This is a genomic window from Methylomonas aurea, from assembly GCF_024505045.1.
Lineage (GTDB): Bacteria > Pseudomonadota > Gammaproteobacteria > Methylococcales > Methylomonadaceae > Methylomonas > Methylomonas aurea.
Map to the genome: position 1 here is coordinate 115343 of NZ_JANIBM010000004.1, position 115343 is coordinate 230685.

The window sequence follows — 115343 nt, forward strand, 5'->3', positions numbered from 1 at the left end:
AGAATTCCGGCTTGAAAAACCATGAATTGGATTTATGCCATTACCTTTTGCGGATTCCGTGTAATCCTGAATACAGTTCGTTGAACCTGGCGGCGGCGGTGCAAGTGGTGTGCTATGAGCTGTTTCTGGCCTCGGGACAACAATCCGCCAGTACGATTGGCGACCGCGGCGAAGCGCCCCTGGCAACCGCGGCGCAAATGGAAGCGTTCTACGCACATCTGCAGCAGACCATGGCCGATATCGGTTTCTTGCATCCTGAGCGTTCCCGTTCGATCATGCGGCGGCTGCGCCGTATTTTCAACCGGACCCAGCTCGATACCAAGGAGTTGGATATTCTGCGGGGTATTCTGAGGTTCTCGCAAAACCATAACACCAAGTAGGCGTATGTTCTCTCGATTAAAAGAAGATATCCAATGCGTGTTCGCGCGCGATCCCGCCGCTCAATCGGTGTTCGAAGTCGTCACTACCTATCCCGGTTTTCATGCGGTATTGATTCACCGCGTAAGTCATGCTTTGTGGTTGCGGGGCTTTCGCTGGGCGGCGCGTTATATTTCCTTCCTCGGCCGTTGGTTGACCGGCATCGAAATTCATCCCGGCGCGCAAATCGGCCGGCGCTTTTTTATCGACCACGGCATGGGCGTCGTCATCGGCGAAACGGCGGTCATCGGCGACGATTGCACGCTGTACCACAGCGTCACACTGGGCGGCACCAGTTGGGACAAAGGCAAGCGCCACCCGACCTTGGGCAACGGCGTCGTGATCGGGGCTGGCGCCAAAGTATTGGGGCCGATCGAAATTGGCGACGGTGCCAGGGTCGGATCTAACTCGGTGGTGGTGAAACCGGTGCCGTCCGGCGTGACGGTGGTCGGTATTCCGGCGCATATCGTCGATGCCAAAGCCAAGCAGGACAAGGCGCGGCGAGATGCGATGGCGCAAAAGATCGGCTTCGATGCTTACGGCGCGACCGCCGACATGCCGGACCCGATTGCCAATGCCATTAATTTGATGCTGGACCATATTCACCATCTGGACCAGCAGTTGGACGACATGCAGAAAGTCTTGAGCGAAGCCGGCATCGATTGCCGCCGCCACCAGGTAGCAAAGCTGGACGACTGCGAAATCAAGGATCAACCCTAACTGATTGGGGCCGCCAAGCGAGCCGGCCGTGGCGAAAGCGAATTCGAGAAGCGGCCCGCAGACAAATACTTGACCAATTTAGTGGGTTTATTTATAGTCGCCTTAATTTTCATTAGTTTATAAGGGGTTTGGCATGCGGCTCACGACTAAAGGGCGTTACGCGGTTACAGCGATGTTGGATTTGGCTTACCACAGCCAATCCAATCCAGTCACGTTGACCGACATTGCGACTCGGCAAACCATTTCGCTGTCCTACCTGGAGCAATTGTTCGCCCGCTTGCGCAAAGCCGGCATGGTCAAAGGGGTCAGAGGGCCAGGCGGCGGTTACACGCTGAGCCGCGGCGCCCGCGACATCAATATTGCCGACATTATCGAAGCGGTAGACGAGCCGGTCGATTCGACCAAGTGTGGAGGTAAAGCCAATTGCCATAACGATCAGCCGTGTTTGACCCACGATCTGTGGATGGGGCTGAGCGAACAGATTCGGGCCTATTTGAAAGAAATCAGTCTTGGGCAATTGTTGGAACGAGAATTCGTCAGTGACGTCGCCAAACGCCAGGGCCGGCAAATCGAGCACGTCATCGAACTGCAGACACGCCAGGAAAAACGTAGCGCTTGATGATCTATTTCGATCACAACGCCACAACGCGTTGCGACGAACGCGTGGTGGAGGCCATGGCGCCCTATATGGGGGCTCTGTACGGCAATCCTTCCAGTCTTTATAAACTCGGGCGTTTTGCCCGCACTGCAATCGATACCGCCAGAGAGCAATTGGCTGCATTGCTCGACGCGCCCGCCGAACGCATTGTGTTTACCAGCGGCGGCACGGAAGCCAATGCCCTGGCCTTGGCCAACGCCCGAGGTAAGTGCTTAACTATTTCGGCGATAGAGCATCCGTCGGTATTCGAGAATGCCGCAGCCTATAGGGCGTCGTATCGGGATTTGCGCACCGGGGCTGTCGATTCTAACGGGCAAATTTCAGTCGATAGTTTGTTGGACTTAGACTGGCAGCCGGGTGATTTTCTGTCGCTGATGCTAGCCAATAACGAAACCGGAGCCGTGCAGCCGGTTGCCGAAGCGGTGAATCGGCTGAGCGGTTTCGGCGTCAACGTCCATACCGATGCAGTGCAGGCTTTGGGCAAAATGCCGTTATCGTTCAGGCAGCTTGGCGTCACGCTGTTAACGGTGTCCAGCCACAAAATTTATGGACCTAAAGGATGCGGGGCTCTGGTCGTCGCCGAAGGTTTCAATCTCAGTGCGTTGCAGCGAGGCGGCGACCAGGAACACGGTTGGCGGGCTGGTACCGAAAATGTCGCAGCCATTGTCGGTTTTGGCAAGGCGGCTGAGTTGGCGAAAGCGGAGATGGAGGTACGTTCGGCCAAACTGGCGAAGTTGCGGCAGCGGCTGGAACAGCGTTTAAAGACGATACCGGGTTTGGTGATTTTCGCCGAAACGGCGGAGCGATTGCCGAACACCGTGCAATTCGGGGTGGCCGGACTAAATGGCGAAATGCTGTTGATGCAATTGGACCAGCACAATATTGCCGTATCCAGCGGCTCGGCGTGTTCGGCGGCGTCCGGCGAAATCAGCCCGGTTTTGGCGGCCATGGGCATAGCACCCGATTTGGCCAAATCGGCGATACGGGTCAGTTTGGGCAAGGACAATACCGAAACTGAGATCGATCGCTTTGTCGAGGTATTGATTGCCTCGCTAGGAATACATCAGGAGATTTAATTCAATGAGCATCACCGTTACAGAGAGCGCCGCAAGGCAGATTCAAAAACAATTGCAAAAGCGCGGTTCGGGTGTGGGCTTACGCTTGGGAGTCAAGGCATCCGGTTGTTCCGGTTACGCTTATGTGTTGGATTACGCCGACCAGGCCGAAGCCGATGATGTGGTATTCGACCAACACGACGTGAAAGTGCTGGTGAAGCAGGCGGACTTGGATAAATTGGCCGGTATTCGGTTGGATTATGCCAAGGAAGGTTTCAATGAAGCCTTCAAATTCAGTAATCCCAACGTCAAAGCGACCTGCGGTTGCGGAGAAAGCTTTTCAGTTTGAACGATTAAGGCGCCGGCGAGAACGCACCGGCGCCGCCGGCGCTTATTTCATGTTGGCGCCGCAATTGCCTTCCATTTTTTTGCCTTCCGCCGCTTTGTCGGCGGCAGGTGCAGGTTTGTTACCGGCGCATTTGCCTTCGGTCGCGGCTTTAGTGTCAGTGCTTTTTTTCATCATCGCCGCGCCGCATTTACCCTCGCCGCAGGCACCGTCTTTCATTTTGTCGGCGCCGGCATCGGGTTTAGCTTCGGCAGTCACCATATAACCCGAACTCAATTCTGACAACGCAAACGGGTTGCTGTCGGCTTGCGCAATGCCGCCGGCCAAAGTGGGCAGTAAACTGGCGCCCATCGCTACGGCTAACGGGGTTTTGCTTAATTTTTTCATAGTATCTCCAGTGGTAAAGCTTATCTTTATTTGATGGCTATTCGCCGGAAACTCGACCTTTCGGCTCGGGCTCTTCGGTAATATCACAAAAAAGCCCTGCAAAGTAAAGACGAGTGGATTGCCGTTAACAGCAGTATACTTGGGCCCGTAAAATTGCTGATCCATCGGATGCCGAGACAAAATTCGTCACAGTTATGACTGAAAATAGCCAGATACAACAGTTGGGAGCCGAAGTATTGCGTCAACCGGCCGCGCCAGTTGATGACTTTAACAACCCCGAGTTCCGCGAACTCATCGAAAATATGCGCAATGTGATGCAGGCAGCCAGCGGTGTGGGCATTGCCGCACCACAGCTGGGTGTGTCTAAACGCGTTGTAATAGTTGCCTCGCGCCCGACTCCGCGCTATCCGCAAGCGCCGGAAATGGCGCCGGTCGTGATGGTCAACCCGCGTTTCGACGTGGTGGATGCCGCGATGGTCAAAGATTGGGAGGGCTGTTTGAGTGTGCCCGGTGTCAGAGCCTTGGTGCCGCGTTACCGCGCGGTTGCCGTGGAATTCTTCGACGAATCGGGATTGCCTTGCAGTTTGGCGTTGGCCGATTTTCCAGCGCGGGTGTTCCAACACGAATTCGACCATTTGGAGGGTATGGTTTACTTGGATCGAGTGGAAACCAACCGCGATATCATTTCCGAAGCCGAGTTTTTCAAACGGGTGGTCGGGCAGGAGCAAGCGGCATGAGATGGTTTGGGCTTATTTGCGGGATGGCGTTGAGTTTTGCGGCTCTGGCCGCGCCGTTGTTGAAAGTGGAGCAAGTGGCCCCCGGTATTTATCTGCATCTATCGGAACATCACTGGCCGGACCGCGAAAACCATGGCGAAATCGCCAACATCGGTTTCATCGTCGGCGACCGTTGCGTCGCGGTGATCGACAGCGGCGGCAGTCCACAACAGGGCATTGCCTTGCGCAATGCGATCAAGCAAGCCACGGCAAAACCGGTGTGTTATGTGATCAATACCCATGTGCATCCCGACCATATCTACGGTAATCGCGCTTTTAAAGAACCGGGAGTGCAATTCGTCGGCCACCATAAACTGGCCCGAGCCATGGCAGCCCGCGGTGACCATTACTTGAGTAGAGCCGCCGAATTATTGGATATCCACGTCAACCGGGACAATATCGTTCCGCCGGATTTGCAGGTCAAACAGACCATGACGTTGAATTTGGGGAATCGCGAGCTGCTGTTGACGGCTCATCCCAGTGCTCACACCGATAACGATTTGAGCGTTTACGACAAAACTACAGATACGCTTTGGCTGGCGGATTTATTGTTTCTGGAACACATTCCGGTCATCGACGGCAGCATCAAGGGTTGGCTCGCCGAATTGGAGAAACTCGAAAAAAATAGCTACAAGCTGGTGATTCCGGGACATGGGCGTCTGGTTAAGGATTGGCCGGCCGCAATGTTGCCGGAGAAAGCCTATTTGTCGGAGTTGGCTACCGAGATCCGCGTGATGGTCAGGCAGGGTAAGACTTTGGAGCAGGCGGTGGAGCAGGTCGGTCTGGGCGCTAAAAACCGTTGGCAGTTATTCGAGCAATTCCATCGTAAGAACGTGACGACAGCGTTTGCCGAGCTGGAATGGGAAGATTAAATCTATCGGGAGATTGATGCATGCATAAATTTATACAGTTGGTGTGTTTGAGCGTGGCGATGGTCTTGGTCGTGCCGGGTGCTCGTGCTGAGGGCGACGATGAAACTTGGAATACGGTGTTGAAAAGCCAGTTTTTCTCCGGCAAAGCGATTGAGGAGAACAACGCCGTTATCGAATTGGATGCGCCTTACCGGGCGGAGGATCCGGCGATTGTGCCGGTCAAGGTGATCAGCAAATTTCCGCAGAATAAAGACAAATACATCCGTAAAATCTGGTTATTCGTCGATAAGAATCCATTCCCGTTCGTCGGCGAGTTCGAGTTTTTTCCGGAAAGCGGTAAGGCCGACTTGGCGATGCGGATACGGGTGAACACTTATAGTAATATCCGGGCCATCGCCGAAACCAACGACGGCAAATTGACCATGGCCAAAAAATTTGTCAAAGCCAGCGGCGGTTGTTCCGCGCCGATCGGGGCAGACCTCGATGAGGCGATGAAGCGGTTAGGCAAGGTCAAATTCAGAATTGACGACGGCTTGCAGGCCGGCCAGCCGGCGCAGACCCAATTGATGATCAGCCATCCCAATTTGACCGGTATGCAGATGGACCAGATGACGCGTTTTATTCGAAAATCGCATTTCATCGACCAGTTGAAGGTCACTTTCAATAATAAACCGGTGCTAAACGCCAAGATCGATATCGCCATCAGCGCGGACCCCAATTTCCGGTTTTATTTTGTCCCGGACAAGGCGGGAGAATTGAAGGCCGAATTTACCGATATTTCCTGCGAATCTCCGACCAGCCGCAATGTCTGCAGCAAAGGTAGCGGTTATTCGCAAAGTTATGCCGTCAATCCTTAACAGTAGGGCGTCGCGTGCATATCAAGCCGATTGTTTTCGCCGTGCTGGCCCTGCTGGTTGCCGGCGATGTCTGGGCGATGCGCTGCGGACACCGCTTGGTTCAAGTCGGCGACTACAAAGCGGAAGTGCTGGAAAAGTGCGGTGAGCCCGATGCGGTGGAACAGCGTCGGGCGATACGCGGTAGCCGCTTGCGCCATCCCTACGGCGCGCTCGAGATCGACCAATTCGAAGAAGTGTTGATCGAAGAATGGACTTATAATTTCGGGCGGCGAAAATTCCAAAAGCTGTTGGAGTTTGAAGACGGCGAGTTAAAGAAGATTCGCGATTTGGGCTACGGATATTAGCCGCTCGAACTGGCACAGTTGGCGATTCCTAGCGTATTTGATTCAAATCGGTGATCGCATCCACCACTATGCCGCTGCCGATTGCAATCATCAGAATATCGGAAGCCACACGAACCAATCTATAACCCGCCAGCGACGAGCCGATCAGGTGTGGCGGTACTTCGTAGTAGATTACGTCTCTGGGTAAAGGGCGGCCGATCGCCCATTTTTTCGCCTGTCCGGGAGGCAGGCAGCCATTGCGCTTTTTCTTTAGCCCAGGAGGGCAGTCGGCGTTGCGGTATAACGGCTCGTAGTATTCTCTGATGGTGCGGCGATCAGCGTCGCTGAAACGGTAGTTTTGATACTGTTTGGCTTCGCGTCTGCTATCGTCGAAGTGGTCCTCGCCAGATTGGTGTTGCATGGTTTTTGGTGCTTGGTCGCGACCATGTTTTGCATTTTTAGCAATTACGCAGGGGGCGGATAGCAAAAGGCACGCCGTCAAGAAGGGCGGAAATTGCTTCATAATAGCGTTTCGGGTTATACGCATGCTGTTCACTCCGTTTGGCAAAGGTATCGGACAAAGTCCGCAGTTTCGATTAAGATAGTAGAACGGTTCAATCTGAGCCTCTTAGGTCCATTCATGCGATGATGGTTTTGGTTAACTGGCGGTAATTTTCCCGTCTGAGCGAAAGGATAATATAAAAGCGCTAATATATTTTGCTTCCATTTTCTGGGAAAAGGAATATAATTGTCGATTCGAGTGTGTGGCAGTAACAAGCGCATTAACAATGTAGGGAGATAGTATGCTTATCTTGACTCGTAGAGTGGGAGAGACCTTGATGATTGGTGACGATGTGACTGTTACGGTTCTCGGGGTAAAAGGTAACCAAGTAAGAATTGGGGTTAATGCGCCCAAAGACATCTCGGTTCACAGGGAAGAGATCTACGAAAGAATTAAAAAAGAACAATCCGAGGCCGGTAACGCCGAGGGTTAAGTCAGTTTTAGGAGAGATGGCCGAGAGGCCGAAGGCGCTCCCCTGCTAAGGGAGTATGTGCCAAAAGCGCATCGAGGGTTCGAATCCCTCTCTCTCCGCCATTATTGATTAAGTTGTTAGTAAGAAAATAAAGTTTGACACGGAGTTAAAAAATAATAATAATAGGCGGCTCAACAAAGCGCCCGTAGCTCAGCTGGATAGAGTACTCGGCTACGAACCGAGCGGTCGGGAGTTCGAATCTCTCCGGGCGCGCCATTATTGAGAAGTTGAAAGATATTAATCCCCTGTAGCTCAGTCGGTAGAGCGGGTGACTGTTAATCACTAGGTCGGCGGTTCGAGCCCGTCCGGGGGAGCCAAATAAATCAAGGGCTTGCAGAAATGCAGGCCCTTTTTTTTGCCTTTGCGGGACACTGATGGGACACCAATCTGTAACAATTGGCAATAATCATCAAGAATTTTTATCTGATTGCCGAAGCTGATAACATATAGACTGTAGGCACTATTTTTATCAAAACATAAAAGAAGAGGCGTATAACGCCCGTTTTAACCGGAGCACACAGCATGGCAACCCCAATCAAAGAAACTCCTGTGCTAACTGGCAAGGATGCGCGAAACTTTGATGCGTGGATGAAGCAGAACCAAGACAAAAAAGTTAGTCCAGACTCATATCAACGCATAAAGGCAGCAGCCAAAAAATTTAAAGTCGTTTAATAGATGGCCGAATACTCAATTCGGCGCTTATTGCATGACGACCATCGACCTGAGTTTGATTGCGACGACGCAGATTTAAACGAATTCCTAGCTATAGACTCTGTACTCGCTAGTCAAGAGCTATTAACTGTCACTTATCTGGTTGAGAGAGACGGATTGGCAGTTGCGTTTTTTAGTCTATCTAATGACGCCGTCAAAAAAGAGCTGATACAGCAACATGACAAGTCTTCATATAACAGGCTTGTTCGCAAAATTCCTAACCGTAAACGATATTCAACCCTGCCTGCAGTAAAAATAGGCCGGCTAGCAACCGCGAAGGAGTTGCAAGGCGAAGGAATAGGTAGCGATATATTAGATTTCTTGAAGGATTGGTTTACCGAAGGAAATAAAACCGGCTGTCGGTTTATCATCGTTGACGCTTACTGCAATCCCAAAACAATCCGCTTTTACGAAAAAAATGGCTTTTCATTCTTATTGAAATCGGATGAAGACCAAGCAACAAGGCTTATGATTTTTGACTTAATGACTGTACGCCCTTGATACTGGCCTGTCTTTCTGGTCCCTTTGTTACCGCCTCTCCTCCAACACTCTTCAAAAAATACTGTCCCAAAATTTTCTTTTCGGGTGTTTTTTAGGCCAAATTGCCCCATAAAAGTCCCATTCGTAAAGGGTTGCCTTGTATTGTATTTGTTATTCAATATCTTAATTTTTTGGGTCGGGTGATTACTTATCATCCGTTGTCAATTCTCAGGCTTTGTTGTAGTATTTTGATGCAGCAAAAAAACGGGCCTGGAAGTGCTACCAACACAGCCAAGCCCTGACCATCCACTTAACAAGACGGGTTAAGCAGTGGCTATGTTCAATTATACCGGCCATTGCCCCAAGGGGTTTACATGGCGACCATCGAAACACGCACCAGCGACAACGGCGAAAAGTCCTATCGGGTTAAGGTTCGGCTGAAAGGCTACCCGGCACAATCCGCCACCTTTGACCGACTGACCGATGCCAAGAAATGGGCATCCGCTACAGAATCGGCAATTCGTGAAGGCCGCCATTTCAAAACAGCCGAAGCCAAAAAGCACACCATGGCCGAAATGGTGGACAGATACATTAAAGATGTATTGCCCACCAAGCCCAAACAAGCCAAAAAGCAACAGCAACAGCTTGAGTGGTGGAAAGTCAAAATAGGCGCATACGCCTTGGCCGATGTAACCCCTGCCATGATTGTGCAATATCGGGATGAACTCGCAAGCGGCGAAACATATCGAGGTGGACAACGTAGCCCGGCCACAGTTGTTCGTTATATGGCCGCCTTATCCCACGCCTTCACTATTGCCGTGAACGAATGGCAATGGCTTGAAGATTCGCCTATGCGGAAAGTTAAAAAACCGAAAGAGTCACGCGGCCGGGTTCGCTTCTTGGACGATGGCGAGCGCGAGCGTTTTTTGTCTGCCTGCCAACAGTCAAGCAACCAGTGGCTTTATTTATGCGTCATTCTGGCGCTATCTACCGGCATGCGGCAAGGTGAATTGATGGGCCTGAAATGGCAAGACGTAAACCTTAAAGACGGCTTCATCATCTTGCACGAAACCAAAAACGGCGAGCGGCGGCGGGTTCCTTTAGCCGGTCATGGGTTGGAACTGTTACGGGAACATGCCAAGGTAAGGCGCCTCGATACCGATTTGCTTTTTCCGGGCAACATCCACAAAGACAAGCCGATTGACCTTAGAAAACCTTTCGAAAATGCCCTAAAAGCGGCGGAAATTTGCGACTTCCACTGGCACGACTTGAGGCATTGCACTGCTTCTTATCTCGCCATGAACGGCGCCAGCTTGGCCGAAATCGCTGAAGTCTTGGGGCACAAAACCTTGGCGATGGTCAAACGCTACGCGCATCTATCAGACGGCCATGTTAGCAATGTGGTTGCCAGTATGAACGCCAAGATTTTCGGGGGTGTGTAATGGATGCGAGATTTTTAGAGCGTACGGGCTTTACTCATTCTTGGAGTGAAGAAATGCATTACCTAGTAGTAGAAAATGCTTGGAATGGTGAGTCTATTGATTGGGGATTTTGGGGGAGCCTTCCGAATATCACTCCGATACAGGCGGCAAAGCTTTATTGGTGCATTGACCCACTTAGATGGCCTGATAGTAATTATGCTCTAGGTGTTTTGCCGGATGAATGGCGAATCAAAATTGAGCAGCTAACCCAATTCTTAAAAGGTCGCTCCAATGCTTGGTCTTTAAGTGATTTGCTTTCAGTTTTAGGCTTTGAGAACGCACCTTTTGGGATGATACAGGTAGTAAAACAGCATCGGCTTGATGAAGCTAAAAAGCGCTCTTCTATTGCTCAGCCGTTAGATTTACTCTCTGATGAAGCGACGCAGAACTACTACAAGCAAGCAGCTTGGTCTTGGATTGATGCGATTTATATTTTGCAAGGTTATAGGCCTGTCTTTCAATTAGATACGGAACAGGTTAGGGCTCACTTTCCGAGCCTAGTAACGTTTTTTACGCAATCAATACAGCTAGGAAAGATTGGTAAGGAAATAATTCAGGCAGGAGAAAAGACTTTTATTGATTCCCCAGCGAATTGGCGCGTGTTTTGGGATTCCGTTAACCAAGCTAAGCCAATAGAGCAACCGGAAGTCTTTGAAGATATTGAAATCGACTATAGAGATGAACCGCTTAACGAAAATGCTCTGAATGAAATTAATGTTGAATACTGGACCGAGCAGGCGGCGGCAATAGTGCCAAGGGTGAAATGGCTGGAGAAGCTTAAACTTGATGAAGAAAAAGTAAAAGAAATTGAGAAAGCGTGCAAATTCGCTGATTCGCGCGGATTGCATGCGGAGCAAGTGAACGCCTACGCTAACTTAGCGGCGCTAACATCCAGGGCGGAGAAGTACTTTGAGGGTGTAGACACGATACTTAGAACCGAATTGAAAAAACCAACCTGTATGGACGAAAGGACCAAACTTTTTGTTTGGCGGCACGTTTTGAAGGCTAACGAGTTTGACTCTACCGCGGAAGAGTTTCAGATTATTCGAAATCAGCAATTACTTAGTAAAATCGCTGAAATAGATGGTTTATTGGAAATCGAATCTGTAAGTCTGGAGACGGAAACTAATGCCACAAAGTCAGAGGCGGACACCGAAACGATTAGCAGTGTTAGCCAGACAAAACGGGGGAATGATATTGCAATATCAAACCTTTTAAATGCGCCAACTCGCCAGGATGATTGGTTTGAAGTAATCAATGATATGACTAAAGACTTTTATCTTAAATTTGGTCAAGTTCCAAACGCCATTCAAGCATGGGGGTGGTTATGTACAACTCCACCGGCGGGATATTCCATAACAACCGGAAAAGACAAAGGTGGTGAAGATTGCTTGATGATGCCGGGTGTTAAGTCATTGGGTAAACGAAGTTTTGATGAAAGATGGAAAAAATACACAGCCCCGACTTCGGAATAAAACAGAATAAATCAATTTAGTACATTTTAAGCCAAACCACCGTTTAATCGACCCTATAAGCAGAAAAATTGCCTCAGCCGCAAGCGACAACAGTTAGCGGCGATTCACTAAATCTGAATCTAAGAGGTAATTTATGACCAATGCAGCAACACAAACCGCCCAAACCGCAAACCGTTTAATTCCCGTTCCAGACTGGAATAAACACCATTCCTGGCCGCCACAAGGCGGATTGCGGCATTTAATCTTCAACGAAAAAACTAACGGCTTTGCCAGTGCGTTTAAACGGGTTGGCCGCCGGGTGTTAATCGATGAAGCGGAGTTTTTCGCTTGCGTCGAACGTCAAAACCAAGGGGGTAAATAATGAAAGCCCCCAATCTACCCAGAACCGATACCCTGACAGGCCGCGCCCTGATGCGTTTAATGGCTGGTCGCAAATTCACCCACCGCGATTTTCAAAACGAAACGGCAAGCTATCGGCTTTCAGGCTATATCGAACAGTTACGCAACCGCCACGGGTGGCCGATTGAATCCGCCGAGGAAACCGCACCGACCAAAGACCCAACCGGCAGAAAGGCCACCTATGCCCGTTACAGCTTAGACCCAGCGTTTTTACAAAGCGCCAGGGCTGAAATGGGGGAGAGGTTCGATAACTTTATCGAGGCAGTTAAACGGTTTGAAGCCAAGGCGGAGAAATGACCCGACAAAGACAAGCCGCCACCGGACGCAACCGGGAAGCGGCCTTCTTCAGAATATTGCAGCGCAATTTTACCGGAACCATCAAACGCATAAAGCTGGAATTTATCCGCTTGCCGGTGTGGTGGCGGATAGCGTGGGGTGTTTTACTATGAACGGTAGCAACCTTGCGTCATTCACTGGCGCGGGGTTGGCTTTAGTGCCAATCCCACCAATAAACGGCAGGCCCACCAAAGCGCCACGCGTCAAAGGCTGGAATATGCCGAAAAGCGCGGAAAATCCCAACGGCTACAGCGCAAACCTTGACGACTTCGGCAACACCAGCGGCTTTAACTTCGGTCTGTACCATGGTGCATCGAATACGCTGGCGCTCGACCTGGATGATGTGGAACGGGCGCGAAAGGTGTTCGAAGAGCTGACCGACTTCCAGCTTTTTGACTGGCTAGAAAGCGAACAGCGGGCCGAAGTCAAAAGCCCGAAGCCGAACCGGGCGAAGTTGCTGTTCAAACTGCCGGCAGGGTTCCAAGCCCCTGGCGTTAAGCAGTGCAAGAAACCCAAAGCCGGCAAGCCGAAAGAATACGATGTGATTTTCGAGCTTCGATGCGGCGACGGGGCGCAAGATGTCATTGTCGGCGAGCATCCAGATTACCCCGGCCAGCGGTATCAATTTATCGGCAACCCAGCAGCGATACCGGAAGCGCCGCCGGTCTTGCTGGATATGCTGCAACACTGGGACGCCTGGAAGCCTTGTTTTGATTCTGCCTTGGGTATCGAGCCAAAACCGCCGGACATCGCACCACGACAGCCACAGCCAGCCGAACAGTTAGCCGGCAGACGTGACCCTATCCAAGCGTTTAACCAGTCTTTTACGCTGGCCGATGTTTTGACCCGGAACGGCTACCAGCAGAAAGGCCGGGATAGATTCATCCGACCGGGCAGCGCATCCAAAGCGCCGGGCGTTGCCATCATGCGGCATTGTGCCGACGGTATCGAGCGGATTTATTCGCATGGCGGCGACCTGTTGAACGACGGCTTCGCGCACGACGCCTTCGATTGCTTCCGCTTGCTGGAATGTGGCGGCGACTTTGCCGCGGCGCTTAACTGGAACCCTGAAATCACGCAACACAATCAGCGGCTACACAGGCAGGAACAGGCCGGAATCGCGCCAGAATTGCCACAGAGCGGCGGCGAGCGACCTGGACAAGCCGAGCCAAGGCAATCGGCAGCCTGGCAGCCATTCCCACTCATTCCGGCGCATCGTTTGACTGCGGAGCCGGTCGCGATTGATTGGCTACTGGAAAACATCATCGAGCGCGGCAGCCTGAATCTGTTGTTTGGCGAACCGGGCGCGGGCAAGTCGTTATTCGCCTTGGATTGGGCGTTTTGCATGGCGGCGGGTATAGCCTGGCATGGCTGCCGCACCAAACCGGTTGATGTCGTTGTCGTGGCCGGCGAAGGGCATGCAGGCATGGCGCGGCGGCTTAAGGCGTTAGAGTCAAAATATCAACGGCAAGCGCCGGAACGGTTATTTATCAGCCAACGACCGGCCAACCTGATTGACGAGACAAACGCGCAATGGATAGCCGACACCATCAAGGCCAGTTGTGCCAATCCTGGCTTGGTGATTGTCGACACCTTGCACCGCAACATGGACGGCGACGAGAACAGCAGCCAAGACATAGGCCGGTTTATCGCCAACCTGGACGGCTTTTTTAAGCCTTTGGGCGCGGCGGTCTTGGTCGTTCACCATAGCGGGCATGGTGATAAGCAGCGGAGCCGAGGCAGTTCCAGCATACGCGCGGCCATGGACGGCGAATTTTCCGCCACCAAGGACGGCGGCGCGATTGTCCTGGCTTGCCACAAGGCCAAAGACTTCGAAGCCTTCAAGCCGCTGCAATTCAGCCTAAAACCGATTGATTTGGAATGGTGCGACGATGACGGCGAACCGCTGACCAGCGTTTATCTAGTGCATGACGGCGAAGCCAAGCCCACCGCCAAAAAGCGGAAATTATCGGCGCGGGACGATGCCATTTTAACCAGTCTAAGCGAAGCCATCGCGGCGCATGGGGTAGAGCCGACCGCCGAGATAAAAGCCAAGTTTGGCGGTTTTGATTCCTTGCGCGGCAATCAGCAAAAAATCGTCAATATCGAGCATTGGCGGGAACTAGCCTACAAGGCCATCGTGGTTGATACCAATACCGAGGATGCCAAGCGTAAAGCGTTCAAGCGATGCCGCGACAAGCTGCTAAATCAGGGCTTTACCGTTGAATACGATGCTTATGCTTGGCGGATTTTCGAATGGTAGCGGACGGACAACGGACAGGACCGGACAAAATTAAAAGTTGTCCGGGGTTAATAGCCGGACGGACACGGACACACTTCTATAGAAGTGTCCGGTTGTCCGGTAACCTGTCCAACCCCGCAGACTGGTTAAAACATCACTGAAACATGCAGAGATAGAACACTATGCCCACGCCAAAATTCAAACCCGGCCAAAGTGGAAACCCGGCAGGCCGGCCGAAAGACAAAACCCCGGCGACATTGCTCAGGAAAGCGATTGCCGACGATATGCCGGACGTTGTTAGAAAGCTGGTCGAATTAGCGAAGGAAGGCGATGTGCAGGCCGCTAAAGTGCTATTAGACCGAATATGCCCACCGCTTAGGCCGCAAGCCTTGCCGGTCAATATCGAAACCGGCGCCACCCTGCCGGAAACCGGCGGCAATGTCGTTAATGCCACACTAAACGGCAGTATTGCGCCTGACGTTGGTTCGATGCTGATTCGAGCCTTGGCCGAGCAAGGCAAGCTAATCGAATTGCAGGAAATGGCCGACCGTTTGCAACGGCTTGAAAAGTTATTGGAGGCCAGACCATGAAGCCCGCCCAAGTGAACAAACTTTATGCCAAGCTGACCCCGCATGAACAAGCGGCGCTAGTCATGGAAGCCGTTGCAAGGCTTGATGAAAGCGAGGCTGATGCGATTATGGAGCAAGTCGAGCGAAAGCATTACATCGCCACCCATGCGGATTACACGCAGCGCATTCACGCCCTAACGGCGCTTATCGGGCAATATGGAATCGAGTATTGGAAAAATCGGGCGCTGATGCTGATAGCTTGCGACTATGCAGAGCAAGGCAATCCGCAAGCCGAAGCCCCGGCCTTACGGTTCCTGGCGAAATGCGTGGCGCTGGAAGCGGCGATAGTCCAAGTCTGCGAGCTGGCGAAGGTCGATATTAAGGCCATCAAGAGCATGGCCGGCTGTCCTGACGAGGAAGTTAAGCCGGAAGAGCTGGAAAAAGCGGATGCCGAGCTGGTCAAACAATATGCCGGAATGTTTGCGTCGTTGGTTTGTTAAGCCCTCGCTTGTGAAGTCGTAATAAACTTAAAATTGTGGTGCCAAAGAGCCAAATTGATGGCGTTGGCAACGTCCCCGTCATTAACTGCCCACACGGCTAGTTTAGGGTTCTTAAGGTAAAGCCCTTGTCGTTATAAGCGAATGTAAGTCATGAACTAGGCAAAAAAAACGGCCGAACCCTTGCGAGTTCAGCCGGTGCTAAACCAGCATGAAAAAATTAATTGCGCGTCAAAATATAGACAAGTCCGGCAATAATGCAAGCTAGATTCTATTGGGCTGGGCCGAATGCCTTTAACTCGTTTGGAGCGGTTTTTTTGCTCAGAGTTATACCCTTTGGGTTAACTGTCCGACTCAGCCAACTAGGCTTGCTGATTAAATCTATTTCGTAGAGATAGTTTGAACTTAATCTGTAAGGCCCGCGGGTTGTCTTGAATGCGGTTGGTTTAATGTTTTCGCTAAACATATTGATACCCCGTCTATTCCGTATAAATGGCGCCAACCGGCAATTTTTTAACCGGGTAGGGCAATAACTCCAACGCATAGAGTGTGCCAATCCCGCTAACCATTGATTGCGTGTACAGATAGCGCGCTCGAATCATGCCTTAATCGAATCTGACACCAAAAAGCTGTCATTTGCGTCAGTCAAGTGACACTTATTGGCGGCGGCGATGTAACCAAGTGCTTTTGGCGTGTCCCATGGGGCACTGGTGGGACAATTGCGGATAAATCAAGGCGAAATGTGACAACAAACGGCAAGAAACAAAACAGGCTAACAAATTGATTTAATTGTTTTTGTTTGTTGTGGTTTTTTGTAAGATATTGATTTCAACGGACTGTTAATCACTAGGTCGGCGGTTCGAGCCCGTCCGGGGGAGCCAAATAAATCAAGGGCTTACGAGAAATCGGTAAGCCCTTTTTTTTGCTACATGGCCTAGTGTAGGCAATTTGTAGGCATTTTGAGTCAATAATTCATAGTGTCGGCCAACGCTTTCGAACCCGGCATTATCGGTTTGCATCAACTCAGGACCGATTTTCTTGTTTAATCTCCCCGCTCGATCCGGATGCCTCGCTGATGATCACCGAGCGACTTTCGGGCAACGCCAAAAGCGTTCTGTACAAATCAAATCTCTAGCAGTTTTGATACGGCTTGATTTTGTTCGGTAGTTGATTGACCATTGCGGCAATTGAACGTCATATTTCCCGTAATCGACTCGCAAAATCAGGATGATCAAGAAAGGACTCAGCGAAGCTGACATCTGCGCTAAGTACATCACTCCGTATCTGATCCAAGCCGGTTGGGACGAACTAACTCAGATTCGCCGAGAGGTTTCGTTTACCAAAGGCCGTATTATCGTCCGCGGCAAACTGGTCACCCGCGGCAAGGCCAAGCGTGCTGACTACGTACTCTATTTTCAGCACTTTCCCATCGCCGTTATCGAAGCCAAGGACAATAGCCATGGCGTCGGGGATGGCATGCAGCAGGCTCTGGATTACGCCAAAATTTTGAATGTGCCTTTCGTGTTCTCCAGCAATGGCGACGGTTTTCTGTTCCACGATAAAACCGGTCAATCCAACCCCATAGAACGAGAGTTAGCCCCGGAGCAATTTCCGAGTCCTGCTCAACTTTGGCAACGTTATCGTCAATGGAAACAGCTCGATAACGACCAGGAAGGCATTGTCCTGGAACCCTATTACAACGACGGTAGCGGCAAGGAACCACGGTACTACCAACGCAACGCCATCAATGCCACCATCGAAGCCATCGCCAAAGGGCAGGAGCGCATTTTACTGGTCATGGCGACCGGCACCGGCAAAACCTATACCGCGTTCCAGATTATTTGGCGATTGTGGAAATCAAACTGGCGGCAACATCGGCAGAAGCGGGTATTGTTTCTTGCCGACCGCAACGTACTAGTCAATCAAACCATGGTTAACGACTTTCGTCCGTTCGGTCCTGCCATGGCCAAACTTAGCACCAACGCCAAAACCATCGAACGCGACGATGGCACTTTCGTTGATTTAACTACTGCCATCGACAGTAAACGCCGCATCGATACCGCTTACGAAATCTATCTCGGACTTTACCAAGCCCTGACCGGCCCTGAAGAGCGGCAAAAAATATACCGCGAGCTATCGGCCGATTTTTTCGACCTGATCATCGTCGACGAATGCCACCGCGGCAGTGCCGCCGAGGATTCGGCCTGGCGCGAAATCCTCGAGCATTTCAAACCGGCTACTCAAATCGGTTTGACCGCTACACCCAAGGAAACCGCCTACGTCTCCAACATCCATTACTTCGGCGAGCCGGTTTATACCTACTCGCTGAAACAGGGCATTAGCGACGGCTTTCTAGCCCCCTACAAAGTCATTAAAGTCCATCTGGACATCGATGTCGAAGGCTTCCGTCCGAAAAAAGGCGAAACCGACCAGCAAGGGCTCCTGATCGATGACCGTATCTACAATATTAAGGATTTCGATCGCACCATCATCATCGACAGCCGAACCCAGCGCGTCGCCAAATGGATTTCCGACTATCTTAAGCAAAGCGGCGACCGCTTCCAAAAAACCATTGTCTTCTGTGTCGATACCGAGCATGCCGCCCTGATGCGCCAAGCCCTGATCCTGGAAAATCAGGACGAGGTACTGAAAAACGACCGGTACATCATGCGTATCACCGGCGACGATGCAACCGGCATCAAACAACTCGATAACTTTATCGATCCAGAATCCACGTACCCGGTCATCGTCACCACCTCGCGCCTGTTATCCACCGGCGTCGATGCCCAAACCTGCAAACTCATCGTGATCGACCGACCGGTAGGTTCGATGACCGAGTTCAAGCAAATCCTCGGTCGCGGCACTCGAGTGTATGAAGATCTGAAAAAATTTTATTTCACCTTGGTCGATTTCCGCCAGGCCAGCGCCCACTTTGCCGACAAGGCTTTCGACGGCGAGCCGGTGCAAATCTACGAACCCGAGGAAGACGACCCGGTCTTGCCGCCCGATGACCTGCCACCCACCAGCGATCCCGACGAGCCGATTCCGGAACAGCCCGGCGACGACGAGGAGGTGCTGGTCGATCCGCCCGGACCGGAAACGGACCTGCCCGGCATCACCGAGCCGCCGCCCAAATACCGCGTCAAAGGCAAGCCGGTCAGCGTACTGAAAGAGCGCATCGAATACCTCGACGAAAACGGCAAGTTGATTACCGAATCCCTGCGCGACTTTTCTCGCAAAGCGATTCGAGCCCACTTTGCCAGTCTGGATCAGTTCTTGAAGCGTTGGAAATCTGCCGAACGCAAAGAAGCCATCATCGAAGAACTGGCGGAAGAAGGCTTGTTGCTTGAGCCGTTGTTGGAAGAAGTCGGCAAAGACCTCGACCCGTTCGATCTGATTTGCCATATCGCCTTTGATCAACCGGCCTTGACCCGCCGCGAGCGCGCCAACAACGTCAAAAAGCGCGACATCTTTACCAAATACGGCGATCAAGCCCGCGCCGTGCTGGAAGCCTTGTTGGATAAATACCAGGATGAAGGCGTCGTTGCCGGCCTGGATAATGTCAAAATACTGGAAATCGCGCCGTTCAATACCATGGGGATGCCGATTCAACTCATCAAACAATTTGGCGGCAAAGCCAACTTTGAAAACGCCGTTCACGAACTCCAAGCCGCCCTCTACGACGAAACCGCTTAATTCATGTCAGCTCGCAATACCGTTAAATCCATCCAAGACATCATGCGCCAGGATGTCGGCGTCGATGGCGACGCCCAGCGCCTCTCGCAACTGTGCTGGATGTTCTTTTTAAAAATCATCGACGATCAGGATCAACAACTGGAATTGATGCAGGACGATTACCAGTCGCCGATTCCGGAAAAATACCAGTGGCGTAATTGGGCCGCCGATCCGGAAGGCATTACCGGCGATGCCTTGATGGCCTTTATCAATACCGAACTGTTCCCGGCTCTGAAAGATTTGCTGGTGTTCGGCAAACAAGCCAATCGCATCCGCGTCGTCAAAAGCGTGTTCGAGGATGCCTACAACTATATGAAATCCGGCCAGTTGATGCGCCAGGTCATCAACAAAATCAGCAGCGTCGATTTCAACGACTTGGCCGAGCGCAAACACTTCGGCGACATCTACGAACAACTGCTCAATGACCTGCAAAGCGCCGGTAATGCCGGTGAATACTACACGCCGCGCGCCGTCACCGCCTTCATGGTCGACCGTATTGATCCCAAACCCGGCGAAATCCTGTTTGATCCATCTTGCGGTACCGGCGGCTTTCTGACCTGCGCCATTCGCCACATGCGCGACCGTTACGTTAAAAAGGTAGAAGATGAACAAGCCCTGCAAGCCAGTCTGCGCGCCGTCGAGAAAAAGCAGTTGCCGCACATGCTCTGCGTCACCAACATGCTGCTGCATGGCATCGAAGACCCCAGCTTTGTGCGCCACGACAATACCCTGGCCAAGCCTTACATCAGTTGGGGCCAAGCCGACCGTGTCGATATTATTCTGACCAATCCGCCCTTCGGTGGTCGTGAGGAAGATGGTATCGAATCCAATTTCCCGGCCCAGTTCCGCACCAAAGAGACTGCCGACCTGTTCTTGGCCTTGTTCATTCGTTTGCTAAAGCCCGGTGGCCGTGCTGCCATCGTCTTGCCGGACGGCTCGCTATTCGGCGAAGGTGTCAAAACCCGCCTCAAGGAACATCTGCTGCAAGAGTGCAACCTGCACACCATCGTCCGTCTGCCCAACAGCGTATTCAAGCCTTACGCCAGCATCGGCACCAACTTGCTGTTCTTTGAGAAAGGCCAGCCGACTCAGGACGTCTGGTTTTACGAGCATCAAGTACCGGCCACGCAAAAAGCCTATTCCATGACCAAACCCATCCGCGTCGAACATCTGCAAGGCTGCGTCGATTGGTGGGGCGGTGCAGAACGCCAAGGCCGTCAGGAAACCGAGCAAGCCTGGAAAGTCGGCATCGAGGACATCAAAGCCCGCAACTACAACCTGGATTACAAAAACCCGCACAGCGTTGCCGCTGATCATGGCGATCCGGCGGAACTGTTAGCCAAGCTGGAACAAGACGAACAAACTGTTGCCCGATTGCGGGATCAATTGAAAAGCATTCTGGCCGAGGCATTGCTGCGATGAACCAGCTTGCTACCAGCGATTTTACGGAAATTACCCAACTGATCGTCAGCGCCCGCCAACGTGCCGTGCAGGCGGTCAACACCGCGTTGATTGATTTGTATTGGCAAGTTGGCCAAGTCATCAGCCACAAGATTGCCGCTGCCGAATGGGGTGATGGCGTGGTGTCTCAGCTAGCCGCCCATCTGGCCCAGACCCAGCCTGGCTTGCGCGGGTTCACCCGTTCCAATCTATTCCGTATGCGGCAGTTTTACGAAACGTACCGGGATGACGAAAAAGTCGCACCACTGGCGCGACAATTGCCGTGGACCCATAACCTGATCATTCTCAACCAAAGCAAGCGCCCGGAAGAACGCGAGTTTTACCTGCGGCTGGCGATTGAGGAACAATGGAGCAAGCGCGAACTGGAGCGCCAACTCAAAACGGCCTTGTTCGAGCGCACCGTCCTTAATCCGCCAAAAGTGTCACCACTGGTGACACAAATTCACCCGGAAGCCCTGAGCATCTTCAAAGACAGCTATCTGGTCGAATTCCTCGACCTGCCGCACGGTCACGCCGAAGCCGATTTGCATCAAGGCTTGCTGCAACAGCTCAAGCAATTTCTGATAGAACTGGGCCGGGATTTTTGTTTTGTCGGCAGCCAATACCCGCTACAGGTCGGGGGCCGCGATTTTGCCCTGGATTTGCTGTTTTTCCATCGTGGCCTAAATTGTCTGGTGGCTATCGAACTCAAAGTCGGCCGCTTCGAGCCGGAATACCTCGGCAAGCTGGATTTTTATCTGGAAGCCCTGGACCGCGACGCCAAAAAGCCCCACGAACACCCCAGCATCGGCGTGCTGCTCTGTGCCAGCAAAGACAGCGAAGTGGTGGAATACGCCCTCAGCCGCAGCCTGTCGCCGGCGCTGATCGCCGAATACCAAACCCAATTGCCGGACAAAGCCCTGCTGCAAGCCAAGCTGCATGAATTCTACCGATTGAATTCGCCGGACGATGACGCGGCAGACGACAGCGGAGCCAGCGCATGAACCCGGAACAGCTACTACAACACTTCGACCGCATCAGCGAGGCGCCGGATGCCATTCCAAGGTTACGGCGCTTTATTCTGGATTTGGCGGTGCGGGGGAAATTGGTTGAGCAAGACCCGAATGATGAGCCTGTAGTTTGTTTGCTGGCAATCAATGATAGAGAACGACAAGATAAATCAAAATTGGATCATCGTGCTGATTTGGAGCAACAGGAGTTATTAGCGGAAGAACACCGTTGGGCGGTTCCATCATCCTGGGCTTGGCGCGGCTTGGCAGACATTGTTTTATTCATCGACTATCGCGGCAAAACTCCCACGAAAACTGCAGCAGGTGTAAGGCTTATAACCGCTAAAAATGTTAAACAAGGCTATATAAATTTGTCGCCAGATGAATTCCTTGCTGAACCCGATTACCAAAAATGGATGACACGAGGGGTTCCGAAAATAGGTGACGTTTTATTTACTACTGAAGCGCCGATGGGTAACGCGGCTGTAGTCCGGTTATCCGATAAATTTGCGTTAGCGCAACGTGTTATTTGTTTTCACCCTTACACTCAACTGAATTCTGATTTTTTAGTTTTGCAATTGCTTGCCCAACCATTTCAGTTCATCTTAGATAAGACAGCAACTGGATTAACTGCAAAAGGCATCAAGGCGGCCAAACTCAAACGTTTACCAATCGCCATTCCGCCTCTTGCCGAACAAAACCGCATCGTCGCCAAAGTCGATGAGTTGATGGCGCTGTGCGACCAGTTGCAGGCGGCGCAAACCGAGCGCGAACAAAGCCGCGACCGACTGGTAGCCGCCAGCCTGCAAAGCCTCAACCCACCGGCCGACGACGAAGCCGCCAACGCTCCGGAAACCCAGCGCGAACAAGCCCGCTTCCTCTTCAACCACCTGCCGCGCCTCACCACCCGCCCGGCCCACATCAAACAACTGCGCCAAACCATCCTCAACCTCGCCGTGCGCGGCAAGCTGGTTGCTCAAGACCCGAATGATGAGCCAGTCAGCATTACGCTTGAAAAATCGCGCGCTCAAAATTTTAAACGATGGAATGAAGATCTACTGAATAGGGGTATAGATGGAAGTAAGAAATGCCCTTCCCGATACAAAGAACTGACCGAGCCAAATACCAAGGTTTTATTCGCATTACCAATGCTCTGGAATTGGGTTTGTTGGGAAAGTATTTTAGCCTTTGGAGAGGGAACGTTTAAACGAGGCCCTTTTGGTAGCGCGTTGACGAAATCAATATTTGTTTCATCTGGCTATAAAGTCTATGAACAGTATTGTCCTATAAATGACGATTGTTCTTTCGCTCGCTATTACATTACGCCTGAAAAATTCAAAGAGCTGGAGGGGTTTGCAGTTAAAGCGGGCGATTTTTTAATTAGTTGTTCTGGCGTTACGTTGGGTCGTATAACGCAAGTACCAAACGACTACGAAGAAGGTGTAATTAACCAAGCTTTGCTGCGCGTTAGGACAGATAAAACACTTGTCGATGATGCATTTTTTAAAATGTTATTTCGGTCCCCATATTTTCAAACACAGATATTTAGTAATTCAATGGGAATGGCAATTCCTAATGTGAAAGGGGTTGCGGAGTTAAAAGCTATACCGTTACCTCTCCCCCCACTAGCCGAACAACACCGCATCGTCGCCAAAGTCGATGAACTGATGGCGCTGTGCGACCAACTGGAAACCCAGCTCGCCGACACCGCCAATGACAGCCGCCGCCTGCTGGAAGCGGTGTTGCACGACGCCTTATTACCCGCCGACGTTGCCGCATGACTGGCACGCCCGCTTTTCAACGCTACATGGGTATCGATTATTCCGGCGCGGAAACCGCCGATTCCAGTTTGAAGGGCTTGCGGGTTTATCTGGCCGGTACGGACGGCGATGCCGAGGAAATGCAGCCGTCGCCCGGTCCGAAAAAGTATTGGACGCGGCGCGGTATTGCCGAATGGTTGCTGGAGCAGTTGCGGCAGGATACTCCTAGCTTGGTCGGTATCGACCACGGTTTCTCCTTTCCGTTGCGCTATTTTGAAGCGCATCATCTGCCGCCGGATTGGCCGAATTTTTTGGACGATTTCCAGCGCCACTGGCCGACCGACGCGCCGCACACCTATGTCGATTGCGTTCGCCACGGCTCGGTCGGCGACGGTGCGGCAGCGCACGCTGGTGGCGGATTTGCGAGGAGCGCTGCAAGGCCAAGTCGGTGTTTCATTTCGACGTGCAAGGTTCGGTAGCCAAATCCACGCATGCCGGCATTCCCTGGCTGCGCTATTTACGTCGCGAGTTGGGTGAGTCCGTACATTTTTGGCCGTTCGACGGCTGGTTTATTCAAACCGGCCAGTCCGCCATCGTTGAAGCCTATCCCTCGCTGTATAAGCAGCAATTCCCGCTCGAAAACCGCACTGGCGATCAGCACGACGCCTACAGCATTGCCGCCTGGATGCGCCAAAAAGACCGAAGCGGGCAATTATCCAGTTACCTGTCGCCCGAATTGCCGGGCAACATCAAAGGCATTGCCGGCGTGGAAGGCTGGATATTGGGTGTGACCTAAGCTTTATTGGGACAGAGTAGACGATGGATGACCGTGCTTTGTTTTGCTCGCTGGATACCGATGGTGTCGCGCACCTTATTTCGCAAGCCCAGTCAGCGGTTTGTTATGCGGCGCCGGGCATCCGTTTACCGGTCGCACAGTGCGGGCCGGCTGGGGCCGAAACTGATCACGGTCTGTCTGGACTTTGACGAGCGGGTGATCCGCATGGGTTATGGCGATTTTACCGCCGTGGAATTGTTGCGCGACACCGGAGTCGCCAGTGAAAAACAGCAGTTTTGGGGCTATCTTGGTGTTAAGAGCGGAAGTTTTTACACTACATTTGGCCTATTAACCCCCTTTCTATGTTTTTTCACGACCTACTTGTTGGGTTGGGCGATACCAACCCGATTTATTTAATTAGTCCAACCATTGAACACACCCGACAAACCAACCGTAATTCCGGACGCCTCCGCCATGCTGGAATGCCTGTGCCAAACCGCCGAGCAGACTTTGGAACGCCAAACGCCGTTTGGGCCATTACGCGGTGATTTGGCAGGATGGCCGGACGGTGTTGGTTGGGGACGACGTTCCTGAGGCCGAAGCCAATGGCGGTTCGAGCCCGTAGTATTGCCGGCGGATTTCGCTAACGATCCGTTCAATTCACCGCGTCATCTGCAATGCCAAAATGATCGGATAAGCGTCCGGCCATATCCGCTTTGCGGGCGATCATTTTTGCCGCCAGATTAGGCGTGCCGCCGTGGTCGAGGACGGTTCGGCGAATCGATTCGTCTGAAATCCCCGTGACGACCCGAATCGCTGCGGCGATGTCGGCTGGCGTCATGCCGCCGAATAGGGTGACGGCGTGCGGGTTGCCGGCGTTCAGCCGTAATTGATCGAGTTCGTCGACCCGGTCGGCGAAGGCTTTGCCTTTCGGGTCGCCTTGGGCGCGGAAGGCTAGGGCACCGCCCAGGTCCAACGTCAGTACCTGGCCGCCGGCCACGCCCTGGTTGTCGCCGTGGTAGCCGGCGGCGTCCCAGTTGGCGGTCCAGGCGTGGACGCCGAACCAGCGTTGCGCCTGCCGGCGTTCGCCGGCGTCGAGATGGGCGACGCAGGTCTTGTCGAGTGCGATCCACTCGGTGGCAATCTGGTCCGGCGCCCGTGTGGCGACGTAAGTCAAGGTCGGAGCGCCGGCCAGTTGATAGAGCTGGGCGGCGAGCCATTCGTTGCGGGCATGGGCCGGGGATTCCAGCGTCTTGACGTAATAACGCTTGCCGGATGGGTCTTGAAAGATGCCGGCCGGGTTGCTGCCCAGTTGTCCGCCCACCCGTTGCAGCGCGGCGGTGTCGATGGCCGGCAAATCCCTGCTAATCGCCATGCGCCGGCTCAGGGCATGGGCTGGGTACGGCGGACCACGGCCAGTTGCGCCGGGGTTTCGATCGCGCCTTTACGCGCGCCGCGCACGGTTTGAATCGCATCGTCCGGCGGCATGCCCAGTTCCGCCAGCAGGCGGGCAGCGATCATGCCGGCCCGGCCCAAGCCGCCCTTGCAATGCACCAGCACGTCGCCGCCGCTGCGCAACAGGTCGCGGATGTCTCGGCCGTGGCTTGCCCATTGCTGTTCGAAATCGTGGCCAGGTATCGAAAAGTCGGCAATCGGCAGATGCCGCCAGTCGATGCCGCGCCGTTTAATTTCGTGGCCCAGTTGCGGCACCTTGAGTGCGACCAGTTCCGCCGGTTCGACCAGCGTCAACACCAGTTTGGCACCCCAGGCGGCGATGGCATCAAGATCGATGCCCAGGTCGCGCTCCCAGGCTCCGGTATGGGCGAAACGGTCGTGTTTGCCGGGACAAAAGGTAATGCCGATCCTGCCGTGGGCCGGGCTGGCCCGCACTTCGGCGATTTGCAAAGGGTGGTTATGGCTGGTGCGTACGGTGGCCATGTTCGATCCTGACGAGTTAACAACGCTCGGGCTGCGAGTGTAGCATGGCGCTAGCAACCGACGGCCGAGAATACCGAGCGCCAGGATTGCGCGTTTAACGCCGGGTCGGGTAGCACAGACGCAGCGTGCAGCGGGCTTGGGCCAGCTTGCCGTCCTGGACGTTGATGGTGCCGTTGCCGTCCAGGTCGCGGACGTCGTTGGCGGTCGCCTGCGGGCTTTTACTGGCCGCGGCCAGAATCAGCGCGATGTCGATCCGATCGATATCGCCGTCCAGATCGATGTCGCCCAAGGCCGGCACGCTGAAGGTGACTTCGTCATAGCCGGGATTGGCGCCGTCGCTTACCGTCAGTTTGAAGGTGTAATTGCCGGTTTTAAGCGGCAGGAAGCTCGGCGTCGCGGTCGCGGCACCGACCAGGGTCACGGCCGGGCCTTGAGTTTGCTGCCAGGCGTAGCTGAGCGGACTCGGGCCGGGTTGCGGATCGCTGCTGGCGCTGCCGTTCAGGCCGACGCTGCTGTTCAGGCGGATCACCCGATCGGCGCCGGCATTGGCTTTTGGCAGTAATTGCGGCGGCGGAGGCGGTGGCAGAGTGTCTACCAGATCGAGCAGGGCGGCGGAATAATCGGCGGCGCTCAGGCCGGCGTTGAACAGCACGTAAAACGGGTTGGAGGCCTGGCTGCGCTGGTTGGAGGTGACTTGTAGCTCCACCAAATAGGCACCGACCGGGCCGCCGGCCACGCCGATCGCGCTTTCCAGAAAGAAGTTTAAATGGGTGTGCAGGCTGCCCTGGTTATTGGCGGCGTCGACGATCATTTCGGCTTTGCCGCCGATGCCGCTACCGGTAAAGAAGGTGAAGCTTTCCTGGCCGCTGCCGGGCGCGAAACAGAACAGTTGGCCGCCGCATTGGTTGTAATCGGTGATTACCGTGGCCGGATCGATGCCGCCGGCCAATTTGATGCGGACGTTGCCGGGCGCGTCGGCCCAGGCGCCGGCGGCACTGCTCCAGTAGCGCAATTTGCCGATGGCCCGGTAGCGCACCAGTTCGGCGGGATTCAGCATGTTTTGCACGGCTTGGAAGCCGGGATTGGGGGTTTTGTTCGGGCCGCCGGAAAAGTCGCGGAAATCGCTCAAAAACACCATTTTGCCGGTGGCGCCTTCGATCGGCAGCGTATTCGGCGGCAAGTTCAGGCCGGCGACCAGTTGCCCCAGATCGCAGCCGACTGCGCCCGGCGTGCGGCAGAAGCCGGCCTGCATCGCATTGCCGCCGCCCCAGATTTCCACGTCCAGATGCACCGCTTGCGCCGGAGCGGACAAACCGAGCAGCAAGGCCAGGGTGTACAGCGATTGATCGGCTGCCATTCCGCCTGGGGCGGACTTGGGCGCCGGGGCGGTAACGGTTGAAGAGGCTGAGCAGATTGTTTTGTTCCTATTAACCCGACTGTTAAATACCGTTCGCCCTGAGTGCGTCGAAGGGCGCGCCACCTTGGGCTTCGACAAGCTCAGCCCGAACGGAATACCGGTAACGAATCCCTCGTTGGATTTCCGCTGTTGCGGAGTTGAAGGCACCAGGAAATCTGAGAGTCGGGTTAAGAATGATCGCGGAATCGAAGAACACATCGGTTTAACTCCTGGATGGCGGTAGGGTTGAAGGAAAGGCGGCGAAACGGTTAGAACGTGGCGCGGAAACCGAGCACGACGCTGCGGCCCGGCTCCGGCGCGAAATTGCGTAGAAACGAAACCGAGCTGCGGATTTCCTCGTTGAGCAGATTGTTGGCCTTGGCGAACAGCCAAAGATCCAGCGGCTCCAGGCCGCGCCAGTGGTAGTCGGCGGAGGCGCTGAGCAAGTGGTAGCCTGGGGTGGCGGTTTCGTCGTTGCCCGGTCGGTTTTGCATTTGGCCCCTGGTGTAACGTAGCGCGGCGTTCCAGCGCTGGCCGCCGAAGCCGATTTCCGCGCCCAGCCGCAGCGGCGGCAGGCGCGGCACGTCATCATCGATAAATCGGCCACGGACGAAATCGGAGAACACGGTCAGCTTCAATTGGCCGAAACGGGTATCGGCCAGAGTGGTCTGGGCCTCGGCTTCGTAACCCAGGAATAAGGCGTCGCGCTGGCTGTAGGCGTAGACCGGCAGACACTCGATCAGGTTGACGCAGGCCGGGTAGAACTGGGCTTCGTGGTAATTGTAAAAAGCCTCGGGCTGGCGCTTTTGGTAAATATAATTTTCGGTCCAGTTGGCGTAGGCGTTGATTTTCGCCGCCAGCCTTTCGCTGTGCCAATCCAAGCCGAGGTCGGCCAGATTGGCGGTCTCGTTGCCGAGACGAACATTGCCGATCTCGAAACTGCGGGTCGACAGGTGCGGACCCAGCGCCAGCAATTCCTGAATGTCCGGCGAACGCTTGGCCCGGCTCAGCGACAGGCTCAGCGTGGCGGCCTTTGAAGCCTGCCAGTTGGCCGCCAACGAGATCGAGTCGGCGCGGAAATTCAACGAGTCCGGCAAGGCTACGTCCGGGTAGATCGAAGCCTGTCCGGGTGGCGCCGGAAAGGCCAGTTGCGCGGCGGTCGGGTCGATACGGCTGCGTTCGGTACGCAAACCCAGTTCGAATTGCCACTGGCCGAATTTCAGTTTTTGCAGGCTGAACAGGCCCAGCGTATCGCCGTTGGTGGGCGGCACGAAACTCTCCACGCCCAGCGCCGAAAAGTAGCGGTCCTGCCATTGGGCGCCGAGGGTGCCGGACCAGGGTTCCAGAACATGGTGTTCGATCTCGAAGCGGCCCTCGCCGACCTGATTGTTGAAGGTGGTAAACGGCAGCCGGCCTTCCAGCTCGGTGTGGGTGTAATCGACCAGGCCGTAGCGGAACGCGGCTTTGTCGATGCCGCGTAGCGGTGCGTACCATTCGCTTTTGAAGTCGTAGCGGGTCTGGCGCATGTCGATCCGAATGTCGGGATTCAGCGCTTCCAGGCTCAGAATGTCGGCGAACTGCTCCAGCAAGGCCGGGTCGATGTCCGGCAGGATCAGTTCCAGGCCGTCCAGGCTGCTCGGGTCGACGCCGTGGCTGCTTTTCGGAATGCCGTAGCGGTTGGTGAAATGGCCGACCGACATGCCGGCCATGCCGTGATCGCCCAGCCAGGAGGCACCGAGAAAACCGCCGACGCTCTCGCTGTCGGTATTGGGGATGGTGCCGCGGGCGTTTAATACATTGCTCAGGCCGAATTGTTCGCGGACCGCGTCGGCGGCGATGGCTTCGCCGGGAATTTCGGTGTCGTTGCGGTTGCGGTGAAAACCGCCGATTTTGAACGCGAGCTGGTCCCGACCCAAATCCAGTTTGAAGCCGGCGTTGGTGCCGTCGGCGTTGGTATCGAAGCGCTGTTCCAGCGCGCCTTGCAGCAAGCGTTCCGGTACCCGTTCGGGGATGCGGTTGTCCTTGACGTTGACCATGCCGCCGATGGCGTTGCCGCCGTAGCGGATGGTGTCGGCGCCGCGCGCCACCTCGATTTGCTCGGCAAACAGCGGCTCGATGGCGCTGGCGTGGTCGGGGCTCAAAAATGACGCGTCGTGGCTGCCGATACCGTCCTGCATGATTCTGACCCGCGAACCGGTTAGGCCGCGAATCACCGGCAGGCCGACGCCGGGGCCGAAGGAGGCGTTGGCCACGCCCATTTGGTTTTGCAGGGTTTGGCCCAGATTGTCGGCTTGCTGCAACTTGAGCGCGTCGCCTTTGATCGAGTTGAAACTGGGCGTGATGCGCTGGGCCGGCGCGTCGGCAGTGACTTCCACGGCATCCAATTCGGTTTCGGGCTCCGGCGCAGCGGTCGAGACCGGATCCGGCGTGTCCGCTGCTGCGGCCGGTAATGCAGCGGATGCCGCCAGCATTATCCAAAATGCGTATGGGTTCATCGAAATTTATGCAAATTTTCGTGCCGCAATAGCGTTGCCGGGCTGGTTCAGCCCGGCAACGCTCGAGCGTTTGGTGCCTTTCTCACGCGGCCGGTTTGCGGCGGCCGAAACCCAACAGGCCGGCCATGGCCGGCGCGAACAGCCAAACCGCGCCGGGCAGAGGTACCGGTGCGGCGCTGGCCGCTTCGACAGCCAGTTCGAAGTCGGCGTGAGCCAGACCGCGGTTGAACAGGATGTGGAACGGCGTGGATGCGGTTGAGACCGGTGTGGTGCTGTCCGGCAGCGTTTCGAACAAGTGCAGGGTGATCCAGTAGGCCCCCACCGTACCGCCCAATGCATTTGACTCGTTGCGGATGGCCATGTCCAGGTGTTCATGGATGTCGCCGGCATCGTCGAACTGGCCGATCACACCGGACGCGTTTTGTACGCCGGAAGTGTTGAACGTCGTCACGTTGCCCAAAGCATCCGTCAGCTCGATGTGTTCGCCGTTAGGCACGGTGTTCGACCAGACACTGCCGTTCCAGAATTGCAAGCTATTCAAACCTGAGAACCACAGCCAATTGCCGGCACCGAAGGCGCCAGAAGCGGTGTTGGCGTCGTAGCCGGGATCATCGGTTCGGTACAAGCCGCCCGATAAGTCGCCGAAATCGGCTTCGAACCACTCGCCGTTGACGAGGACTTGGCCGTTAGCTTTCCAGGGCTGAATGTCGCCGGCGTGCTGGTCGGCTGCCGAGGCTGCCGATACGGTTAAGCTCAAACCCACTGCCAGAATGGGTGCTATCCATTGATTGCGCATGAAAAAATCTCCTTAATTATTTAAAAGTACGACGACTGAATTCGTCGGTCAGTTTGTGAACGAAGTCACGATGCAACAATATAACATCGTGCGCGATCGTTGCAATCGTTTTGCGCACGGCTGCAGCGGAAAGGCATGGATTTAAGCCGTTTCCGGGGCTAGTCGGCAGGATTCCAGAGCGTCCAGCATGTCTTGCTTGGGCAGGTTGCGACCGATGAATACCAGATTCGATTCTCTAGTCGCGCCGTCCTGCCAAGGGCTGCCGAAGTCCTGGGTCATCAACATGTGTACGCCTTGATAGATCACTCGCTTGTCGCAGCCGGCTATATTCAGAATGCCTTTGTAGCGCAACAAATCGTTGCCGTAGTCGCGCACCATGATGTCCAGAAAAGCCAAGATGCGAGCCGCATCGAGTGCCCGCTCGGTACGAAAGACGAACGAGCCGATGTCGTCCTCGTGTTCGTGGCTGACGTCTTGCAGAAAATCCGGCTCGATTTTCAGGATGTCGTCCAGGTTGAAACCGTCGATGTCCAGTATGTCGTGCAACTCGGTGGCGCCGAAATGCACGCGCTTGATCGGCGCCCTGGGGTTCATCGCCCGCAAGCGGGTTTCCAGGTCGGCAACCACTTCGGCTTCCTGCAAATCGGTTTTCGATAGCAAAATCCGGTCGGCAAAACCGACTTGTTCTTGCGCTTCGTGATGCTCTTGCAATTGCATGTGGGCATGCACCGCGTCGACCACGGTGACGATGGCGTCGAGTTTGTAATTTTCGGCGATGTCGGGTTCGATGAAAAAGGTTTGCGCCACCGGCGCCGGATCGGCCAGGCCGGTGGTTTCGATGATCACCCGCTCAAAATGCACCTCGCCGGTTTCGCGGCGCTGCGATAATTCGCCGAGGATGCGCACCAAGTCGCTGCGTACCGTGCAGCAGATGCAGCCGTTGTTCATCGTGACGATTTGCTCGTCGGCTTGCACCAGCAGTTCGTTGTCGATGCCGGTCTCGCCGAATTCGTTTTCGATCACGGCGATGCGGCGGCCGTGCTGTTCGGTCAAGATACGGTTGAGCAAGGTGGTTTTGCCGGCGCCGAGAAAGCCGGTCAAAATAGTGACCGGCACCGGGTAGTTCAATTTCAGGTCGGTTTGCATGGGAAGTCCTGGGCTAGGATTGCGGTTTGCGGCGTTCGATCAAGGCGTAAGCCGAATGGTTATGGATGGACTCGAAGTTTTCCGATTCCACCGTGTAGGCGCCGATGCGTGGGTCGGCGTCCAGCCGGGCGGCGACGTCGCGCACCATGTCCTCGACGAATTTGGGATTATCGTAGGCGTATTCGGTGACGTATTTTTCGTCCGGACGCTTCAACAGGCCGTAAATCGGCGACGAGGCCTCGGCCTCGACCAGCGCGATCAGGTCCTCCAGCCAGATGAATTGCCGGGTCGCAACGGTGACGCTGACATGGGAGCGCTGGTTGTGGGCGCCGCGTTCCGAGATTTCCTTGGAACACGGGCACAAGCTGGTCACCGGCACCACGATTTTGACTTTGGCGCGGCAACCCTGGGCGTCGATTTCGCCGATGAAGCTGACCTGATAGTCCAGCAGACTGCATACGCCGCTGACCGGCGCGGCCTTCTCGACGAAGTACGGAAAGCGCATGTCGATGTAGCCGGATTCGGCTTCCAGCCGCGTCAGCATTTCCCGCAACATCAGCGGGAACGAAGCAATGCTGATCTCCCGGTCGTGGCCGTTCAAGATTTCCACGAAGCGCGACATGTGGGTGCCCTTGAAGTCGTGCGGCAGATTCACGTACATATCAAAACGAGCCACGGTATGTTGTTCGCCGCCGTTTTTATCCTGCACCCGCACCGGATGCAGAATGTCCTTGATGCCGACTTTGTCGATGGCGATACGGCGGCTGTCGGCGCGGGCCTGGATGTCTTCGATGGGGTTCATGGTGTGCCTTAAGTTTGCGGTTTGTCGGACGTTGTCATTCATGTACCTTAAACCTGGGCCGTTCGCCGAAGTCGGCGTCGTTGACCGCGTATTGGCCGAGTTTCAGTCTGTAGAAACGGTCAAAGTGTTGTTTGACGGTGCGGGCGATGCCGGCGTCGTAAACCGGGGTGACGGTTTGCGCCAAACCGAGCGGCCGTTCGATCACGACGCCGTCTTGCACCACCAGCCGGCCGTTTTTGAACACTAGCGCCGCGTTCGCGAACATGGCTTGGTAATCGGGACGAGGGCCAGCGGCTGGGCCGGATCGCTGGTCGGGATCGTAAACGGCGATGTCGGCCAGCGCGCCGGGGGCGAGATGGCCGCGGTCATTTAGGCCCAACAATTTGGCGGCGGCGGAGCGGGTCATCGTGGCTATCTCGCTCAGGGTCAATTCGCGTTTCAGGCCCGGCAACAAGGTCAGGGCCAGCGCTTCCTGATTCAAGTGCGCCATGCATTCTTGCCGGTAGTCGGCGTCCATCAGCAAGCGCAGCAGTTCCGGGTAAGCGGTGAACGGCGCGCCGTTGGGATGGTCGGTGGTGAAGAATAGGCGCTCCGGCGCCTCGGCCAGTAAAAACAGTTCCAAACCAATCGCCCATTGCAGGGTGTTGACGAAGCTAGCTTGGCGGTAGCGGTAAGGCACCACGCCGCCCGAGCCTTCGCATTCGGCGTCCCACATCACGTATTTACCGGGGCTGGCGTCGCTGTGGCGACTGTATTGGGCAATCACATCGCCGGAGATCGTCACCGTCTGCCCGAACAGCACCTGGCCGACGTCCATGGTGATGTTGGGGTGGCGGTTGAAGGCTTCCAGCAGCTTGGCCGCCGCCGAGGAAAAGCCTTTGGCGCCTTCCGTGCCGTAAGCGTAGAACTGGACGTGGGCCAGGTGCATCGGCAAGCCTTGCGCAGCCTCCATGGTGGCGACGATAGTCTCGACGTTGCCGGGAACGCCGAGATTGTTGCAATGCACGTGCGGAGGATGCGGCACGCCGAGCTGATGGACCGCCGTTTGCAGGGTTTGCAAAATCTGCCGCGAGCTGACGCCGTATTCCGGCACCACGTCGTCCAGGCCGAATTGGCGGACGTTGCTTTTAAAGGCGTTGGCGCCGCCGGCGTTGATGATTTTCAGGCCCAGAGCGCGGGTGGCGTTCAAGGTCCAGGCCACGTAATCGTTGATTTGGTTTTGGCCGGCCTTGGCCCGCATCAATCGCAGCAGTAAATCGTCATTACCGAGTATCGCCAGCGCGGCGGTGTCCAGAATCGGAATATCGGCCATTTGCAGGTGTACGTCCAAGGCGCCGACCGGCAGCATCGCCGGCTCGACCACGGTGGTGTAGCCCATGCCGGCGTAGCGGTAGCCGGTGTCGGTGCTGGACCATTTGGCGGTGGAAAACGGATGATTAAGCCGCCGTGCCATATGGTTGCGGTGCTGCTCAGGCAGCAACAGCCGGGCGGTGTTGACGTTGCCGCCGGCGATGTGGCTGTGGATGTCGATCGCGCCGGCCATCACGATCTTGCCGGTCAAGTCGTATATCGCGTCGAAGCGTGCGTCCGGTCCGGGGTCGGCGACGATCGCGCCGTCGCGGATAAACAGGTCGCCGGTTTGGCCGAGCAGGTTTTGGCTGGGATCGTAAATCGCGCCGTTGTGGAGTTTAATCAGCATGTTGAATTTTGTTGGGGATAGGGGTACGCACCCGTGCCACTCAGTTAAGGCTTAGCCGTTCGTCCTGCGCTTGTCGAACGGCTTAACTTAACGATATTGGGGGACGTAGCGAGTACCAGATTGAAAGCTTCCGATGAATCGCTCGCCAAAAGGTGGGCGCTGCGTAGCCGGCGCCTCACAACATGTCCAAAGTCAACAACAGCCGGCGCGGCTGTACCGCAGTAGGAGCGGGAGAGCGATGCACCAGGCCGCGGCCTTCGTTGCCTTCCCAGTGTTCGCCCTTCATCAGGCCTACCGCGTAAGCCGGCATTTGCCGGACTGCGGTCGGATCCAGGATCAATCCGGAGTGCTCGTCGGGCTGGCCGCAAGCCCCCATGCCCAACTTGCTGCGGTCCAGCGCGTATTCCGGTAGCCACTCGGTACCGATGCCGCCGTAGCTGCATACCAACCGGGCCGTTACCCGATCGACGTGAAAGCGCGGGCACATGGCTTTGTCCAGAGTTCTGATGCGTAACCCGGTTTCGCGCAATCCGAACAACTCGCAATAGGCGGCGGTCAGCCAGGCTACATCGGCGGTCCAGGCATCGTAACCCGGTAGGTTGGCCGCTTGCGGCCATAATTCGGCGAAGTCGTAGCTTTGCGGATCGGCGGCTTGGCTGATCTCCAGACGGGTTTTCGCTTGCAGCGCGCTTTGCACGAACAGTTCGATGGTATTGGGGCGAGGCCTCTCGATCAGGCACAGATTGACCGGGTCTTCGTAAATTCTGGCCAAATCGCCGAAGTTTTCCGAAACAACGGTCAAAGTCTCTTGGCGGCCTTGCAGCGGCTGGAACTCAGCGATCGAGTCGAGCGGCAGCAATTGGGTTTGGGCGATAGGTACGCGAGCGAACATCGTTCCTCCTTAGGGGGTTAACAGGGTTTGTTCGAGCATGACGATGCCTTGCATGAAGGCGATGCCGAGCGCGAACGAAGCGCTTTGACCGCCGAGATGGCGCAGAGTGGAGCGCTCGTGCAGCACCGGAATCAAGTCGGAGGCGGCGATATAGATAAAGCCGCCGGCGGCAATCGGCAGCAGCACCAGCAACGACGATTCGGCCAACTGGCTGAGCAGCAGGGTAAACAGCGCGCCGGGCACGACGCTCAGCGAGCAATAAAAATTGTTCAGCACCGCTTGCCTGGGCGAGTAACCGCCGCGCAGCAAGGCGCCGACGTCGCCCAGTTCCTGCGGCACTTCGTGGGCGACGATGGCTAGCGTGGTGGTCCATCCCAATATCGGGTCGGCCAGAAAGCTGCCGGCGATCAAAATGCCGTCCACAAAGTTATGGATGGCGTCGCCGATCAGGTTCATTTTCGCCAGCGGCAAAATCTCGGCGCCGGGCCGGGTATCGACGTTGTGGTCGTGGCGCCAGCGCACCAGTTTTTCCAGCACGAAAAAGCCGAACACGCCGACCAGCACGGTCAAACATACGTCGCTGACCGAGCCTCGGCGTTCCACCGCGTCCGGTATCAGGTGAATGAAGGCATCGCCGAGCAGCACGCCGACGGCCAGGGCGACCAAAAACGGCACGACCCTTTTCAGCGTTGCCGCTGGCATCCATAAGGCGAAAGCGCTGGACAGCGAACACAGGCTGACTGCGAGACTGGCGGCGATGGTGGCGAGATAAATAGTCATGGCGGCGTTAATCCTGGCGCGGCAAGGATCGGTATTCGCGATGCGTGCCGTAGACGAAACGGGCGAAATGGTCAGGCAGGATATGCGAAACGACGTGGGCCAATAGCATGCCGAGCACGAGCAGAAATGCCCCGGACAGTGCGCGTTTAGGCGGACGTTCACCTTGTATGATCATGACAATGCCCAGAATGGCCAAGATTTGAAGACCTATCAGATGTAGGTAAGTATCGGTGTCGGCCATGCTCTAATCCATCGCGTGGCGTGCAAATCACTAGGGAATGCCGCCGTCGCAATGCGACGGCGGCAAATCGGTGGCAGCCGAACCGGGGAATAGGCCATCGCTGCTGGCCGACGCCGCAATTTTGCCTTGCGGGATGCTAAGACGGCATTGCATCGGGACTATGCCGACAGCGGCGTAGCTTTGCGTTTCAATCCCAGCAATCCGAGCAGGCCGGAACCGAACAACCAGGCTGCCGCCGGCACCGGCACTGCTACCGGGGCGAAGTCGAAATAGAAACGGCCGGAATTGATGTTGGCGTCATTCAGGCCGACCAGACGAAATTCGGCCGTGTAAGTGCCCGCCGGAACGTTGGCGGCAGTCCAGAAGATCGGCGCGAAGCCATCGTCGAGAAAGCTATCCAGGCTGATAGTGTCGCCGTTGGCAAACAGGTTGGCGGTTTGATGGTCGCCGACGAACAAACCGGTGGTGGCGGAAATCAATTGCAGGCCGATAGCGGTATTGCCTAACAAGGTCGACCAGCGGTTGTTGCTGCTATTGAACAGAATCTGCTCTTCGCTGCCGGTTTCGTGTCCGGCCAAGCTGTCTACCTTGGCGAAGGTCAGGTTGCCGTAATCTTCCGACGAATTGTTTTGGGAAGTGAGTTTGCCGCTATACAGGCTGCCGCTGCCCCAATTGAGCGCCAAAGGCGCATCCAGCGAGGAAATTTCCGGAATGCGGTTGTTGCCGTTGGTATCGTTGGCGGTGGGCGCAGCCGCAGGGCCGCTGTAGCTATAGGCCCCTATGCCGTGGTAATGGTTGCCGTGGTTGAGAAGTAAGGTCAGATTTCCGGCATTGGGGTTTGCTAAGCCGTTGTAAGTGCCGGAAGTAAAGGTGTTGGTACCGTCGATGCCGATGTAATAGCCGGCCAAACCGCCCTCGTGAGCGTGGGCTGATGCGCTCATCCCCATGACAATCAGGGTGACCGATAATAGTTGGTTTTTTTTCATAGTATTGCCCTCCTAGGCAAAGGTTGGAAAAGTACGCCGGCGAAACGCCGTGCATCGACGGCGGGGCGAGCCGTTCGGTTACGCGTCATTCTGCGAACCAAAGCGGAAACGGGTCTGCATACTGGCGCCAAGCGTTCGGTCCTGCCGCCAATTCCGCGTCGTTTAGCAGGCAGGCGTCGAGTTCCCGACAGACTTGTTCGGCATCGAGGTTTTGGCCGATGAACACCAGTTCCTGGCGGCAATCGCCGTAGGGTTCTTGCCAATGTTCGCGAATGTCTTCTAGGTACTCTTCCGGCCATTGATCCTCCGGCACCGACGCCCACCAGCGTCCGGCCAGACCGTGGCGCATGATGCCGCCGGCCTGCGACCAACTGCCGGCGTGGTCGGGGCGAGAAGCCAGCCAGAAAAAGCCTTTGGAACGCAGCAACGTGCCGTTTTCCCACTCGTCTTCGTGCAAATGCCGATAGAACCGATCCGGGTGGAAGGGGCGGCGGGCAGAGTACACAAAACTGCTGATGCCGTATTCTTCTGTCTCCGGCGTGTGCTCTCCGCGCAATTCCTTCAGCCAGCCGGGTGCCTGTTCGGCTTTTTCGAAATCGAATAACCCGGTATCCAACACTTTGCCGAGATCGACTTGGCCCATGACTATCGGCACGATTTCGGCGTCGGCGTTCAGGCTGCGCAAAATGGCTTTGAGGTTGGCGATTTCGTCGCTGGCGATCAGATCGATTTTGGAAATCAGAATCACGTTGGCGAATTCGATTTGATCGACCAGCAGGTCGGCAACATTGCGTTCGTCGTCTTCGCCCAAAGCCTCGCCGGCTTCCTTCAGACTCAGCGCTTCCTGGTAATTGCGCATGAAGTTGACCGCGTCTACCACGGTTACCATGGTATCCAGTCGGGCGATGTCGGCCAGGCTGGCGCCGGTTTCGTCGCGAAAGGTGAAGGTTTCGGCGATCGGCAGCGGCTCGGCGATGCCGGTGGATTCGATCACCAGATAATCGAAGTGGCCGTCCCTGGCCAGGTTGCCGACCTCGATCAGCAAGTCCTCTCGTAGGGTGCAGCAAATGCACCCGTTACTCATTTCGACCAGTTTTTCCTGGCCGCGATTCAGCTGTACCTCGTTCTTGACCAGCGCGGCGTCGATGTTGACTTCGCTCATGTCGTTGACGATCACCGCCACCCGCCGGTTTTCGCGGTTATTGAGAATATGATTCAGCAGCGTGGTTTTGCCGGCACCGAGAAAGCCGGATAACACGGTAACAGGTAGTTTGGGTGAGGAGGATGAAATCGGTGTCATGGATGTGTATGTTATATTATAACAATCAAGATTTCAAAAAAAGGCGCATCGAAGGACGCGCCCTTGTGTCTGTATAGTCGGATCAATAACTCAATCTAAACCCTACTTCCGCCCCGCGCCCGGCTTCCGGCGCGAAGTTGCGCAAGTAAGAGGTGGCGTTGCGGATGTTTTGGTCCAGCAAGTTGTTACCTTTGGCGAACACCATCAGCTTGGCATCGCTGGCGGCTTTGATCTGGTAATTGACGCCGACGTTCAGCAGGTAGTAGCCGGCGGTCGAGGTCTCGAACTCGCCGACGCGGGTTTGGTCGTCGGCCCGAGTCAGCCGCAGGTAACTGGACAGTTTGTCCTGGTTGTAATCCAGTTGCAGGCCGTAACGCAGCGGCGGCATGCGCGGTACGTCGCCGCCGTTGACAAATTCGCCGCGGGTGTAGTCGCTGAACAAGCTCAGTTCCAGCAGACCGAGGTGGTTTTCCATCATAGGAAAAATCAGCTTCGCTTCGTAGCCTTTGAAAATGGCGTCCTGCTGGCTGCTTTGCAGGACCGGTACGCAGTGCTCGGTGCCGCAGTGGTCGCTGTCGCCTTCTTCGTCGAGAAATTCGCCGGTGCGGCGCTGGTAGATGTAATCGCTGGCCCAGTTATGAAATAAATCCAGTTCGGCGCGCATCCAGTCGGTTCTGAAGCGGTAGCCCAAGTCCAGGTTGTACGAAGTTTCCTCTTTCAAGGCGGTGCTGCCGCGCTCCCAGCTCCGGGTGGCGTGGTGAAAGCCGTCGGAAAGCAATTCCTGCACTTGCGGCGCTCGCGAGGAACGGGTCACCGCAATATTGAGACTGTTACGTTGGTCCAGTTTCCATACCGCCGACGCCGAAGCGCTAACCGGCGTATAGCTGAAGCTATCCATACCGTCCGGGCGAATGTCGGTTTGTTCGACGCGTGTGCCCAACTGGTAAGTGACCGGGCCGGTGTCGAAGGATTCCACGGCAAATACGCCGTAACTCTGGATATTCGAGCGGGGGACGATGGCTTCGACTTCCGGTTCGCCGCCGGCGTGTCCGTGGCCGTGCATGTGCAGGCCGAGAAAGTCGCTGGACTGGGCTTGAAAGCCGACCACGCCGCGCAACGGGCCGATGTCTTCGTGCGCCAGTTCCAGCCGGCCTTCGTAGCTTTGGTTGCTGAAATGGGCGCCGACCTCGCCATTGGCGATTTCATAATGTTCGTAGTCGGTGTAACCCAAACGGGTGCGCAAGGATTTGGCGAACGCGAACGGCTTGATCACTTCGCTTTTGAAGTCGTACTTATTCTGCCGCATCGCAATCCGCACGCTTTCCTCGCCGGTACCGTCCGGAGCGATGCCGTAGTTGTTGTTCAGATTATTGATCGATACCCCGGCGAAGCCGAAGTCGTCGATCCAGGACAGGCCGGCCGAGCCGCTGATGGCTTCGGCACCGGTGTTGTTTAAATAACCGCGCGGGTTGTCGACGATTTCCTCGGCCAGCTCCGCATCGTTGAGAGCGATTTTTGCGGTATCGATGGCTTGGCCGCCGATGTCCATGTTGTTGCGGTGGCGATAAAAGCCGTCAAGGTGGTAGGCGATATGGTCCTTGCTACCTTCGACCTTCATCGTCGTGCTGGTTTCGTCGCTGGTCGAGTCGAAACGTTGTTCCAGCGCCGCGTTCAGGGCTTTGTCGAAGGCTATACCCGGAATCCGGTTGTCGATGACGTTGACGACGCCGCCGATCGCGCCGCTACCGTATAGCAAGGTCGCCGGGCCGCGCAAGACTTCGATGCGTTCCGCTAACAGCGGTTCGACGCTGGTAGGGTGGTCGGGGCTGATCGCGGATACGTCGTTGGCGCCGATGCCGTTGTTCAACACTCGCACCCTGGGGCCGGCCTGACCGCGAATCACCGGCGTACCGACGCCGGGGCCGAAGGATTGGCTGGAAATACCCAACTCGTTTTTCAAAGTGTCGCCGATGCTGTGTCCGGTTTTCAGGCGCAATTCGTCGTCGCTCAACACGGTAACCGGAGAACTCGCATCGGCTTTGCTGACCGGCAGTGGCGCCGTGACAATGATTTCATCCAGCCTGTTGTCCTTTTGGGGTTCCGCATGCAGCAGGCTGGCGGGTAACATCAATACAAAGGGCGACAATTTATTCATAGCGAGAGTTGGACCAGGAAAGCGGGCCGAAAATGTTATATTGTTGCCATCAATTTTGCAACAATATAACAAAGCTGATTGCTGCCAATGCTCCGCTTGCGGATTTTTCGGCCCGCAAAGACGACTATCGTATCGGGATTCGGTCGGCGGAGTTGGGTGGCGGCAGCAGTCAGCTGAATTTGGACGGCGGGGAGCCCCGGAGTATCCAGCGATTTAGTGAAATGAGGTTGATGCTGCCTGCGCAGTCGGTTTATTCAATGGTTATTCCGTTATCGGCGCTGCGGAGCATGGCGATTTGGCGGCGTCGCCCGCCGTACTGGCTCCTCTAGTCAAACACTCAGCCGTTTGGGTGGCGATTTCCAGCTCTTCGTTGGTGGCGATTACCGTCACAGCAACCTCGGCTCCGGGCGGACTGATGGTTGCGGCGGGTTTGGCCGGTGCCGCGTTTTGCGCCGGGTCGACGGCGATGCCCAAGGCCGTTAGGCCGACGCAACAGGTCTGGCGCAGCCAGGCGTCGTTCTCGCCGATGCCGCCGGTGAATACCAGTGCATCGAGCCGGCCCAGCACCGCGTAATAAGCGCCGATGTATTTCTTGATCCGGTAGGCGTACATCGCCAGCGCCAGCCTGGCTGAATCGTCGCCTTGCTCGGCTTTGGCGTGGATCGCCCGCATGTCGTTCTCGCCGCAAACGCCGAGGCAACCGCTGGCTTTGTTGTAAAGCTTGTCTATCGCATCCAGCTCCATGCCCAGCGTGCGCGCCAGATAAAAGGCGATGGCCGGGTCGATGTCGCCGCAGCGGCTGCCCATCATCAAGCCTTCCAGCGGGGTCATCCCCATTGAGGTGTCTATGCTGACGCCGCCGGCAATTGCGGCGACACTGGCGCCGTTGCCCAGATGCAAGGTAATTAGATTGGTTTCCGCCAATGGCTTGCCCAGGTGCTTTGCGGCCTGTTTGGCGACGTAGGCGTGCGAAGTGCCGTGAAACCCGTAGCGGCGTACGCCGTGTTCGGTGTACAAGCGGCCGGGCAACGGGTAGCGGAAGGCGTAATCGGGCAAGGTTTGGTGGAAAGCGGTATCGAACACCGCAATTTGCGGCACCGTAGGCAGCAGTCGTAACGTTTCTTCGATGCCTAACAAATTGGCCGGATTGTGCAGCGGGGCCAACGGAATGGCGGCTTCGATGTGAGCGATGACTTGGCGCTCGATCAACGCCGGTTCGCGAAAGAATTCGCCGCCGTGCACGACACGGTGGCCGACGGCGGCCAGTTCGCTCAAATCCGGTAGTACCGTTTCGGTTAACAGAGCGAATAGTGCTTGTAGCGCATCGCGGTGGTGATCGCAGCTCAATGGCTGTTGCAGTGGATCCGATGCGCCGATGCGATAGCGGTGTCCGGCGTCGGCTTCGCCGATGCGCTCGATCAAGCCGGATAGCAAAACCGTGTGCCCGGCGGCCATGTCGAACAGGCTGTATTTCAGCGACGAACTGCCGGCGTTTAGAATCAGAATTTTCATTGAGAGCCGATTACGCGTTTTTGTGGCGGAGGCGGGGAGTAGCGTTGGTCCAGATCGCGATCGATCTTTACGGTCAGGCTTTCCACGGCTTTGCCGGTCAGGCCGACATTCGGGCCCTTGGATTCGGTGATGTAATCGCCGACCAAACGACCGTCGCTCACGCGAACCAGATGCGCCATTAGGTAGGCGAACAGAAAGCTGGGCTTATGCAAGCGACCGACCACAATATAATCGGCATCGAAGCGCTTGCCCAACCCCGCCGCGGCATCGGCATGGTCGAACAAGTAACCGACGCCGCTGTCTGCCGCTTGTCGGGCCTCTGTCGGAATCTCGGCGATCCGGTAACCGGCCGTTGCCAGTTCCTTGACCAGTAACGGCTTGATCGACGCGGTGCGGGCGATTTCGGCCGGGATGCCGGGCGCCAGCGTCAAGTCCTTCAATTCGAAATCGAGCACGGCGATGCGGGTTTCCGCCCAGGCCGGTGCCGCGGCCAACGCCAACAATACGGCAAAACAGCCGCGAATTACGGACATGGTTTACCGCCCTCTTGAGCCTGAATCGCCGTGATGACCACGGTGTTGACGATATCGGTGACGGTGCAGCCCCGGCTCAGGTCGTTGACCGGTTTGTTCAGGCCTTGCAGGATTGGGCCGACCGCAATTGCGCCGGACGAACGCTGCACGGCTTTGTAAGTATTGTTGCCGGTGTTCAGGTCCGGGAAGATGAATATCGTGGCGCGGCCGGCGACTTCGCTGTCCGGCAATTTGGTTTTGGCGACGCTGGCGTCGACGGCGGCGTCGTATTGCATCGGGCCTTCCAGCAGTAAATCCGGGCGTAGCGCCTTGGCGATTTTCACCGCTTCGCGCACCTTATCGACCGCTTCGCCTTTGCCGGATTCGCCGGTGGAATAGGACAGCATCGCGATGCGCGGTTCGATGTTGAACATGCGCGCGGTTTCGGCGGCATTGATCGCGATGTCGGCCAGTTGTGCGGCATTCGGGTTAGGAATTACCGCGCAGTCGCCGTAGACCAGCACCCGGTCTTCCAGACACATGAAAAACACGCTGGAGACGATCGAGGCGCCGGGCTTGGTTTTAATGATCTCGAAGGCCGGTCGGATGGTGTGTTGCGTCGAATGTACGGCGCCGGAGACCATGCCGTCGGCGTAACCCAGATGGATCATCAAGGTGCCGAAATAGCTGGGGTCGGCCATCAAGTCGTAAGCGGTATCGTAGACGATGCATTTGTGTTTGCGCGCTTGGTAATAGGTTTCGGCGAACAGCGGCCGCAGTTCGGAGTGGGCCGGGTCTACGATGTTGACGCCGTCCAGTTTCAAGGCCATGTTCTGGATTTTCTGCCGAATTTCGGCCTCGTTACCCAGCAGCGTGATTTTGACCACGTCGCGTAACAAAAGAATTTCGGCGGCTAACAGAATCCGCTCCTCGTTGCCTTCCGGCAGCACGATGTGTTGTTTCTTGGCTTTGGCTCGCTGCAGCATGTCGTATTCGAACATCAGCGGCGTGGTTTTATGGCCGACTTTGCTGCACAGCCGCAGCCGCAGCTCCACCATATTGATATTGCTTTCGATCAGGCCCAGTGCCGCGGCGATCTTGCGCTCATCCTGCGAATGCAAGCTGGCCGGTACCTGGCTGACCTGCATCGCTGTAGTAAATGTATCGGAATCGACCGCCAGTACCGCGAATGGCGTGCCGCCCAGGCCTTCGATCAGTTTTTGCACTTGCGGCGGCGGTTGCTGGTGGCCGGTCAGAATCAGGCCGGCGATCTGCGGATAACTGGCGGAACTGTAGGCCATGATGCTGGCCAGCAGAATGTCGGAGCGATCGCCCGGGGTGATGATCAGATCGCCGGTTTCGACGTAATCCAGAAAATCCGGAATCAGCATCGCCGCAACCTTGTAGTGGTAGACTTCGCGACTCATCGTCACGGCCTCGCCGCACAGCACTTTAGCGCCCAGGGCCTTGGCGATGTTGCCGACGCTGGGTTTTTCCAACGAGGCTTCGGCCGGGACCAGGTAAATAGGGAAATCCTTGGCGTGGTTCAGGTCGTGGCGGAGACCGGCCAATTGGTTGCCGGCAACTCCGATCACGACGCTGGCCAGCAGCTCGCAATCGTTCTCGTGCAACGAGTGTTTCAGACTGGCGATGCTGCTTAGCAGTTGTTCGTTGCTGCGGTTTTCCCCCTGGATCACCGGCATGATCAAGCAGCCCAAGTTGTTGGCGACGTCGGCGTTGAAGTCGAATTCGAACACTGCGTTACCGTGGCTGTAGTCGGAGCCGACGCACAGCACGTGCAGGCACTGCCGTTTCAACGCCCGGAATTTGCTGAGGATGGTTTTGACCAGTTCGTCGTATTGTTCGGCGGCCAGCAGTTCGCGGGCTTCGGCACTGGTGCAGCCGTACATTGCGGCTTGCGGTACGGCGACCGGGTAGCGGTGGCTGATGAACTGGATTAAATCGTCTTGCTCCGGCTTACTATGGATAATCGGCCGGAAAAAACCGATGTTGTCGGCCAGGCCGGACAGCATCTCCATCATCGCCAGCATCACCAGCGTCTTGCCGTTGCCTTCGTCGACGCTGGTGATGTAAATGTCTTGGGCAAAACAGGCGGCGTCGGTTGCGGCGGAGCTTATAGAATTCATGGTCGTTGCGGGTGTCTGTTTGCGCTAAATTCTAAACCAGGACGGCGATAGTGCCAGTAACTTTACCGCGCTATTTTAATGTCGGAACGATGCCGACTGTGCGGTGGCGCGCGGTTTCGCCGATGTGGCGGGCGCTGGAAATTAATATCGATTAATCTGCAACCTTGGCTTTAGTAGCTATACTACTAGCCGGGCGCAGGGGATTACCAACACAACAGCGATGGCGAAATTTACCGTTTACTTCAAAGATAAAGCAATCCATACAGGTGTTTTTGATTCCGGGATCGTGCGTATCGGCCGCGACGACACCAATGATTTGGTGGTGGACAGCTTGGCCGTGGCGCCGGCGCATGCCGTAGTCGTGATCAAGGACGGCAGCTGCGTGATGAAGCAAATGAACGAAAAATTTCCGCTGCTGGTGAACAACCAGCCGACCAAGGAGTGCCATCTGCAAAACAACGATATCATCAATATCGGCAAGCACTATATCGTTTACAACACGACCGACGAGTTTTCCGAAAAGGTGCTGGTCAATACGCTGGGTAAGTCGGTCGACGCCGACGTCCAGGCCCTGAACGAAAAACTCGAAGAAACGGTAAAAACTCCCGACGCCAGTCTGCAAGTGTTGAACGGCGTTCACATCGGCCGCATCCTGCCTTTGAAAAAAGCCATGACCCGGCTCGGCCACGAAGGCGCCGGCATCATCGTCATTGCCCGGCGCAAGGACGGATACTACTTGTCGGCCTTGCAGGGCCACGACGGGCTTTCGGTGAATAATGAGCCGTTGGGCGACCGAACCGTACAGTTGCAAAACAACGATGTGGTCGTGGTCGACCGCACTTCCATGCAATTTTTCCTGGATTGAGCGCATGAGCGAAAAAAGCGAAGAAAAACGCCGTTTTCACCGGATTTTTTATCATGCCGATGCGCAACTGGCTCTAGCCGGCGGCGGCGAGCCGCAGCGTTGCAAGATCGTCGACCTGTCGTTGCGCGGCTGTTTATTGGAATTGACCGAGCCGCTGACCGAGATCGGCAACCAGCCTTACGAGCTGAAGTTCGAATTGTCGGCCGAAGCGGCGATTCGGATGGAAATCGTCGCCACCCACATCCAGGACAATCAAGCCGGATTCCGTTGCGCCCATATCGATATCGACAGCATTTCCTTATTGCGGCGTCTGGTGGAATTGAATCTGGGCGATAGCGAGCTGCTGGAACGCGAGCTGTCGGCGCTGGGCAATTTTTCCTGAACTTCTCTGCTGTTAATCCAAGCTAAAACCAACCCGCCAGCCACAAACGGGCTCTGATGCCCCATTCCGAGGTATAGCCGGCCGTGGCGAACAAGATACTGCCGTTCCGGTCGGTGAAAAACAGGGCCGGCACGGCTTTGACGCCGTAACGCTGGCCGATTTCGCCGCCGTTGTCGTTGACGACCGGCCAATCTAAATTCTTGTCCCGCAGATAGCTTTGCAGTTTGGCGTCGTCGCCGGACCGTATCGCGACGGTCGCCAACGGATGGTCTTTACCGACCTGCGTCACCGAATTTTGCATGCTGCGGCAGACTCCGCACCATTCCGCCCAGAAATAGATCAAGGCCGGCCGTGTGCCCAGTGGGTGCAGGGCCGTTTCGCCGGCCAACGTGGTTTGCACGATCGGCGGCGGCGTGCCGGTCACTAAATCCCGATGCGCCAGAAATTGGCCGCCGAAAATAAACAGCGCGGCGAACAGATAAAACGCCCATTCCTTTTTGCGCATCACAAGCCCTGCATCAGGCTGGCGCCGTGCTGCTTCAACCACAAGCGGCGCTGGCGGTAATCCGGCACATGTTCGGCCACCAATTCCCAAAACGCGGCGGAATGGTTTCTGTGGCGGATATGGCACAACTCGTGAACCACCACGTATTCCAAAGCCGCCGGCGGTGCCAGCAGCAACAGCCAATTCAGGTTGATGTCGTTGTCCGGGCCGCAACTGCCCCAGCGGCTTTTCTGGGTTTTGATGCGAATGCTGCGCGGGAACAGGCCGTGGCGCGGTGCGTGCCGGTCGACGAAGTGTTGCACTTGCTGGCGGGCCTGGCTTTTCATCCAGCGGATCAAGGCTTGGCGGACCAGTTCGGAATGCTGGTCGGGTTCGATGCCGGCCGGCACTTTGGCGCAAAACCAGGCGTCGTCGCGCAAATCCAAACGCGGGGTTTTGTTGCGGCTGGTTTCGATGCGCAGCGGCAGCTGCCGGCCGAGATAGGGAATGGCCACGCCGTCGCGGTAATTGGGCGGCGCCAGCGTCGGTACCTCGCGGGTTTTGGCGGCGACCCGGCGCAACGCCGACTCGATCCAGTCCTGTTGCGCCAGCACGAAGCTGTGAATGTTGCGTTCCGAAACCTTGGGCGGAGCCACCACTTCGATTTGGCCGGCTTTGACGACGATACGGGTATGTTTGGCGCGGCTACTGCGGCGCAGGGTATAACTTGGGGCGTTCAAAAAGGCGATTCCAACATTCTAGACTTGAGTTCGGTCCACAGGCTTAACCGGTCCGAACCGCCGACATGTTGCCCGGAACCCCGGCTTTTGGCAAGCCATAAACCGGTACCGTTGAAGCTGTAGACCGGCTGCAGGTCGCTGCGTTGCGTCGCCGGCAGAATCGCCGGTTTCAGATTGTCCAGTACCAATGGCGGCGAGCGCATCGATTCGAAGTAGGTCAGCACCATGTGGGCTTGGTTCAGTTCCAAGGCCTTGACGTAGGTGATACGCAGTTTGCTTTCGTCGACGCCCATTTCCACCAACGTGAAATATTTGGCGATCGAGTAATCCTCGCAATCGCCGGCGCCCTTGGCCAGAAATTCGGTCGGCGTCGCCCAATAATCGACTTTATTCCACAGCGCGATATCATCGACGAAGTCGACGTTCCGGTTGAAGAAATCGTTGACCCGGCGCAGCTTGTCGGCGTCCGTCAAATCTTTGCCGGTTTCGATCAGATTTTGCCAATCGACGAAGCGCTGCCGGGCCGCCGCGCCGTACTTATTGTCGACTTTGTCCAGCAGCTCTCGGTCGAAGAACAGGCTGCCGGCCAGAGCGATGCCGCAGCATAGGCTGGCGGCAAAAACGGCGATTGCGGCGAGGTGGGAGCGGCCGATGTTAACGGCTGGCACCGGCGATGCCTATGCCGCGCAGGGCGGCAAAGTCGGAATCGGCTTGCACGTTTTCCGCCAGCACCGAAATATCCAGCAAAGCCGCCATTTCGGCGATGGTTTGCACGAAGGCGTAGGTTTGCTGCGAGTCGGCGATACCGTTGCCGATATCGCGCGCCAGACGGATGTAGTCGGGTTTCAATTGCTTAACCAACTCGGCCGACATCGATTGGGTTTCGAAGCGTTTGATCATGACTCTGGCGCCGCATTGGTGCACGACCTCGATGAAGGCCTTGTAAGCCTCGATATCCTTGACTACTGCGTAGGCCGACAAGCTGAACACCAGATATTTGGCCGCGCCGGCATTGCGCTGAATCAAGCGTTCCAGCCAGACCCGGAAGTCGCCGTTCTTGATGGTGCGGGTCGAGACGTTGACGGCAATCGCGTGTTCGACGTGGTTATGCACAATATGGTCGATCACCATGCCGATCACGCCTTTGTCCAGGTCGACAATTTTGGCGAATTTTTCGGCAATCGAAATGAACGGGCCGATCGCCACCAGCTCGCCTTGCTTGTCGTGGACCTGAATGAAGGCTTCCTCCATCATCAGCTCGCCGTGTTTCATGCCGTGGATCGGACCGATGTACCAGATCGAATAAGCGTTGTTGTCCACGCAATCGAATACCAGTTCCTTCCAGGTGGCGATGTCGCGGGCGAAATTGTCGCTGCTGCGGATGAAATAGCTGTTGGCGCCGATCAAATGGGCTTGTTCGTAGGCTTCGTGCGCGGCCTCCAACATGCTGTCGCTGGTGGTCAGCGGATTGAACGGTACCACGCCTAGGTGGGCCAGATCGGCTTTTTGATATTGCTCGCCCAATTCGCTAAAGCGATTGCTCAGGGTTTTTGCCAGCAATTCGATTTGGTTGCGGTCGCCGGTTTTCACCAGCAGCGCGAATTCGGCGCCGTAGAAACGGTAGGCCTTGCCGGCTTCGCTGCCGGCTGCGGCGGCGACTTGCTCCAGCGTGGCGGCGAAGGCTTTGATGAAGCTGTCGATGGCATCGCTATCCAGTTCCTTGACCAGTTCCAGCAAGCCGTCGATTTTGGCCAGTACGATAAACGCCTCGGCTTCTTCCAGCGCCAGTTGCTTGATGTCGGTCTCGAACACCGACTTTTTGTAGAGGCAGGTCAGGTCGTCGCGCAACAGGCTGGCGCCCATGCCGTCCAGTTTGCCGTGCAACCCGGCGATCGTGGTTTTGATTTTTTGCGACATCGCGTTCATCGATATCGCCACGTTACGCACCTCGCGGGTCCAGGGCAGTTCGGCTATGCTCTGGAACTGGCCGTCGCTGATCTGCCGGGCCAGTTGGTCGATCCGCGACAGCGACGCCAACGTAAAGCGCAAGGTCAGCGCCAGCAGGCCGATCGAAACGATGAACGCCGCCAGCGAGTAATAAAAGCCGGATTTGGCCTGTTCGTACAGTTTTAAATAGCCGTAGCCCGAATTGACGGTGACGTAGATCACTCCGCTCAGATTCCAGCCGGAGCTGATTTCGCTTTCGGCGGTCGCCGAGGTCATCGGCAGCAGATCCACAAACCAGTCCGGCACGCCGGCCACCGCCTTGTCGCTGACCAGCGCCACCAGTTCCTTGTTGTCGGCGTCGACCAAACGAATTTCCTTGTAATAGCCCATGTCGAAAATCGCTTTCATCATGGTTTCGATGACCGGATCCTTGTCGTTGGCCATGTAGGGGCTCAGCGACAGGCCCAGCGAGGTCGCGGTATCCTGGGCGTGATTCTTGGCCTCGCCTTCCAGATAATCCTTGATGTTATTGACGCTGAGCGCGAAATTGACGCTGAAAATCATCAGGAACAGCGCCGAGATCAGAATTAGCAGTTGTTTGGATAACGACATGGCGTTCAGTTTTCCGTGGTTTCTTGGTTGATCATGTGCGTGGCCAATTGCTGCAAGGCGCTGCGGATGTTTTCGCGCAGCCGGGAATCCATCGTGATTTCGTCCAGCGCCTTATTCATGCACAGCATCCATTGGTCGCGTTCTGATTCGCCGATCGCAAACGGGAAATGGCGGGCGCGCAGCATCGGATGGCCGAATTCCTCGATAAACAGATTGGGGCCGCCCAGCCAGCCCGACATGAATTTGAATAGTTTGTCTTTCGCGGAAGCCAAATTGGGTGCGTGCATCGCCCGGATGCCCTTGGCCTGCGGCAGGATGTCCATGTAGAAGTAAAATTTGTCCACCAGCCGTCTGATGCCGGTTTCGCCGCCGATCAAATCGTAAGGCGTCGTACTCATGCTTGAATTAACCTCTTAGCTGCATTTTGTTTGGGTATACTAGCAGACGACGCCGACAATGGCTGGAAACTCCGGCCCATTTGCGCGGTCACAGCTTCGTTCGTAACTTTCAAAGGACAATTGACCATGAGATTATCAACTGCAACCACCCGATCGGAAGCCGGCGTACTGGCGACCAATAAGGTCTTGAAAAACACTTACTTGTTGTTGGCGATGACGCTGCTGTTCAGCGCGGCGACGGCCGGCTTGGCTATGGCAATGAATCTGCCGCATCCAGGCATGATCGTCAGCATGGTGGGCTATTTCGGTTTGCTGTTTTTGACCACCCGTTTCAGCAACAGTGCCTGGGGCTTGGTGTGGGTATTCGCCCTGACCGGCTTTATGGGCATGACCCTGGGTCCGATTTTGAACATGTACGTCAACGCTTTCAGCAACGGCCACCAATTGATCATGACCGCGTTGGGCGGTACCGGTGTGATCTTTTTGGGCTTGTCCGGCTACGCCTTGACCACCCGTAAGGATTTCAGCTTTATGGCCGGATTCCTGGTGGTTGGCGTGCTGGTCGCGTTTTTCGCCGGTTTGGCCGCGGTCCTGTTCTCGGTACCGGCCTTGTCGTTGGCGGTTTCGGCCATGTTCATCCTGTTGATGTCTGGCATGATTTTGTTCCAAACCAGTGAAATCATCCACGGCGGCGAAACCAACTACATTTTGGCGACGGTATCGTTGTACGTATCGATCTACAACCTGTTCGTCAGCTTGCTGCAATTGTTGGGCGTATTCGGCGGCGACGATTGATTCGCTAGCACCGGACCTGCCCAGGCGGCATAGCCTGGCATAATCGGCAAAAGCCTCCGCCAACCGGCGGGGGCTTTTTTGTTTCTGCGGAGGGTAAACACGATGGGATTCGAAGATCGGGATTATTACCGGGAGCAACTGCGCAAACGGGCGAGCCGGCCGCGCGATGGCGAACCGCGCCAGCAGACTGTCGCATCCGGGCGGCGCGGTTCGGCCGGTACGTTGCGGTATCTGCTGATGCCGCTGGCGGCCCTGGCCGGACTTTGGTATGGCGCGGATGCGCTGTTGGCAAAACAGGTCGCTGCCCGCCACCCGTTACCGGAAATTGTGCTGCCGGCTACGGCGGACGGCGAGGTCGGCGGTACAGGCGCAGTTCGAATCAAGGCCGACAGCCAAGGCCATTTTCGCGGCACCTTGTTGATCAATAACGTGCCGATGCCGTTCATGATCGATACCGGCGCCACCAAAACCTCGATTCCGGAAAAATACGCGCGTGCCGCCGGTTTGCCCGTCGGCGGCGCGGTGCAAGCCGAAACCGCCGGCGGCCGGGTAACGGATTACCAAACCCGCATCGCCAGCCTGAAGCTCGGCAATCTGGAATTGCGCGACCTGGACGCCCATATCAACCGCTATCTGGACGAAGTGCTGGTCGGCATGAATACGTTGAAATATTTCCGGATCGAGCAGAAAGGGGATTCTTTGGTGTTGGCGGCCGGAGCGTCGTAAGGCGCGGTTGAGCTGGCGTAGGCGAAATTTGCCCGCCGTTGAAGTTTGATAGTGCTTCGCTGTCGCGACGAGTTTTTAAGTCGGGTCTTGGCCCGACGGCCGAGGTACTTTTCTTGGCTTATCCTCGGCAATTGCTCCTGCATTACTCTGCATCCATGCAGGCGAAAGAAAAGTACCCAAAATAACGATACCCCATGCCGCATGCTCACTCGGCACATCCCTGTGCTTCGCCCTTTGGGCTCGGCGCGGCATCTGGTTAAGAAAACCATCCTGATATCACGGCAGGCCGGAATAAGCGCAGTGCTTCCGGCATTTCTCGTTGTCTTTAAAAGGTAGGCAATTCGCCCATCGATCGGGGTGGGGATATTGTAAAACCTGCCATTTTTTTCCTCAGTAGCTCCGGTGGAGTGATGAGATTGGATTCATGAAGGTTGCTTGGGGCCAAGATTTTCCTTTCTAATTTGTTCGAGAGATTCTTCGTCAACGTTTGTCCACCATTGAGCGCTGGCATAACAGTCGGCAAGAAATGCAGGGAACTCTTGCTTTGTTACGATGTAGACCCCAATTCTCGAGCGACCTCCCACTACATGTTTCCAATACAGGTTGCCTCTGCGAATCTCGGAGACCGCTAACTCGTTCGATTCTGAAGAAAATGAGACAGCGAGCAACGGTACATCAATCACAATAACGGGTGTGGCAAAGATCACTGGAACATACAGCCCGAACAGCTTGCTCATGCGTTTGGTGTGGGATAGGGCTGCTTTGGTCGTACTCATCATCGCCTTGAACGGAGCGTCGCCTGCCTGTGCAAATGCTTGCGTTACACCATACCCAAGTAATGGTTCTGTGTTGAGGCGAGGGTAAAGATGGTCCAAATTACCATTGAACGTTGATTTAAGCAGCAGAGTGTCAGCTAGATTACTTGAAATGAACGCACTCTGTAATTCAATGAAATTGAATCTGTTGTCTTGAGTGAGGGAGCTTCCTAATTCGTTTGGCGTGCTAAACATCAACCAAGGTTTATCGCGACTACTCTTGCATTCAACGAAAAGATTATAAGTAAGGCTGAAGTCGCCCTTTCGATTGTTGAGGGACAGAATCAAGTCGATTTCGCGTGGCTCTCCACCATCTGGGTCTAAGTAGTATTCGGATTGCGAAACCTCGAAGCCGGCTGCTTTGGCTATTGAGGCGACCTCCATTTCGAGAGGAAAGCCCTGTTCCTTTAGCCAGCCAAGTACGCGAGATTCAAGAGAGTCTGACATATTGTTGAAGCCCTATAGTAATACATACGACATTTGATGTTTGGAAATCCCGCACATCTGTCCATAACTCCCGTTGTGGTTAAATTTGTTGTAGCTATACAGTCCAACAACCCATGGTGGTCAGAAACTTGCGGTATTATTTAGCCTGCAATTCATCGGCGGACAGAAACTATTAGAAGATTGCGTATGGCGCAACAAAAAGTCGGTGATATCAAGAGATCAACACTTAGGTTTTGCGGGATCAATAAATCTGTGAAAAATTGCCGGCAACCGAGCTGAATGCCAAGCGGGACAGGAGCAGCCGGTTCAATTCAATCGGGACACAGGATTTTCGTCTTCGCCAAACAACACCCGCTCAACCAGCGCCAAGGCCTCGCGCATGTGTTCGAAGCCGTGCGAGCCGCCCTCGAAGCAAACCACGCGGGCCTTGGTTTGGTACAGGTCGCGGGTGGCGGCCGAGTCCAGCAGTTCGTCGCCCAAGTCCAGCAGTAGCGTCAAGTCCAGTTTTTGCCGGTTCGCGGCCAGTTCTTGCTCGAATTTCGGGTATTGGTCGCAGTGGCTTTGCTGCCAGTCGTAAGGTTCGCCGGTTTCGAAATTGGCGGTGACGCCGATGAACTGCGGCAGCAATGTGCTGGGGCTGACGGCGGGGTTGATCATGATTGCTCTGGCGCCGGTCTTATAAGCCAGGTATTCGCTGCTGAAACCGCCCATCGACGAGCCCATGAACACCACGTCGTAACCTTGGTCCAGCAGTTGGTTCCATTCGAACAACAGGTCTTCGATCAGGCCTTGGAAGTTGCGGTAATCCAGGTTCGGCGCGTACAGCATTACGTCGCGTTCGTTACAGAAGGCTTGCAGCACGGCCAGCTTTTCTTTGGCGGTCAAGAGATTGCCGTGCAAATCCAGCGATGCCGAGTTGAAACCGTGCAGGTAGACGATGGCCCGTTTCATGGCTAATAGCGCTGCTTGATGAAGTCCAAGGCTTTGCCGGCCAGGTCGTCGGAGTCGTGCCATAGGTTGCGCCAGACGCAGAGGGTGTTGGACAGTTTGGGATCGACGATTTCCGACGAAAACGATTCGAAGGTGATCGGGCCGCGGTAATTGATTTGTTTCAAGGCGTTGAAGAAACTGGCGAAATCGACATTGCCGGTACCCAGGTAGCCGCGGTGGCTTTCGCCGATATGCACATAACCCAGCCGGTCGCCGGCGGCCAATACCGACTTGGCCATGCCGTCTTCCTCGATGTTCATATGGTAGGTGTCCAGGTGCAGGAAGGCGTTCGGCCGGTCGACTTCGTCGAGAAATGCCAGGCCTTCCAGGCCGGTGTTCATGATGTTGGTTTCGTAGCGGTTTACCACTTCCAGATCGATATTGATGCCTTTGTCGGCGGCATAGTCGGCCAGACGCTGCATCGCCGCCACCGAATTGGCGCGGTTTTCCCTGGATGCCGGGCCGGGATATTTGCCCAGCGCGCAATAGATCACGCCGCACAGTTCGCTGCCGCCCAATGCGTACAGCACGTCGGTGGCCTTGCGCAACAGTTCGTCGCCTTTGGCGACGATGGCCGGGTCGGTGCTGGTGACGTCGGTGGTGGCCGACAAGCCCAACGAGGCGTGGGCGCGCAGATTGTATTCCTGCAACAGATCTTTGGTCAGGGCGACGTCGATTTGCCACGGGTCGAGCAGGGCGATTTCGATGTAGTCGTAACCGGCGCGGGCGGCGCCGGCGATGGCTTTGCGGGCGCCTGCCTCGGACCAGTCGCCGGACCAGACCAGGGCGTGGCCGCCGTATTCCAAACGTTTGGGAAATGCCATAGTGGGTCTCCTGTGGTTATCGTTTTATGCTAGCGACGCTCGCGCGCTCAAAGCATAGGCACCAGATCCAACGCAAACATGATCGCGTCTTCCTTGCCGTTCTTGGCCGGGTAGTAATTTTTGCGGATGCCGATTTCGCGGAAGCCGCTGCTGCGGTACAGATGGATCGCGCCGGGGTTGCTGGGACGGACTTCCAGATAGAGGGTTTCGGCGCGGGGGCGGGCGTATTCGATCAAATGCTCCAGCATCTTGCGGCCGACGCCCTGGCGTTGAAACGCCGGGTTGACGCTGATGTTCATGATGTGGGCTTCGCCGGCGGCGACCGAAATGATGGCGTAGCCGGCGATGGTCTCGTCCGGCGCTTCGCAAATCCAGTTGGTGTAATTCATCGCTCGGAAGCAATCCTTGAACACGCCCTCCGACCAGGGAAATTCGTAGTTGACGGTTTCGATCGCCATCACGCCGGGCAGGTCGGCGTGGTCCATTTTGCGCAAGCGCAGCAGGTCGCGCGCCTCCACCGAGTCCGGGAACACTTTGGCGTAAAACTCGCGGTCGGCGTCGTAGACCACGGCTGATTTCAGTTTATGTAACAGTTTCCACATCGTTGTTATTGTTCTAGTGATTGGTAAACGGAGAGAGCAAATTGCAGGTCTTCCCAAGCTTTGGCTTTTTCGGGCAGCGAGCGTAACAGATAAGCCGGGTGGTGCACCACCGTCAGCGGAATGCCTTCCAGTTCGTGGCGCATGCCGCGCAGCCGCGACAGCGGTTGCTGGGTATGCAGCAGGTTTTGCGCGGCGATGCGGCCCACGGCCAAAATCAACTTGGGCCGGATCAGTTCGATTTGGCGTTTCAAAAAGCCGTGGCAGGCAGCGACCTCATCGGCCTGCGGGTCGCGGTTGTTGGGCGGCCGGCATTTCAGCATGTTGGCGATATAGACTTGCTCGCGGCGCAGGCCGATGGCGCGGATCATTTCGTTCAACAGCTGGCCGGCGCGGCCGACGAAGGGTTCGCCTTGCAGGTCTTCGTCGCGGCCGGGCGCTTCGCCGATCAGCAGCCAATCCGCGTGTTTGTTGCCGACGCCGAACACGGTCTGGGTGCGGGTCTCGCACAAGAAACAAGCGCGGCAGATCGAGACCTGGTGTTGCAGGTCTTTCCAGGCGAGGTCGTCGGTATGGGGCTTGGGGTGGTGCGGTAATGGCGCGAAGGCATCGCTTTCGAATTTATGAGACGAGTCTGATGCGGCGGTTGGCGGTGCCGGTTCAGCGTGCTGGCGATTGACGGAAGATTCGCCTATGGCCGGTTGTTGCGGTGTTGGCCCGGCTTCGTTATCGGGGGCGCCGACGCGGTCGGCTTCGCTTGGCGATGCGCACCCTATAGGGGTGGCAACCGCTTGCTCGGCGACGACGGGCGGATGCCGGGGAACCCAGACATCGATGCCCATCGCCTCCAGATATTGCAAGCGGACCGATTCTTCCATCGTCAGCGGCTAGACATCGCCTTTCTGCGGATGCTGGCGCTGCTCGGGACTTTGCAGCTTGTTGACCGCGTTGATGTAGGCCTTGGCCGAGGCGATGACGATGTCGGTATCGGCGCCGGAGCCGTTGACGATGCGGCCGGCGTTTTCCAGCCGGATGGTCACTTCGCCCTGCGAATCGGTGCCGGTGGTGATGTTGTTCACCGAATATAAGGCAAGGGTGGCGCCGGTTTGCACCAGGCTTTCGATGGCCTTCAAGCTGGCATCGACCGCGCCGCCGCCGCTGGCGCTGCCGGTCATTTCCTTGCCGTCCACCAGGATGGTCACGGTGGCGTTCGGTACCTCGCCGGTCTCGGAGCAGACTTTCAGTGCCACCAGTTTGATGTGTTCGTCTTCGGCTTCGAAGCTTTGTTCGGAGATCAAGGCCTGCAGGTCTTCGTCGAAAATCTCGTGTTTCTTGTCGGCCAGTTGTTTGAAGCGATAAAACGCATCGTTCAAATCGGCTTCGCCGGCGAATTCCACGCCCAACTCCGCCATCCGGGTTTTGAAGGCGTTGCGGCCGGAATGCTTGCCCAGCACCATGCGGTTGGTGGTCCAACCCACATCTTCGGCGCGCATGATTTCGTAGGTCTCGCGGTTCTTGAGGACGCCGTCCTGGTGGATGCCGGACTCGTGGGCGAAGGCGTTGGCGCCGACAATCGCTTTGTTAGGCTGCACCGGGAAGCCGGTGATCGACGACACCAGTTTCGAGCAGGTGACGATCTCGCGGGTATCCAGGCGGGTATCGCATTGAAAGAAATCCTGGCGGGTGCGGATCGCCATCACTACTTCTTCCAGCGAGGCGTTGCCGGCGCGCTCGCCCAAACCGTTGATGGTGCATTCGACCTGGCGAGCGCCGTTCATCACCGCCGCCAGCGAGTTGGCCACGGCCAAACCCAAGTCGTTATGGCAATGCACCGAGAAGATGGCCTTGTCCGAGTTCGGTATCCGCTGAATCAAATTGGCGATGGTGGCGCCGAACTGTTGCGGCATGCTGTAACCGACCGTGTCCGGGATGTTCAGAGTAGTGGCGCCGGCGTCGATCACCGCCTCCAAGATCCGGCACAGGAAATCCTCTTCCGAACGGCCGGCGTCTTCCGGCGAGAACTCGACGTTGTCGGTGTACTGGCGGGCGCGTTTGACGGCGCGGACCGCGTACTCTATGACCTGGTCCGGCTGCATGTTCAGCTTCTTCGCCATGTGGATCGGCGAAGTGGCGATGAAGGTGTGGATGCGCGAACTGTTGGCGCCTTTCAAGGCTTCGCCGGCGCGGTCGATGTCCTTGTCCAGCGCCCGCGCCAAACCGCAGACGGTGCTGTCTTTGATCGCATCGGCGACGGCCTGCACCGCCTCGAAGTCGCCCTGGCTGGCGGCCGGAAAGCCGGCTTCGATGACGTCGACCTTCATCCGCTCCAGCGCCCGCGCAATGCGGACCTTTTCGTCGCGGGTCATCGACGCGCCGGGGCTTTGTTCGCCGTCGCGCAAGGTGGTATCGAAAATAATCAATTGGTCTTTCATGAGGGCTCCGTTCATGAAACGTTCGGCTCTGCAGCCAAGAAAGAGGAAGGTGTTGTCGTAAATTGAAGAAGAAAGAGTGTTTGCCCGTCAGGGCAGCAGTCTTAATAGAAGGGGGAGCGCGAGTATCGCGGCTATGCAAAACGGCGGTCTGCGCTTAAGAGTTGGGTGCGAATTAGCGGTCCGAATGTTCATGGGCCGGCACTATACTGCATTGCCTGGTAGGGCTCAAGCGTCAGCCAAGTATCGCTGGGCTGACGGGTCAATCGTCGTTGTCGCGAGGTTTGAGGAAGCGGCCGCCAGCCCAGATCAGGAAAGCGTGCAACAACATTTTCAGTTGCTTCCAGCTCGTCCCGTAACGGAAGGTGCTTAGCACGGTTTTAACTGCCGGCAAACCTTCGCGCTGATTCATGTACTGCCAACTTACCCCGAAGTTGGCGGCAATTGCTGCACGTTTAGCGGCAGCTAACAGTGGCGAGTCGGCAGGTAAGGCTGCGACCAACGCATTTTTCATCTGCATGTTGGAAAGAGCATGGTCTAGCCTGCGCCGCGGTTGGGAAGAATAGCCCTGGCCTGCGGCGCGTTGCCGATATAGCTCTGTGGTCAGCAGGCCGCAAGGGCCATTTAAGGCAGCACGCAGCGCCCATTCGCAGTCCCAAAGCAGGCAGTCTTCCTGATAGAGGCCTATAGAGAAAAAGTTAGAGCGAGATAACACGGGCCGTTGGAATGCCATCGGAATCCGAACGAGCAGGGCGTTGAACAGCTTCATCATGTCGAACACGAGCAAATTGTCCGCAACCTTGGTTCCTGATAGTTCGGCCAGGATCTTGCCCATCGCCTCGGAATAGTATTGGCTTGTCCATTTAGAGTTGGGTCCGAACCAGATCACGCTAATGAACAGCGTATTCAGCTCCGGGTGCTGTTCAAGGATGGAGATGGCGGTTTCCAGATAGTTGGGGTCGTAGACGTCGTCATCGTCCAAAAAAGCCATATAACGTCCGCTGGCTGCCTGAATGCCGGTATTTTTGCTTGCCGCGCCGCCTTTTGCTTGATTGTGGCGCATTACTTTAACCCGAGGGCCGTAGGTTTGGCGGATAAGTGCCGGGTCGACGCTGGGTTCAGATGCATCGTCGACGACGATGGCTTCCCAGTCAGCCAAAGTTTGTGCGGACACGCTCTGTAAGGCTTCGGCGAGCAGTTCCGGGCGGTTATGGGTGGGGATGACGACGGAGACTAACGGAGAATGGGTCATGGTAGGCAGGCTGCGCGTGGTTGAGTTTTTTGGCAAGTTCGCCGTACCCCGGCTGCGGAACTTGGCGTTGCTGAACGCCGATCCGGCGATGTCCAATTATAGGTAGATTGCCCAAAAGCCGCCAAGTTTGTCCACGCTGGGAAACATTTTTGTTACCGGGGTCAGTTCGCTTCATCTGCATTCGGTTTCTGCAAGATTGATTCTTGGATTTAGGTCGCGGCAAAAGTCGAGTTATGTCGGCTAAAGCCGAGTTTGGCGCCAAGTAGCAAATTTCAATAATGGTGCTATATCGCCAGGTCACCCTGTTCTCGCCAGATGAGCGAATCGGGGCGGCGCGCATCGGCCTGGTTGGTGCTCAACCGTCGTCTGCCATTCACGACGGTCCGGGAAGCGCGCAGTACGAAATGCCGTAAGTCGTGACCGAATGGGACGCGGCGGTATCGAAATATCCCCCGCTTAGGTGTCGCTCGGCGCCGAATTTTGCCTGGCTACTGTGAAATAAATCACTGCCGGATAGTGGTACGAAACACCGACAGACGCGAACCGCACCGTTACTCTGGGCTCAAGCTTCAATTTTAGACTAACGTCAGTCGAGCTAAAGCCGAATCTTGCGGTGCCGCAAAATGGCAGTGGCGGCTGCTCCAGGTTGAAGTGGGAAACTGCGCCGGTACGAAATGCCGTACGCCGTGACGGCATGACGTCACGGAATGGGCCGCTGAAAATGCCAGTCAGGATCTATGATTTTGATTTTTATAGGTGTTTTTCTGCTGGTGCAACTAATGCATTTACTTGGTCGAGTTCGATCAACAGCCTCGGGAGAGTGTCATGGAAACTATGCATCAAGCTAACGAAATCAACAATTTGCGGATTGTATTCATCGAAACCCTGAGTCGGCAATTCATTGCCATAACCGGCTGCGGCATTTACGCCTATCTGAATCCGGTTACGGTCAACGAATTGTTTAACCACTATCTGGCTAGCAACGTGCCGATCAATGCTTATGCCCGGCAATGCGTCAGGAACGTAGTCGCCTGATTAGTATCAAGCGCTTAGGCGCGCGAGGAGAACTCGCCGGTTTCGGTATTGATTTTGATCAGTTCGCCGGACTCGATATATTCCGGAATCTGCACTTCCAGGCCGGTGGCGAGTTTGGCGGTTTTGGTCCGCTTGGTGGCGCTGGAGCCTTTCATGGCCGGAGGGGTTTCGACGATCTGCAGCGTCACCGTGGTCGGCAATTGGATGCCGAGCGGCGCGTCATCCATCAACAGCATGATGATGCCGTCCAGACCGTCGGTCAGGTATAAGGTTTGGCCTTCCAAATCCTCGGCCGACAGCGCGTATTGGTCGTAGGTCTCGCTGTTCATGAAGTAGTAGGTGTCGCCGTCCTGGTAGGAAAACTGCACGTTGCAGCGCGAACAATCGGCGGCTTTCAGCATATCGTCGCTTTTAAAGGTTTCGTCCAGCTTCTGCTTGGTTTTCATGTGGTTGAAGCGGATTTTATACAGCGTCGTCGCGCCGCGCGAGGTTGGGTTGCGCACATCGATGTGTTTGACCACATACGGTTCGCCGTTGATTTCGATCGCGGTTCCCAGTTTCAGTTCGTTGGCTTTCGGCACTGCTTATTCCTCGTTGAATGTGTGATTTGAAAGGGGTTGCCACCGGTCGCCGACCAAGCCGAGCAGCGGCTGATATTCGATTTTGTAGCGCATTTTACGACAGTCTTCGATCCAAAAGCCCAGATAAACGTAAGGCAAGCCCCATTGCCCGGCGGTTTCGATTTGCCATAACACGGCATAAACGCCGGGGCTGAAGTCGGCGAACTCGGGATCGAAGAAGGTATAGACCGCCGACAGGCCGTCGTCGACTACGTCCACCACGGCAACGGCAGCCAGGCGGCCGCCAATCAGAAATTCGACGAAGCGGGTATCGCACCAGCGGCTGCCGAGAAAGCTCAAATAATCGTCCGCCGACACCGGCTTTTTGTGCGGATCGTCGTGGCGGGCCGCCAGGTAACGCCGGTATAAGTCGAAATGGCGGGGGTCGAACTCGGCCGGTCTGACGACGCTACGGGTATCGGCGTTACGCTTGCGGCAACGCTTTTGCCGGCGGTCGGGCGTGAACGAGGCGACCGGTAGCCGGGTCGGTATGCAAGCCTGGCAGCTTGGGCAATAGGGTTTGTAAACGTAGTTGCCGCTGCGGCGAAAGCCGAGCGCGATCAGTTGCGAATAGAGTTTCGGTGTCATTGCTACCGACGGATGCACGAAGCCGGAGCGGGCTTGGCGGTCGGGCAGGTAACCGCATGCGCGTTCGTCGTCCAGCCAGATCGGCAAACTGCCCATTAGCGCCAGGCCTCGGCCGCGGGGGCTTGGGTACAGAGCCGTTCCAGCAAGTCGGCGAAGCGTTGGCGCGGGATTTCCTCGGCGCCCAGGCTGAGCAGATGTTCGCTGCGCACCTGGCAATCGATCAAACGGTAACCCCAGTCGCTCAGGCTTCCGACCAGATGGACGAACGCCACTTTCGAGGCGTCGGTTTCGCGATGGAACATCGATTCGCCGAAGAAGACTTGGCCGATGGCTAGACCGTAGAGGCCGCCGGCCAGTTTACCGTCGCACCAGGCCTCGCAGCTATGGGCGATGCCGAGATGGTGCAAGGTTTGGTAAGCCCGACGCATGTCATCGGTAATCCAGGTGCCGCCGCTGTCGCTACGCGGCGCGGCGCAGGCGGCTATGACTTCCTTGAACGCAGTATCGTAGCGGATCTCGAACCGGCCTTTGCGCAGGGTTTTGGCCAGGCTGCGCGAGACTTGCAAATGCTCCGGAAACAGCACCAGGCGCGGGTCCGGCGACCACCACAGGATGGGCTCGCCGGGGTTGAACCACGGAAACGCGCCGTGGCGGTAGGCATTGACGATCCGTTTCGGCGACAGGCAGCCGCCGAAGGCAAGCAGGCCGTTGGGTTCTTTCAGTGCCTTATGTAGAGGCGGAAAAGCCTGTTCGGGTTGGTCGGAGTCGAGTAAGGTGAGTTGCATGCGATAAGCCGCGGCTGTCAGGTACGCGGATTATAGACAATTCGGCCCGGCCGGTCTGCGTTCCGGCCGGCACTAGGCGGGCCTCAGGGGGCTTCCAGTTTGTAGCCGAAACCGCGTACCGTTTTCAGCAGTTTTTGTTCGTAGTCGTCGTCGATTTTGCGGCGCAACTGGCGGATATAAACGTCGACCACATTGGTCAGCGGGTCGGCGCTGTAGCCCCAGACTTGCTCCAGTATGCGGGTACGGCTCAACACCTTGCCGGGCATGCGCATGAAACATTCCAACAGCGCGAATTCCTTCGGCGTCAGCTCGATCGGGGTATCGCCGCGCCGCACTTCGTGGGTTTCGCCGTTCAACACCAGGTCGGCAATGCGCAGTTCCTTGGCTTCCGGCTTGATTTCGCCGCCGCGGCGCCTTAGCAGCACTTCGATCCGTGCCAGCAATTCCTCGAAGGCAAACGGCTTGGTCATGTAATCGTCGGCGCCGGCGCGCAGACCGGATACCTTGTCCTGTACCGTGTCGCGGGCGGTCAGCATCAACACCGGGGTGTCGACGCCGCTGCCGCGCAGTCGTTCGCAAATCTGGCGGCCGTTCATGTCCGGCAGGCCCAAATCCAGCACGATTACCTGGAACGAACCTTCGCCGCCCAGCGCGATGGCTTCCTGGCCGCTCCTGGCGACTTCCACGGAATAGCCTTCCGCCTTCAAACCGCGCTGGACGAAATCGACGATGCGTTCGTCGTCTTCCACCAGCAGCACGCGCATGTAACCCATGCCGCTCAGGTTGCCGGATGCTGTGTATTTTTCGCTCATGTATGGTTATTCCTATGTGCTCGGCAGCAACGGCAAGGTCACGGTAAAGGTCGAGCCAGAGTTTTCCCGGCTCTCCACCGCGACGCGACCGCCGTGCGCCTTGGTAATCGATTTTGCCATCGGCAGGCCCAGGCCGGAGCCTTCGTCGCGCGAGCTTTGCGCGTTATCGCTGCGGAAGTGGCGTTCGAAAATGCGTTCCAAATCCCCGCTGGGAATACCGATCCCCTGGTCGGTAAGGCTGAAACTCGCTTCCTTACCCTGCACCCATAAGGCTACCGAAATATGGCCGCCGGGATTTGAGTAGCGGCACGCATTTTCCCCCAAAATAAAAAGCACCTGCCTTAAGCGCTGCTTATCGCCGCGCACCCAGACCGGGCACTCCGGCCCTGAGAACGCTACGCTTAACGAACGTTCCTCGGCCATGACCTGAAAGTCTTCGACCGCATTGCCGACCAATTCCGTTAGATCGACTTTGCCCCACTCGAATTGCAGATGGGCGGTTTCGGCGCGGGCCAGAAACAGCAAATCGTTGACGTATTTGCCCAGTTGCATCGCCAATTCGACGATGCGTTGCAGCGCATCTTTGTATTCTTCGGTATGGCGGTCTTCGCCGCGCAACGTGACTTCGGCCTCGCCGCGGATTACCGTGATCGGCGTGCGCAGTTCGTGGCTAATATCGGCCAAAAACTCGCGGCGGGCCTTGTCCATCCGCTTCAGTTCCTCGTTAAGCAGATTCAATTCCAACGTGCGTTCCGCTACCCGTTGTTCCAGTACCGAACGGCTCTCGCGCAGTTTGTTCTGCTGCACTTCGAGCTCTTGTGCCATTTGGTTGAAGTGGCTGGCCAGATAAGCGAATTCGTCGCGGGTATCGAGTTTGATCCGGTACTCCAGATTGCCGCTGGCGATTTCGTCGGTGCCTTTCATCAGGGCTTGGATCGGTCGGTGGAAGCGGCGCATCAACAAGATACCGGACATCAGGCTAAACAGTGCGGCCGTCACGGACGCCAGGATAGCGGTCAGCCGCGACTGGCGAACCAGGCTTTCCAGCTCGCGTTTGGCTTGTTTGGCCTTCTCGCGTTCGGCGTCGATCGCGGCATCGATCAAGGGCTGAAATTTGCCGTCGATTTCTTCCTCGGTAAACTTGGTCAAGGCCTGCACGGCATTGGCCAGCTTGCCTTGCAGGCGCAAGCGCTCAACCTCCTCGAAACGGTATTCGCTGGCTTCCAGAAATGCGGTCAAATGCGCTACGCGTTCGAGTTCGGCCGGTTTGTCGACCCAGGTTTCGCCGCCGATCACCGGTTCTTTGACCGCGGTTTCCCTGAGCGCCTGGATTGCCGCCTGCAGCCGCTGTTTCGACGATTCGACGCCGGTCTCCGAATTCGGATTCGCGGTTATCAGTCGGTCCATGCGCTGTTTGAAGTGGCGGTAGGCTTCCTGCGACAACTGTTCGTAATCGTCGAAGGTTTCGTAGGCGGTTTGGCTGTGCTGGAAGTGCAGGGCCATCTCGTCGGCGCCCAGATAGAGGGCCACGCCCAGGCTGAGGACGAAGCCGAACGAAATGAACATGACGATGGCCAGCCGAAACCGAAACATGGCTGCTATTTGGCGTCGCCGGTTTCGTCCAGCTGTTTTTCCATGGAACGGATGGCTTCCAGTTTTTCCCGCAGCAGGTGCGATTCGGTTTTTTTCGTGCCGGCGGTGTCCTTCGCGTCCAGCACGTTCTGCACCGATTTTTGCTTGCGCTCCAGCGAACTGATTTTCTTGTTCGCGCTGTTGATACGCTTCAGGGCCTCGGTATGGATCGCCACCAGCCGGCGGGTACGGTCGTCGGCGTAACTTTCCGGCGGGATGCTCGCCAATTCGTCCAGGATTTTCGGGATGTCGCCGCAGGCGTCCGACAACAGGCGGCCGGTCATCAATTGCAGGGTTATGGTTTTGTCCGGGGTTTCCTTATGCCGTTTCGCCAGGCCGCGGCAGGTTTCGCTCCTGCCCTGGGCGTTCATTGCCGCCAGATTAGCGCCGAAATCCAGCAAATCCTCGAAGTCGGAATGGACGGTGGGCTCGGCGGCGGCCACCGGCGGCCCTTGCCGTAGGTTGGAATCGACTTCGGCGCAGCCGGCGAATAACAGAATCAGCGGCGCCGGCAGCAGCAGGCGCGGATTGAAAAACATCATGGTTGGTTTAAATCTCCCCGTTCAACGGCAATTGCACCCGGATGCGGGCGCCGTGTTGGTCTTGTCGGGCGTCGATGATTTCGACATTGCCCTGGTGGTTGGCGACGTATTCCTTGACGATGGCCAGCCCCAGGCCCGGGCCTTCCGGAATACCTTCGGCCTGGGCAGCCTTGCCGCGGTAGAACGGTTCGAAGGCGTGCGCGCGTTCGTCCAGCGGAATTCCCGGGCCTTCGTCTTCGACTTCCAGTTCCATCTGGGTACCGGTGTCGCGCAGCATGATGCGGATTTCACCTTTCGGCGGCGAAAATTTCACCGCGTTGTCCAGCAACTGCTCGACAATGCCGCGCAGTTGCTGGGCGTTGCCGGAAATATGCACCGGTCGCAACAACATGCGCATTTCGATCGACTTGGCGGCCAGCGCCGGTTGAAACTCGGCCACCACCGTTTCCAGCAAATCCTTCATATTCAGCGCTTGCTTGCGTCTGGCTTCGCCTTGGGTGCTCAACTTGCTGTAACGCAGCAATTCGTCGGAAACGGCTTGCAGTTTGTCGATGTTGGCGCCCAGTTTGCGGACGATGTCCTGTTGGCGCAGGTTGCCGTCCAGTTCGGCCTCGTCGGCCATTTGTTCGGCGCCGTAACGGATGCCGGCCAGCGGCGCCTCGATTTCGTGGGCGACATTGTGAATGAATTGCTGCTTCGACGACTCCAGCTCCATCAGCCGGGTACGCAACCACTCCAGGCGGTTGCCGAGAAAGGCCAGATCGGACGGGCCGCTGACACTAACCGGCTCGTCCAATTCGCCGGCGCCCAGGCGCCGGATCGACGAGTCCAATTGCCGCATCGAGCGCGAAATCACCAGCAACAGTAGCGCAATCGCCGCCGACGATATCGCCAACAGCGCAGCGCCTCTGATCAACAGGCCTTGCTCCAGCGACTCCGACATTTGCCGCAGCTCGTTGAATTCATGGTCGACATGGCTTTCGAATTCGCGCGACAGCGTATAGGACGATTCGCGCAAGCCTTGAAAGGCCTCGTCCAGCGGCAGTTTCAGGTTGTTGTCGCCTTCGGAACCGATGATTTGCTGGTAGATCAGGTTTTCCTTTTCCGAAAGTTCGTTGACCAGCAGCGCGATGCGGTTGTCGACTTGCAATTTCAACAAGTCGCTCAGCGCCTGTTTGAACGATGCTCGTACCGTTTCGTAGGATTGCCGTTCGTAAGGTTGGCGCAATTCGGGGTCGGACAGCAGCACGAACAGCTTGGCTTTGCGCTCGATGTCGGACGCGCGTTGCAGCACCAGACGTATGGTTTTGGTTTGTTCGAATACCTGCGAATTCACCGTGCGGCCCAAGGCCGAAGTTTCGCGCATGCCGAAGGCGGCATACATCACGGCCAGGAACAGCGGGATAACGGCAACGACAAATCCCAGCACGATCAGGGATTTCAAAGACAGCAGATTTTTGAACTTCATCCGTGGCACGAGCGACTGTAAATCTGCAATAGTATAGCTTGGCTGGCGAAATTCGTGACGGATGCGGCAAAATTCCGCGCAGCGCGGGGGCCGGCCCAGCCGTTTGCGGCATTCGGCAAGAGCCGCGGATTGTCATATCATACCGTTGACACGGACGTTTACGGTTCCGGGCTAGGCCCCGGTATTGCTAATCGACAAGGACTTGTAATGCATCGGTTTATTTTGTCCGCTATAAACTTGGTCGGCGCCATTTTGGCTGTTCCGGTTTTGCCGAAAAAGGTTGGGTATGCCCAACCGGGCTGCCGTCCCTTCGGCGGCTCTGCTACTCCCTTCAACTACAGAACTGCTTGGCTTACGCTTTGCTGCGCTGCCTTTGCCAGTCGCGCCTCCAGGCGCCGGCGGTCGGGCTTGGGCCGGCGGCGATGGCCGCAGTTGCGCATCGCGGTTGTCTTTGCTGCCGGATTGGCCGTTTTCGGCGCTGGCGATAGCCTTGCGGCCGGGGTTAATTCGGACGGATTACCGGTTTCGGCTACGAACGGCCAGCCCATTTTGTTACTGGAACTGGGCAGTGCGGCCAGTGCGCCGAATCGCTTAGCCGCCAATGTGCTATCCGTCTCCGGTCAGCCGCTGCAGGATTCTCAGCACGGTGTCGCTTGGCAAGTCGAACCGGACGCGGTCAACGTATTGCATCCGGATTTCGGCCAATGGCAGGCGGCGTTTCGTTTCAATTTAAATTCGCCAGTGAGCGGCCGCTTGCGGTTCTGGGCGCGCTGGCGCCAGGGCGGCGATCCGGCGGTGAGCCGACAGACCTTTGCTATATGGGCCGGGCCGGATGTTAACCGTCTGCAACAACGCGGCAGCGTACAACTGACGCCGAAAGGCTGGGAGTACGCCTGGTTGAGCGGTCCGGAGCTGATCGAATTGCAAGCAGAAGACCGGGTTGTAGAAGTGCGCAACAGCGGCGCCGGCCACGATGCCAAGGTGTTCGATGCGTTTTTGCTGGCATCGCCGTGGGCGGGATTGCCGGTGGCCACGACCGCCAATCAACCGGCATTACTGCTCGAACTGGGCAAGGCACCGGCTTTGCTGGATTTGCCGAAACCGGACCATTTGACGGTGGCGCAGGGCACGGCCGAGGCCGGCGCCAATACCGGTGCGTTGGCGATTGAACAAGACGAAGCCTTGTTGTTCCATTCCGGCTTCGGCGACTGGAGCGGCAGCTTCCGTTTTGCGTTGCCTCCAGACAGCAAGCCCGGCCAATACCGGTTGTGGGCGCGTTACAAAAGCGGCGGCGAGGTGTCGCAAGTCGAGCAGCGCTTTAGTGTCAAGGCCGGTGCCAAGCCCGACGAATTGGCGAGCCGCGGCGAATTTGCCCTGACCAACACCACGCCGTGGGAGTACCAATGGTTGCCCGCCGCCGAGACGGTGACTTTGTTGCCTGGCGATCGCTGGCTGAACATTGAAAACAGCGGCAAGGCCGATGGCGCCAAAGTGTTCGACGCCTTTGTGCTGCAACTGCAACAGCCGTTGGCGTTGGCGATGACCGGCGAACAGGCCGAACTGCGCAACCGCTTTCTGGCCCTGACGCGGCCAGATGCCAAAGGTCCGCGGCGTTTAGTGGTGCTGGACGGTAGCGGCGCACACGGCGAGCGTTTGTTTCTCGGTTTGGCCGCCGATGCGGCGCGGCCGTATTACCAAAACATGCCGGTGACTTATTTGATCGGCCAAGCCGCCGAGACGATGGCTCGCGATCTGAATCTGCCGACATTTCCGGCGGCCATCGTCACCGACGATCATCACACCATGCTCGGCGTGTTGAGTCAGCCGGCCGACGCAGCAAGCGTGGCAAAATTTCTAGCCGAGCCGGACCAAATTGGTTGGATGCCGCAACTCCCGGCAATCCCGGCGCCAACGCCAGTGTTGTTAAAAAACGGCATCCCGGCCGCCTGGCTGGTCGGCGGTTTGCAGGACGGTCAAGCCGGTCTGTCGGTATTTGGTTTGGACACGGAAACTATAGCCAGGCCCAATCCCGATCAGTCCTATCTGAGTCTGGCAATGATGGGCGGCAAACTACGCAACTGGCGTGTCGCGGCGACCGATGCCAACGGTGAAACAACGATAATGGACAGCACCGAGCACGCCTACGGCTGGTCGCGCGGCACCGGCTACGCCCAGTTGTATCTGCACGCCGACCGTCCTCTGCAGGCGCAATTGCATCTGCGCCAGTCCGGCATTAAAGCGGCAGCCTGGCTGGACGGGCAGGCATTGCCTCTGACGGACGACGCGCAACCGCCGGCGGGCTTCAAGTCCTCGTTGGGCGCTCAAGCTCAAGCACTGCTGCATGGCTTGAGCGCAGAAGGCTTGCTGGCCACCGCCCACGCCGAGCGGCCGCAAGCGCCGCAAGTGGCCGCGTTAAATTTGACGCCGGGTTGGCATAGCTTGCTGGTGAAACTGGTGATGCAACACGATCAGGGCCAGCGCTTTTACTTTGCCGGGCTGTTCAGCGACGCCGGCGGCAAACCGCTGGACGGCTTGCGGACGCAAACCGCCGATCCCGACGCCGATTTGGCCTTGTACAAAATCGCCGCCAAACTCAGGCCGGTGATTTTCAATACTGCCCCGGCCAATCTGCCGCATCCCGGTGAGCCGATCAAGCTGAGTATCGATCTGCGCTGGCAGCCGATTTTGGAGGAAGCCAAACTGGAGACGCCGCTGCCGCGCTTCCCGGCCAAATTGCGTCTGCGGTTGGTCGATTACAGCGGTCGGCAAATCGCCGAACGGGAGATTCGCGGCCGTTTTCCCGCCCAGGTCGAAGCCGATTTCGGCAAACTCGACCAGCCCGGTCATTACGCGGTATATCCGTCTTTGTATGGCGAAGACGGCCGGCCGATCATGCACTATCCGGCGGACGGCTTTAGCGTCGTCGCTGGCAACGCGGCTCAAAAACAACGGTTGGCTGGAAAAAAAGTCTGGAACAACGATTACTACGCATTGGCCGACGGCGACAAAAGTTTCCGCCAAACCGGCGGTTACTTCGATTGGCTGGAGCGGATGGGTATTTTCAGAAGCCTGGGCAGTTATCCGGGCTTCGATCCGCAATACCGGTCATTGTGGGAGCAAGCCAAACAGCGCGGTCTGGAAGTGTTTGCCGATTCATCCGGCGACAGCCATTGGCTGAACGACAAACCAGAAGACGGCCGCCGTTTTGTCGATTCGGCCGCCGGTTTTACCCGCTTTTTCAAAGCCAGCAACGAGATCGACATTCGCCACGAGCCGGAATGGCAAAAACTGCGCGAGCCGGCGCATTGGCTGGAACGGGCGAAGTCGGAATACCATATGGTCCATCAAGCCCGCAACGATGCCCATTACCTGGGCGGCAGCCTGGTGCGGCCGGGCGAGGGTGACTGGTTTGAACAAGTGTTGCAACTGGGTTTGGATAATGTCCAGGATGCCTGGGACGTACACGCCTACCCGCAGCGGCCGCCGCGTTTCGGCGGACCGATCGGCAACGGCGAGTTGGAAGACGAGCGCGGCGTATTGGCGGCTCATGCCAGCCTGGGCAAAACCAATAAATTGCCGTTCTGGCTGGGCGAAACCGGCGCCAAGGCCATGCACGGTTTCAGCGGCCGACGCTGGCAGGCGGAGCAGGTGGCAAAAATCGTGGCTTGGGTGAATAGCCGCCCTGATTATCTGGGCGTGGCGTTTTGCATCGCCCATGAATACGACTTGGCTTATGGCCGCTTGTGGGATTATTCGCTCGGCCACAAACCCGGCGAAGCGGCGCTGTACACCGCCAGCGCCTTAATTGATGGCTTGTCGTACCGGCCGGTCGATACCCACGACGCTAATATCCAGGCCGGCTATTTCGGCGAGACCTTGATGATCTGGCGCGAGCAAGGCGAGGGCGTATGGCCGCTGCAATTGGATACCAAGCAAAACTGGTTGGCGGTGGACGTGGTTGGCAGGGTCCGGGAATTGGCGGTCGATAGTGCCGGCCGAGCCAACGTACCGATTTCCGCCAGTCCGATCTACATCTTGCCGGCTGTACGCTACCGATATCTGACGGCAGCAGGCTGAAGCGCGGTAATACTGTGAGTTGGCCGTCGTTCCGGGAATCAATGCAGACCGGTCTTGTGTTAATTGTTGAGCGCGCGCCGCTGGGCAAATACTACCCGGCCGCACCAGAGCAGCGCCGCCAGCATCAAAACCGCGCCGAGCAGTTGTGCCGCGTTGGCCAAGCGATGGTCTTGCGCCAGCAGGCCGGATTCGGTGAGCAAGTATTCCCAGTCGTGAAAACCGTAAGGCGCGGAATGGCCGAAGTTGCCGCCCAGCAGCGGCAGTTGGCCGGCGCGGGCGTCGTTGATATAGGGTGCAATATCCAGAAAATTTTCGCCTATCCACCACAAGCACAAGCCGGCCCCGAACGGATCGCGGGTCTTTAGCAATAAGGTCAGCATGCAAATAGTCGGCATCAGAAGTTGGCCCAGCGTTCCGCCCAGCGAGGCGATGAATTGGCCGAACGGCCTGAAGATCACGTGGCCGGCTTCGTGAAACGGCAGGTTGACCAGATGCAAAAACGATTGCCCGGCGGCATTTCCGGAGATGCCTGGCACGATCAGTAGCCAGCTCCACAGTAGGAGCCCCGGCAGCAGCAGGCAGCGGCCCAGAAACACCGCCGAGTTGTCCCGGTAGGCGTCATCGCTCAACAGCGGCGCCGCCGGCTCCATCACGACGGTCACTTGCGGGCGTGCCGTTGCCGATTGCTGCGGCTCGCCATGGTATTTGTAATATTTGGCAAAGACGATGCCGCAATGCGGGCAGATTGCGGCGGCGGGAGTTACCTCGCCGTTACATTTGGGGCAGTGTTTCATCAGCAGGTTCCGAAGTTGGTAGTGGCGTTTGATTGGCCTTTGCCGAACAACCTTAGCAGTAAGGTCGGAATTAATGAGTCGATACCGGCGATTTGTCGAAAATAGAGCCAGCGCCATCGATTGCCAGTCCAGGTCCGGCCGTTTATCCAACTCTAATTTCCCTCTCATCTCCTCTTAATTAAACCCCCCGGTTTTCTCTCATTTTGCGCCGGTAAGCTTTGTACCCAAGCCGGCACTGCTGAATCGCAAGCCCGGCAACAGGTTGAGGATGCCAAGGATGGCGTCCTTAAGTCTTCGGAACTAGACGCAACAGGGGGAACGCCGCTATGCCACTCGGCTTCGGAAACATCTTCAACGGACTTTTTCGTCAATACGGCCATACCGTGATTCTGCTGTTACGGATCATCGACGTGGCCATGCTGTTAACCGCCGCCTGGGCGGCGCATTTTTTCTGGCTGCGCGAATATGCGGTTGACCAGCATTATCGGATCGTAACTGCGTTGGGCGTCCTCGGCGCAATCATTTTCTTTGAAATCGGCCAAGTCTATCGGCCCTGGCGCAACGATGCGATGCGTGGCGAAGTCGCCCGCATCGTTAGAGCCTGGCTGCTGGCGCTGCTGGCGGTGGTTTCCATCGTATTTCTGGTGCGCTTGCATGTCTGGTTCGGTTCCAGTTACCGCTGGATTGCCTCGTGGGGCGTGCTGGGTTTGGTCTGCGTATTGGCTGCGCGCTCGGTGATGTCGCAGGTTTTGCGTTGGCTGCGGTCCCGGGGTTGGTCGCAGGGCAAAATCATCATGGTCGGCCTGAATCAAATGGCGGTAGCTGTAGCGCGGCAGTTGAACCATTCGCCCTGGGCGGGTTTGCAGGCAGTGGGTTATGTCGACGACCGCGCCGCTGGCCGGCAGCCGCTGAACGATCATAACCTGCAATGTTTGGGCAGATTGGAAGACTTGCCGGCGCTGATCGACCGGCACGCTATCGACGAGGTCTGGGTAGCATATCAGGGCGAATCCCTCACCGAGCGGGCGCAATACCAATTGCGGCACTTGCCGGTCAGCATCCGGCTGGTGATCGATTGCTTTGCCTTCAAACAAAGCAAGTTTCTGAGTCTGAACACCGTGGCCGGCATTCCGACTCTGGATTTTTCGGTGTCGCCGCTGCACGGCGTCAACCGCTACATTAAGGAAGCCGAAGACCGTTTGCTGGCTTTGATTTTACTGTTGCTGATCAGCCCGCTGATGCTGTTGATCGCTGTCGGCGTCAAATTGAGTTCGCCCGGCCCGGTGTTTTACCGCCAGGTCAGGGTGGGCTGGAACAACCGCAAATTCACCATGCTGAAATTCCGCTCGATGCCGGTGGATGTCGAGTCCAAAACCGGCGCGGTCTGGGCCAAACCCGGCGAAAATCGGGCCACGCCGTTCGGTAGCTTCCTGCGCAAAACCAGCCTGGACGAATTGCCGCAATTGATCAACGTTTTGCGCGGCGACATGTCCTTGGTGGGCCCGCGCCCGGAACGGCCGGACTTCGTCGAAGTGTTCAAGGAACAAGTGCCCAACTACATGAAAAAACACATGGTCAAGGCCGGTATCACCGGCTGGGCCCAAGTCAACGGCTGGCGCGGCGATACCGATTTGAACCGGCGCATCGAGCACGATTTGTATTACATCCAGAACTGGTCGTTGTGGTTCGATATCGAGATCGCCTTCCGCACCGTACTGACCGGTTTTATCAACAAGAACGCCTATTAAGGAAACCCGAGCATGTACAGATTGCTTCCCATCCTGTTGACGTTAGCGCTACCGGGCTGTTTTCTGGCGCCCGGCATGGACATGAACACCGACAGTAACGGCTTGACCGAAATCGAGTTGCCGGCACGAAAGGACGGCCGCTTGGTGAAGGAGAAAGTCCGCGTCATGCCGATCACCGCCGACCTGATCATCGAGAAGGAAGTGGCCCGGCAACAGGCGGTCGGCCAATTGCTGCCAGTGGACAATACCAAGACCAGTTATCGGATCGGGCCGCAGGACAGGTTGCAGATTACGGTGTGGGAGCACCCGGAATTGAACGATCCCGGCGGCGAAAAGATTCTGCCGGAGATGGCAGGTAAGGTGGTCGACGACAACGGCGATCTGTATTACCCCTATGTCGGCAATCTTCATGTCGGCGGCAAGACCATTCCGGAAGTGCGCGAAGAGCTGACCCGCGAATTGTCGCGTTTTTTCAAGAAGGTCAAACTCGACATTCGGGTGTTGTCGTTTCAGGCTCACCGGGTGGCGGTGGTCGGCGAGGTCAAGCAACCGGGGGTATTGGCGATGAACGAAACCCCGCTGACCGTGGCCGAGGCCATCAGCCGCGCCGGCGGCGCCACCAAGGATTCGGACATGAACAACGTAGCGCTGGCCCGCGACGGCAAGCTCTACAAACTGGATGTGCAAGCCCTGTATGAAAAGGGGTTGACCACGCAGAACGTACTATTGAAAGACGGCGATGTGCTCAATGTCGGCGACCAAAAGGACAGCAAAGTCTACGTGATGGGCGAGGTCGGCCGGCAACAGGCGGTGCAGATCAACAAAGGCCGGATGAGTCTGGCGCAAGCCTTGGCCGAGGCCTACGGCGTCGATTTCAATACCTCGCGTCCGGGCGACATTTATGTGGTGCGCGCCGGCGATATGAAACCGGAAATCTTCCAGCTCAACGCCGAATCGCCTGACGCGATGATCCTGGCCGAGCAATTTCCGCTGCAAGCCCACGACACCTTGTTCGTCGGTACTGCCGGCGTTACCCAGTGGTCGCGGGTGTTGAACCAGATTCTGCCCGGATCGTTTACCGCGATCATGTCGCAAGCGGCACTGATGGGAATGTAGTTAAAAAATCGCCCCCGGCTGCTGGTGTGCGCAGAGGGGAATTGAATGTTTTCAAGCGAAAAGGTTGTGAAAAGTATGTATCCACCCAATGAAGCCACTCCGGTGTTACCGTTGCCGAATCCAAATCGCCTGCAAGAGCAGAGCGTCAGCATTCGCGACTACGTGGATTTGCTGATCGAAGGCCGTAAAACCCTATTGACCGCTCTCGCCGCGGTGTTGACCGTGACGCTGGTGTACCTGGTTTTGGCGCCGCGGACCTACAAAGCCGATGCCTTGCTGCGCATCGACAAGAATAAAGCCTTGTTGGCCGCCAATCTGCACGGCGACAACAATCAGACTCCGGCCGAAGCCGAGAGTCCGCGGGCGCAGCGCGAAGTCGAGATTCTGCGTTCGCGTTCGGTGCTGGGTAAGGTGGTCGACAATCTGAATCTGGCTATTGAAATCGAGCCCAGTTATTTTCCGCTGATCGGCGAAACCCTGGCCCGTAAACACGATCGCCACGACGGCGTCGCCGGCACCTGGTGGGGCTTCGGCCGTTGGGCCTGGGGCGGCGAGAAGGCCAAGGTGGCCGCGTTCGAGGTTCCGGACCGTTACCAGGAAAAGGAATTTACGCTGATCGCACTGGAACACGGCCGCTACCAGATCCTGGCACCGAACGGCGACGAGTTGCTGACCGGCGAAGTCGGTCAGGTCGTCACGGCCGAAATCGGCGAGAAAACCCCGGTGACGATTAAAATCGAAGCCCTGGACGCCCATCCCGGCACCCATTTTACGCTGGTGAGGCGCACCGCGTTATCGGCGATCGAAACCCTGCAGAAAGCCTTTGCCGTCAAGGAAGTGTCGAAAGATACCGACATTTTGAGCGTGGAACTGAAAGGCCGCGATCCGGAACAACTGGCCAAGTCGGTCAACGATATCGCCGCGATTTACGTCAACGCCACGGTGAATTGGGAATCGGCCGAAGCCTCGCAAAAATTGGCCTTTCTGGAAAGCCAACTGCCGATCGTCAAAGAGCGGCTGGAAAAAGCCGAGCAGGGCCTGAGCGCCTACCGGCAACAGCACGGCGCAGTGGACATTTCCGCCGAGGCCGAGATTCTGTTGAAACAGGCTTCGGACATGGAAACCCTGAGCATCCAGCTCAAGCAAAAATATGACGAACAAAGCCAGCGGCTGGAGTCCGAGCATCCCGACATGATGGCTACCAACGCCCAGATCAAGCGGGTGAATGGTAAGTTGGCGGCCCTGGAAAAACGCATCAAGGATTTACCCAAAACCCAGCAAAACATGGTGAGCCTGTCGCGCGACGTCCAGGTCAATACCGAACTGTACACCTCGTTACTGAACAGCGCTCAGGAGCAACGCATCGCCGCCGCCGGCTCGTTGGGCAACTCGCGGATCGTCGATTTCGCGGTGACTCCGGAAAAGCCGTACTGGCCGAAGCCGGGCCTGCTGCTGGCAATCGCCAGCCTGTTGGGCCTGAGCCTGGGATCGGCATGGGTGTTCCTGTGCCACTCGCTGCAGCGCCACGACAATTATCCGGCCTTGCTGGAATACCAGGTCGGGCTGCCGATGTTCGCTGCCATCCCGCATAGCAAGAAACAACGCAAATTGGCCGGTCTGCTCGGCCGCGACAAAGACGGCGGCATCCTGGTCAACGAAGATCCGCTGGATATCTCGGTCGAATCGCTGCGCGGATTGCGCACCACGCTGGAGGCGACGCTGGCCAACCATGAAAGCAAGGTCATCATGGTCAGCAGTCCGGCGCCGGCGATGGGCAAGTCGTTTGTCAGCTCCAACCTGGCGGCACTGCTGGCCAGCATCAAGAAACGGGTGCTGGTGATCGACGCCGACATGCGTAACGGCCGCCTGCACGAAACTTTCGGCATTGGTAAACAGCCCGGTTTGTCCGATCTGTTGGCCGGCCGCGCCAGCCTGGGCGAAGTCATCGTCAGCCTGCCGGAAGTCGGTATCGATCTGATTCCGCGCGGCAACATGGTGCTGAATCCGGCCGAACTGCTGGTGCTGGGCGAACTGGCCGAGACCCTGGAGCAACTGAAAAGCTTTTACAACCACATCGTGATCGACTCGCCGCCGATTCTGGGTGCCACCGACGCCGCGATTCTGGGCAAGCATGCCGACGCCACCTTCCTGGTGGTCAAGGAAGGCCGTTATACCGCGCAGGAGCTGGAAGTCAGCGCCCGCCGTTTCCAGCAAGTCGGCATCAAACCGAACGGTTTCATCATCAACGACATGAAGGAAGGCTCGTCCTACTATCCGTACTACGGCTACGCCTACCAACGCGCCGACCAGGAGCCGGCCGCCGCTGCCGGATGGACCGACAAATACCATGCAGTCGGCGATTGGCTGACCAAGCAACTGGAGCGGGACTGGGTACCGGCCGCCGCCGAAACCGACGAGCGGGGTTAAGGCTCCCATGCTACTGAAGCTGGAAAAAGATCTGCCGCTGTTGCTGTTCGGCTTGGTCTGTACTTCGACCGTCGCCGCGTTGCCGCAGGTGCAGTCGGCCTGGGCCGGCATCAAGGAAGTCTACGGCGAACAGGAAATGGGCCTGCGCTTGCTGCGCGAAGCGATGCTGGCGCTGCTGGTTTGCTACGCCTGGGCCGAACCGCGTTTGCGCAACGGCATCGTCAGCGGTCCGGTGCTGGCGTTTTTGAGCGTGGTGGCGGCATACGTACTGTTCGAAATCGGCTACGCCCTCTATCTGGACTTGCCGCTGGTGGTGCCGATGACCGGACTCAGAGTGTTCGAATATTTGCCGTTGGCGCTGATCGGCTTTGTCTGCGGTCGGCGCGGCGCGGCCGATTGGGTGATCGGCCGGTTCGCCCGCTGTTTGCGTTACTACTTGGTATTGCAGGCCGGGCTGGCCCTGGCGCAGGCATTGTGGGCGCCGCCCTTGTTCGGCGTGTCGATGCTGGGCGGCGGCCGGCCGTTCGGTACCTTCGTCAGCCCGAATCTGTTCGGCGCGGCGATGGCGACTTGCGCGCTGGTATTCGCCGTGGTGCCGGGCATGCGCCGCTGGCTGGCGCTGAGCGTGTTGCTGGCGTTGTTGAGCGGCTCGCGCACCGCATTTCTCAGCGGCTTACTGGTGGTGTTTTTCCAAATCTATGCCGCGCTGCGACCGCGCGACCGCTGGGCCTTGTGGATGCCGGCGCCGATGTTGGCGGTCGGTGCCTTGATCCTGGCATCCAGTCCGCTGCTAAGCGGTCGCGACGATGCCGATCCGACCGAGGACGGCCGCATCGCCCTGTGGCAACGGGTATTCGCCAACCACGTGCACGATGCCGCCGATTTGCTGTTCGGTTGGGGCCTGGGTTTGAGCTCCAATACCGTTAACTTGCTGTTCGGCGCCGAGCATTTTCCCGGCCAATTCGATTCCGACAGTTTGTATCTGTTTCTACTGAACGGCTACGGCCTGATCGGCTTGCTGGCCTATCTGGGTTTTTTATGGGCAACGACAAGGATGTCGGTCCACCCTGCCAAGGGCTTGGTCGCGATGTTCATTTTCGTCGCCGGTTTGACCTTCAATTTATGGGAGTACTTTCCGCAGAACGCGGTGCTGATGTTTTTATGGGGCGCGATGCTGGGACACCACCGTCAGCCCGATTCGACGGCGCCGGCGAACGCCGGTCTGCAACCGGCGAGGGTTTATGGTTAAGCGCAGGCTAATCCGGTTGCGGCAATCGCGCTTATGCTGCGACGCATTCTGGGCCTTGTTCGGCCAATTGGCCTCGGCGATCGCCCTGTTGGCGGGTACCCGGCTATTGACCGAGCGGGTGGCGCCGGACGTGTTCGGCCAGGTCGCGCTGCTGAACGGCTGCGTCGCGCTCGGCGTTGCCGCGTTTTCCTACCCGTTTATCTGCGGCGGCATGCGTTTGCTGCCGGAGTGCGCCGGCCCGGCGCAAAGTGCCCAACTTCACCGGGCAGTCGCTGGCTTGACCTTGCAGGCGACTTTGTTGGCACTCGGTTTGTTGCTGATCGGTGGCGGCTACTACGCTCACCTGAACCAAACGCAGATGATGCCGTTCTTGTTGGCCGGCGCGTTGCTGGCGGTAACCGTCTGGCGCGAATTCGGCGTGCAACTGGCGATCGGCGGCCGTCGCCAACGCCGGGCCGCGTTGTGGCAAACCGGCGACTCACTTTTAAGGCCGGCGCTGGCCGTGGCCGCGGTTAGCTATCTGGGCGCGCGAGTGGAATGGATTCTGGCCGGCTATGCCGTGGCGACGCTGATGTCCAATCTGCTCTGGTGGCGGCCTGATGGCGCAGGCGCAGGCGGGACGGCAACTCGGGGCAGCGTGCGCCGGTTTGCCGGCAAGATTTGGGATTATGCTTGGCCTTTGATTCCGATGGAGCTGGTGTTTTGGCTGAATGGGGTGGGGGACCGTTATGCGATCGCCTACTTCCTCGGCGCCGCCGATGTCGGTTTGTATGCGGCCGGCTACACCCTGGTCAACGAAGCCTTCAACCGCGGCGCGATGGTGTTGCTGAGGACTTTTCAGCCGGCTTATTTTCATGCGTTTTCCGACGGCGAGTACCGCCGCGCCCATACCGTGTTGCGGTTATGGACCCGCAGTTTGCTGGCCGGTGGCGGCTTGGGCCTGCTGGCCTTGCCCTGGATGGGCGACTGGCTGGTGAGCCTTTTGTTGGCCGAGGCCTACCGTCCGGTCGCGGCCCTGTTGCCGGCCATCGGCTGCGGCTGTTTGCTGCATGCGTTGGGTACGGTTTGGGCGCAGCCGCTGCTGGCGGCAAAACGCACGCGGGTGTTGCTGAAGGGGCGCTTGTGCGGAGCTTTGGCCGCGATTACTGCTTTACCGTTGCTGATTCTGCAATACGGTTTGCCCGGCGCGGCCTGGGCCAACCCGGTGTATTTCGGCATCGAAGCCTTGGTACTGGCCTGGCTGGCCAGGCCTTGGCGGCTGCGCGACGCCGCTCCGCAGCCGGCTGGGACGGAAGCCGCCGAGGCGGCGCTACGGGTGCCGGCCTGATGGGTTTTTTTGACATTAAATCTTTTCGACTTATGGCGGATGCTTGTGAAAACGATGACTTATGCCAGCATGGCTAACCGAACTTACGGCGCACTGTTGCACCATTGCGTCGCCTGCGGCGGAGAACGCATCCGCTTTTGGCGACACAAACACTACCAGTACACGGCCGACGCCGATGCCGAAGAATTTCGGATTTACCGCTGCCAGGTGTGTGGCACCGGCTTTCTGAATCAGCCGCCGCACCGAGAGTGGTTGCAGCAGATTTATCGACATTCGGGTCAGGCCCTGACCGCTGAGATCGGCTTGGACGAAGTGATGCGGCGCGAGCGGGTTTATCCGAATTGCAAGGTGGACGCCAGACGTATCGCCAACCATGCCGACCGCTACAACGCTACCTTGAATTATCAGGCGCTGGATATCGGTTCCGGATTCGGGTTTTACACCCGAGCCCTGCGCCTGCTGGGTTACCGCACGGTCAGCATCAACCCCGGCGCCTACGAAAACAAAGTGTTCGAACAAATGAACGGCGATCTGCCGTTACCGATCATGTTCGAAGACTACCGCAGCGAAGAGCGCTTCGGCGTGGTGGTGATGTCGCAAGTGCTGGAGCACTTACTGGAGCCCGAGCAAGCGGTGCGCAAGGTGGCGGGTTTGCTGGAGATCGGCGGGGTGTTGGCCTGCGCGGTGCCGAATTACGCCTCGTTTCTGGTCAAGCTGCTGGGCGCCAACGAAAACGCCTGCCTGTGGGTGCCGGAGCACGTCAATTTCTTTACCGAGCAGGGTTTGCGCACCTTGTTCGAACGCAACGGTTTGCAGGTGGTGAAGACCGAACAGATCACCCGGGTACCGTTCGATGCGCTGTCCCGGCGCTTGGGCGCCAAAGGCCGGCTGGCGGCGGTGCTGAACGGAATGGTCAAATATGCGCAAATTCCGTTCAACGGCCTGATGAATTTGTTGGGCATGGGCATTTACCTGAACGTTTACGCGGTCAAGACCGCCGCCGGCGAGTGAGGCGCTTATGCTAACCGTCGTGATTCTGGCCTGTAACGAAGCCGCCAACCTGCCGCGCTGTCTGGCGGCGATTCCGGAGCGCTACCCGATCGTACTGGTCGATTCCGGCAGTAGCGACGATACCGTTGCGATCGCCGAACGCCGGGGTTGTCGGGTGTTGCATAATCCCTGGCCGGGCTTTGCCGAGCAGCGCAATTTCGCGTTGCAGCAGTGCGGCATCGAGACGCCGTGGGTATTGTTCGTCGATGCCGACGAAATCTACCCGCCGTTGTTTTATCAGCAATTCGACGCGGAATGGGCCACCTCGCCCGACATGGATGTGTTGATGGTGCCGTCGCTGCTGTATTTGCGCGGCAAATGTCTGAAACACGCGCCAGGCTATCCGATTTACCATCCGCGTCTGGTGCGGCGGGAGACGGTCGGTTTCGTCCGCAACCACACCGGCCACGGCGAGGCGGTGCTGGACACCTGCCGGGTGGCGGTAACCGATATTCCCTACCAGCATTATTTTTACCACGGCGAGATCGTGGCCTGGATGCACAAACACGTCGGCAAGGCCGCGCAGGAAATCGAGTTGCAACCGACCGCCGGCGCCTTGATGACCGCGCGCGGCCGGATCAGCGTCTGGTTGGGCCGTTCCTGGTTGCGGATCGTGGCCCGGTTTGCTTACCACTACTTGCTACGCGGCGGCTTTCTCGACGGTGCGGCCGGTTTGGAATTTGCGTTGATGTTCACTTGGTACGAGGCGACGATTTATCTGCAAGCCAAAGCCGGTAAATGGGCGGAGCGGCGGCCGTGACCGTATCGTTGATTCTGGCGACGTTGGGTCGGGACTGGCAGGTCGCCGAGTTTTTGGCTTCGTTGCAAGCGCAAACCTTGCAAGATTTCGAACTGATCGTGATCGACCAGAATCGCGACGGCAAGATCGACGCGATTGTGGAGTCGTTTCGGCCGGCGCTGCGCATCGTCCACGCCAAAGTGGACTTCACCGGCAACGCCCGCGCCCGAGATTACGGCATTGCGTTGGCGCAGGGGGCTATCGTGGCCTTTCCGGACGACGATTGTTGCTACGCCGCCGATGTCTTGCAGCGGGTAGTCGCCGAATTCGAGCGGCGGCCGCAGTTGGCGATTCTGGTTGGGGCGTCTTACGACGCCGACACCCGCCGCTTCAGCATCGGCGTCAACAGTCGCAAAGCCCGATATTTTTCGCGCCTGGCCATGATGGGGGTGGAGTTCACCCAATTTTTCGCGGTCGCTCGACTGGAACGCAGCCAATTTTATCTGGACCATGATTTCGGTATCGGCGCCAAATATGCCGGCGGCGAAGGCTTCGAAATGCTGTACCGGCTGTTGCGCGCCGGCGCCAAAGCGTTTTATACGCCGGATATCCGCATCTACCATCCGGACAAGGACCACTACCGCCTGGGCAACGCGCGGATGTTGATGTACTCGACCGGTATCGGTGCCTATATCCGCAAATTCGCCAATCAGCGTGATTGGTTCATTGCTTATTACATCGCCAGAAAAATGTTGCTGGCGCCGGTTTTGAAAATGCTGCTGGCGGTGTTGTCCGGCAACCGCGCCAAGCTGGCTTACTGGTATTACAGCCTGGTCGGCGTCTGGCGCGGATTTTTTGCTTACCGCAACAGCGGTTGCCTTTAGTTTGAGGAGAAGAAGATGGATGTGGGAATAATCGCGACGCACGTGCCGCCGGCCAAGGGCTACGGCGGGGTAGCCGTGACTTGCGGCGTGTTGACCAAGGCCTGGGCCGAGCGCGGCCATCGCATGGCGCTGGTCGCGTCCGACGAGTCGATTTCCGGCCGCTTGCGCGCCGCAGAGGTGCAATTGGGCGATACGGTCGCGGTTCGGCTCTATCGCTGTTACGGCTGGCGCCGCTGGGGCTTCGGTTTGGGAGCGATTCCGGCAATCTGGCAGCTGTGCCGGCAAGCGCCGCGGGTTTACATTCATGGCATCGCAACCTGGCCGTCGACTTTGGCCGGGGTATTTTGTCGCCTGTTGCGCAAGCCGTTCATCGTTGCGGTGCACGGCGGCCTGATGCCGGAACACGTCGAGTTGATCAAAAGCCGCAAGCCGCACAAATGGCTGTTTTACCGTTGGCTGACCTTCCCGAGCTTACGCCGGGCGCTGGCCGTGCATTGCACCAGCGATACCGAAGCCGCAGGCGTCCGCGCCGCATTGGCCGGCAGCGGGAGTATTCTGTTAGTGCCGAACGGCATCGACAGCCGGGCGTTCCAAGTTGCGGATTATCCGGCCCGGCCCGGCATGCAATTATGCTTTCTGGGCCACGTGCAACAAGAGAAAGGCATCAACGCCTTCATTCGTGCCTGGTTGCAAACCCGGCGCAGCGACGACCGGTTAGTAGTCGCCGGCCGCAGTGTCGACGGCGCCTATTTCGACGAGTTTTTGCAATTGGTGGCCGCAGCCGATGGTGCGATTGAGTACCGGGGCTATTTGTCGGCCGACGACGTCAAGCTATTGCTGGCGCAAAGTCATTTTCTGGTGCTGCCGTCCGGACTGGAGCAGGCCGGCGGCATGCGCGAGAATTTCGGTAACGTCGTCGCCGAAGCCTTGGCTTGCGGCCGGCCGGCGCTGGTTGCCAAAGGTTTGGCCTGGGATCACCTGCCTCAGATCGGCGCCGGCTGGGTGTTCGCACGCGACCAGTCTGCCGTTTGCCAAGTGTTGCGGGCGGCGCAGGCGATCGACGCCGAAGGCTGGCGGCAGATGTCGCAATCCGCGCGGCACCATGCCGAACAAGCGCTGGATGCCGTGTCGCTGGGCGACCGGGTCTGGCGGGCGTTGGCGGAACCGGCCGAACTCGGTCCGGTTGCCGGTTTGGCGGAGCAGCGCACATGAGCAAAGTGGGACTGATCGTGCCGACGCTGAATGCCGGCGCGATGTGGCCGGAATGGTTGCGGGCGCTGGCCGGGCAAACCCTTAAGCCGGACTATCTGTTGCTGATCGATTCTTCGTCCGGCGACGCGACCGTCGAGTTGGCGCGGGCGGCCGGCTTCGAAGCGAAAATCATCGCTCGCCGGGACTTCAACCACGGCGGTACCCGCCAATTCGGTGTCGACTATCTGGCCGATGCCGAAATTTTGCTGTTTCTGACCCAGGATGCCTTGCTGGCCGATCCCGAGGCTTTGGCCAATTTGCTGGCGGCGTTCGAGAATCCGGAAGTAGGTGCCGCCTACGGCCGGCAATTGCCGCACCTTGGGGCCGGCCCGATCGGCGCCCACGCCCGGCTGTTCAATTATCCAGAGCACAGCCAGTTGCGCGGTTTGGCCGACCGCGACCGCTTCGGCATCAAGACCGTATTTATCTCCAATTCTTTTGCCGGCTACCGCCGTAGCGCCCTGCTGCAAGCCGGTGGTTTTCCGCGGCATACGGTGATGAACGAAGATACCTTTGCGGCTGGGAAGATGCTGCTGCGCGGCTGGAAAATACGCTATTGCGCCGACGCCAGGGTGTTCCATTCCCACGATTACGGTTTTGCCGACGAGTTCCGCCGCTATTTCGATATCGGCGTGTTCCATAACCGGGCGCCATGGTTGCAGCGGACTTTCGGCGGCGCGGCAGGCGAGGGCAAGCGTTTCGTCGTGTCGGAAATACGCTATTTACTGCGACACGCTCCGGCAATGCTGCCGTCTGCGTTTGTCAGAACCTTGTTGAAATGGTCGGGCTATAAAATCGGCCGTTCCTGCCACCAACGCTTGCCGGCCGGCCTCAACCGCTATTTCAGTTTGCACCGGGCTTACTGGTCGAGTCCGTTTGCCTCATCCATGCCGCCGGAAGCGGACTGATTCCGGTAATTCGCCGCAAATCCAGGCCGAACGAGGCCTGCGGCTCTAGTAAATTATTCGCTGCTAACGGGCTTTTTTGCTTGGAAAATCCCGTTTCTTAATGATTCCTTAATGAAAATTGCAGGTTTTCTTTAATCTTGGGCCTGTAGCTTACGGGACGCTATCGCGATTTTTCGGCAGAACTACAGGCAAATAGCTGAATGGAAAACATAACTCCCCGGCACGGCGCATCGGCAAAAACGTTTCGTAGCGTTACAATGACGCCAGAAAGTTAGCGCCTGGATCTAAGGGATTTAATTAATTTTGTTATGGAGTTTCAACTTGATTTCTGAAAAGCATTCTTTCGACAACTGTTTTGAGGTTTTTTTAGCTGATACGGCTGAAAGCAAGCGAATCCATTACAACCTCAGGTATCAAGTCTACTGCGACGAGCTAGGGTACGAAGACAAGGAGCAGTTCCCTCAACAATTGGAATTCGACGAATGGGACCAGCACGCGGTGCATTTCATGGTCCGTCACCGTTTTACCGGGCAATGGTTGGGCGCGTTGCGGGCGGTCAGTCCGCATCGGCAAACCTTTCCGTTCGAGGAGAAATGCGAAGTGGGCCAGCCGCCGGCCGCCGCCGAATACCGGAACGCTATCGAAATTTCCCGCCTGTGCGTGCTGCGCGAAGCCCGGCGCTTCGCTCCCCGCATCCTGAGCCAAACCGAGCCAGATCCGGCAAGCAATGTCAAATACCTGAATACCTTACGCCAGCAAAGCCGCAGCATCATGTGGGGTCTGTACCGCGCCGCCGTCGATTATTCTGTGGAACACGGCATCGAGCATTGGTTCATTCTGGTCGCGCCGGCCTTGGCCTATGCGGTAAAAAAACAGGGTTTCCAAATGAGCCAGGTCGCCGAGCCTTGCGAACACCGCGGTTTACGTACGCCGTACCGGCTGGAGGTCGGCCACATTCTGCAAAATCCGTTATGGGAAGAGGACTACCAACTCGGATACCGCCGCTATTCCGAGCTCGAAGAAGGGAACTACGCCGTCCGGCAGAGGGCGTAGCGGTTGTTACGCTCGGGTGCGATAGCCCTTTAACGGTCTAGCGCATTTCGAGCGTCCTATGCTGGCATGGCCAGGCTATCTTTGGCGAGCTTGTCGGTGTAAGCTATGGCTGACGTTTAGACGGGGTGTCCCGCTAGACACACCGCCTTCCGCATGTTCTATGAATGCAAACCAGACCATTCGCATTGCCCACGTGACTGCCGAGGATCCGGATTCGGCTGTTGCGCAACTTGTCGCCGCTATCGCCCAGCCGGAGATCGCCGGCGTGATCTTTTTCTGCTCCAGCCGTTACGATACTGAGGCTCTCGCTGCAGCGGTCCGCCGCGGCTTCGGCGATGTTCCGGTGGCCGGTTGCACGACGGCCGGCGAGCTCGGCCCGTTGGGGATGCGCGATTTTAGTTTGGTTGGGGCCAGTTTTTCGGCTGAGGCATTTCGGATCGGCGGAGGTTTGATCACCGATCTGCGCAATTCCGCAACCGCCGATTTGCAAAATTTCGCTAGGAGTCAATTGAATGCCGCCGCCGATCGGACCCGCTTCGGCTCTTCGCCAGCCAGTTTCGGTTATTTGTTGATCGACGGCCTGTCCAGGAGTGAGGAATCGGTTTGCTCGATATTGCAGACCGAATTGGGCGACATTCCTTTGCTCGGCGGTTCGGCCGGCGACGATTTAAAGTTCAGACGCACGCAAGTTTATTTTCAAGGCCGGTTTCATGACGACGCCGCGGTATTGCTGCTGATCGAAACGACATTACCGTATCGGATTTTCCTCACCCAGCATTTTCAGCCGTCCGCCGAGCGGCTGGTGGTCACTGCCGCAGACACCGACCAGCGGGTGGTTCACGAAATCAACGGCTTGCCGGCAGCGGACGAGTATGCCCGTCTGATCGGTTTCGCTCCGGATGCGCTGGGACCTGCCGTGTTTGCCGCCAATCCGGTTGTGGTGATGATCGACGGCAACCATTACGTGCGTTCCATCCGGTCCGCGAATGCCGACGGCAGTTTGGCTTTTTATTGCGCGATAGAAGAAGGCTTGGTGCTGCGGATCGCCCACGGCAGGGACTTTTCGCAGAATCTGGCCGATAGCTTCGAAGCCGTCAACCGGGAAATAGGCAAACCCTTGATCACTCTCGCCTGCGATTGCGTGTTGCGTAAACTGGAGGCGATTGCCGACAATGCCGCCGAATCGGTGAATCGGATTCTGGCCGAAAACCGGGTGTTGGGGTTTAACGGCTACGGCGAGCAGTTTCACGGCATTCACATCAACCAAACCTTTGTGGCCGCAGCTATCGGCAATATATCGTCGGAACCAGCCGATGTCTGATTCGGTAGTCCCCACGATAGAAACCTTGCAGGCGGAAGTTCTGCGGTTGAATAAAGTGGTCGAGGCCCTGATGAATCGGGACGAACGCGGCACTGACCGCCATGCTTCCGCGTTCGACCAGTTTCAATCCACCGTGATGTTGGAAGAGCTGGTCAGGGCGCGTACTCGCGAACTTGAATCGGCCTTGATCGAGAATCAAGCCATTAATCGCGCCTTGCGCGAAGCGGAACAGAAATTCCATCGGGTGCTCGACCAATCGCTGGTCGGCATCACGATGACGGTAGACGGGCGGTTCCAGTATGTGAATCCCAAATTCGCCGAGATCCTGGGCTACACCCAGGAGGAAATGCAACGGCTGGGGCCGGCGGAAATCACCGCGGAGACCGATCGCCAGTTTCTGAACGACGTTATCGTCCGCAGTCTGGCCGGCGAATTCAAGCAAATCACATTCACGGTGCGCGCGCGGCGCAAGAACGGCGAGGAGATCAGCGTCGAAATTTCCGGCAACGAGCCGATCGATATCGGCGGCCGACCGGCACTGATTGCAGTTTGGGCCGATGTCACCGAACGCCTGCGCGCCGAGCGGGAAATTCTGGCATTGCAGGAGAAATTGCGCGAACAGGCGTTCCGGGATCCGCTGACCGGCCTGTACAATCGCTTGTTCCTCGACGAATGTCTGGAGCGGGAATTCGCCCGCTGCGGTCGCACCGGTTGTTCGCTGAGTATGGTGATTGCCGATCTGGATTTTTTCAAATCGGTCAACGACCGCTACGGCCATCAAGCCGGGGACGCGGCTTTGCGACATATGGCCGCAGTGCTGTCCGGGCATGCCCGCGCCAGCGACATAGTCTGTCGCTTCGGTGGCGAGGAGTTTCTGTTGCTGCTGCCGGACACGGCCGCGAGCGTCGCCTGGCAGCGGGCGGAAGATTTGCGCGCTGCGCTGGAACGGCAGCCGGTGGTCTGGCAAGCGGAGCGAATCGGGATTACCGCCTCGTTCGGCGTTTCGAGTTATCCCGCAGATGCCGCCACGCAATTCGATCTGATCGCTGCCGCCGATACGGCTCTCTACGCTGCCAAAGCCGGAGGCCGGAATCGGGTCGGCGGCTCGGCCCGGGTCGATTCCGCGAGCAGTTACGCCGGCGCTCCGCCCGCGAGTACCGGCCGGCGACAGCCTGGTTCCATCAATTGAGAAATTGGCTTCTGCCTTAAATCGTTCGCATCGAGCAGGGTCGAAGCCTGGTTGGCCGGTACCCATGGCCGCCGGCAAAATCTCGACTGCCCTTCGGCAAACTTCGGCCGAACGGCATCTCTCAAAGTCCACCTGCGGTTTCAGGTTTTAGGATTTGCTTCTGCTAAGCGTTTACCGCGGCCGGCGCAGGGAAATTTCAGCCCCCCATAAACCTGGAAAAAGTAGTTGCGTGTGTTGCGTCGGTTGGTGCTACGTAGCGGCGAAGCATAAACGGCCACCTAACTCAGCCGCCGGGCGAAAGAAAATCCCGTTTGCCCTTCAACAAGGCTCCGCTTGCCTACTTAATTGCCGACTCGATATTTTTAGTCCTGAATATTTCTGTTTGTTTTGTAATAAAATCAATAGGGGCGGAAAAACTATTTTTCCATCAATTGCAGAGGTAACAAAACATGATCCAAATAAAATTGATAGATCAACCGGCGATTACCTATCGAACTCTCCGACTTTTATTATTTTATTTGGCAGTGGCATTTCCGCCGATACTCTTTGTCGGCGGCGTTGTTTTTGCAAACTTACCCTTGGCCGACTCAATGAGTGCTTATTACCATCAAAACCTCGACCCAAATCTTACCGGCCAAGGAGTTATGCGCGATTGGTTTGTGGGCTTTCTTTTTGCTATAGGTGTTTTGCTGATCGTTTACCGCGGATATCATCCCTTTGAAGATTGGGCACTAAATATTGCTGGTATTTTGGCAATCGGAATCGCGCTATTTCCTATGGAATGGCCGCGGAGCCAAGACCAATCTCTATTTTCCATTCATGGAGCGTGCGCCATCTCCTTCTTCGTATGCATTGCATACGTATGCATCTACCGAGCAAAGGATACGCTTTCCTTGATTCCTGATGATGGGTTGCGCAAGTATTACGCGACTATTTACAATTTTTTCGGTTCAGCCATGATCTTGATTCCATTGTCGATTTGGCTGCTAATATCAAGTTCGCCGTTATCAGAATCGTTAGTTTTTTTTATCGAATCCTCCGCAGTTTATGTGTTTGCGTTCTATTGGTTTTTCAAAAATAAAGAAACTCGCAGTACCGATTTAGACAGGATGATAATTCGCAACAAGGTAAGCGTGCAGAACTATTCTTTTTCCGATGTTTTTCGAACCCTACCTGTCTTGCTCAATCCAGCCGAGGAAGCTCATGGCTAGACCACTGACAGTATTGCTTTTGAATATTGCCGACACTTTTGATCGAACTATTGCTCTGCTGCTTCTTTCGCACAGAGATTTGGAACTTCTAAAAACTATCCCTTCATGCTGCGACACGCTCAGCACGAACCGATAACGCCTTGATTGATACGGCTTGCCGTTCGCGCCGAGATTGTCGAAGCGCAATTTTTAGAGGACGAACGGCCTGCCGCACCTGCGTTCGGTCCGAGATTGACCGGCGCGAGCCGGGGCCTTTACTATCTGCATCTTCCGCCACACCGCCGGACTAACCCATGGGCCAAGAAATTCGCGCCGCAGCGTACCAGGAAGCCGATTTTCAGCGATTTTGCCAGCGTTTGCAGGCAGAAACCGAATTGCTGGGCAGATTGGTTTCCGCTAAAGCCTGTTCCGAAGCCGCGCCGGTAGCCGGTTTCGAAATCGAAGCCTGGTTGCTGGACGCGCAAATGCGGCCGGCACCGTCGAACCAGGCCTTTTTGCAATCCTTCGGTCAGCCGTTGGTCGGGCCGGAGCTGGCCAAGTTCAATATCGAATTGAACACCCCGCCGCAACCCTTAAGCGGCAGCGCGTTCGCCGCTTTGTACAAGCAATTGCAGCAGGCCTGGCACGACGCCGCTCGCCATGCCCGGCAGATGGATTTGAACCTGTTGGCGATCGGAACGCTGCCGACCCTGGTGCAAAGCGATTTGCATCTGGGCAACATGTCGGACATGAACCGCTACCGGGCCTTGAACCGGCAGATTCTGCAAAACCGCAGCCGGCCGATTTGTCTGGACATTTGCGGTCACGAACATCTGAAACTGGAACACCACGACGTGATGCTGGAAGCGGCCACCACATCGTTGCAGTTGCATATCCAGTGCCCGCTCAGTCAGGCTCACCACATTTACAACGCGTGCATCATCGCCTCGGCGGCGATGGTGGCGGTGGCGGCGAACGCGCCGTATCTGTTTGGCAAGGATTTATGGGCCGAGACCCGGATTCCGATGTTCGAGCAGGCCATCGCCGCCGGCGGCTACAGCGGCGCGGCGGACGGGCCGCTGCACCGGGTCAGCTTCGGTTCGGATTATGCCCGCCAGTCGATCCAGGAATGCTTTATCGAGAATCTGCAGCACTTTCCGGTGCTGTTGCCGGAACAGTTCGACGATGCGGCGGAAGCCTTCCGCTATCTGCGGCTGCATAACGGCACCATCTGGCGTTGGAACCGGCCGCTGGTTGGGTTCGACGCCGACGGCACGCCGCATATCCGTATCGAACACCGCACGCCGGCGGCGGGGCCGACCGTGATCGATATGATCGCCAATGCCGCGTTTTTCTATGGGCTGGTGAAAAACCTGGCCGACGAACGGGCGGAGGGTGGAGCGCTACTGCCTTTCGCTCAGGCCAAGGACAATTTCTACCAGGCCGCCCGCCATGGCCTGGACTGCCACGTGGTCTGGTTCGGCAACCGCAAACAGCGGCTGGCCAATCTGATCGAACAGGAACTACTGCCGCGCGCCGGCCTGGGTCTGGACGCGCTCGGCATCCGCAGCCGCGACGCGCTGGACTACCTCGGCATCGTTCGCCGCCGTGTCGCCAGCCGGCAGACTGGCAGCCAATGGCAGCGGCGCTTCATCGAGGCCCATCCCGGCGAATTCGGCGCGATGACGCGGGAGTATATGCAGCGCCAGCTCGGCGGCGAGCCGGTGTCCGGCTGGGGTTTCTGAGCGTCCCCCGCCGAACTGAGCGTTGCGGTTGCTCTTGGCCGGATATTCGGGCATGTTGATACGCTCGTACCGACTTTGGACATCCTGGCCATGCCATTCAGCTCCTCCGCAGAAACCACATTGAAACAATTCGACAGCCTGCCGCCGGGTTTGCTGGACATCCCGGTCGAAGCTCTGCATACCCTGGTGCCGGAACCGGCCTTGTTTCATCTGCCCGGCAAGCGGCCGGAGACGCTATTCGTATCGGTGCTGCTGCACGGTAACGAATCGACCGGCTTTCTGGCCGTGCAACAGTTATTGCGCAAATACCAGGGCCAAAGCCTGCCGCGCGGGCTGACGCTGTTTTTCGGCAATACCCAGGCTGCGCGCCACAATCTGCGCCGACTGGACGGCCAGCCCGACTTCAACCGGATCTGGCCCGGTAGCGGTTTGGCGCCGTCGCCGGAAACGGCTTGGGCGGCGCAGATCTGCGAGACCATGCGCCGGCGCGGCGTGTTCGCCAGCGTCGACGTGCACAACAATACCGGCCGCAACCCGCATTACGCCTGCATCAACAAACTGGAACGGGAGTTTCTGCATCTGGGGGCCTTGTTCGGCCGCCTGCTGGTCTACTTTACCCACCCCAAAGGTATCCAATCCGGTGCGTTCGCCGAGTTTTGCCCGGCCGTGACGCTGGAATGCGGCCGGCCCGGCCAGCCGCACGGCACCGAGCATGCGCTCGAGTTTTTGGATAGCTGCCTGCACTTGCGCGAATTTCCGGCGCATCCGGTCGCCCGCCAGGATGTGGACCTTTACCACACCGTGGCCCAGGTCTGTATCGCCGAGGATGCCAGTTTCAGCTTTACCGAGCGCAGCGCCGATTTGCTTCTGGACCGCGGGTTGGAGCGGTTGAATTTCACCGAAATTGCCGCCGGTACCGCGTTCGGCAGCACGGCAGCGGCGCGTTGGCCGGTGGTCGCCAGGGATAACGCCGGCCTGCCGGTCACCGAGCGTTTTTTCGAGATTCGGGACGGGCAGTTAACGCTGAAGCGGCCGACGATGCCGTCGATGTTGACCTTGGACGAACGGGTGATCCGCCAGGATTGCCTGTGCTACTTGATGGAGCGGCTGCCGCTGGACGGCGAGCGGCTCTGATTGCGGGCTTCGGCGCTCGCCAAGCGCGTAAACCCGAACCGTAGCGATGGGTTGGGATTCCCCTCGAGTTTGGCGATTGAGCCTAATGGTCTAAGCTTAACCGTTTATGCGTCGGGCCGGCGCCGGGAAACGCTCCGGTGGCGGCCGCGGCGGACCGTTTTAGCGTGGTAGGGGAGATGAACTGATGTTGAAATCCTTGGATATATTGCTCGGATTGTCGGTGGTGATGTTGATAGCCAGCATGGCGGTGACACTGATCAGCCAAGCCGTCCTCAATCTGTTGGCCAGCCGCGGCCGCAATCTGCACCACGGCCTGGCGGATCTGCTGGAATTGCTGGATCCGCGTTTGGCGCGGACCGATGCGGAAGCGATAGCCGATAAAGTGCTGAGCCAGCAAACCATCGGCGGCCGCTTTCGCAGTTGGCTGCCGCCGCGGCTGCGTTTCTTGTCTTACGGCGAGGTTATCCACCGCGAAGAGTTCGTCAAAAGCCTGCTGGAATTGGCCGCGGCCTACGATGCCGGCATCAAAGCCGAATTCGAGCGGGTCAACGCCGAATTGGCGAACGGAGCGATTACCGTTAACGTCGGCTTGGCGGCGCTGGAGACCAAGTTACGCGAACATCCGGCCTTTCTGAAGAGCCTGGAAGCCGGGCGGCTGATCATGAAGGTCAAGACCGAAACCGGCGTTAATAAGCAGAAGCGGCTGTACCAAAAACTGAAAGCCATCGTCGGCCAACATATCGATCTGGCGGAAAAGCTGGGCCAGACCTTGCGCGACAGCGGTGTCGACAATCCGGCCGCGACGTTGAAAAACGTGCGCATGCTGGCGTTGCAATTCGAAAAATCCAATCCGGAATTGGCCCAGGACGTGCGTGAAGCCAACGCCTTGCTGCAGGAAGCCGCCAGCGATTTTCTCGCGGTGATTTACCTGAATTTCGACAATTTGCTGGACCGGGTGGCGGTGCGTTTTACCGCCACGGCGCGCACCGCCAGCGTACTCAGCGCGGCATTGATCGCAATCGGCCTGCAACTGGATGCGCTCGCCATCATCAACCGCTTGGCCATGGACGAACAGATGCGCACTGCCTTCGTCGAATTGGCGCCGACCTTTGCTCAGGACGAAGCCGTCAAAGCCAAGCTCGGCGCCGACGGCAAAACTTCGGCCAAATCCGGCCAGAGCGGCGATGCGGCCGGCGAGCCGAGCAAATCTGCGGCCGGTCTCGAAACCGAAAAATATTACCTGAACGTGCTGGCCGACCGCGGCCTGATCAGTTGGCCCAAGGACTGGCAAGGCTGGCGGGATAATTGGCAACAGAATGCCAGTGTGCCCGGCGTCGTGTTGTCGATGTTTCTATTGAGCATGGGCGGACCGTTTTGGTACAACGTGCTGAGCAAGCTGCTGCAATTGCGTTCCGGCTTGGCGCGCAAGGACGACGAGCAAAAGGCCATCCGTCAGAGCTCCCAGGTTATCGCTGCGGTTGATGCGCCGACGCTAGCCAATCCGCTGCAGGGCGAACGCGGCGACTTGAAGGCGCTGGGCTGAGGAGGGCTGATGCAGATCGATTGGATAGGTTGTGCCGCGGACAATTTTCGTCCTGGCAGGCCAGGCGGTTTCAAGCCGGACGCGATCGTGTTGCACAGCGTCGCCGATTTGGCCCAGGCCGAAACCGGCTATCGTAGCGGCGGTAGCTTCATCTCGACCCATTATGCGATCGCCGGCGACGGCCGGGTCAGACAGTACGTCGACGAGAAAGACACGGCATTTCACGCCGGACTAGTTGTCAACCCCAGCGCGGCCTTGGTCCAACAGCGGCCGAACAGCAACCCGAACTATTATTCGATCGGCATCGTTTTGGAGGTGTCCCCCGGCCAAGGCTTTTCGGCCGGGCAGCAGGCGGTTTGCGCCCGGCTGCTGCGCGAGATTGCCGACCGCTGGCGCATCGATCTGGATGCCGAACACGTGTTGCCGCACAGTGCCATCCGCGCGTCGGCGGCTTGTCCGGCGAAGGCGCTGAATCTGGCCGAACTGCTGGCGGCAGCAGAGCCCGAGCCGGAGTCGGCCAGCCTGGGCGGCAAGCAAATCGGCCTGCTGGTGAACGTCAAATTGCGGGAAAGCCCGGCCTTGAACGGCGCGCTGGTCAAAGTAGTGCCGGCCGGGAGCCGGGTGGAAATCAGCGGCTTTGCGCTCGGAGAAACGGTATCCGGCAACAGCTTTTGGTACCGCGATCTGGATGGGCATTTTTTCTGGGCTGGCGCCAGCGAGCGGCCCAATCCGCGGGCACTGTTGGACAGCGATCCGGCCGGGCACAGTACCGACACGATGCCGCAACCGGCGGTGGTAAGCGCCGCACCGGCTCTGGCGATCAACCGCAGCCGCTTCCGGTTGCCGGCCGGGCAATATTACAGCGACCGGCCGCACAAGGATTTGATCGTGCTGCATTTTACCGCCGGCTCCAGCGCCAAATCGGCCTTCGATACCTGGAACGGCGACGCCGGCCGTATCGGCGCGGCCTATCTGGTAGATGTGGACGGCACAGTGTACGAGGTGTTCGATCCGGGGCAATGGGCCTACCATCTTGGGATTCAGGGCAGCGGCGGCCGCCACGACAAGCGCTCGATCGCGATCGAAATCGCCAACGTCGGCCCGTTACGGCCGGCGGCGGACAATCCGGACATTTTGAACTGGTGGCCGCCGAAACGGGGCGAAACCGTGCCGTTCGGCACAAAATATTGCGAAATGAGCCAGACCGAAAAATACCGGAAACAGAGCTACCGCGGCGAACACTATTTCGCCGCCTTTCCGGCCGTGCAAACCGAATCGATCCGGCTGTTGTTGCAGGACTTATGCGCCCGCTTCAATATCCCGCGCACCTTGCCGCCGGCGGCGAAGCAATTCGAACGCGATCCGGATTTTTTCCAGAATTACAGCGGCATCGCCTGCCACGTCAATTTTCGGCAGGATAAATGGGACATCGGGCCGGCTTTCGATTGGCCGGCCCTGCAAATCCCGAATGCCCGGGCCTGAGGCGGTTTAACGCGCCTGTGTGCCAGCCTAGGCTGCGGCCAGCATGCCTTGGCGGACGACGAAGTCGATAATCCGCTCCAGGCCGTGGCCGGTTTTGATGTTGCTGAATACGAACGGCCGCTCGCCGCGCATCTTTTTGGCATCGCGGTCCATGACCTCCAGCGATGCGCCGACGTGAGGCGCCAAGTCGATCTTGTTGATCACCAATAAATCCGATTTGGTGATGCCGGGGCCGCCCTTGCGCGGAATCTTGTCGCCGGCCGACACGTCGATCACGTAAATGGTCAGGTCGGCCAGTTCCGGGCTGAAGGTGGCGCTAAGATTGTCGCCGCCGCTTTCCACCAACACGAAATCCAGTTCCGGGAAGCGCTCGCACAACTCGTCGACCGCCGCCAGATTCATCGACGCGTCTTCGCGAATCGCGGTATGCGGGCAACCGCCGGTTTCCACGCCCAAAATCCGCTCTTCCGGCAGCGCCTGGCTGCGAATCAGAAACTGCTGGTCTTCGCGGGTATAAATATCGTTGGTAACCACGCCGATTTGGTAATCGTCGCGCATTGCCTTACACAAAGCATCCACCAGCGCAGTTTTGCCGGAGCCCACCGGGCCGCCGACGCCGATTCTCAATACGTGTTTGTCGTTCATGTTTTCTCCAGTAGGCCGGATGTAATCCGGGGTGAAGGTTGCTCAAACCTCGATTGCATCGAGGCTACGTTATGGTTAGTTCACGATCGGAACAGCCGCGAATACTGCATCTCATGCCGACTGCTGGCCAAGGCCAAACCGAAACAACTGCCGCCAATTTGGTCGTCGGTCATGGTCAGGGCTTGCTCGACCAAAGCCGGCAATTCGCCAGCCAGGCCTTGCAACAACTGCTGTCCGGCGACTTGCCCCAGCGGCACCAATTTGATCGCGCCTAGCACCTGGTTTTCCAGCCAGCCCCACAGGTAACCGCTCACCGCGTCGGCCTTGTCGATTTGCCAGCGCGCCGCTGCCAATGCAAACATTGTCGCCAACGTGGCATCCGGCCGCTTTTGCCAAGCCTGCGCATCCGGCATGTCCAAATTGACCAACAAACGCGCCAAGGCTTGGCCGGTCTGCTTGTCCTCGGCGCGCAATTCGGCGGTTTCCCGATAGGCATTGAGAGTCTGGCTCCAGTGCTCGACGGCTTGCATATCGCCAGCTTGCCAGGCGTCGTACAACCGCGCCAGCAGCGGCGCATCGACCTTACCCAAAGCGTTGTGCAGCAAACCGCGCAGCCAGTCGCCGGTTTGTTCGGCGTTGGTCACCCAACCGTCGTGCACCGCCGTTTCCAGCCCCTGCGAATAGCTGTACATGCCAATCGGCAAACTGGGGCTGACCAATTGCAGCAGCCGCAGCAACGCTAAATTAGTGACCATGGCTGTGGTACGCGCCGGCTTCGGGTTCGAACGGCAGGGTTTGATGCTCGACGGTCAAACCCAAACCAATCAGCATTTGATCCAGCACATGATCGGTCAGAAAGCGCAGTTCGTCCGGCAAAATTTGCAGGGCGATGTGGCGGTTGCCGAGGTGGTAGCAGGCGCGGGCAAACAACAATGGGTCGCTGCATTTGACGACCGACAATTGTTCCGGCGCCGCATCGACGCGTACTTTGAAACCTTGGCCGTTGGTCAGGATTGCGCCGTGTTTCAGGGTTTGGCCCCTGGGTAAAAATACGCCGACTTGGATGCCGCCTTTGGTAGTCGCCGGTTGGCGAGATTTTTGGCGGGCGTCGTAAGGCAGGGTCAGGGTATCGTCGGGTTGGTCTTCGGTGTTGGTGGTTTCGGTGAGTTTTAGCATTGTTTTATTTTATGTAGGTTGGGTTAGCGAAGCGTAACCCAACACGACGGCTTTTGGTTTTGTTGTGTCGCTGTCGCGACGGGTGTTTTAAATGTCGGTTCGCGGACCGACAACCGCGATACTTTCTTTTGCGTGGCCAAAAGAAAGTATCCAAAGAAAAGGCCACCCGACATTCCGCCTTAATCCTGCGCTTCTCGCTTTTGGCGAGGGTTTTCGGAAGGGCCATCCCTGGCCCTCCGAAAACGAGCGGCATCCCTGCCGCTCCCCTACGGGCTAATCTCGCCAAAAGCTGCGATGCTCGGGGCGGAATAACGGGACAAAAACCATCCCCAACCTCAAAGGTAAATCCAAAATGTAGGGTAATCACATATTTTTCGTGCCCACCCGGAAAAAGAACCAAACCAAATATTGGTTATGTGGATAATTAAAATCGTCAATGGCGGACAAAATCGCTCGCCTTACATGGCTTACTTCCCCTCGCAGGACTTCATACCAGAAGTTTTCCTAGAGAAGCCGGCGGGCCAAGTCGATTTATAGTAATAACAGTCTTCCGCATTAATGAAATTTGCGCGGTACAAATTAGCATAGCTAAAATCGACTTGTTTAAATGTTGCCGAGTCAAAATTCGCTCTCCGTAATGTCGCTCCCGCAAATCGGTTGTTATTCTGAATATTCGCCCGCCGAAAAACCGCTCCGTCCAGCTTAGCGTTGCTGAAATTGCAGTTCCCGATCTCTGCACCGGAAAAGTCGGCGCCGCGTAAATCCGCATTGGAAAAATCGAACCCATATAACTTGGCGTTACGAAACTTGGCGCCAACCAATTGATTTCCGGCAAAGAAAGCTATCGACTCGCCGTTATAGTTTTGATAATCACTAAAATCGCGGTTACGAGAATCCCACATCAACTCTGGCCAACGCTCCAGATAAAGCAAAGCAAGGGTTTCTCCGTGGCGAGCGGCCCGGTTGCTGGAATCGTACTGCAAAACATCCCGGTAACCCTTTAACGCCTGCTCGAAAAGATTTTTCCTTTTGTCGACTTGATAGACATCAACGCCTCGATTCAGCGCGACATTCGCCAAGCCGATGAAACCGCTAGGATCGTGCGGATAATGCCAAGCCAATTCTCGATAAGCGGCTTCAACTTCGCCAAGGTCCCGATAACGGAAGAAAAACCCTGCTTGTCGGCGTAACAAACCAACATTACGCGGAGACACATTTAATTGATCGGCAAATTGTTCGCGTTCCCGCCGATATTGGTCGAGGGCTGCTTGGTACTCCAGGTTAACGTCGTTTTGTGTCGCATAGTATGGATAACCTGCACAAAATCCACTGGAATATCCTTCTATTAGATTTCCTCCCGCAAAAATCATTTTTTCTTCACCAATAGCGGGACGGCCACGAATTGTCACGTTAATCACTTCCAACGCTGGTCCTTTGAAGGAAGTAATCATTTTATATTTCACATGATTTTCAATGCCTTCGCGTAATAAGCTTGGATCATGAAAATATTTTTCATAAGACTTACTAAATTCTTCCGGTGTGGAAATTTCTTTTAATACATTCAGCAATGTTTCAGTCTTATCGTCGGCAATCGGTATATTAAGTAAAAATCTTTGATAATCGATGACTTTTCCCTTAAATATTAGATCACGCGACTTAATAAACTCATCAGGATTCTGGTAAGCACATTTTCTCCCAAAACTCACAGTCGGAAAAAACAACATCAAACATATCACCACGAAATAGCGCTGATTTACACCTGTAGATATTGATCTAGTCATATATTGGCCTCCTGCTTAGTCCGGTAGGATTTGCTGAACGGAGTGGAAGCGCATCGGTCAGGAATGATGCGCCTCCTATCGTCGGCAGCATCCTACAACACAATTACAAGCCTAGCTTTCAAAATCAACTAATAGCATTTCATCTTGCGACGGGCTTGGTCCCGTTATTCCGCCCCGAGCATCGCAGCTTTTGGTGAGATCGGCCCGCAGGGGAGCGGCAGGGATGCTGCTCGTTTTCGGAGGGGCAGGAAGCCCCTTCCGAAAACCCTCGCCAAAAGCGAGAAGCGCAGGAAATTGGCGGAATTCCGGGTGGCCTTTCTTTTGGTGACTTTTCTTTGGCCAAACAAAGAAAAGTCACTCGGCTGTCGGGCCGAGACCCGACTTTAAAAACACCCGCCGCGGCAGCGACACAACATTAATGAAAGCTAGAGCTTTCGAGCACTTCGATTCCCAAGCAGGAGCTTGGGAACCAGTCAGCATCAAAACAAGAAATACCGCTGCGCCATCGGCAACACCACCGCCGGCTCGCAAGTGAGAAGCACCCCATCCGCCTTGACCTGATAAGTCTGCGGACAAACCTCCATCACCGGCTGGTAGTCGTTCAGCTTCATATCGGATTTACCGATGTTGCGCGTATTGCGCACCGTGCCGACCCGCTTTTGCAAACCCAATTGCCCGGCCACGCCGGCGGAGACGGCGGCTTGCGGCAGGAAGATCATCGAGGTGTTGGCGGCGGTGCGACCGAAGCTGCCGAACATTGGCCGGTAATGCACCGGTTGCGGGGTGGGTATCGAGGCGTTGGCGTCGCCCATCGGCGCGGCGGCGATCAGGCCGCCTTTGATGATCAAGCTGGGTTTGACGCCGAAAAAGGCCGGTTGCCACAGCACCAGATCGGCCAGTTTGCCGGCGTCGATGGAGCCCACTTCGTGAGAAATGCCGTGGCTGATCGCCGGGTTGATGGTGTATTTGGCGATGTAGCGTTTGATGCGTTGGTTGTCGCTGGTGGAGGGGTCGCCAGCCATCGCGCCGCGTTGCGCTTTCATTTTGTGGGCGGTCTGCCAGGTACGGATCACCACTTCGCCGACTCGGCCCATGGCTTGCGAATCCGAGGAAATCATCGAAAACGCGCCCAGGTCGTGCAGGATGTCCTCCGCGGCGATGGTTTCGCGGCGGATGCGCGATTCGGCGAAGGCCACGTCTTCCGGGATGCTCGGGTCGAGGTGGTGGCAGACCATCAGCATGTCCAGATGCTCGTCGACCGTGTTGATCGTGTAGGGCCGGGTCGGGTTGGTGGACGAGGGCAACACGTTGTTCAGGCCGCAGGCTTTGATGATGTCCGGGGCGTGGCCGCCGCCGGCGCCTTCGGTGTGGTAGGTGTGGATGGTGCGGCCCTTGAAGGCGGCGATGGTGTCTTCCACGAAACCGGATTCATTCAGCGTGTCGGTGTGAATGGCAATTTGCACATCGAAACGCTCGGCCACGCTCAGGCAACAATCGATCGCCGCCGGCGTGGTGCCCCAGTCTTCGTGAAGTTTCAAGCCCATCACCCCGGCCTGGATTTGTTCATCTAACGCGCCGGGCAGGCTGGCGTTGCCCTTGCCGAGCAAACCAAAGTTCATCGGCAAGCCGTCCAGCGCTTTCAACATCTGCTGGATATGCCACGGCCCCGGTGTGCAGGTGGTGGCGTTGGTGCCGGTGGCAGGTCCCGTGCCGCCGCCGATCATGGTGGTCACGCCGGAACACAGCGCTTCTTCGATCTGCTGTGGGCAGATGAAATGGATGTGGGCGTCGATGCCTCCGGCGGTGAGAATCTGGCCTTCGCCGGCAATGACTTCGGTGCCGGGGCCGACGATGATGTCGACGCCGGGCTGCACGTCCGGGTTGCCGGCCTTGCCAATTTTAAAGATGCGGCCGTCCTTCACGCCGACGTCGGCCTTGACGATACCCCAGTAATCGATGACCAGCGCGTTGGTAATCACCAAATCCACAGCCTGATCGTTGCCCAGCTGGCTTTGGCCCATGCCATCGCGAATCACCTTGCCGCCGCCGAATTTCACTTCGTCGCCGTAGACGGTGTAATCGGCTTCCACTTCCAGAATCAAATCGGTGTCGGCCAGCCGCAGGCGATCGCCGGTGGTGGGGCCGAACATGTCGGCATAAGCCGCTCTCGAAATCTTGCTCATGCGGTTTTCTCCAATGCGCCCATTACCTCGCCTCTAAAGCCGAACACCTCGCGCTTGCCGGCGAAGGCCACCAATTGCACCTCGCGCTGCTGACCCGGCTCGAAGCGCACCGCAGTACCGGCCGGAATATCCAGCCGAAAGCCCAAAGCTACGCTGCGGTCGAAATGCAAAGCCGGGTTGGTTTCGTAAAAATGATAATGCGAGCCGACCTGAATCGGCCGGTCGCCGCTATTGGCTACCAGGACTTTGACCGTGGCGCGGCCGGCGTTGAGTTCGATATCGCCGGCGGCGGGGAAGATTTCTCCGGGGATCATATTGGGCTCCTTTTAATCGTTTTTCCGCGTGGGCTCGAAACTCGTGCCCACGCTACGTTTTGTAAATCGTTTTGTTAGCGGGAGGTTTTTCTCCCCTGATGCCGCGCCGAGCATCGAAGGTTTTGGACGGAATAGCCCGTTAGGGGCGATGCAGGGATGCATCGCGTTTTCGGAGGGCTAGGAAAGCCCTTCCGAAAACCCCGTTCAAAGCCTTTGGAGCGCAGGAATCAAGCGGCATGGGGTGGCCTTTCTTTTGGTGACTTTTCTTTGGCCAAACAAAGAAAAGTCACTCGGCTGTCGGGCCGAGCCCCGACTTCAAAATAGTTGTCGCGCCAGCGACACAAACAATCAAACAATCGGCTCATGAACGGTAACTAATTTTGTGCCGTCGGGAAACGTCGCCTCCACCTGCACATCCGGAATCATTTCCGCCACCCCGTCCATCACATCGGCGCGGGTCAGTAAGGTGCGTCCGTAACTCATCAATTCGGCTACGCTCTGACCGTCGCGCGCGCCTTCCATGATCGCGGCGGAGATATAAGCCACCGCTTCCGGGTAGTTGAGTTTCAAGCCTCTGGCTTTGCGGCGCTCGGCGAGGAGGGCGGCAGTGAAGAGGAGGAGTTTGTCTTTTTCTCTGGGGGTTAATTGCATGGCGGTGCTTTTTGTTTATTCGTGTTTGGCTTGGGTTGTGTCGCTATTGCGACGGTTTTTTATATGTCGGTTCGCGGACCGACAACCGCGATACTTTCTTTTGCTTGGCCAAAAGAAAGTATCCAAAGAAAAAGCCACCCCATGCCGCTTTTATCCTGCGCTCCGAAGGGTTTGAACGGGGTTTTCGGAAGGGCTATCCCTAGCCCTCCGAAAACGCGATGCATCCCTGCATCGCCCCTACGGGCCGATCCGTCCAAACCCTCCGGTGCTCGGCGCGGCATCAGGGTAGAAAACCGTCCCGGAATTCAAAGTTCCAAAATAATACTCGGCAGGTCCGATTAGCGACGCGTAATCGGACGCATGTTTAGCATTTCGATCTTTTCGCTAAATACCATCCAAAAGTATTTCATCCCAGAAAAACCAGGAACAGAGAGTCTATTTATTCAATTCGTTCGAACACTCTTTGTTAATCGGGGCTATACCAGCTAACTTGTCTTTGTATATTTCAATAGCAACACTGAAAATGTCATCGTGTATAAAGTACCAGAGATCTGCTGCGTGGTTTTTACACAGCCACTCTCCCAATGAATTAAACCAGTCTATAACTCCTTTTTTTCTGCCTGCTATAGATTCAAGTCTATCTGATGCAACAAGTTGTAAAGCAATTGAAATCAAGGATATTCTCAATTTTGAAAGCTCTTGATTAATTTTATTTTTGAGTTCATTTTTTTCTTTTATTCGTTTCTTTTGCAATATTAAATGCAAATATGGAATTAAAAGCTTTGCTTGCATTTTTCCATGCTTATTAAGTAAGCGCATAAATTTATTTATTTTATACAGCTCTTCATTTGTCAGTTCGATATTTGGTAGCTTGAAAGATATTTCCCTTCTTGATCCCGAAGCAGTGCGCGCAATATCAATTTCTGATTTTCGCGACGCTTTATTGATCTCTCGAACAATATTGTCCTTGTATTTTAAACTTGGTCTTTCATGATTTAACTTTGTCATTATTTGGTCTATTTAATGGCATTAAGGGCCGTAGGTTGTACTAAACGAAGCGCATCGTTCGCTATAGATGCGCCTTCTAGTGTCGGCACAATCCTACAATAGAATTTGAAACCCAAAATACAAATTTATCCAATAACTTTTCTTCGCGCGACGGGGTTACCCCCTGATGCCGCGCCGAGCACCGGAGGGTTTGGACGGATCAGCCCGCAGGGGAGCGGCAGGGATGCCGCTCGTTTTCGGAGGGCTATGGATAGCCCTTCCGAAAACCCCGTTCAAACCCTTCGGCGCGCAGGATAAAAGCGGCATGGCGTGGCTTTTTCTTTGGATACTTTCTTTTGGCCGAAAATTGCTCCTGCATTTTCGGCATTCGCCACATCCATGTGGCTTGCCAAACAAAAGAAAGTATCTCGGCTGTCGGGCCGAGACCCGACTTCTAAAAAGCTGTCGCGGTAGCGACACTAAATTCAAATCCCCTCACCCCAACCCTCTCCCGGAGGGAGAGGGAGCTAAACCCCGAGAAAATTCAAAACCTCATGTCGCCCAAATCCTCGGCGCACAAACCTCCTTCCCAATCACTTCCCCCCTAACTAACCCCCAAACAGCTTCAAAAAAACCCTTCAACAAATCCGCCCGCCTATCCAACCCCCGACAAATCAACAAACCCTCAATCAAAGTCACCCCGCGATTAGCCTCATCCCCAATCAACGCCTGCACCGCCGCCAATTGCAAAGGCGTAGCCGGATAAACAAACATCGTCCCGCAGGCCGAATACCCGAACAAACCCCAGCGGGCCTGAAACGCTTCGGCATCCAGGCGCAAGCGTTCCATGTAAACCAGACGTCCGGCGCGGTTTATGCGCCAGTTCAGGTTGGCGGCACCGTTGTCAAAGCCTTCGCCGGCCGCCGGGCGGCCTAGCGCCAAAATTTCCCAGCCGATAAAGCGGGCGTGCTCGGCCAACTCAATATGCATGCTCGAATTTAAGCGCGCGCCTTCGTAAACGATGGTTTCTTGCGGCAGCCACTCCAGGCTGGCGCCATCGGCTACGTTGAGATTGACTGCTTGCCGCGCTTCGCCGCCGCCGCTGCGATAAAACTTGCCGGCGGCGGGCGTGGTTATTAGCGCTTGAGCATCGGCTTCGACAGCCGCAGTAATGCTCAACTGATCGCCTGCCACGACGCCGCCGGGTGGGTGCAGCAAGTACACATGGCAGATACCGCCTTCCGGGTAGAAGGGTCGCTGCACGGTCAAAGGCCCACGGTGCTCGCTGTTAGACAAGACGGTTTTGTCGCCGCGTTGGCTAAAGCCCAGCCTTAACTCGGCCTCCCATGCTGCTGGTTCTGAGGTGGCATCGGGAATGGAAGAAGCGGCGAGGTTTACGGGCATGGATGAGCGGTGGCGTTATCAGTTTTTGGATTTCGGCGTGATCGCCGATTTTTCCGACAACAGCGGTGGCTCAGATTTTTGAGCGTGCCGTTGCCGGGCGAGGTGCAATATAACCGGGCCAAATACAAATCCCAAAATTAATACGCCAATCAACAAAGCGGGTAAATTGGGGATTTCGAAAAAGGGATGCAGGGCGGCATGGGTCAACTGCATCAGGTTGCCGCCTGCCATCACGGCTTCGTAACTGCCATGCGCCTCGCTACGCATCGACCAAACCAATAACAATGCCACGACCGCCAGCCAATATTGTTCGGATTTCATGTCTATTTCTCCGTGATCCCGCTGTGAGTTTGAATGATGGCCGATGCCCGTTTTTGCTCAAGTCCCTTTTTTTGAAAGGGGCTTGGTTGGGTTACACCGTCAAATACCGCTTCACCATATCGTCCGCCAATTCGTCCATCGCCCCCACCGCCACATGCCGGCCACGGTCCATGATGCAAAACTGGTTCGCCACTTTGCGTGCGAACGGCAGTTTTTGTTCGACCAGCAATACCGTCACGCCCAGTTCTTTGTGAATACGGTCTATGGCTTGATGAATTTCGCCGGTTTCCGGTTTAGGGGGGGGCGTGGGCACACCGCGCGATTTGTTCAAGCGGATAATCACATCGCCGATTTCGCTGACGATGTTGGGCTGGATGCCTTCGGTCGGTTCGTCCAGAATCAACAGGCGCGGATTTAGTACCAAGGCTCGACCGATCGCCAATTGCTGTTGCTGTCCGCCGGACAGGTCGCCTCCGCGACGCTTCAGCATTTGTTTTAACACCGGGAAAATCTCGAAAATACTGTCCGGGATTTTTTTGATGCCATGTTTATTGGCGGCGCGTAGGCCGGTTTTCAGGTTTTCTTCCACGGTCAACAGCGGAAAGATTTCCCGGCCTTGCGGCACGTAACCGATGCCCAGTTCGGCGCGGGATTCGGCCTTGGCCTTGGCCAGTTCCACGCCGTCGAACTGAATGCTGCCATCGGCCACCGGTAACAGGCCCATGATGGCTTTCAGAAGCGTGGTTTTGCCGACACCGTTGCGGCCCATCAGGCAGACGCAGGACCCGGCGGGTACACGCAAATCCAGGTCCCACAGGGTGTGGCTGGCGCCGTAGTATTGTTGCAATGCGCTGATATTTAACATCATCCCCCCAGGTAAACTTGGATCACGCGCGGATCGTTTTGGACTTCGTCCATGGTGCCTTCGGTCAGTACAGAGCCTTCGTGCAACACCGTGACCTTGCGGGCGATGCTGCGCACGAATTCCATATCGTGCTCGACTACCACGATGGAATGTTTGCCTTGCAAGGACAACAAAAGTTCGGCGGTGCGTTCGACTTCCTGATGAGTCATGCCGGCGATGGGTTCGTCGACCAGCATTACTTTCGGATCTTGCATCAGCAGCATGCCAATCTCCAGCCATTGCTTCTGGCCGTGCGACAAGGCGCCGGCCAGTTGCCGTTGTTGAGCGGGCAGGGCGATGGTTTGCAACACATCATGGATGCGGTCGCGCTGCTCGCCGTTGAGCTTATGAAACAGCGTCGGCCAGGTGCGCTTGTCGGTTTTCAAGGCCAGTTCCAGGTTCTCGAACACGGTCAAAGCGTCGAACACGCTAGGCTTTTGAAACTTGCGGCAGATGCCGGCCTGAGCAATGGCCGGTTCATCCAGTTCCAGCAAATCGATGGTTTGGCCGAAAAATACCGAGCCGCTGTCGGGTTTGGTTTTGCCGGTGATCACGTCCATCAGCGTGGTCTTGCCGGCGCCGTTGGGGCCGATCAGGCAGCGCAGTTCGCCGTCGTCGATGTACAGCGATAAATGGTTCAGCGCGCGGAAGCCGTCGAAGCTGACGCTGACGTCTTCCATGTACAGAATCGGGCCGTGGCGGGCGTCGACTTCGCCGGTCAGGGGCAGGCTGGCGCCGCCTTCGGGTGTGGATGCAGCCGAGATCATCATGCCGGTTGTCCTCCGGTAGCGTTGAGAGTGGGTTTGGGTTTAATCCGGCGGCGTAGCAAGCCGACGATGCCATCCGGCATTAACAGGGTGACGAGGATGAAGGCGCCGCCCAGGCAGAACAGCCAGGCGTCGGGCATGAGGCCGGTCAATACGGTTTTAGCGTAATTGACCAGCACCGCGCCGATGATGGCGCCGTACAAAGTGCCGCGCCCGCCGACCGCCACCCAGATGACGATTTCCAGGGAGTTGAGCGGCGAGAATTCGCTGGGATTGATGATGCCGACCTGCGGCACATACAGCGCGCCGGCCAGTCCGGCCAACATGGCGGCAAACACGAACACCCACAGTTTGAACAATTCCACCCGGTAGCCCAGAAATCGCACCCGGGATTCTTGGTCGCGGATGGCCGTGACCACCCGGCCCAGTTTGCTATTCACAATCCAGCGGCACAGCAGTAAAGCGCCGATCAGGCTGAGGCCGGTCATTAGTAACAATACCGAACGGACGGCTTCGGATTGGATATTGAAGCCCAGGATGTCTTTGAAATCGGTCAGTCCATTATTGCCGCCGAAACCCATTTCGTTGCGGAAAAAGGCCAGCAACAAGGCGTAAGTCAACGCCTGGGTGATGATGGATAAATACACGCCGGTGACCCGCGACCGAAACGCCAGCCAGCCGAACACGAAGGCCAGCAAGCCGGGCGCCAGTAATACCATCAGCATCGAGAAACCGAAATTCTCGAAGCCGTACCAGTACCAGGGCAGTTCGGTCCAGTTCAGGAACACCATGAAGTCCGGCAGTTCGGCGTTGCCGTAAACGCCGCGGGTGCCGATTTGCCGCATCAGATACATGCCCATTGCGTAGCCGCCCAAGGCAAAGAATGCGCCTTGGCCAAGGACCAGAATCCCGGCGTAGCCCCAGACCATATCGAGTGATAAGCCGAGCAGGGCGAAGGTGAGGTATTTGCCGATCAGGGAGACTGAGTAGGCGGAGAAGTGCAAGGCGGAATCTTCGGGGAAGATTAGGTTGCAGAAGGGGATCAAGATAGTGACGCTGGCCAGGGCGAGTAGCACTGAAGCGTAGGTTTTGTCTTGGGTCAGATTTTGTAGGTTCATTTGACTGCCTTTAGTTGTGTCGCTGGGGCGACGGCTTTTTAAATGCCGGTTCGCGGACCGGCGACCGCGATATTTCTCTGGTTCCCACGCGGGAGCGTGGGAACCAGAAAGCTGCTGAAATTACGATTCCGCCGCTCTCCCTTTCTGCGGAAACAACCCCCTAGGCTTCTTCTGAATAAACAAAATAATAAACACCAATACTAAAATCTTCGCCAACACCGCCCCGGCATAAGGCTCCAATACCTTATTGGCAATCCCCAACGAAAACCCGGCCACCAAGGTGCCGAACAAATTCCCGACCCCGCCAAACACCACCACCATGAACGAATCGACGATGTATGCTTGGCCAAGATTCGGCCCGACGTTGGTGATCTGGCTCAAGGCCACCCCGGCCACGCCGGCGATGCCGGAGCCCAAGCCGAAGGTCATCGCATCGACTCGCGACGTGGGGATGCCCATCGCCCGGGCCATGCCGCGATTTTGCGCGACGGCGCGGACTTCCAAACCTAATTTTGTGCGCTTTAAAATTTGCAGCAGTGCGGTGAATACCAGCAGGCAGAAGATCAGGATGTAAAAGCGGTTCCAGGTCAGCGACAGAAAGTCGTTGATCTGCCAGGAGCCGCTCATCCAGTCCGGGGTGGCGACGCTGCGGTTTAGCGGCGAGAAGATCGAGCGCACCGCTTGTTGCAGGAACAAGCTGACGCCGAAAGTCGCTAGCAGGGTTTCTAGCGGACGGCCGTACAGGAAGCGGATGATGCCGCGTTCGATGGCTATGCCGACCAGCGCGGCCACCAAAAAGGCCATCGGAATCGACAGAATCAAGGCGGTGCCCAGGTTATTGGGCAACAGTTGTTGCATCACGTAAGTGGTGTAAGCGCCCAGCATCATCAGTTCGCCGTGGGCCATGTTGATGATGCCCATTACGCCAAAGGTAATCGCCAAACCGATGGCGGCCAGCACCAGCACCGCGCCCAGGCTCAGGCCGAAGAACACGGTTTCGATGGCGGCGTAAGCTTGCATCCGGCCGCGGATTTTGATTAGCGCCGCTTCAGCCAGGTTGCGGATATCGCTGTCGGCTTCGACGAAATTGCCGTCGGCATCTTTTTCGGTCAAGGCTTGCAACTTGTTGACGGCGTCCTGGCTATCGAATTCCTTCAAGGTCGTGATTGCATTGACGCGCTGGCTCTTGTCCGGGCTGTTGATGTCCTGCAGCAATAGTACGCTGCGAATCGCGGCGACGATTTCGGCGTCGGCCTCGTGGTCCAGATGGTCCTTCAACAGCGCCAAAGCCTTGTCGTCGACGTTTTTTGCCATGGCTTGCACGGCGCCGAGGCGTACCGCCGGATCGGCGTGGTTCAGTTGCAACTGGCCGATGGCTTTGCGCAGCAGCGTGCGCAGTTTATTGTTCAGATTGATCTTGCCGACCGCGCCGCGCTCGACCTCGCCGAGGCTGGCGCCGCTGATCGGGTCGGTCAGGCTGTAGCCGGTTTGGGTTTCCAGGCCGATGGCCAGCTTGGCTTCGGCTTTCAATTCGAACAGCTTGCCGTCCTGCAACGCCTGTAGCAATTTCAGATTGGCGCTGTCGGCGGCCAGTTGTTCCACCGCTTGCTCCCGCTCGGACATGCTGCCTTGGCGCAGCAAGTCCAGCGGGTTGCCGGTTTCGTCGGCCAGTACCGGCCGGGCGGCCATAGCCGCGGCGGCAATCAGCAGGACGAGTCCGATTCTGATTAGCCAGCCGGATCGATCTACTGCACTGGTTCCGTTCGAGCCGGGCTGCGCGGAAAGGCCGGCGACCGGCTCACGACGGACGGTATTCAAAAAAACGAGTTCGAAAAGCCGTTTAAAAACGCCGCGGGTTTCGATTCCGGTCTGAGTAGAAGTAGTAGTCATCATGCTCAAGAGGCTGTTTTTGGGGGAACGGTCGGCCGGGCGTAAACCGGGCGGCGTTTTTAAACGGGTTCTAAAACGTTGGCTTTGCATCTTAATTCCTGTCGGGGGCGAAGCCCGCGACTTCCGTGTCGCGCGCCTCGCGGGGATAACATCCGCTGTTAGTAGTTCTGTCCTGAACACTTTTTGGTTTTGGTGTTGTAGTTGCCGCAATTGATCGGTGCGGTCCAGTCGGCGATGATCGGTTTGCTGTCCGGCAGGAAGTCGGACCAGGCGTCGCCGTCGACGACTTTGTTGGTTTGCCAGACCGTGGCGAATTGGCCGTCTTCCTGGATTTCGCCGATCAGCACCGGTTTGCTGATGTGGTGGTTGGGCAGCATTTTCGCGGTGCCGCCGGTCAGGTTGGGGAATTCGACGCCGATGATGGCTTTTTGCACCGCGTCGGGATCGGTGGTGCCGGCTTTCTCGACCGCTTTCACCCACATGTTGAAGCCGATGTAATGGGCTTCCATCGGGTCGTTGGTCACGCGTTTCGGGTTTTTGATGTAGTCCTTCCATTGCTGGATGAAGGCGGCGTTTTTGGTGGTATCGACGCTCATGAAGTAGTTCCAGGCTGCCAAATGGCCGACCAGCGGTTTGGTATCCATGCCGGAAAGTTCCTCTTCGCCGACCGAGAACGCGACGACCGGAATGTCCTCGGCTTTGATGCCTTGGTTGCCCAATTCTTTATAGAACGGCACGTTGGCGTCGCCGTTGATGGTCGAAACCACCGCGGTTTTCTTGCCGGCCGAGCCGAATTTCTTGATGTCGGCGACGATGCTTTGCCAGTCGGAATGGCCGAATGGGGTGTAGTTGATCATGATGTCCGCCGGTTTGACGCCTTTGGCTTTCAAGTACGCTTCCAGGATTTTGTTGGTGGTACGCGGATAGACGTAGTCGGTACCGGCTAACACCCAGCGTTGCACTTTCAGGTCGTTCATCAAGTAATCGACCGCTGGTATCGCCTGCTGGTTAGGTGCGGCGCCGGTGTAGAACACGTTTTTCGAGGACTCTTCGCCTTCGTATTGCACCGGGTAGAACAGGATGTTGTTTAACTCTTCGATTACCGGCAAGACCGATTTGCGGGAAACCGAGGTCCAGCAGCCGAAGATGGCTGAGACTTTGTCCTTGGTGATCAGCTCGCGGGCTTTTTCCGCAAATAAAGGCCAGTTGGAGGCCGGGTCGACCACCACCGCTTCCAGCTTTTTGCCGAGCAGGCCGCCTTTTTTGTTCTGCTCGTCGATCAGCATCAGCATGGTGTCTTTCAGCGTGGTTTCCGAGATCGCCATCGTGCCGGACAGCGAATGCAGTACGCCGACCTTGATGGTGTCTTCGGCCTGGGCCGAGCCGGCGGCGCCGAACAGCGCGGTGGAGAGCGCTGCGGCAGTCGCCAGTTTGCGGAAGGAAATGCTCAGTCTTTTCATTGTAGTAGTCCTATGTCAGGAAGAAATCGTGGGCTATGGTGGCCCGTTTGCCAGGGTGGGCAGCTAATCGGTGTCCACCCTCCGTGCTAGGTTTAGATTTGCCACTGGAAGCCGACCATCATCTGGCTGACGTCGTCGCCGGTGGCGGTTGATTTGTAGTTGATGCCCTTGGTTAACAGGTCGCCGTATTGGTAGCTGGCGAAAATTTTGGCGTTGTGGCCGTCGATGATGTAGTTGATGCCGGCTTCATACACCTCGCGAGTTGAACTGGTGCTGGGGGAGACGTTGACGTAGCGCAGGAACGGCTGGAACTGGCCGATACCGACTTTTTGTGGAAACAGATACATGCCGCTGACGTCGAAGGCGTTGCCTTCGAACATGTCGAACGTGCCCGACGCAAAAGAGGTCGCGGCATCGCGCTGAGCCTGACCAAAGCCGTTTGATAGGCCGTAGTTTTTGTACTCGCCGTTGAAGGTCACCACGCCGCCGCCCGGCAGAACTTTTTCCAGCAAGATATCGGCGGTAGTGCCGCGGAAGTTGGCCGGGTTGGCCGTCGTGCCGGCACCATCTTCTTGGTATTGGTTGGACACGCCGACGGTCAAGATGTCGCCGCCTTTGCCGTAGTAAGTGCCGGAGGTGTAATAGCCTGGGTTCTTCTCGACTTCCCAAAAGTTATAAGCGACGCGTTGGGCATAGAGAATGTTGTGGTCTGCGTTGGCGCCGCCGCGTAAGCCGCGGAAAAAACCTGCGGCGTATTGCAAGCGACCGTCGAATGCCGCACCCCAGAAGGTGACACCGTCGTCGCGGCCGAAAGAACCGGCCGAATTGCCGTCCGGTCCGATCGTCAAGTTGTAATCCGATGGCTCGAACGGCGTGCCGGCGGAGAAGATGTTATAAACGGCGCTGTAGAACGGACCGTTCATTTCCCGGCGTTCGGCCGGGACCAGCATCCGGCCCACCCACAAGTTGGCGTAAGGATTGACCTCGAACTTGCCGATCGCGTCCAGCACCCGCACCTCGCCGCCGTTGCCGCAGGTTTGGCAGTCGGTGTTGAATTCCACTTTCAGGTATTTGTGGATCTGGCCGTTGATGTATAAGCGGATATTGTCCAGGTTGAAATCGTTGCTCCATTTTTCGGAGCCGGTACCGGCGGCGCTTTCCTGAGCGCGGAAACTGGTGCGTAAACCGGCGCCGACGCTGACCCATTTGGTATCGTCGATCTTGAAGGTGGCGCCGGCTGTCGCTTCCGGCGCCTGGCTCAGGCCGATGGCACCCAAGGCCATACCGCTCAGCAAGCCGATGGCCCGGCTGCCGGTTTTTTGTCGATTAAAACCCGTCATTTGCATTCCCCTATCTAGTTAAAACTTGCCAGAGCCGGCGGCCGTGGCGCTCGTAAACTTCGGGGAAATTTTTGAATTTTGCGCGGCCCTGCCACAATCGGGCGAATGACTCATCAGTCATTTGACGTATGGCCGGCAACTCGCGGCGTCCGTAGAGTGGCAAGCAACTTGGGAGAGAGATCACTATGAAAAAATCATGCTTAGTATTGGCCTTGGCCGGTGTTGGCCTATGGGTGTTGGCCGTGCCGGCGCTGCGGGCCGAGCCGGAAGCGGTTAAGCCGTTGCAGGCGATATCGTTCGAACTGGCCAAGGACAATTTGCAGCAATTCGGCAGCGGACTCGACGCGGCGAATCTGGCAGAGCGGGTACGGAACAATCTGGCGGAATGGCAGTTTCCGCTCAGTGCCAGCGGGCCGTTCAGCCATCGGTTGCAGGCCAGGCTGGGTAAAGTGGCGCGGCGGGAAACCCCGGTCGGCTTTTCCTTTTCCTCCGGCAACTCCGACCCGCGCGCCGTCGATTTTCAAAAAGCCGACGTATTGCCGGTGACCTGCAGTTTGCGCGATGCCGGCAATCAAGCGGTGTTGGTGGAACGCGAATCGACTTTCAGCGCCCACGCGCTGGACAAGGATGTCGCCCCGGCGCGGATTGCCGACAAACTGGTCGACCAAATCGGCACCGCCTGCCTGGACGTGTTGGAGCACGCGCCGCTGCCGAAGCAACCCGGCCGAGTCAAAACCGAGTTGTTCAAACCGAAATGGATGCCGGACGTGCGGGTGGAGGTCCGGGAGATTCCGGCTGCCGGCTCCGGTGCGAGCGGGTCTGCGCAACCGGGGGCGATAGGCGACGAGCCGAAGAAGGAGGTGATTATTCATAACCAGGGCAATCCGGTGATTTTTCAGTTTGGGCATGAGAGGAAGTGATGTGCTTTGGTGTTGATTCCGTGCGTGGTCGACTGCATGGATACAGGAGGTAGAGCAACGCAGGAGCAGTTGCCGAGAGGCTTGTCGAACCGTGAGCGGAGAATCAATTGAGGTGTCGCTGGCGCGACGGCTGGTTTTAATGTCGGGTCTCGGCCCGACAGCCGAGATGCTTTCTTTTGCTTGGCCAAAAGAAAGTATCCAAAGAAAAGGCCACCCGACATTCCGCCTTAATCCTGCGCGTCTCGCTTTTGGCGAGGGTTTTCGGAAGGGGCTTCCCAGCCCCTCCGAAAACGAGCGGCATCCCTGCCGCTCCCCTACGGGCTAATCTCGCCAAAAGCTGCGATGCTCGGGGCGGAATAACGGGAGTAAACCTGTCGCGTGGTTGGAAGTGACTGGACGAATTTCCATGGTTTGATGCAGGAAGGTGTTATAGGATGCTGCCCAAGATTGGGGGGAGTATGGAGGTATCAATCGCGATTGATACCCTTCACTTTGCCCAGGACATCACGAACTAAGGAAAACGAATGAACCCAGTCTGGATTGACAAAACTGACGTGGCAGAAAGACAGATAATTGAGGCGGTGAGACTCTTCTTTGAAAATCGAGATCCCGTTGTTATTCATACAATAATTTGCTCAGCTCACCAAATTCTTGTGGATGTCGGGCAGGATTGCGGAGTTAGCAGCGCTATTAAAAACCCGGAGGGGTTAAGTAGAGAACAATTTAGAGAACACATTCGCGCAGTTAATAGCCCGTACAATTTTTTTAAACACGCGGATAAAGACCCTAAGGGTAAATTGAACATTGCTCCAATACATCGGTTTTCATCAGATTTTATTCTTGATGCCATTCTAATGTTTCAGGGTATCGCAGGCAGCTTACCTTTAGAAGCTAAAGTGTTTTGGGCTTGGTTTGTAGATACATATCCGGAAGATTTTGAGGATTGTTCTAAAGATGGTGCTTTAGAGGCTCTAAAGGAGTTCGGCTTGGCCGATTGGGATTTTCCTAAAATCCACCAATTTTTAATGTTCGGTTCACTAGTGGGTGAAATTCACGATTGAATGCTGCACATTTATCAATGTAGGGTGGGCACACGCTTTTTGTGCCCACGCGGGGAAAACCACAAACCCTGATTTAACCATCAAAAATTAACGACCGAAATGTCCCGTTACCGCCGCTCGCAAAATCCCGGTGCAACGTATTTTTTCACGGTGGTGACGTATCGGCGGCAAACGATTTTATGCGATGAACCGATACGGGAGGCTTTAAGGGCGGCAATTGCCACCACTCGAACCAAACGGCCGTTTACCATTGATGCCTGGGTTTTGTTGCCGGATCATTTGCATACTATCTGGACCTTGCCGGGCGACGACGCGGATTATTCAACCCGTTGGAGCGTGATGAAACGGCAGGTGAGCGTGGCATGTGGTGACGCATATCGGCGGGCCGAATGGATCAATGCCTCGAAACAAAAACGTCGGGAATCAACCTTATGGCAACGCCGGTATTGGGAGCATCAAATACGGAATGAAACCGATTTTGCCCGGCATATGGATTACATTCATTACAACCCGGTAAAGCACGGGTATTCGTAGCAGGTCAAAGATTGGCCGTATTCGACGTTTCATCGATATGTTAAGGAAGGCGTTTATTCGATGGATTGGGGTGATGGCGTTGATGAATTGGTTGTGGGGGAGTGAACGGTGTGTCCGCGTGGGCACAAAAAGCCGAGCCCACCCTACAAATCTTGATCTAACCCAAGCCGTTTTGATAGCGCGACGGTTTTCGTCCCGTTATTCCGCCCCGAGCATCGCAGCTTTTGGTGAGAATAGCCCGATAGGGGAGCGGCAGGGATGCCGCTCGTTTTCGGAGGGCCAAGGATGGCCCTTCCGAAAACCCTCACCAAAAGCGAGAAGCGCAGGATTAAGGCGGAATGTCGGGTGGCCTTTCTTTTGGTGACTTTTCTTTGGCCAAGCAAAGAAAAGTCACTCGGCTGTCGGGCCGAGACCCGACTTCAAACAAACTCCGTCGCGGCAGCGACACAACCAAATGAAAACCATCCACCAAAACATCACCAAAATCCGCCGCGACTACAACGCCCTGGTCGCCAACGAAACCCTGGAAGACTACGCGCTACGCTATGCGCCGCGCAGTTTCCGCAAATGGTCGGAGTTCCAGGTCGCCAACACCGCGTTCGGTTCGACCTCGTTTCTGGTGCTGGAAGCGATCGGCGGCTTTCTGTCGATCAACTACGGCTTTACCAACGCTTTCTGGGCCATCATCGCCGTCGGCATCGTCATTTTCATCACCTCGCTG

109 protein-coding genes, 3 tRNA genes and 1 pseudogene (2 of these 113 running past the window's edge) are annotated in these 115343 nt (G+C 56.8%); 58 read left to right on the top strand and 55 right to left on the bottom strand.

Features of this window, described 5'->3' with window-relative positions; translation table 11 throughout:
- From NP603_RS05220 to NP603_RS05240, 5 genes are all read left to right on the top strand, one after another.
- Nucleotides 1-380, top strand: the 3' portion of a protein-coding gene (locus NP603_RS05220) for an RNA methyltransferase (RefSeq protein WP_256609864.1). Its footprint begins 352 nt before the window's first position; the window shows 380 of its 732 coding nt (coding positions 353-732); its start codon lies beyond the left edge, outside the window; it ends in the stop codon at nt 378-380.
- Between the two features lie 4 nt (nt 381-384).
- On the top strand, nt 385-1137 hold the full coding sequence (gene cysE, locus NP603_RS05225) for a serine O-acetyltransferase (protein WP_256609865.1): 753 nt from the start codon (nt 385-387) through the stop codon (nt 1135-1137).
- Nucleotides 1138-1270: 133 nt separating this feature from the next.
- Nucleotides 1271-1756: a Fe-S cluster assembly transcriptional regulator IscR gene (iscR, locus tag NP603_RS05230; RefSeq protein ID WP_140910947.1), complete on the top strand. Its 486-nt coding sequence runs from the start codon at nt 1271-1273 to the stop codon at nt 1754-1756.
- Nucleotides 1756-2871, top strand: a complete 1116-nt coding sequence (locus NP603_RS05235; RefSeq protein WP_256609866.1) for a cysteine desulfurase family protein — start codon at nt 1756-1758, stop codon at nt 2869-2871. Before iscR ends, NP603_RS05235 begins: the two co-directional genes overlap by 1 nt.
- A 4-nt stretch (nt 2872-2875) precedes the next feature.
- Nucleotides 2876-3199: a HesB/IscA family protein gene (locus NP603_RS05240; RefSeq protein ID WP_256609867.1), complete on the top strand. Its 324-nt coding sequence runs from the start codon at nt 2876-2878 to the stop codon at nt 3197-3199.
- Nucleotides 3200-3241: 42 nt separating this feature from the next.
- On the opposite strand, the gene NP603_RS05245 is transcribed toward NP603_RS05240, so the two are convergent.
- A complete protein-coding gene (locus NP603_RS05245) occupies nt 3242-3583 on the bottom strand; it encodes a hypothetical protein (protein ID WP_256609868.1) in 342 nt (113 codons plus the stop codon).
- Nucleotides 3584-3777: 194 nt separating this feature from the next.
- Between NP603_RS05245 and def the strand changes: the two genes are divergently transcribed.
- From def to NP603_RS05265, 4 genes are read left to right on the top strand one after another with little or no spacing between them, the layout of a single operon-like run.
- Nucleotides 3778-4320, top strand: coding sequence for a peptide deformylase (gene def, locus NP603_RS05250; protein WP_256609869.1), 543 nt, complete (start codon nt 3778-3780; stop codon nt 4318-4320).
- On the top strand, nt 4317-5231 hold the full coding sequence (locus NP603_RS05255) for a quinoprotein relay system zinc metallohydrolase 2 (RefSeq protein ID WP_256609870.1): 915 nt from the start codon (nt 4317-4319) through the stop codon (nt 5229-5231). Before def ends, NP603_RS05255 begins: the two co-directional genes overlap by 4 nt.
- A 20-nt stretch (nt 5232-5251) precedes the next feature.
- Nucleotides 5252-6088 (top strand): quinoprotein dehydrogenase-associated SoxYZ-like carrier, encoded by an 837-nt coding sequence (locus NP603_RS05260; RefSeq protein ID WP_256609871.1) that lies wholly within the window; start codon nt 5252-5254, stop codon nt 6086-6088.
- A 14-nt stretch (nt 6089-6102) separates the two neighbouring features.
- Nucleotides 6103-6432 carry a DUF2845 domain-containing protein gene (locus NP603_RS05265; protein ID WP_256609872.1) on the top strand — a complete coding sequence of 110 codons (330 nt, stop codon included), beginning with the start codon at nt 6103-6105 and terminating at the stop codon, nt 6430-6432.
- 28 nt (nt 6433-6460) lie between these two features.
- Here the strand turns inward: NP603_RS05265 and NP603_RS05270 are convergent, their stop codons facing one another.
- The gene (locus NP603_RS05270) at nt 6461-6958 is read right to left on the bottom strand and encodes a hypothetical protein (protein ID WP_256609873.1); all 498 of its coding nucleotides are present in this window, start codon (nt 6956-6958) and stop codon (nt 6461-6463) included.
- A gap of 256 nt (nt 6959-7214) precedes the next feature.
- Here NP603_RS05270 and csrA point away from each other — a divergent pair, with 256 nt between their 5' ends.
- The 21 genes from csrA (at nt 7215) to NP603_RS05375 (ending at nt 24772) form a co-directional block, all read left to right on the top strand.
- Complete coding sequence (gene csrA / locus NP603_RS05275) at nt 7215-7406, top strand: carbon storage regulator CsrA (RefSeq protein ID WP_256609874.1); 192 nt, start codon at nt 7215-7217, stop codon at nt 7404-7406.
- Between the two features lie 10 nt (nt 7407-7416).
- Nucleotides 7417-7507: transfer RNA gene (locus NP603_RS05280), tRNA-Ser, on the top strand.
- 77 nt (nt 7508-7584) lie between these two features.
- Nucleotides 7585-7661: transfer RNA gene (locus tag NP603_RS05285), tRNA-Arg, on the top strand.
- Nucleotides 7662-7686: 25 nt separating this feature from the next.
- Nucleotides 7687-7762 (top strand) — tRNA-Asn (locus NP603_RS05290).
- A 205-nt stretch (nt 7763-7967) separates the two neighbouring features.
- Nucleotides 7968-8117, top strand: a complete 150-nt coding sequence (locus tag NP603_RS05295) for a hypothetical protein (RefSeq protein WP_256609875.1) — start codon at nt 7968-7970, stop codon at nt 8115-8117.
- A 3-nt stretch (nt 8118-8120) separates the two neighbouring features.
- Nucleotides 8121-8657 carry a GNAT family N-acetyltransferase gene (locus tag NP603_RS05300; RefSeq protein ID WP_256609876.1) on the top strand — a complete coding sequence of 179 codons (537 nt, stop codon included), beginning with the start codon at nt 8121-8123 and terminating at the stop codon, nt 8655-8657.
- 353 nt (nt 8658-9010) lie between these two features.
- The gene (locus tag NP603_RS05305; RefSeq protein ID WP_256609877.1) at nt 9011-10078 is read left to right on the top strand and encodes a tyrosine-type recombinase/integrase; all 1068 of its coding nucleotides are present in this window, start codon (nt 9011-9013) and stop codon (nt 10076-10078) included.
- On the top strand, nt 10078-11592 hold the full coding sequence (locus tag NP603_RS05310) for a hypothetical protein (protein ID WP_256609878.1): 1515 nt from the start codon (nt 10078-10080) through the stop codon (nt 11590-11592). The genes NP603_RS05305 and NP603_RS05310 overlap by 1 nt, the downstream gene beginning before the upstream one ends.
- 133 nt (nt 11593-11725) lie before the next feature.
- Nucleotides 11726-11953 (top strand): hypothetical protein, encoded by a 228-nt coding sequence (locus NP603_RS05315; RefSeq protein ID WP_256609879.1) that lies wholly within the window; start codon nt 11726-11728, stop codon nt 11951-11953.
- Nucleotides 11953-12288 carry a hypothetical protein gene (locus NP603_RS05320; RefSeq protein ID WP_256609880.1) on the top strand — a complete coding sequence of 112 codons (336 nt, stop codon included), beginning with the start codon at nt 11953-11955 and terminating at the stop codon, nt 12286-12288. Before NP603_RS05315 ends, NP603_RS05320 begins: the two co-directional genes overlap by 1 nt.
- The gene (locus NP603_RS05325; RefSeq protein ID WP_256609881.1) at nt 12285-12440 is read left to right on the top strand and encodes a hypothetical protein; all 156 of its coding nucleotides are present in this window, start codon (nt 12285-12287) and stop codon (nt 12438-12440) included. Before NP603_RS05320 ends, NP603_RS05325 begins: the two co-directional genes overlap by 4 nt.
- Complete coding sequence (locus tag NP603_RS05330; protein ID WP_256609882.1) at nt 12437-14590, top strand: AAA family ATPase; 2154 nt, start codon at nt 12437-12439, stop codon at nt 14588-14590. Before NP603_RS05325 ends, NP603_RS05330 begins: the two co-directional genes overlap by 4 nt.
- A 161-nt stretch (nt 14591-14751) precedes the next feature.
- Nucleotides 14752-15159 (top strand): DUF5681 domain-containing protein, encoded by a 408-nt coding sequence (locus NP603_RS05335; RefSeq protein ID WP_256609883.1) that lies wholly within the window; start codon nt 14752-14754, stop codon nt 15157-15159.
- Nucleotides 15156-15638: a hypothetical protein gene (locus NP603_RS05340; RefSeq protein WP_256609884.1), complete on the top strand. Its 483-nt coding sequence runs from the start codon at nt 15156-15158 to the stop codon at nt 15636-15638. Before NP603_RS05335 ends, NP603_RS05340 begins: the two co-directional genes overlap by 4 nt.
- A 1224-nt stretch (nt 15639-16862) precedes the next feature.
- Nucleotides 16863-19331, top strand: coding sequence for an EcoAI/FtnUII family type I restriction enzme subunit R (gene hsdR / locus NP603_RS05345; protein ID WP_256609885.1), 2469 nt, complete (start codon nt 16863-16865; stop codon nt 19329-19331).
- Nucleotides 19332-19334: 3 nt separating this feature from the next.
- A complete protein-coding gene (locus tag NP603_RS05350) occupies nt 19335-20792 on the top strand; it encodes a type I restriction-modification system subunit M (protein ID WP_256609886.1) in 1458 nt (485 codons plus the stop codon).
- Complete coding sequence (locus NP603_RS05355) at nt 20789-21814, top strand: PDDEXK nuclease domain-containing protein (RefSeq protein ID WP_256609887.1); 1026 nt, start codon at nt 20789-20791, stop codon at nt 21812-21814. Before NP603_RS05350 ends, NP603_RS05355 begins: the two co-directional genes overlap by 4 nt.
- Nucleotides 21811-23601 carry a restriction endonuclease subunit S gene (locus tag NP603_RS05360; protein ID WP_256609888.1) on the top strand — a complete coding sequence of 597 codons (1791 nt, stop codon included), beginning with the start codon at nt 21811-21813 and terminating at the stop codon, nt 23599-23601. The genes NP603_RS05355 and NP603_RS05360 overlap by 4 nt, the downstream gene beginning before the upstream one ends.
- Complete coding sequence (locus tag NP603_RS05365) at nt 23598-24059, top strand: hypothetical protein (RefSeq protein WP_256609889.1); 462 nt, start codon at nt 23598-23600, stop codon at nt 24057-24059. Before NP603_RS05360 ends, NP603_RS05365 begins: the two co-directional genes overlap by 4 nt.
- Nucleotides 24029-24376 carry a hypothetical protein gene (locus NP603_RS05370; RefSeq protein ID WP_256609890.1) on the top strand — a complete coding sequence of 116 codons (348 nt, stop codon included), beginning with the start codon at nt 24029-24031 and terminating at the stop codon, nt 24374-24376. The genes NP603_RS05365 and NP603_RS05370 overlap by 31 nt, the downstream gene beginning before the upstream one ends.
- Before the next feature lie 27 nt (nt 24377-24403).
- Nucleotides 24404-24772 carry a hypothetical protein gene (locus tag NP603_RS05375; RefSeq protein WP_256609891.1) on the top strand — a complete coding sequence of 123 codons (369 nt, stop codon included), beginning with the start codon at nt 24404-24406 and terminating at the stop codon, nt 24770-24772.
- A 238-nt stretch (nt 24773-25010) separates the two neighbouring features.
- Here the strand turns inward: NP603_RS05375 and NP603_RS05380 are convergent, their stop codons facing one another.
- The 17 genes from NP603_RS05380 to pta form a co-directional block, all read right to left on the bottom strand.
- Nucleotides 25011-25730 (bottom strand): hypothetical protein, encoded by a 720-nt coding sequence (locus NP603_RS05380; protein ID WP_256609892.1) that lies wholly within the window; start codon nt 25728-25730, stop codon nt 25011-25013.
- 8 nt (nt 25731-25738) lie between these two features.
- Nucleotides 25739-26293 (bottom strand): cyclin-dependent kinase inhibitor 3 family protein, encoded by a 555-nt coding sequence (locus NP603_RS05385; RefSeq protein WP_256609893.1) that lies wholly within the window; start codon nt 26291-26293, stop codon nt 25739-25741.
- Between the two features lie 94 nt (nt 26294-26387).
- Nucleotides 26388-27650 carry a PKD domain-containing protein gene (locus tag NP603_RS05390; protein WP_256609894.1) on the bottom strand — a complete coding sequence of 421 codons (1263 nt, stop codon included), beginning with the start codon at nt 27648-27650 and terminating at the stop codon, nt 26388-26390.
- A 308-nt stretch (nt 27651-27958) separates the two neighbouring features.
- The gene (locus tag NP603_RS05395) at nt 27959-30184 is read right to left on the bottom strand and encodes a TonB-dependent receptor (RefSeq protein WP_256609895.1); all 2226 of its coding nucleotides are present in this window, start codon (nt 30182-30184) and stop codon (nt 27959-27961) included.
- Nucleotides 30185-30266: 82 nt separating this feature from the next.
- A complete protein-coding gene (locus NP603_RS05400) occupies nt 30267-30980 on the bottom strand; it encodes a hypothetical protein (RefSeq protein WP_256609896.1) in 714 nt (237 codons plus the stop codon).
- A 141-nt stretch (nt 30981-31121) separates the two neighbouring features.
- Nucleotides 31122-32126 carry a CobW family GTP-binding protein gene (locus tag NP603_RS05405; protein WP_256609897.1) on the bottom strand — a complete coding sequence of 335 codons (1005 nt, stop codon included), beginning with the start codon at nt 32124-32126 and terminating at the stop codon, nt 31122-31124.
- Between the two features lie 13 nt (nt 32127-32139).
- On the bottom strand, nt 32140-32928 hold the full coding sequence (gene folE2, locus NP603_RS05410; protein WP_256609898.1) for a GTP cyclohydrolase FolE2: 789 nt from the start codon (nt 32926-32928) through the stop codon (nt 32140-32142).
- Nucleotides 32929-32962: 34 nt separating this feature from the next.
- Nucleotides 32963-34627 (bottom strand): formylmethanofuran dehydrogenase subunit A, encoded by a 1665-nt coding sequence (locus tag NP603_RS05415; RefSeq protein ID WP_256609899.1) that lies wholly within the window; start codon nt 34625-34627, stop codon nt 32963-32965.
- 175 nt (nt 34628-34802) lie between these two features.
- Nucleotides 34803-35519, bottom strand: coding sequence for a DUF1826 domain-containing protein (locus tag NP603_RS05420; RefSeq protein ID WP_256609900.1), 717 nt, complete (start codon nt 35517-35519; stop codon nt 34803-34805).
- Nucleotides 35520-35528: 9 nt separating this feature from the next.
- Nucleotides 35529-36299 carry a ZIP family metal transporter gene (locus tag NP603_RS05425; RefSeq protein WP_256609901.1) on the bottom strand — a complete coding sequence of 257 codons (771 nt, stop codon included), beginning with the start codon at nt 36297-36299 and terminating at the stop codon, nt 35529-35531.
- A 7-nt stretch (nt 36300-36306) separates the two neighbouring features.
- Nucleotides 36307-36540, bottom strand: coding sequence for a YeeE/YedE family protein (locus NP603_RS05430; protein WP_256609902.1), 234 nt, complete (start codon nt 36538-36540; stop codon nt 36307-36309).
- Between the two features lie 158 nt (nt 36541-36698).
- A complete protein-coding gene (locus NP603_RS05435; protein WP_256609903.1) occupies nt 36699-37526 on the bottom strand; it encodes an all3515 family Zur-repressed PEP-CTERM protein in 828 nt (275 codons plus the stop codon).
- An 85-nt stretch (nt 37527-37611) separates the two neighbouring features.
- Nucleotides 37612-38826 (bottom strand): zinc metallochaperone GTPase ZigA, encoded by a 1215-nt coding sequence (gene zigA / locus NP603_RS05440; protein ID WP_256609904.1) that lies wholly within the window; start codon nt 38824-38826, stop codon nt 37612-37614.
- A gap of 82 nt (nt 38827-38908) precedes the next feature.
- The gene (locus NP603_RS05445) at nt 38909-40981 is read right to left on the bottom strand and encodes a TonB-dependent receptor (RefSeq protein WP_256609905.1); all 2073 of its coding nucleotides are present in this window, start codon (nt 40979-40981) and stop codon (nt 38909-38911) included.
- Nucleotides 40982-41242: 261 nt separating this feature from the next.
- The gene (locus tag NP603_RS05450) at nt 41243-42493 is read right to left on the bottom strand and encodes an acetate/propionate family kinase (RefSeq protein ID WP_256609906.1); all 1251 of its coding nucleotides are present in this window, start codon (nt 42491-42493) and stop codon (nt 41243-41245) included.
- On the bottom strand, nt 42490-43026 hold the full coding sequence (locus NP603_RS05455) for a DUF2380 domain-containing protein (RefSeq protein ID WP_256609907.1): 537 nt from the start codon (nt 43024-43026) through the stop codon (nt 42490-42492). The genes NP603_RS05450 and NP603_RS05455 overlap by 4 nt, the downstream gene beginning before the upstream one ends.
- Nucleotides 43017-45152, bottom strand: coding sequence for a phosphate acetyltransferase (gene pta, locus NP603_RS05460; RefSeq protein WP_256609908.1), 2136 nt, complete (start codon nt 45150-45152; stop codon nt 43017-43019). Before pta ends, NP603_RS05455 begins: the two co-directional genes overlap by 10 nt.
- A 220-nt stretch (nt 45153-45372) precedes the next feature.
- Here pta and NP603_RS05465 point away from each other — a divergent pair, with 220 nt between their 5' ends.
- Together NP603_RS05465 and NP603_RS05470 are read left to right on the top strand one after the other, a co-directional pair.
- Nucleotides 45373-46017 carry an FHA domain-containing protein gene (locus tag NP603_RS05465; RefSeq protein WP_256609909.1) on the top strand — a complete coding sequence of 215 codons (645 nt, stop codon included), beginning with the start codon at nt 45373-45375 and terminating at the stop codon, nt 46015-46017.
- Between the two features lie 4 nt (nt 46018-46021).
- On the top strand, nt 46022-46399 hold the full coding sequence (locus NP603_RS05470) for a PilZ domain-containing protein (RefSeq protein ID WP_256609910.1): 378 nt from the start codon (nt 46022-46024) through the stop codon (nt 46397-46399).
- Nucleotides 46400-46421: 22 nt separating this feature from the next.
- Here NP603_RS05470 and NP603_RS05475 read toward each other — a convergent pair whose 3' ends face one another.
- Genes NP603_RS05475 through NP603_RS05495 form a run of 5 tightly spaced genes read right to left on the bottom strand, consistent with a single transcriptional unit; the run spans nt 46422 to nt 50580 of the window.
- Nucleotides 46422-46904: a protein disulfide oxidoreductase gene (locus tag NP603_RS05475; RefSeq protein ID WP_256609911.1), complete on the bottom strand. Its 483-nt coding sequence runs from the start codon at nt 46902-46904 to the stop codon at nt 46422-46424.
- Entirely contained in the window at nt 46904-47623 is a 720-nt protein-coding gene (locus NP603_RS05480; RefSeq protein WP_256609912.1) for a M48 family metallopeptidase, read from the bottom strand. The genes NP603_RS05475 and NP603_RS05480 overlap by 1 nt, the downstream gene beginning before the upstream one ends.
- Complete coding sequence (locus tag NP603_RS05485) at nt 47620-48291, bottom strand: transglutaminase-like cysteine peptidase (RefSeq protein WP_256609913.1); 672 nt, start codon at nt 48289-48291, stop codon at nt 47620-47622. The genes NP603_RS05480 and NP603_RS05485 overlap by 4 nt, the downstream gene beginning before the upstream one ends.
- On the bottom strand, nt 48278-50182 hold the full coding sequence (locus NP603_RS05490; RefSeq protein WP_256609914.1) for a bifunctional diguanylate cyclase/phosphodiesterase: 1905 nt from the start codon (nt 50180-50182) through the stop codon (nt 48278-48280). Before NP603_RS05490 ends, NP603_RS05485 begins: the two co-directional genes overlap by 14 nt.
- Before the next feature lie 5 nt (nt 50183-50187).
- Complete coding sequence (locus NP603_RS05495; RefSeq protein WP_256609915.1) at nt 50188-50580, bottom strand: group II truncated hemoglobin; 393 nt, start codon at nt 50578-50580, stop codon at nt 50188-50190.
- Between the two features lie 126 nt (nt 50581-50706).
- Between NP603_RS05495 and NP603_RS05500 the strand changes: the two genes are divergently transcribed.
- Both NP603_RS05500 and NP603_RS05505 read left to right on the top strand, forming a co-directional pair.
- On the top strand, nt 50707-51375 hold the full coding sequence (locus tag NP603_RS05500; RefSeq protein ID WP_256609916.1) for a Bax inhibitor-1/YccA family protein: 669 nt from the start codon (nt 50707-50709) through the stop codon (nt 51373-51375).
- 102 nt (nt 51376-51477) lie between these two features.
- A complete protein-coding gene (locus NP603_RS05505) occupies nt 51478-52101 on the top strand; it encodes a retropepsin-like aspartic protease family protein (protein ID WP_256609917.1) in 624 nt (207 codons plus the stop codon).
- A 422-nt stretch (nt 52102-52523) separates the two neighbouring features.
- Here NP603_RS05505 and NP603_RS05510 read toward each other — a convergent pair whose 3' ends face one another.
- The 7 genes from NP603_RS05510 to NP603_RS05540 all read right to left on the bottom strand — a co-directional run bounded on the left by NP603_RS05510 (nt 52524) and on the right by NP603_RS05540 (nt 59553).
- Complete coding sequence (locus NP603_RS05510; RefSeq protein ID WP_256609918.1) at nt 52524-53363, bottom strand: hypothetical protein; 840 nt, start codon at nt 53361-53363, stop codon at nt 52524-52526.
- 306 nt (nt 53364-53669) lie between these two features.
- A complete protein-coding gene (locus NP603_RS05515) occupies nt 53670-54314 on the bottom strand; it encodes a YqiA/YcfP family alpha/beta fold hydrolase (RefSeq protein WP_256609919.1) in 645 nt (214 codons plus the stop codon).
- A 2-nt stretch (nt 54315-54316) separates the two neighbouring features.
- Complete coding sequence (locus NP603_RS05520; protein ID WP_256609920.1) at nt 54317-55177, bottom strand: L-ribulose 3-epimerase; 861 nt, start codon at nt 55175-55177, stop codon at nt 54317-54319.
- Between the two features lie 47 nt (nt 55178-55224).
- Nucleotides 55225-55779, bottom strand: a complete 555-nt coding sequence (gene rimI / locus NP603_RS05525) for a ribosomal protein S18-alanine N-acetyltransferase (RefSeq protein ID WP_140911081.1) — start codon at nt 55777-55779, stop codon at nt 55225-55227.
- 5 nt (nt 55780-55784) lie between these two features.
- Complete coding sequence (locus tag NP603_RS05530) at nt 55785-56654, bottom strand: uracil-DNA glycosylase (protein ID WP_256609921.1); 870 nt, start codon at nt 56652-56654, stop codon at nt 55785-55787.
- Between the two features lie 9 nt (nt 56655-56663).
- Complete coding sequence (locus NP603_RS05535) at nt 56664-58208, bottom strand: 2-isopropylmalate synthase (protein WP_256609922.1); 1545 nt, start codon at nt 58206-58208, stop codon at nt 56664-56666.
- Between the two features lie 259 nt (nt 58209-58467).
- A complete protein-coding gene (locus tag NP603_RS05540; protein WP_256609923.1) occupies nt 58468-59553 on the bottom strand; it encodes a glycosyltransferase family 2 protein in 1086 nt (361 codons plus the stop codon).
- Between the two features lie 729 nt (nt 59554-60282).
- Here NP603_RS05540 and NP603_RS05545 point away from each other — a divergent pair.
- A complete protein-coding gene (locus NP603_RS05545) occupies nt 60283-60492 on the top strand; it encodes a hypothetical protein (protein ID WP_256609924.1) in 210 nt (69 codons plus the stop codon).
- Between the two features lie 14 nt (nt 60493-60506).
- On the opposite strand, the gene efpL is transcribed toward NP603_RS05545, so the two are convergent.
- The 7 genes from efpL to NP603_RS05580 all read right to left on the bottom strand — a co-directional run bounded on the left by efpL (nt 60507) and on the right by NP603_RS05580 (nt 66939).
- Nucleotides 60507-61073 (bottom strand): elongation factor P-like protein EfpL, encoded by a 567-nt coding sequence (gene efpL, locus NP603_RS05550; protein WP_256609925.1) that lies wholly within the window; start codon nt 61071-61073, stop codon nt 60507-60509.
- A gap of 3 nt (nt 61074-61076) precedes the next feature.
- Complete coding sequence (locus NP603_RS05555; RefSeq protein ID WP_256609926.1) at nt 61077-61796, bottom strand: arginyltransferase; 720 nt, start codon at nt 61794-61796, stop codon at nt 61077-61079.
- Entirely contained in the window at nt 61796-62485 is a 690-nt protein-coding gene (gene aat, locus NP603_RS05560; protein ID WP_256609927.1) for a leucyl/phenylalanyl-tRNA--protein transferase, read from the bottom strand. The genes NP603_RS05555 and aat overlap by 1 nt, the downstream gene beginning before the upstream one ends.
- Before the next feature lie 83 nt (nt 62486-62568).
- Complete coding sequence (locus NP603_RS05565) at nt 62569-63297, bottom strand: response regulator transcription factor (protein WP_256609928.1); 729 nt, start codon at nt 63295-63297, stop codon at nt 62569-62571.
- A 12-nt stretch (nt 63298-63309) separates the two neighbouring features.
- Complete coding sequence (locus NP603_RS05570; RefSeq protein WP_256609929.1) at nt 63310-64863, bottom strand: sensor histidine kinase; 1554 nt, start codon at nt 64861-64863, stop codon at nt 63310-63312.
- 32 nt (nt 64864-64895) lie between these two features.
- Nucleotides 64896-65471: a hypothetical protein gene (locus NP603_RS05575; RefSeq protein ID WP_256609930.1), complete on the bottom strand. Its 576-nt coding sequence runs from the start codon at nt 65469-65471 to the stop codon at nt 64896-64898.
- Nucleotides 65472-65478: 7 nt separating this feature from the next.
- On the bottom strand, nt 65479-66939 hold the full coding sequence (locus NP603_RS05580) for a HAMP domain-containing sensor histidine kinase (RefSeq protein WP_256609931.1): 1461 nt from the start codon (nt 66937-66939) through the stop codon (nt 65479-65481).
- A 549-nt stretch (nt 66940-67488) separates the two neighbouring features.
- Between NP603_RS05580 and NP603_RS05585 the strand changes: the two genes are divergently transcribed.
- Nucleotides 67489-71016 (top strand): hypothetical protein, encoded by a 3528-nt coding sequence (locus NP603_RS05585; protein WP_256609932.1) that lies wholly within the window; start codon nt 67489-67491, stop codon nt 71014-71016.
- Between the two features lie 59 nt (nt 71017-71075).
- On the opposite strand, the gene NP603_RS05590 is transcribed toward NP603_RS05585, so the two are convergent.
- Entirely contained in the window at nt 71076-71810 is a 735-nt protein-coding gene (locus NP603_RS05590) for a zinc ribbon domain-containing protein (protein ID WP_256609933.1), read from the bottom strand.
- Between the two features lie 326 nt (nt 71811-72136).
- Between NP603_RS05590 and NP603_RS05595 the strand changes: the two genes are divergently transcribed.
- From NP603_RS05595 to NP603_RS05680, 18 genes are all read left to right on the top strand, one after another.
- Nucleotides 72137-73558, top strand: a complete 1422-nt coding sequence (locus tag NP603_RS05595) for an undecaprenyl-phosphate glucose phosphotransferase (RefSeq protein ID WP_256609934.1) — start codon at nt 72137-72139, stop codon at nt 73556-73558.
- A gap of 12 nt (nt 73559-73570) precedes the next feature.
- Nucleotides 73571-74674, top strand: a complete 1104-nt coding sequence (locus tag NP603_RS05600) for a polysaccharide biosynthesis/export family protein (protein WP_256609935.1) — start codon at nt 73571-73573, stop codon at nt 74672-74674.
- 75 nt (nt 74675-74749) lie between these two features.
- Nucleotides 74750-77101: a polysaccharide biosynthesis tyrosine autokinase gene (locus tag NP603_RS05605; RefSeq protein ID WP_256609936.1), complete on the top strand. Its 2352-nt coding sequence runs from the start codon at nt 74750-74752 to the stop codon at nt 77099-77101.
- 7 nt (nt 77102-77108) lie between these two features.
- The gene (locus NP603_RS05610) at nt 77109-78350 is read left to right on the top strand and encodes an O-antigen ligase family protein (protein WP_256609937.1); all 1242 of its coding nucleotides are present in this window, start codon (nt 77109-77111) and stop codon (nt 78348-78350) included.
- Nucleotides 78343-79677 (top strand): lipopolysaccharide biosynthesis protein, encoded by a 1335-nt coding sequence (locus NP603_RS05615; protein ID WP_256609938.1) that lies wholly within the window; start codon nt 78343-78345, stop codon nt 79675-79677. The genes NP603_RS05610 and NP603_RS05615 overlap by 8 nt, the downstream gene beginning before the upstream one ends.
- A 54-nt stretch (nt 79678-79731) precedes the next feature.
- Nucleotides 79732-80688, top strand: coding sequence for a class I SAM-dependent methyltransferase (locus NP603_RS05620; protein ID WP_256610006.1), 957 nt, complete (start codon nt 79732-79734; stop codon nt 80686-80688).
- A gap of 7 nt (nt 80689-80695) precedes the next feature.
- On the top strand, nt 80696-81487 hold the full coding sequence (locus NP603_RS05625) for a glycosyltransferase family 2 protein (RefSeq protein ID WP_256609939.1): 792 nt from the start codon (nt 80696-80698) through the stop codon (nt 81485-81487).
- Nucleotides 81484-82350: a glycosyltransferase family 2 protein gene (locus NP603_RS05630; RefSeq protein WP_256609940.1), complete on the top strand. Its 867-nt coding sequence runs from the start codon at nt 81484-81486 to the stop codon at nt 82348-82350. The genes NP603_RS05625 and NP603_RS05630 overlap by 4 nt, the downstream gene beginning before the upstream one ends.
- 15 nt (nt 82351-82365) lie before the next feature.
- A complete protein-coding gene (locus NP603_RS05635; protein ID WP_256609941.1) occupies nt 82366-83562 on the top strand; it encodes a glycosyltransferase family 4 protein in 1197 nt (398 codons plus the stop codon).
- Nucleotides 83559-84509, top strand: coding sequence for a glycosyltransferase family 2 protein (locus NP603_RS05640; protein ID WP_256609942.1), 951 nt, complete (start codon nt 83559-83561; stop codon nt 84507-84509). Before NP603_RS05635 ends, NP603_RS05640 begins: the two co-directional genes overlap by 4 nt.
- 321 nt (nt 84510-84830) lie before the next feature.
- On the top strand, nt 84831-85562 hold the full coding sequence (locus NP603_RS05645; RefSeq protein ID WP_256609943.1) for a PEP-CTERM/exosortase system-associated acyltransferase: 732 nt from the start codon (nt 84831-84833) through the stop codon (nt 85560-85562).
- Between the two features lie 160 nt (nt 85563-85722).
- Complete coding sequence (locus tag NP603_RS05650; protein WP_256609944.1) at nt 85723-86883, top strand: FIST N-terminal domain-containing protein; 1161 nt, start codon at nt 85723-85725, stop codon at nt 86881-86883.
- A complete protein-coding gene (locus NP603_RS05655) occupies nt 86876-88072 on the top strand; it encodes a sensor domain-containing diguanylate cyclase (RefSeq protein WP_256609945.1) in 1197 nt (398 codons plus the stop codon). Before NP603_RS05650 ends, NP603_RS05655 begins: the two co-directional genes overlap by 8 nt.
- Before the next feature lie 449 nt (nt 88073-88521).
- Nucleotides 88522-89283 (top strand): hypothetical protein, encoded by a 762-nt coding sequence (locus tag NP603_RS05660; RefSeq protein WP_256609946.1) that lies wholly within the window; start codon nt 88522-88524, stop codon nt 89281-89283.
- Between the two features lie 293 nt (nt 89284-89576).
- Nucleotides 89577-91007 carry a glutamate-cysteine ligase family protein gene (locus NP603_RS05665; protein WP_256609947.1) on the top strand — a complete coding sequence of 477 codons (1431 nt, stop codon included), beginning with the start codon at nt 89577-89579 and terminating at the stop codon, nt 91005-91007.
- Between the two features lie 90 nt (nt 91008-91097).
- Nucleotides 91098-92141 carry a M14 family metallopeptidase gene (locus NP603_RS05670; protein WP_256609948.1) on the top strand — a complete coding sequence of 348 codons (1044 nt, stop codon included), beginning with the start codon at nt 91098-91100 and terminating at the stop codon, nt 92139-92141.
- A gap of 184 nt (nt 92142-92325) precedes the next feature.
- Nucleotides 92326-93684 carry a hypothetical protein gene (locus NP603_RS05675; RefSeq protein ID WP_256609949.1) on the top strand — a complete coding sequence of 453 codons (1359 nt, stop codon included), beginning with the start codon at nt 92326-92328 and terminating at the stop codon, nt 93682-93684.
- A gap of 9 nt (nt 93685-93693) precedes the next feature.
- Entirely contained in the window at nt 93694-95166 is a 1473-nt protein-coding gene (locus NP603_RS05680; RefSeq protein ID WP_256609950.1) for an N-acetylmuramoyl-L-alanine amidase, read from the top strand.
- Between the two features lie 27 nt (nt 95167-95193).
- Here NP603_RS05680 and ureG read toward each other — a convergent pair whose 3' ends face one another.
- The 16 genes from ureG to NP603_RS05760 all read right to left on the bottom strand — a co-directional run bounded on the left by ureG (nt 95194) and on the right by NP603_RS05760 (nt 112107).
- Nucleotides 95194-95811: an urease accessory protein UreG gene (gene ureG / locus NP603_RS05685; RefSeq protein ID WP_256609951.1), complete on the bottom strand. Its 618-nt coding sequence runs from the start codon at nt 95809-95811 to the stop codon at nt 95194-95196.
- An 80-nt stretch (nt 95812-95891) separates the two neighbouring features.
- Complete coding sequence (locus tag NP603_RS05690; RefSeq protein WP_256609952.1) at nt 95892-96566, bottom strand: urease accessory protein UreF; 675 nt, start codon at nt 96564-96566, stop codon at nt 95892-95894.
- Nucleotides 96556-96987, bottom strand: a complete 432-nt coding sequence (gene ureE, locus NP603_RS05695; RefSeq protein WP_256609953.1) for an urease accessory protein UreE — start codon at nt 96985-96987, stop codon at nt 96556-96558. The genes NP603_RS05690 and ureE overlap by 11 nt, the downstream gene beginning before the upstream one ends.
- 467 nt (nt 96988-97454) lie before the next feature.
- On the bottom strand, nt 97455-98768 hold the full coding sequence (locus tag NP603_RS05700; RefSeq protein WP_256609954.1) for a pentapeptide repeat-containing protein: 1314 nt from the start codon (nt 98766-98768) through the stop codon (nt 97455-97457).
- A 479-nt stretch (nt 98769-99247) separates the two neighbouring features.
- The gene (gene ureC, locus NP603_RS05705) at nt 99248-100951 is read right to left on the bottom strand and encodes an urease subunit alpha (protein WP_256609955.1); all 1704 of its coding nucleotides are present in this window, start codon (nt 100949-100951) and stop codon (nt 99248-99250) included.
- Nucleotides 100948-101265, bottom strand: coding sequence for an urease subunit beta (locus NP603_RS05710; protein WP_256609956.1), 318 nt, complete (start codon nt 101263-101265; stop codon nt 100948-100950). Before NP603_RS05710 ends, ureC begins: the two co-directional genes overlap by 4 nt.
- Before the next feature lie 348 nt (nt 101266-101613).
- A complete protein-coding gene (gene ureA / locus NP603_RS05715) occupies nt 101614-101916 on the bottom strand; it encodes an urease subunit gamma (protein ID WP_256609957.1) in 303 nt (100 codons plus the stop codon).
- Nucleotides 101917-102351: 435 nt separating this feature from the next.
- Nucleotides 102352-102924, bottom strand: coding sequence for a hypothetical protein (locus tag NP603_RS05720; protein WP_256609958.1), 573 nt, complete (start codon nt 102922-102924; stop codon nt 102352-102354).
- Nucleotides 102925-103455: 531 nt separating this feature from the next.
- Nucleotides 103456-104307: an urease accessory protein UreD gene (locus NP603_RS05725; RefSeq protein WP_256609959.1), complete on the bottom strand. Its 852-nt coding sequence runs from the start codon at nt 104305-104307 to the stop codon at nt 103456-103458.
- Between the two features lie 18 nt (nt 104308-104325).
- A complete protein-coding gene (locus NP603_RS05730) occupies nt 104326-104628 on the bottom strand; it encodes a hypothetical protein (protein WP_256609960.1) in 303 nt (100 codons plus the stop codon).
- Nucleotides 104629-104719: 91 nt separating this feature from the next.
- Nucleotides 104720-105493 (bottom strand): ABC transporter ATP-binding protein, encoded by a 774-nt coding sequence (locus NP603_RS05735; protein WP_256610007.1) that lies wholly within the window; start codon nt 105491-105493, stop codon nt 104720-104722.
- Nucleotides 105493-106302: an urea ABC transporter ATP-binding protein UrtD gene (urtD, locus tag NP603_RS05740; protein ID WP_256609961.1), complete on the bottom strand. Its 810-nt coding sequence runs from the start codon at nt 106300-106302 to the stop codon at nt 105493-105495. Before urtD ends, NP603_RS05735 begins: the two co-directional genes overlap by 1 nt.
- A complete protein-coding gene (gene urtC / locus NP603_RS05745) occupies nt 106299-107417 on the bottom strand; it encodes an urea ABC transporter permease subunit UrtC (RefSeq protein ID WP_256609962.1) in 1119 nt (372 codons plus the stop codon). The genes urtD and urtC overlap by 4 nt, the downstream gene beginning before the upstream one ends.
- 120 nt (nt 107418-107537) lie before the next feature.
- The gene (gene urtB, locus NP603_RS05750; RefSeq protein WP_256609963.1) at nt 107538-109106 is read right to left on the bottom strand and encodes an urea ABC transporter permease subunit UrtB; all 1569 of its coding nucleotides are present in this window, start codon (nt 109104-109106) and stop codon (nt 107538-107540) included.
- A 359-nt stretch (nt 109107-109465) separates the two neighbouring features.
- Nucleotides 109466-110767, bottom strand: coding sequence for an urea ABC transporter substrate-binding protein (gene urtA, locus NP603_RS05755; protein ID WP_256609964.1), 1302 nt, complete (start codon nt 110765-110767; stop codon nt 109466-109468).
- A gap of 92 nt (nt 110768-110859) precedes the next feature.
- A complete protein-coding gene (locus tag NP603_RS05760) occupies nt 110860-112107 on the bottom strand; it encodes a hypothetical protein (protein WP_256609965.1) in 1248 nt (415 codons plus the stop codon).
- A 185-nt stretch (nt 112108-112292) separates the two neighbouring features.
- Between NP603_RS05760 and NP603_RS05765 the strand changes: the two genes are divergently transcribed.
- The 4 genes and pseudogenes from NP603_RS05765 to NP603_RS05780 form a co-directional block, all read left to right on the top strand.
- The gene (locus tag NP603_RS05765) at nt 112293-113027 is read left to right on the top strand and encodes a hypothetical protein (RefSeq protein ID WP_256609966.1); all 735 of its coding nucleotides are present in this window, start codon (nt 112293-112295) and stop codon (nt 113025-113027) included.
- A gap of 524 nt (nt 113028-113551) precedes the next feature.
- Nucleotides 113552-114088 (top strand): hypothetical protein, encoded by a 537-nt coding sequence (locus NP603_RS05770; RefSeq protein WP_256609967.1) that lies wholly within the window; start codon nt 113552-113554, stop codon nt 114086-114088.
- Nucleotides 114089-114187: 99 nt separating this feature from the next.
- Nucleotides 114188-114727, top strand: a pseudogene (locus NP603_RS05775) (REP-associated tyrosine transposase).
- Between the two features lie 349 nt (nt 114728-115076).
- Nucleotides 115077-115343 carry the start of a hybrid sensor histidine kinase/response regulator gene (locus NP603_RS05780; RefSeq protein ID WP_256609968.1) on the top strand. It continues 3111 nt past the right edge of the window, so 267 of the gene's 3378 nt are visible here — the first part of the coding sequence; its start codon is at nt 115077-115079; the stop codon falls past the right edge of the window.

Coding starts and splice junctions, on each gene's coding strand:
- cysE (WP_256609865.1), top strand. CDS start 385: ATGTTCTCTCGATTAAAAGAAGATATCCAATGCGTGTTCGCGCGCGAT.
- iscR (WP_140910947.1), top strand. CDS start 1,271: ATGCGGCTCACGACTAAAGGGCGTTACGCGGTTACAGCGATGTTGGAT.
- NP603_RS05235 (WP_256609866.1), top strand. CDS start 1,756: ATGATCTATTTCGATCACAACGCCACAACGCGTTGCGACGAACGCGTG.
- NP603_RS05240 (WP_256609867.1), top strand. CDS start 2,876: ATGAGCATCACCGTTACAGAGAGCGCCGCAAGGCAGATTCAAAAACAA.
- NP603_RS05245 (WP_256609868.1), bottom strand. CDS start 3,583: ATGAAAAAATTAAGCAAAACCCCGTTAGCCGTAGCGATGGGCGCCAGT.
- def (WP_256609869.1), top strand. CDS start 3,778: ATGACTGAAAATAGCCAGATACAACAGTTGGGAGCCGAAGTATTGCGT.
- NP603_RS05255 (WP_256609870.1), top strand. CDS start 4,317: ATGAGATGGTTTGGGCTTATTTGCGGGATGGCGTTGAGTTTTGCGGCT.
- NP603_RS05260 (WP_256609871.1), top strand. CDS start 5,252: ATGCATAAATTTATACAGTTGGTGTGTTTGAGCGTGGCGATGGTCTTG.
- NP603_RS05270 (WP_256609873.1), bottom strand. CDS start 6,958: ATGCGTATAACCCGAAACGCTATTATGAAGCAATTTCCGCCCTTCTTG.
- csrA (WP_256609874.1), top strand. CDS start 7,215: ATGCTTATCTTGACTCGTAGAGTGGGAGAGACCTTGATGATTGGTGAC.
- NP603_RS05295 (WP_256609875.1), top strand. CDS start 7,968: ATGGCAACCCCAATCAAAGAAACTCCTGTGCTAACTGGCAAGGATGCG.
- NP603_RS05300 (WP_256609876.1), top strand. CDS start 8,121: ATGGCCGAATACTCAATTCGGCGCTTATTGCATGACGACCATCGACCT.
- NP603_RS05305 (WP_256609877.1), top strand. CDS start 9,011: ATGGCGACCATCGAAACACGCACCAGCGACAACGGCGAAAAGTCCTAT.
- NP603_RS05310 (WP_256609878.1), top strand. CDS start 10,078: ATGGATGCGAGATTTTTAGAGCGTACGGGCTTTACTCATTCTTGGAGT.
- NP603_RS05315 (WP_256609879.1), top strand. CDS start 11,726: ATGACCAATGCAGCAACACAAACCGCCCAAACCGCAAACCGTTTAATT.
- NP603_RS05320 (WP_256609880.1), top strand. CDS start 11,953: ATGAAAGCCCCCAATCTACCCAGAACCGATACCCTGACAGGCCGCGCC.
- NP603_RS05325 (WP_256609881.1), top strand. CDS start 12,285: ATGACCCGACAAAGACAAGCCGCCACCGGACGCAACCGGGAAGCGGCC.
- NP603_RS05330 (WP_256609882.1), top strand. CDS start 12,437: ATGAACGGTAGCAACCTTGCGTCATTCACTGGCGCGGGGTTGGCTTTA.
- NP603_RS05335 (WP_256609883.1), top strand. CDS start 14,752: ATGCCCACGCCAAAATTCAAACCCGGCCAAAGTGGAAACCCGGCAGGC.
- NP603_RS05340 (WP_256609884.1), top strand. CDS start 15,156: ATGAAGCCCGCCCAAGTGAACAAACTTTATGCCAAGCTGACCCCGCAT.
- hsdR (WP_256609885.1), top strand. CDS start 16,863: ATGATCAAGAAAGGACTCAGCGAAGCTGACATCTGCGCTAAGTACATC.
- NP603_RS05350 (WP_256609886.1), top strand. CDS start 19,335: ATGTCAGCTCGCAATACCGTTAAATCCATCCAAGACATCATGCGCCAG.
- NP603_RS05355 (WP_256609887.1), top strand. CDS start 20,789: ATGAACCAGCTTGCTACCAGCGATTTTACGGAAATTACCCAACTGATC.
- NP603_RS05360 (WP_256609888.1), top strand. CDS start 21,811: ATGAACCCGGAACAGCTACTACAACACTTCGACCGCATCAGCGAGGCG.
- NP603_RS05365 (WP_256609889.1), top strand. CDS start 23,598: ATGACTGGCACGCCCGCTTTTCAACGCTACATGGGTATCGATTATTCC.
- NP603_RS05375 (WP_256609891.1), top strand. CDS start 24,404: ATGACCGTGCTTTGTTTTGCTCGCTGGATACCGATGGTGTCGCGCACC.
- NP603_RS05380 (WP_256609892.1), bottom strand. CDS start 25,730: ATGGCGATTAGCAGGGATTTGCCGGCCATCGACACCGCCGCGCTGCAA.
- NP603_RS05385 (WP_256609893.1), bottom strand. CDS start 26,293: ATGGCCACCGTACGCACCAGCCATAACCACCCTTTGCAAATCGCCGAA.
- NP603_RS05390 (WP_256609894.1), bottom strand. CDS start 27,650: ATGGCAGCCGATCAATCGCTGTACACCCTGGCCTTGCTGCTCGGTTTG.
- NP603_RS05395 (WP_256609895.1), bottom strand. CDS start 30,184: ATGAACCCATACGCATTTTGGATAATGCTGGCGGCATCCGCTGCATTA.
- NP603_RS05400 (WP_256609896.1), bottom strand. CDS start 30,980: ATGCGCAATCAATGGATAGCACCCATTCTGGCAGTGGGTTTGAGCTTA.
- NP603_RS05405 (WP_256609897.1), bottom strand. CDS start 32,126: ATGCAAACCGACCTGAAATTGAACTACCCGGTGCCGGTCACTATTTTG.
- folE2 (WP_256609898.1), bottom strand. CDS start 32,928: ATGAACCCCATCGAAGACATCCAGGCCCGCGCCGACAGCCGCCGTATC.
- NP603_RS05415 (WP_256609899.1), bottom strand. CDS start 34,627: ATGCTGATTAAACTCCACAACGGCGCGATTTACGATCCCAGCCAAAAC.
- NP603_RS05420 (WP_256609900.1), bottom strand. CDS start 35,519: ATGTTCGCTCGCGTACCTATCGCCCAAACCCAATTGCTGCCGCTCGAC.
- NP603_RS05425 (WP_256609901.1), bottom strand. CDS start 36,299: ATGACTATTTATCTCGCCACCATCGCCGCCAGTCTCGCAGTCAGCCTG.
- NP603_RS05430 (WP_256609902.1), bottom strand. CDS start 36,540: ATGGCCGACACCGATACTTACCTACATCTGATAGGTCTTCAAATCTTG.
- NP603_RS05435 (WP_256609903.1), bottom strand. CDS start 37,526: ATGAAAAAAAACCAACTATTATCGGTCACCCTGATTGTCATGGGGATG.
- zigA (WP_256609904.1), bottom strand. CDS start 38,826: ATGACACCGATTTCATCCTCCTCACCCAAACTACCTGTTACCGTGTTA.
- NP603_RS05445 (WP_256609905.1), bottom strand. CDS start 40,981: ATGAATAAATTGTCGCCCTTTGTATTGATGTTACCCGCCAGCCTGCTG.
- NP603_RS05450 (WP_256609906.1), bottom strand. CDS start 42,493: ATGAAAATTCTGATTCTAAACGCCGGCAGTTCGTCGCTGAAATACAGC.
- NP603_RS05455 (WP_256609907.1), bottom strand. CDS start 43,026: ATGTCCGTAATTCGCGGCTGTTTTGCCGTATTGTTGGCGTTGGCCGCG.
- pta (WP_256609908.1), bottom strand. CDS start 45,152: ATGAATTCTATAAGCTCCGCCGCAACCGACGCCGCCTGTTTTGCCCAA.
- NP603_RS05465 (WP_256609909.1), top strand. CDS start 45,373: ATGGCGAAATTTACCGTTTACTTCAAAGATAAAGCAATCCATACAGGT.
- NP603_RS05470 (WP_256609910.1), top strand. CDS start 46,022: ATGAGCGAAAAAAGCGAAGAAAAACGCCGTTTTCACCGGATTTTTTAT.
- NP603_RS05475 (WP_256609911.1), bottom strand. CDS start 46,904: ATGCGCAAAAAGGAATGGGCGTTTTATCTGTTCGCCGCGCTGTTTATT.
- NP603_RS05490 (WP_256609914.1), bottom strand. CDS start 50,182: ATGTCGTTATCCAAACAACTGCTAATTCTGATCTCGGCGCTGTTCCTG.
- NP603_RS05495 (WP_256609915.1), bottom strand. CDS start 50,580: ATGAGTACGACGCCTTACGATTTGATCGGCGGCGAAACCGGCATCAGA.
- NP603_RS05500 (WP_256609916.1), top strand. CDS start 50,707: ATGAGATTATCAACTGCAACCACCCGATCGGAAGCCGGCGTACTGGCG.
- NP603_RS05505 (WP_256609917.1), top strand. CDS start 51,478: ATGGGATTCGAAGATCGGGATTATTACCGGGAGCAACTGCGCAAACGG.
- NP603_RS05510 (WP_256609918.1), bottom strand. CDS start 53,363: ATGTCAGACTCTCTTGAATCTCGCGTACTTGGCTGGCTAAAGGAACAG.
- NP603_RS05515 (WP_256609919.1), bottom strand. CDS start 54,314: ATGAAACGGGCCATCGTCTACCTGCACGGTTTCAACTCGGCATCGCTG.
- NP603_RS05520 (WP_256609920.1), bottom strand. CDS start 55,177: ATGGCATTTCCCAAACGTTTGGAATACGGCGGCCACGCCCTGGTCTGG.
- rimI (WP_140911081.1), bottom strand. CDS start 55,779: ATGTGGAAACTGTTACATAAACTGAAATCAGCCGTGGTCTACGACGCC.
- NP603_RS05530 (WP_256609921.1), bottom strand. CDS start 56,654: ATGGAAGAATCGGTCCGCTTGCAATATCTGGAGGCGATGGGCATCGAT.
- NP603_RS05535 (WP_256609922.1), bottom strand. CDS start 58,208: ATGAAAGACCAATTGATTATTTTCGATACCACCTTGCGCGACGGCGAA.
- NP603_RS05545 (WP_256609924.1), top strand. CDS start 60,283: ATGGAAACTATGCATCAAGCTAACGAAATCAACAATTTGCGGATTGTA.
- NP603_RS05555 (WP_256609926.1), bottom strand. CDS start 61,796: ATGGGCAGTTTGCCGATCTGGCTGGACGACGAACGCGCATGCGGTTAC.
- aat (WP_256609927.1), bottom strand. CDS start 62,485: ATGCAACTCACCTTACTCGACTCCGACCAACCCGAACAGGCTTTTCCG.
- NP603_RS05565 (WP_256609928.1), bottom strand. CDS start 63,297: ATGAGCGAAAAATACACAGCATCCGGCAACCTGAGCGGCATGGGTTAC.
- NP603_RS05570 (WP_256609929.1), bottom strand. CDS start 64,863: ATGTTCATTTCGTTCGGCTTCGTCCTCAGCCTGGGCGTGGCCCTCTAT.
- NP603_RS05575 (WP_256609930.1), bottom strand. CDS start 65,471: ATGATGTTTTTCAATCCGCGCCTGCTGCTGCCGGCGCCGCTGATTCTG.
- NP603_RS05580 (WP_256609931.1), bottom strand. CDS start 66,939: ATGAAGTTCAAAAATCTGCTGTCTTTGAAATCCCTGATCGTGCTGGGA.
- NP603_RS05590 (WP_256609933.1), bottom strand. CDS start 71,810: ATGAAACACTGCCCCAAATGTAACGGCGAGGTAACTCCCGCCGCCGCA.
- NP603_RS05595 (WP_256609934.1), top strand. CDS start 72,137: ATGCCACTCGGCTTCGGAAACATCTTCAACGGACTTTTTCGTCAATAC.
- NP603_RS05600 (WP_256609935.1), top strand. CDS start 73,571: ATGTACAGATTGCTTCCCATCCTGTTGACGTTAGCGCTACCGGGCTGT.
- NP603_RS05605 (WP_256609936.1), top strand. CDS start 74,750: ATGTATCCACCCAATGAAGCCACTCCGGTGTTACCGTTGCCGAATCCA.
- NP603_RS05610 (WP_256609937.1), top strand. CDS start 77,109: ATGCTACTGAAGCTGGAAAAAGATCTGCCGCTGTTGCTGTTCGGCTTG.
- NP603_RS05615 (WP_256609938.1), top strand. CDS start 78,343: ATGGTTAAGCGCAGGCTAATCCGGTTGCGGCAATCGCGCTTATGCTGC.
- NP603_RS05620 (WP_256610006.1), top strand. CDS start 79,732: ATGACTTATGCCAGCATGGCTAACCGAACTTACGGCGCACTGTTGCAC.
- NP603_RS05625 (WP_256609939.1), top strand. CDS start 80,696: ATGCTAACCGTCGTGATTCTGGCCTGTAACGAAGCCGCCAACCTGCCG.
- NP603_RS05635 (WP_256609941.1), top strand. CDS start 82,366: ATGGATGTGGGAATAATCGCGACGCACGTGCCGCCGGCCAAGGGCTAC.
- NP603_RS05640 (WP_256609942.1), top strand. CDS start 83,559: ATGAGCAAAGTGGGACTGATCGTGCCGACGCTGAATGCCGGCGCGATG.
- NP603_RS05650 (WP_256609944.1), top strand. CDS start 85,723: ATGAATGCAAACCAGACCATTCGCATTGCCCACGTGACTGCCGAGGAT.
- NP603_RS05655 (WP_256609945.1), top strand. CDS start 86,876: ATGTCTGATTCGGTAGTCCCCACGATAGAAACCTTGCAGGCGGAAGTT.
- NP603_RS05660 (WP_256609946.1), top strand. CDS start 88,522: ATGATCCAAATAAAATTGATAGATCAACCGGCGATTACCTATCGAACT.
- NP603_RS05665 (WP_256609947.1), top strand. CDS start 89,577: ATGGGCCAAGAAATTCGCGCCGCAGCGTACCAGGAAGCCGATTTTCAG.
- NP603_RS05670 (WP_256609948.1), top strand. CDS start 91,098: ATGCCATTCAGCTCCTCCGCAGAAACCACATTGAAACAATTCGACAGC.
- NP603_RS05675 (WP_256609949.1), top strand. CDS start 92,326: ATGTTGAAATCCTTGGATATATTGCTCGGATTGTCGGTGGTGATGTTG.
- NP603_RS05680 (WP_256609950.1), top strand. CDS start 93,694: ATGCAGATCGATTGGATAGGTTGTGCCGCGGACAATTTTCGTCCTGGC.
- ureG (WP_256609951.1), bottom strand. CDS start 95,811: ATGAACGACAAACACGTATTGAGAATCGGCGTCGGCGGCCCGGTGGGC.
- NP603_RS05690 (WP_256609952.1), bottom strand. CDS start 96,566: ATGGTCACTAATTTAGCGTTGCTGCGGCTGCTGCAATTGGTCAGCCCC.
- ureE (WP_256609953.1), bottom strand. CDS start 96,987: ATGCTAAAACTCACCGAAACCACCAACACCGAAGACCAACCCGACGAT.
- NP603_RS05700 (WP_256609954.1), bottom strand. CDS start 98,768: ATGACTAGATCAATATCTACAGGTGTAAATCAGCGCTATTTCGTGGTG.
- ureC (WP_256609955.1), bottom strand. CDS start 100,951: ATGAGCAAGATTTCGAGAGCGGCTTATGCCGACATGTTCGGCCCCACC.
- NP603_RS05710 (WP_256609956.1), bottom strand. CDS start 101,265: ATGATCCCCGGAGAAATCTTCCCCGCCGCCGGCGATATCGAACTCAAC.
- ureA (WP_256609957.1), bottom strand. CDS start 101,916: ATGCAATTAACCCCCAGAGAAAAAGACAAACTCCTCCTCTTCACTGCC.
- NP603_RS05720 (WP_256609958.1), bottom strand. CDS start 102,924: ATGACAAAGTTAAATCATGAAAGACCAAGTTTAAAATACAAGGACAAT.
- NP603_RS05725 (WP_256609959.1), bottom strand. CDS start 104,307: ATGCCCGTAAACCTCGCCGCTTCTTCCATTCCCGATGCCACCTCAGAA.
- NP603_RS05730 (WP_256609960.1), bottom strand. CDS start 104,628: ATGAAATCCGAACAATATTGGCTGGCGGTCGTGGCATTGTTATTGGTT.
- NP603_RS05735 (WP_256610007.1), bottom strand. CDS start 105,493: ATGTTAAATATCAGCGCATTGCAACAATACTACGGCGCCAGCCACACC.
- urtD (WP_256609961.1), bottom strand. CDS start 106,302: ATGATGATCTCGGCTGCATCCACACCCGAAGGCGGCGCCAGCCTGCCC.
- urtC (WP_256609962.1), bottom strand. CDS start 107,417: ATGAACCTACAAAATCTGACCCAAGACAAAACCTACGCTTCAGTGCTA.
- urtB (WP_256609963.1), bottom strand. CDS start 109,106: ATGGCCGCCCGGCCGGTACTGGCCGACGAAACCGGCAACCCGCTGGAC.
- urtA (WP_256609964.1), bottom strand. CDS start 110,767: ATGAAAAGACTGAGCATTTCCTTCCGCAAACTGGCGACTGCCGCAGCG.
- NP603_RS05760 (WP_256609965.1), bottom strand. CDS start 112,107: ATGACGGGTTTTAATCGACAAAAAACCGGCAGCCGGGCCATCGGCTTG.
- NP603_RS05765 (WP_256609966.1), top strand. CDS start 112,293: ATGAAAAAATCATGCTTAGTATTGGCCTTGGCCGGTGTTGGCCTATGG.
- NP603_RS05770 (WP_256609967.1), top strand. CDS start 113,552: ATGAACCCAGTCTGGATTGACAAAACTGACGTGGCAGAAAGACAGATA.